The following is a 115,343-nucleotide window of genomic DNA, read 5'->3' as shown; positions in this document are numbered from 1 at the left end:
CAGATCTCCGAGGACGGGCACACCCTGCGGCTCACGCCCCGGGCCGATGCCATCGACCGTACGGTATTGCAGCCGGTGGCCTCACCGCTGGAAGACCAGTTGGCCATGAACGACCTGATCAACGCGGTCAGCATCGGCACCTCGATCGGCAGTCTGATCGGCACCGCCATCGGCGCGACCCTCGGTATCGGCGTCGGGCTCGCCATGGCCGGGGCCTCCTGCGTGGTGCTCAGCCTCGGTTGCGTGGTCGCGGTGCTGCCGATCGTCACCCTGGTCGGTGGTGTCGGCGGTCTCGCCGGACTGGTCCTGGGTGGCGGACCGACCACCGTGTACGCGCTCTACCAGTACGTGACGACCTTGCAGTCGGCCCCGGGCCAGAGCAAATATGCCCCGAACCTGGCCGGTAAGCCCGGGATCCCCGCTCCCGCCGTCCCGGCGAACTAGACCGGAGAACTGTCGTAATGAACAGTCCCAGAACGGCTTTCGCCGCCGCCATCTGCGCATGCGCCGTGACGGTGACCGCTGCGGCGGCCAATGCCGAGCCCGCCGACAGCGTGCAGTATCGGGCCGCGGTGGTGGCCGATTCCGTCGTCACCACTCTCGATCACGCGACCTTCGCGCTCGAATCCGGCGGCCAAGCGGTGGCGGTTCGCGCCGCCGATGGTCAACAGTTGCTCGAACTGCCGCTGGCTTTCCTACTCGACGGGCAGCGCCACACGATTCAGCACAGCATCACCGGGGATGGCCGCACCCTGATCCTGACCCCCGACAACGGGATTCGCCCCGTGGCGTCCCCAATGGAAGACCAACTCGCGCTCAATGATCTCGCCACCAATATGAGCACCGGACCCTTGGTCGGCGGTCTGGTCGGTGCCGTTGTCGGCGCGCTCGTCGGCGCGGTCATCGGCCTCGGCTCCTGTCTGGTGGTCGGCCCGGCCTGCCTGGCGACCGCACCCGCGGCCATCGGCGCGTTCGCGGGCGGCGGTGGTCTGCTCGGCACACTGATAATCGGTGGTGCCGCCATGGCGGACGGCCTGTGGAAGTACGCCACGACCCTGCAGGCGGAGCCCGGGCAAAGTCGATACGCCAACCAGGACGGCATTCTGGATCCCAATGGCACCGGTGTGCCCGACGCGAACCTGCGACTGCCCAAGGGCGCTCTGGGCTCGGGTTCGAGTTCGGGCTCGGCAACCGGCTCGGCGAAGTGATCCACCGATAGCACGCTGAACGAGCATCCAGCTCGGCAGGCGGTCGGCCGGATCGCGAGTGACCACCGCTCGCGGTCCGGCCGATATTCGCGTGCGGTCGAACAGTTTTCGCGTGAAGGATTCGGGCAGTGCCTCCGATGCGACACGCCAGCGCCATGTCCAAGAGGCAGGCGGCACGCCTGTGACTGCCCTGACAACCGGATTGTCGAGTGGGTATAGCCGCGGCGGGCCGGGTCCGTCGACGGTGAGGCTGGCTCGACTCGAGGGATATCGGCGTCACGGCATCATCAGGTCGAAGTATCGGGCGGTTGGGCGAGGTTGACTTTCGGTTCGGTCAGAGTTGCGGCCATGTGCGGCATCGCTGTGGTGTCCACCGCTGCGATGGGAGATTCGTGACCGATCCTGTGCACTCGGAAATCTGCGACGCGTCGGCGTCGGAGCTGGCTCGCCGCCTGCGGGCTCGTGAACTGTCGGCGCGAGAGGTGGTTACGGCGCATCTGGAGCGGATAGAGCAGCTCGATCCGCGGATCAATGCCATTGTCACGCCGGTGGGGGAGCGGGCGCTGGCCGAGGCGGGCGCGGCCGACGAGCGGTTGGCGCACGGCGAGCCGGTGGGCCCGTTGCACGGTCTTCCGGTGGCGCACAAGGACACTCACAATACCGCCGGGATTCGCACCACCCACGGATCGCCGATTCTCGCCGAATACGTGCCGGTGCATGACGACATCGGTATCGAGCGGATGCGGGCGGGCGGGGCGATCACCCTCGGGAAGACGAATGTGCCCGAATTCGGTGCGGGTTCGCACACTTTCAATCCCCTGTTCGGCGCGACTCGTAATCCGTATGACCGCAGCCGCTCCGCCGGTGGGAGCAGCGGTGGTGCGGGTGCCGCGCTGGCCGCGGGATTGATCCCGATCGCCGACGGCAGTGATATGGGCGGATCGATCCGCAATCCCGCCTCGTTCTGCAACGTGGTTGGTTTACGACCGTCGCCGGGGCGAGTTCCACTGTGGCCCAATATGATCGCGTGGGGTACCCAGGTGGTGCAGGGGCCGATGGCCCGCACCGTGAGCGATGTGGCCCTGCTCCTGTCGGTGCTGGCCGGACCGGACCCGCGGTGCCCGATCTCGATCGCCGAGGACCCCGCGGTGTTCACCGAGCCGCTCACCTCCGATCCGCGCGGTCTGAGGGTGGCGTGGTCGCCCGATTTCGGTGGTGCGCTCCCGGTCGAGCCCGAAGTGTCCGCGACCGTCGAGTCCGCCGCGCGGGTCTTCACGGATCTGGGATGTGTTGTCGCACAGGACTGTCCCGACTTCACCGGGGCCGACGAGGTCTTCCGCGTGCTACGCGGCTGGCAGATGGCGACCTCGCTGAGTGCGGCCCTGGCCGAACAGCCGGATCGGATCAAGCCGAGCTTGGCCGCGAATATCGAATACGGTCGCGGTCTCACCGGCGCGGACCTCGGTCGTGCCGAGTTCCTGCACGCCGAGATCTTCCACCGCATGCGAGAGTTCTTCCAGCGCTACGACATTCTGCTGTTGCCGACCAGTCAGCTACCGCCGTTCCCGGTCGAGATCGAATATCCGGACATGATCGCCGGGCAACCCATGCACGACTATCTGGACTGGATGCGCTCGGCGTACTACATCAGTGCCACCGGATGTCCCGCGCTGAACGTGCCCGCCGGATTCACCCCCGGCGGCCTGCCGGTAGGAGTTCAGCTGGTCGGCCCGTACCGTCGCGAGTCATCGGTATTGCGTGCGGGATACGCCTTCGAGCAGGCGACCCGCTTCGGAGATCGACGGCCGGTGTGGTGATCCACCCGCACCGCTCGCGTCAGGGCTGATACAGCCCCAACGGCACCCGATCGACCGCGCGGCCGTGCTGATCCAGCAGCCAGCCCATGCGTTTGGGCGTATGCAGCACCACCGCGCGGTCCTTGACCTCGAGGTCCGGAAACCGTTCGGCCAGCACCGCTTCGAATGGATCGACGCCGCCCAGACCGTGCAGCAGCACCTGCACCTGCAGGTTGTGCTGACCACTGACCGACGCGCACATGCGCACCTGCTCCATGCGCGCCAGCTCCGCCGCGGTCGCGACCAGCTGCGCCTGCGGGACGGACATCCGATAGATGACCATGGTCGGTAGCCCGGCCTGCGGATAGGCGAAATCGCAGCGCAGCAGCACATCACCGTCACGGAGCATCCGATGCATGCGGCGGCGGGCGGTATGCTCGCTGATTCCGGCGGCCTCGCCGAGTGCGGTGTAACCCATGCGCGCGTCGCCGTGCAATGCGGTCACCAACGCCTGATCCTCGAGCGATAACTGGTTGAGACCGTGTGTGCCGTACGCGGTGCGGCTCGACACCCGCGGTTCGGACAGTTCGGCGCGCTGGGCCGGTTCGATGGCACGGACCCGCCAGTCGCTGCCCTCGCCGTACAGGGTGATGCCCAATCGCATTCGGGTGGAACGGATTCCGCGTAGACCGCCGATGCCGTCGCGTACCCAGCGTCCGAGCGTGGACAGGTCCGCCGCCCCGACCGAGAGCATCAGATCGAAGTCGCCCGCGGTTTCGTCGACGCTGAACACCCAGGGCAGTGCGGTGGCCGCGGCGCTGACCTGATCGATGAACTTGGGACGGCAGCGGACTTCGACGAACCCGACCGTGGCCACCCGCGCCGAGACGTAGGCGGTGAGCCAGGCCGAACCGTCCGCGCGCAGGCGTTCCCAGCGCCGGGCCGCGGTGGTGGCATCGATATCGAGCGCCTGGCCGATGCGCGACCACGGTGCGCGCGGAGCCACCTGCAACGCGTCGATCACTGCCAGATCCTGTTCGGAGATGCCGGAACCGGGCGGCATCGTGTGATTCATGCCGCTTTCCGGCGAATATCCGAGACCTTCGTTCATGCCGCCCATCGTATGGGCACCTCGCGCCCGACACCGGGCGCAGGTGTTCCCGAAAGGAGTGCGATGCCGGCACCGTCATCGCGCGCAGCGTCCACGCTGTCCGCCGACCGGATCGTTCGAACCACGGTCGTGCTGCTGTTCTCCGCGTGGCTGATCGACTATGTCGATCGGTTCGTGATCAGCCTGGCGCTACCCGCGATCGGTGTGGAATTCGATCTCAGCCGGGGACAACAGGGTCTGGTGGTGTCCGCGTTCTTCCTGGCGTACGCCCTGTGCCAGATCCCGGGCGGCATGATCGCCGACCGGTTCGGCGGGGCGCGAGTCATGTTGTGGGCGTTGCTGGCCTGGTCGCTGTTCACCGCGCTCACCGGTTACGCGTGGTCGTTCGCCGCGCTGCTGGCACTGCGCTTCGCCTTCGGCCTCGCGGAGGGTGCGTTCCCGGCGGCTTCGATCAAGGTGCTGGTCGAGCGCACCACCCTGCGTCAGCGGATGAGTGCCAACGGCATCATCATGAGCTCGAATTCGATTGCGGCGGTGCTCACTCCGGTGCTGGCTCCGATCCTGATCGTTGCTTTCGGCTGGCGGTCGATCTTCTGGTCCGCCGCGGCGGTGGGGCTGTTGGTCTCACTGGCCGTGCGGCGCTGGCTACCGGAGCCCACGGATAACGTGCGGACGCCGGGGTTCCGGGTGCCGGTGCGGGTGGTGCTGCGATCGGGCGTGCTGTGGCGTTTCGCGGCGATCATGTTCGGCTACAACGTCATCGGCTGGGGGCTCAGCACCTGGGCCCCGACCTATCTGAGCGAGGAGCGCGGCCTGCCGCTCACCACGGCCGGGCCGCTGATGGCCATCCCGGCGCTGGGCGCGGCGCTGGCGACGATTGTCGGCGGCAGGCTCTCGGACCGGTTGGCGGGCAACCATCGGCTGGTGATCGTGCCTGCCATGACCGTGGCCGCGATCGCCTTGCTGGTGCTGTCCCAGACCTCGTCCTTCGCCGGATTCGCGGTGTGCTCCACCATCGCCGTCTTCTCCGCATCGCTGGCCTACATGCCGATCTACGCGGTGCCGATGCGCAGTCTGCCGCCCGCGTATGTCGGGGTCGGCAGCTCGATCATCGGGTTCGGCGGGCAGCTCGCGGGCATGGTGTCGCCCGCCGCGATGGGCGTGCTCGCCGATCGGTTCTCGTTCCAGGCCGCCTTCGGCTTCCTGGTCGTCGGTGCGGTGATCGCCGCGGTGATGGCCGTTTTCACCCCGCAGGACACCGAGTCGTTCTTGGCGGCCACCGTCTTTCCGGGCGACCGGAACATCGATACCGCACCCGCTGCGGAGCATTCATGAATTCCATTGTGCGGGACAAGGTGTCGAGTGCCGTCGAGCGGATCGTGCGTGCGGAGGCCGCTGCCTCGAGCTCGGCGCGCTGACCGAAACATTCCGTGCGAAAAGGGTTTTCACCTTGCCGCAGGCGTTCAGCGGCAGGGAGAGCCGAAAAGCGCCGGGCCCCAAAGGGTCCGGCGCTCTTGTAGTTCGGTCAGTGTCCGGCGGACAGACTGGACGAACCGCTCGGCAGGGTGATCTTCGGCAGCCGCAGGTTGGCATCGGGTACGCCGGTGCCGTCCGGGTTCAGCAGGCCGCCCTGTTCGGCGTAGGCGCTCTCACCGGGTGCCGCCTGCACGGTGCTGAGGTATTTCCACAGCCCGGTGGCCAGGGTGCCGCCGCCCGCCAATAGCGTCCCGGCCAGCCCGCCCGCGCCCGCGAAGGCCGCGAGTGCCGCGGGCGCGGTGGCCAAGCAGCCCGGACCCACGATCAGACAGGAACCGAGCCCGATCACCGCGCCCACCAACAGGCCCAGGACCGTCCCGCCCACAGTGCCCAGCAGGGTGGCCGTGGTCATCTTGCCCGCCAGTTCACCGAGGGCGAGCTGATTCTCCACCGGTGAGGCGATCGGACGCGCCGCCGCGACCGCCCGCAGCGCCGAGTCCGGAGTGAGGGTCAGCCGCCGGGCGTCCGGCGAAATCTCCTGTCGAAGAAGGTATTCGATGCCGTCGAGCTGAACGATCAGCGGTAGGTCGGTGAGCTGCTGCCCGTGATCATCGCGTACCGCGACGGACCGCTGATCCGGAGACAGCACGAATGTCCCTGCCGCGAGCGTGCTGATCACAGCCTCCGAGTCGACGGTCGCCCGCCATCCGGGGTCCGTTTCGGCGGTAGCGGGAATCGCGGTGACCGTGGCCGTGGTGATCGCGGCCGAGGCCACGATCATAGCGAGAACTGTTGTACGGATACGCATTTGATTTCCCTCCGGTCAGCGGTTCGCGCCCGGAAGCTGCTGGGCGTAGCTACTCGCACCGGGCGCGGCGTTGAGCGTGCTGAAGTAGTTGAAGGCGGCAACCGCGGCGGTGGGTCCGCCCGCGAGGACCAATCCCGTCAGCCCACCCGCAGCACCGACCAGGGTGACGATCGGCAACACGGCCACCACACAACCCAGGCTCAGCACCAGGCAGGACGCCCCGGCGACCGCGATTCCCACACCGATTCCGGCGACCGCGCCGATGGCGGTGCCGATGAGGCTGCCGATCGAGGTGCCGATGCTGACCGAGTTGATCAGATCGTTCATTGCCAGCTGGTTCTCCATTGGGGAAGCCACCGGGCGCACGGTGGCGTGATCGAAACCCGACAGGTCGGGAGTGAGCGTGAGCGTATGTCCGTCGGCGGAGATCGCCTGGTGCAGAGGCAGACTCACGCCATCGATCGCGGCAGTCAACGGCAGCGTGTCCAGCGCACCGCCCATGGTGTCGCGGACCTCGATCGACCGCTGATCCGCGGTCGATGCGAACGTGCCGCCCGCGAGTGCGGTGACGATGGAGGCGTCCACGAGTTCGGTGCGATAGGTGACGGGTGGCGCGGCGACCGACTCGGGTTCGGCGGCGGCCGTCGCCCCGGCCACGGTGACGCACGCGGCGGCCGTGATCGCTGCGATGGTGCAGGTGCGAATTCTCATGGTGTCCCTCATATTTCGTTCTATCTCGATCCCGTCCGGCGGGAGTTCTCGGGGTGGTGGAGTCGGCGCTGACTCGACGCGAATCGGTGTAATGGCAGTCACAGTGAGGTGCATGGAAAGGAGGACCCGAAAATGCCGGATAGCAGCGTATTTGGGTGAAGATTCGCCGAGATCCGACAGTGGCCACGGCATGGGCCTATCTCGACCTCGGCTTTCTGCCGGGGCCGCTGCGCGTGCGCCGCCGCGACCTGCGATCCGATCGGCGGGCTGGTACCGATTCCCTGTATCGAACGCAATGCCATTTCTGCGGGCAAGCCATCAATGCGGCACGGATGGCAATGCGCGGCAAGGGAATACATCGTGTCAGCCTGGATCAGGTCCTCGAGACCATGCGTGCGACGGGACGGACATGAGTGTCAGGTACAAGGAAACCGCGACGGGCGGCCTGGCGGTCGCCGTCGCGGTCGACACCGTCGAGTGCTGAACTCGTCCGGCTATAGTGCCGGGCGTTTTTCGGTGCGGTAGGCCCACGGGCGCAACTGCTCGAGGGCTTTGCCGACACGGAAGACCGTCGTGTCGTCGTAGGGGTGTCCGACGATCTGTACGCCGGTCGGAATGCCCCACGTGGATCGGCCGGAAGGGACGTTGAGAACCGGGCAGCGATTGTTGATGTTGAAGGGCATTGTCATCGCGGCCCAGAAGCTTTCGCCGACATCCTCGCCGTGCACGATGAGGCGCTCGCCCTGGAGCGTGTCGTCCGCGGCCCATCCTGGAACCGCGGTCGTGGGGCACAGCAGCGCATCGAATCCGGTCATCGCCGCCGCCAATTGCAGCTGTAGCCGTTTCTCGGCCCGCAATGCGTCCATATAACTGATGTGCTGGCGGGCCTGCGCTGTGACATCCAGGTACGCGGCGGTGTAATCGCAGACCAGTTCCCGTTTTCCGGCAGTGAACTCCGCGACCAGGGTGCTGAACATGTGCGCGAAGTGACCGGCCGTCGCGACCAGGATGTCGAACTGCGCCCAGGGCAGTTCGATCTCCTCGACGATCGCTCCCGCGGCCGCCAACGCCTGCGCGGTGGCGCGGGTGTTGGCCGCCATCTCCGAATGCACCCGATATTCGCCGAGGTTGACGCACAACGCGATTCGCATCCCCGCCACGTCGTCGAATTCGGTGGGCAGCACATACTTCGGTGCGATGGACGTGTGATCGCGCGGGTCCGGTCCGGCCAGCACATTCTGCAGCAGGACCGTGTCATCGACGGTGCGTGCCATCGGGCTGTCACCCCTATAGTGGTCGTTGGGCATGACGCCCGCCCCGGGAACCCGCCCGTATGGGGCCTTGAATCCGACGACCCCATTGAGCGCGGCGGGCAGTCGCGTAGACCCCCCGATATCGGATCCGGTGGCCAGCGCGGCGGTGCCCGCGGCCAGCGCCGCCCCGGAACCGCCCGAGGACCCAGCCGTGGAGAAGTACGGATTCCACGGATTGCGGGTGACACCCCATAGCCGCGATTGGGTGAACGTCGCGATGGAGAACTCGGGTGTGGTCGTGCGGGCGTGAACAATGCCGCCCGCGTTCAGGATTCGATCGATTACCGGCGCGTTCTCCTCGGCCACCGCGCCGACGTTGACCAGTGAGCCTTCGGTGAGGGATCGACCGGCGAGCGCATGCTTCTCCTTCGCGGCGATCGGCAAACCCTCCAGGGCTCGCGGTGCGCGACCATCCTTTCCCAGATACCTGCGTTCGGCCTGGACGGCCTGCGCCAGAGCGTCATCGAAGAGTTGTTCCGCGAACGCGTTGATTGTCGGTTCGACCTTCGCGGTCCGTTCGATAACCGCTTGCATCAACTCGACCGGCGACAGCTCGCGTGTAGCGAAGAGTTGCAACGCTTCGGTGGCGTCGAGATACGCCAGTTCAGCAGTGGAATCACTGGATGTCATACCTGCCGTATCTACCTGATCCATCGGAACGATCCACCAGAGCGCACGAATCCGTTGAAACTGACCTACTTCACGCAGATATTCGACGGCGTGCCATGCGCGGTCGCATCCATAAGCCATCGATGAGGCTGTGGGGTGCCAGGCTGCACCACCGTCCCGCGGGCTTCCGATCTCTGGCCGCCATGGACGCTGTGTGCGCGCCGCTCTGGTTGTGGCAATGCCGCTTTGTGGAACGTCGGCGGGACCGCCGCCCTGCAGCTGCCGGTTTGCTGCCAGCCGGCCGTCGAATTTCGTCAACAGAGCGGCGGATGGCCGCTGCACGCCATCCTGGCCTGGATCCCCAGGGACGACGAAAGCGTCCTCGGAGCTTCCGGCAGTCGGCGTTTGCCGGTCCAGAATCGTGGACCAATCGTGGACCAAACCCGTTCCGGCGCATCCGATCTGTGGACCAATCGTGGGCCACCCGATCTGCACGCAACACCCTTGAGCAGCGGGTATACTCGACCTGCGCGCGGGGACAACGAGCGTTCCGTGCGTGAAATGTCCTGATCGGGTATCTACTCTTGACTGGGGGTCAAGTGGTCGCAGGTTCAAATCCTGTCAGCCCGACAGATGCAGGTCAGAGCCGGTTTTCGAACCGGCTCTGACCTGTCTTTCAGCCACGAATTTCTGCTGAATCACCGATTCCGGGTCGATTCGAATCACCCTGACCAGGGGTTTCTCGGTTCCAAGACCACTTGGCCACTGTCAAGTGAGGCCAAATGAAACACCCAGTGCCACTTGGACTTCCAAGGAATAGCTCGTTGATACGCACGAATTGTGGACCAATCCCGGTCCACGATTGGTCCACAACGGTTGTTGTGCCATCCCGATAGCCACCACCGGACTGGATCTTGCGCTGAGAATTCCTCGCCTTCCGAATGCCGGACCAGTGCCGCTTCTTGCCGCTGGCGCCACGATCCGGTGACCATCTGCGATGTTGCTATGAATTCGCTTTCGGAACCCGGGATGCGAGCGTGACAGGTTGGGCACCAATCGTTGTCGCGCTAGTCAGCACGGCCACCGCAATCCCCGGTTCGACGCAGAACCGTCGCCGACAGCGTTTGCGGCGGCTACACGAGCCTCTGTTGACGTAATGACTACGTCACTCTATTGTTGTGTCATGTTGTTCCCCACGCCCGCACTAACCGCCGCCGATATCCGCGTCCTGGCCGATGTGGACCGGATGCGCGAGCAATTGCGCCATGAGGTGCAGGCTAAACCCGGCAAATGGGCCGGTGGGCTCCGTAAGTTCCTCACCGCGGACTCAGTTGCCGCGTCGAACTCCATTGAGGGGTTCAAAGTCTCCACCGTTGACGTAGAGGACCTGATGGCAGGCGAACGGGACGTCGAGGTCTCAGAGGAGAACAAGGCCGAGACGCTCGCTTACGAGCGGATGATGACCTACATCCAGACCCTGAACGATGTAGACGACTTCGCATACAGCAAGGGCTTCCTCAATGCGCTGCATTGGATGCTCCAGGGGCACCGACACACTGAACGTCGTCCGTCTGGGCAGTGGCGACCGGGTCCCGTGTACGTCACCGACGCCCGCGACCCCAGCATCGCTGCCTACACCGCCCCCGATGCCGATGATGTACCGGCATTGACAGAAGAACTCGTCGATTGGCTCAACGCCGACGACGGCACTCATCCACTTGTACGTGCGGCAATGGCGCACCTGCACCTGGTATCGATCCACCCCTGGGCCGATGGCAACGGCCGCATGTCTCGATCATTGCAGACCCTGATGATCGCAAGGGAAGGCGTTCTCGCACCGGAGTTCTCATCCATCGAAGCCTGGCTCGGCAGGCCCGGCAATACCTGGGAGTACTACCAGGTACTAGGTCGCCGCGGCAGCACCTACCGCCCGGATCAGGATGTGTCCGAATGGATTCGCTTCAACCTGACCGCCTACCACCAACAAGCCCAAACCGTCCACGCCCGCTGGATCCGATCCGGAACGGTATGGGCAACGCTCGAGGAGTACGTCGCGGGCATCCGCCTGGACGAACGCGTCATCAGCGCACTCCATGACGTCGCGATGTCCGGCAGGGTCCGGCGCACCCGCTACGAACAATCCGAAGGACTGAGTCTGCAACAAGCACAACGCGATCTACGCGATCTCGTCGCACTCCGGGTACTCGAACCGGTCGGCAAGACCCGAGCCCGCTTCTACACCGCTGGACCGGCCTACCCAGCAACGGCGTTGGAAGTCGCCAGCACCCCAACCACCCTCGAAAACCCCTACTAGCCAATTGACTTATCGCCGAATCTCATGCGGATCAGGTCCAGTTGCTCGCGTCGCCTCCCGCCCGATCAGGATTTCAATCCGCGGCCTGGAAACCGGCCTCCGCACGTAGTTTGTGGGGAAAGCTCGCACCTGGCGAGGGGACGCAACGTCCGTTGCTAGGTTTCCGCAGAACTCGGAGCGCCTAATCACATCCAGTCGAAGGCTGAGCAGAACCGGTCGAGGTCGTCAGTCGACCAAGCCCTGGGCTGGTCAGTCGCAGGTGTATCGCGTTGGGGGCTCATACTCAGTGCGATGACCACTTTGGGCAAACAGAGCATTCCGAGCCTCGGCAGAAACGCCACACTCGGGCGATGAGGTAGCCATAGTGACGTTCGAGCCAGGTGAGCCTTGCGCGGGGCTGCTGCAGGGGTAGGTGACAACCTGTCACCCGATCCTGCAGCAGCCCCGTCCTCGTACCCACGCGTTCGTGATGTTCGGGCGAAACGACGCCTGATAGCTCTCGCTCCGTGCGTGCGCTCTGGCCATGGCAACCAACCGAGCCAGAGCCCGCAGAACCCCCGCCGGTTCGGTCGCCGCCCCACCGAGTTGTAAAGTGCCGTAATCCATTTCGCCGGGATGCTCCCGGTATGACTCGCACGCTGCCCGACCCACTGCCTCGATAGCTTGAGCATCGAGTGTTGTCTTGACCTGGATCTGCAACGACGGCGCGGGATCTTCGCCTACACATACGACCACGATGTCGTCGAAGGTGCATCCGGAATTTCGTTGTTGCAGTTCGACTCTCGCGATCGGTAGTTCCACACCGACTGGAAAGTGTGCGCCCCGCAACATCCGACTCAACAGGATTGTCGCGACATGATGCTCGAAATCGAAGCCACCCCCGCCGGTGACTTGAGGTGACGCCAACCGCTCAGTCATATTCTTCGTCACCCAACCCCATATCTCGCAACGCATTTCGGTCGTGTCGAGGCTAGCGAGAGGGACCGACAAGTCGCTGAATTGCGTCAATCCCGCTCCGTGGGTCAGCCCGAGCCGTCGACCCATTCGGAGATGGCGGAGACACTCACCGCTTCCTGGGCGATCCGCCCCCGCGCCGAGCGGACCGGTTCGAGTTGCGACCACAGTTCGGTGCCGAGCCATCGGGCTCCTCGATCCCCAGTCCAATCGACGGATCCGCGCTCTTGGACCGGGCTTCGGGCCATCGCGGCCCAGAGCCCGGTGGCCGGTCGAATCGGGATCTCGGCGGTGACACTGGCGGCGGCGTCGGCGATGGCGAGCCCCGCCGGATCACAATCGCCCCAGTACCAGGCTGTTCCGGTGATCGGACCGCGACCCGCGACATCCACCCGCAGCGAGTCGACCTGTGTCGGGAACGATCGGCCGCTCCCCCACGCGACAACGCCGATCCGATGTCCCGGCGCGTCGCGCAGCAGGTCGACCAGAACCCAGTACGGATCACTGTTCTCAGTGATCAGAACATCGGGGCCGGGACCGACAATGGCACCGGGTAGTGGCGGCGCGAGCCGTGTACACGCGAGCAGGTCCAGGGTGATCCGGGTCGGACCGAACAGGGTTGTCCGCGTCAGTTCGTCGAGACGCTTTTCTCGACCGAAGATTTCAGCCGATCGAAAGCGTGCCGGCACGATCGGAGTGATAGTCGGTACGTTCCGGCTCAACCAGTCGTTGATTGCCTTCAGGTCCTCGAAAAGCTCGGGAGACAGCGTGCGCATCGACGCCGCCCAACCGAGTTGAGCGCACCACGCGTGCGATTTCCAGGGTTGGGATCGCGATACCCGCCGCGACGTCGGAACCGTGACGTAACTCGGCCACGGAGCGCGAGCGGACGATTCGGGAGAGGGAAGTTCGATCGTGCCTTCGGCCCGCAGTATTCGCAGGGATTCGATGAGATCGTCATTTTGACAAGGACTTCCGACCAGCCGTGGCGCCGCCGCGCACCACAGTCGCCACAGCGCGGGGCGGTCGATACGCACCGAACCGTGGCTCAGCAGGCTCTGCTTCAGCACCCTGATCTCGGAAGTGCGCGCACTCATTCGCGGATCTCGTATTTGATCGCGTCCACCCAGTTCTGCGTTGATTGCGGATCACGTTCTTGTGCAGCGACTTTCACAATATCGACACCGTCGACGACAGTTGCGCGCAGCTGCAGGAATGACAGATTCCGTCGCAGGTCGCCATCGTTGCGAAGTTTGACAATGACCGAGCCCGGGCCGGTGAAGGCGGCTTCGACGGCTGGATCGTGAAGTCCGGTGGCGCACACGAGTTGTACGCCCGTGTGGGCGGCCAGCCGATGCTGCATCTCGAGCAGCGCTTCAGCCGAGGCCGCACCGAACGGATTGTCCAGCAGCAGCGCTCCAGCGGGTCGAGCACCACCGTGCCGATGCGCGGATCGGACCTGGGACAACGCGCAGTACACGAGCACAGCCAGGGTGAGCACCTGCCCGCCCGAGAATTCGTGCGGAATCCGGTCGGGTGGGCAGTAGACCACCCGACCGTCGATGCGCGGCTTGAGGATTTCGATCGACCACGCTCCAGCGCGAGCACGGTTGGTCACGGTGTCGCGGACGGCATCGGCCAGCCAGCGCGCCCGCACCTCGGAGGATTTAGCCTTTCGCGGATTCTGGACCAGTTCGTCCGACCACGCGTCCACCCGGTTCGCCAGCCGGGCCATCGCCTCGGCGGCGGGCGCTTCGTCGAAGCGAATCTTGATGGTGGGGTGGTCCGACAGATCGCCGAGCCCCGCGGGCAATCGCGAGGATCGGGAGACCTCGCGCAACATTCGGCGCTGGGTACGGCACAAGGCCATCAGGTCATCGCAGAGCATCGACCGGTGCGTATCGAGCTGTGCCAGGTCGTCTCGTGCGGAATCGGTCAACGCTCGGATTCGGCGTGTGAGCACTTCCACCTCGTCGACCAGGTCCGATTCATGAAACGAACGAAGTCGAATGGCGTCCGGGGATTCCAGTCCGGAGAAGCGTGGATCATTGGCGCGCGAGCGCAATCGCGCCACGGCAGCGTGTACCGCCTCACGTGCGTCGCGGGCGTGCTTGTCCACGCGACGGTGCGTTCTGACGAACTCTCGCATGACTTCTCGCGCCTTGTCGGCGGGGCCGGCGAAGACCGTGACACCGGGTATGCGGTCCTCGGCCCACATATCGCGAGTGTGGGTGAAGGAATCGATATCAGCTGCGACGGCATCGCGAAGGTTCTTGGCCTCCTCGTGGTCGTCCTCGGCTGTGTCTCGGCGAGCGCGCATCTCGAGGTTGTACCCTTCGAGCCGTTCGAGCAGCGCGGGGATTTCCTCCGGTGTGGCGGGCAACCATTCGGTCTGGGTCAGGTCGATGTGGTTCTGATGGTCCCCGGAAGGTTGTGCCGTCGCCAACGCGGAAAGCGCCTGTTCCCTATTGTTTTCGGCGCGCAACCGCACTTTGTGCGCCTTGTCATGGGCTCTGCGCGCGCGGAGTTGGGCATCGGCGAGCGTGGTCGCGGTGCTGGCCTCGACGGTGTCGGACAGATCTGTCGCACGCCGAATCGTGTCCGGCTCGTATCGTTCGACCCGACCTGCGGCTTCTCCGACAGCGAGTTCGGCCTCGTCGAGGCGTTTGGCCTCGAGCATGCCGCGCTCGGCATCGTCGAGTTGTTTGCGCAGCTCCCACCAGCGTTCGCGCAGCACCGAAGGGTTGCCACCCGGGTCGTCCGCCGCGAGGTCGACCCCGAGCTTCGCTCGTTCGTCGCGGTGGGTTTCGCAATCGCTGCGGAGGTTGGCCGCGCGCTGCACCGCGGATTCGTAGGACTGATCGGCCATGTCACGACGCTCTTCCGCCGCTTCCTTATCGTCCGTTGCCCGGCGCACCGCCGAGTCGAGGTCCGGCAGCGTGGCTTCGGCCTTATCCGCGCTGTCGCAGAGTGAGGCCAGGGATTGTGCTGCGGTCACCCGCCTTTCGGCAAGCGACGCTTGACTCGTCCACTTCGAGTGGTCCGCACGGGCTTCGTTCGCGGCATGTCGTTCCGCATTCTGGGCCTTCACGACTCGCAACTGCTCTGCGTGCGCGATATCCTTCGCTTCGGCGGCGGTGCGCGCCGCGTTGTCCAGATCCGCGAGAGTGACCGCACCCCAGCGGCGCACGAATCCATCGCACAGGGATTCACAGTTCCGATAGCGCCGTGCGGCGTTCACCGCGTCGCGAGCGCGTTCCTCCTCGATTCGTGCTGATTCCTCCAGTGTTCGACGCATATCCGCGGCCCACTGACGATCCCAGGTAGCGCGGTGCGGAACGACTACGTGGCGAAACGACGGCGTGGGCGTGCACGCGGTCTCGGTAGGCGGTGTGGTGACGATAACCGGCGTCCGGGTATGCGGTGCGCTCTCGACCAGCCGCTGTATGCCGACCTCGAATCGGCTGCGATCGGAAATGACGACGCCGCCGGCGATTTCGGGGTGTGCGCGAATGTACTCGGCGCGTGATTCGGGGTCGGCGATATTGGTTTCGATCCAGCGGAGTCCAGTGACCGACCCGATGTCCGCCGCCTGGAGTACCGCGAGCACATCCAAGGCGTCCTGGCCGGTCGGGGCTACTCCGGTCAGGTCCAGCGACTCCAGTTGACGATGCGCGGCCTGCGCTGCCTCGTTGTGGGTTACCGCCCGCGCGTCGGCGGCTTCCGCCGACTGACCCGCCAGGGTCGCGACGCGCGCCAGCACTTCGCTGTCTGCGGGTATGCCGCCAGCCAGTTCCACGACCGTCTCGTCAGTGCCCACGGCGACAAGTTCGCCGCGATAGCCCGCGAGCTTGTCCGCGGTCGACTGCGCGCGTGCACGCAGCTCGATCAAACTATCGGCGATCGCCTGGATCTCGGGTTTCAACTCGTCGAATCGTTGCTCCGCTGCGTCCTGTCGAGCCTTGGCGTCGTCTACGCCGCGCGTGGCGTCGGCGCGAGAGTCCTGCCAGCGCCGCAGGCACTCGTCAGGGTATTCGTGTTCACCGATCCAACCCTCGCCGGCTGCGGCGAGGGTCGCGGTACGGGCTCCTTCGATGTCGGCCTTGGCCAGCTTGCCTTTTCCGTCGAGTTCGTTGATCCGGACTTCGGCTTGGGTTTTGTCGGCGTCCGCACGCTTTCGCTGTTCTCTCGCATCCTGTGCGTAGTCATCGGCACTGCCCGCGCCCGCCGTGGTCTCGACGATGAGCGCGTCCAGTCGCCCCGCCAGCTCTGCGGCCGCCCGGACGACGCTCTCACGCAAGGGGTTCAGACCGGCTTGTGCTTGGGAATACGCGTGACGTGCGACCGCGGCTCGCTCCCGCTTCACACGCAGATCCAGGACGTCCCCGACAGCCTGCCAGGCTTCGGACTCCGACTCGGTCCGACTCTCGCGTTCCACGGCCTCGCCGAGCACGTTCTCGGTACTGGCCACCCGCGTTCGTGCGGATTCCAGCTGCAGTTGCAGGCGGATGTCGCTGACCTGTCCGTAGACGCGACGCGCTTCGCCGAAGGCGTTGCCGGTCAGCACGACCGCCTCGTCCAGATCGTCTAGCGATCGTGTGTCCTCCGCGATTCGGTTGTCCAGCGCGGTCGCGTGCCCCCCGCCGGTCTTGACCACTTCCAGCAGGTCACTATCGGCTGCCGCGCGGTCCGCCGCGAGCAGCCGGAGCTGGTCGACCAACGGGATCACGGCCTCGCCGAAGTTCCGCCGGTCCTCGAGATCGGTCCGCTGAGCCGCGAGCGTGGCGTATGCGTCGAGTTTGCCTGTGAAGACTTCCAATTCGCGATGATCGTTGAGCGCGGCGACGAAGAACCGCACCACATTGTCAGGAGAATCGAACGAACGCAGCAGTTGCTCCGCGCCCGTCTCGGCATCGTTCATGCGCATCTGGTAGCTGAACAGAGTCGGGTCGATGCTGGTGTGCCGCTCCAGCGAGGAGGTCCACTCGATCTGTTTGTCGGTGATGATCCCCTGCGCGGCGGGATAGTTCGCTATCAGATCTTCGATCACGGTCGTGAATCTTCGGAACGGAACCCGAAGCCCCCCATCGATGAATGGCAGATCATCGAGGCTCGGAAGATTCGGACCGGTGCGGAACAGATACCACGCCCGGTGCATATTGGAGGTGGACCGCATCTTGTGCGGAGGCTGTCGGCGACCGTCCTTCCACTCCATCACGGTTCCGGTCACCATGCGCTGCGCGGTCAGCGCGTCCTCCCATTCGCACACAACATGTGAGGTATCCCCGGTCAGCACGTAATCGCCGAGGATCTTCCCGCCGACCTGTGAGCGCGCCGCCGGCACGATCAGGCTGCAGACCAAAGTGATCAAGGTGGATTTGCCGCCGGTATTCGTGAGCGACAACAGCACTCGCGACGCCGCGCCCAACGCCGTGGTGAAGTCCAGGTCCAGCGGATCGAATCGTGCCCCATCCGGGCCGACACCTTGTAGCCGAATGCGGCGCAGCCGCAGCGGCGGTGTCGGAAGTCCGTGCTCGGGTTCGGGATCCACTTCGAACAAGGAGGACTTCAATGCTCTTCTCCTGCCGTCTCATCGGCCGCTCGATCAGCGAGATCGTTGACGAGTCGGAAGAATTCGGAATCGTCCGACAGCATTGTGACCGCGTGCCGCAATCGTGGCCGCGCCGACCAGACTCCGCCGTCCGTCTCACCCTTGAATGTCAGGTATCCCGACTCGGCCAGGACCTTGCACACCCGGTTCACGATGCCGGGGCGATCGCCTGGCGACCGGCGGCGAGCATCGGGTCGGGTCGTGGTCAGATCGATCCACCGCCGCCATGCCTCAATGAGGTCGTCATCGATATCGGTGTCGTCCGCGCTGCTTTCTTTGAGCGTCGTGGCTATTCGATCCAAGGTGTCGACCACCGACTGTGTCGTGAACACGACCATCCGGTCCGGATCATCCAGCATGGCGGACTCCGGATAGGCGGTGCGGGCCAGTGCGAGCAGCACTACGCCTATGACCGCCCGGTGGTGTTGGGGCGCGCGTTTGGAGACATCGGAAACCGTCAATCGCAGCGGAGAGTGATTGCGCGCGGTGACGATGATGCCGTCCCGGACGTCGACAGCGAGATCGAGTCCCGCGCCGGCGAAGACGCGTTCCACCGCGGCGGCGAAATCGGGTTCCTCGACGTATCGAGTTACCAGGCGGTGCAGTTCCGCATTGCGCGTGGGGATCTCGCGTGGCCGGGCGGCCCAGGCCAGGCAACGGCCGATATCCTCGTAGTCATCCGGCGATCTCATCCGTAGTCTCCTGGTCGGCCGTATTGCCTTGGTGCTGACGCAATTTTGGTTCCGCTGCCTGGATATCGACAGTCAGTTCGGCTGGCACCAAGATCAGATCCTCGGCGCGAACCGTGTGTGTGTTCAATCGATTTCCGGACGGCACGGCAAGAATGAGCCGATCCCCGGCCGAGCGGCCCGCCAGATGGGGAGCCCAACAATGGTGTGCGGCGTGCACCACCGCGGCCACGAGCCGATCGGCGTCCAGTCCGCTCCCGACATCGTCGCCGTCGAGCTCCGCGACCACCTGCTTCACCCGTTCCAGTAGCTGCGACAGCCGCACGGGCTCGGTGAGTCCGCCCAGCAGGGCGTCGGTGGCCGTCTCGTAGGGGACCCACCATTCGGACATTTCGACCTGGTCAACCTCCGGCGGCTCGTACTCCATACCTGGATCGATTTCTCTTGGCGGCATCAATAATTCATCGATCAGGCTCGTCAGCGACGGCCACCATCGCACCGGTATGCCACCCATGACCGCGAGTAGGTGGTCTGCGGCGGTGGCAGCCATCAAGGTCGATCCAGACAACAGTGGCAACAGCAGATCCCTGCCGAGGTCGACCCGATAGGACCGCTGCGGCGGTCGGGTGAACCTGTCGTCCAAAGCCTGTCGCAACGCGGTGCGCGCGCCCATGAGATGCCGGTGCAACTCGCTGTGCCGGTGACGACACTCCTTCAGGATCTCGATCAGCAGATTGGTGGCGTCGAGTTGCGACCGGTCCGTCGTCGCGGCCCGCCGTTCGGCCACGGACTCAAGTAAGGTGGCCTCGGCTTCGAGTCGGTCCTTGACATGGTGTAACGCGGTATCGAGCAGCTTCGGAACGTCACCGAGCCAGTCGTGAGCTTCCGGATCGATCAACGTATCCGCGACGATTCGGCGAATCCGCTCCTGGTATTGGACCGATCGATAGCGGGCGTTGCGCGCGATCTGGACAGCTGATTCCACGGCTCCACGTTCGATCAGAGCCGCCAACTGGGCTTCGTTGGCGATCTGCGCCGCTTCGATATCGAGGTCGAGAGCCTCGACGAAAATATTGATCGCCTGCTCCGAGGCCCGCAGATGCTCGAGGCCGTCCGCGCCCGACGCGTGCAGATACAGCAGTCGAAATCGTTGTTGTCGCCATACGGGTCCGTCAGGGGTGTGCACCAGATGCCGGACCACCTCGACAGCGTTCGTCACCAGCGAGACCACCACGCGCTCAGCGACTTTCGTCCATTCGCCGGGATCGGCATCCGGTGCCTGCCGGGCGGCCTGCGTGCTCGCGTAGGACAGTGTCTCTTCCCATGTGCGCCCCGCCGACAAGCCCATTGCCAGCGCCACCTGGTCGATCACCGCCAACGCGATCCGAAACAGATCGTAGGAGTCCCAGAAATCACCGTCGAGACTGGATTTGGTTCGCTCGAGATCAGTCAGCATCTGGATCGGGGCCAAAGCCCGGCGACGCCGCGTGATCGATTCGTCATCGGTCGGAATGACGATCTGCCACAATTCGGGGAGCTCGAACGCGTCTTCGGGCAAGGTCACCACGACCACCACGCACGCCACCGCATCTTGCCCCCCGACCATCGTCCGCGGCGACCTCGATGCCGTCCGCGATCGCTCTGTCGCTGAGCTATCAGTATGGTCGCCGCCTCCGTTACGCCCCAGCGTTCCGAGGCAGGGATTGCCTGCGAAGTTCGGCCGAGCGCGACATCCTCTGAACTGCGGGACTATTCGCGCTCTATGTCCTCCCGGTCCGGACAAGCTGCCATGGCTTCGGTCGGCGCAGGTGTTCGTACCCGAGCCGATTCACCACCTCGTCCCAATGGGTCGCCTTCCGCAGAACTCCGGTAGCGATCCGGCCGCCCCGAGGTCCGACGAAGATACGAGCATCGGGCTTGTCCTAGTTCGCCGAGAGGCGGCGCGCCAGCCTCGACCGCAAATCCTCGATGATCGGAATCGACCGGGCGCGTTTACCTTTCGTGCCCTTGTCGGCCATTCCCCCTGGCCCCGGCGTCGTCTGGCGCCGCAGCGTCCACACCCACTGATCGGCATCGATGTCCCTCACCAGGCAGCTGGACGCCTCACCGATCCGAGTTGCCGTGCACGCCATGAAGATCACGACATCACCCCACCCCTGATTGTTGTCGGCCGCCGCAGGCGGGGCCCTGGACACTCCAACCGCTGGCGATCGCTGGAATGCACAGCAGGCGTGCGCAATTCATCCTCGTCCCACCGGTGAACGAGGGAAGATTGGAGGATGATACTTGCGGCTGCCGATGTCACGACCGCGGTTGTCTCCTCTGCGGTGGTCGCCGCCATAGTCGGCGCTGTGAGCAGCTTCCTTGCCCAGCGATATCTGCTTGTACGGAAGGCGCACATCGATGCCGACGCGATGGACCGACAAGCTCGCCCCGCCTACGAGTCGATGGCTCGACATCGGGGTGTAGGGGCCGGGTCCGTTTGTGCACGGCCCCAGTGCATTCCAGCGCCGCTGCCCAGCGCCGTGATCGGTAGCAGGATCCGTTGTCAGTGAGCACCCTATGGATGCGGTCGAGGCCGTGCTCGGTGAAGAGCCCGACCATGCGTAGCGACCATTTCGCGCGGGCTCATGCCTTGGCTGCGTCCGGCGTTGTCCTGTCATGATCGCTCACATCGTCGGCGAACATCGTTGATGCCCATGCATCGCCCTGTCTAACAGCCTGCTGGTCAGGGAGAGGTCTCTAGGCCGTGCTCGAAACCGCCCCAAACGTGAGTCGTCCCAACTCGTCAGGTGTGCCTCGGGAAGAGGGTGGCCCGCTCTTCCTCTGTAAGGCTGGAGATGGCCAGCACCTGCCACGGGTTGGATCGGTGGTCGATCCATGCGCTGGCTCGAGTTTCGCGCAGCATGATCTCCCGCCAGCGGGACATCCATCGCTCCAGGACCTCACGATTGTCCGGCGCGGTCTCCGGGTTATCGATGCAATGGTTCCTCGCCCCGGGCCTCGGTGTTGCCGAGCTGTCGCGCAACGCGCCCCAGGATCACCGGAGGCCTACAAATCGCGGAATGCGCTGCAAGGGCTGGCCGCGCAGTCACTGATAGTGCGACCGCAGTTGGGGCAACCCTTGTCGGTGCCGATGAAGGGGTGATCCGAGCAGGTACAGCTCTCGGCAGCGTTTCCGCACTCCAAGCAGGTGTTCTTGTTGCCGTAGTTTCGCTTGCTCGCGAAAAACCTTTGCCCTGACAATGATTCCCGCTCAACCGCCCCCAATCCGGCTGGGAGGACCGAGTCGAGGGAGCCCGTCGTCCCAGCGGCGGCCAGCAGCCCTCCGCCTTGCCCCCGGTAAGCCCCGCCCACGCTGTCGGAGATTTCCCGTGCGAGAACCAGTCCGCTCCGGGCCAATTCGCGAAGAATTCGAACCACCTCGTTGGGCATCGAGCCAGTCTAATCTCGCCCGACCTGGACGAGACCGCCGACGATCTGAAACGGGGAGTGTTCCAACACATTGCACCTGGTGGATCGCGTGGCTGTCTCGGGATAGATCGTGCGACAGTCGTTCTCGGTGATCCCAATACTGAGAAGAACTGCTCTGCACCCCCTCAATCTGCCCGATTTGTGAATTTCGGGGTCTTGCGCAGAATCGGAGTATGCCGAACTCGAACCCCATCAGTGCCTGGAAGTTCGGCGATTCTGTTCGGGTGTGGTGATTCGCGGGTTGCCGCTGAGAATCATCTTCGATCAGGGGCTGGGCGATATGTTCGTCGTTCGGACGGCGGGGCATGTGGTCGATAGTTCTGTGCTCGGGTCTATCGAGTACGGCGTGCAGGTGCTGAAGGTTCCGCTGATCGTGGTGCTCGGCCACGACAGTTGTGGCGCGGTGAAGGCGACGATCGACGCACTCGACGGGGGTGCCGTGCCGGGTGGCTTCATTCGCAGTCTCGTCGAGCGGGTTTCGCCGTCGATTCTGCTGGGTCGGCGGGAGGGTCTGTCCAGCGTGGATGATCTCGAGGCTCGCCATGTGGAGGAGACCGGGAAGCTGCTCATGGAGCATTCTCAGACCATCGCGGCGGCGGTCGCGGCCGGGAAACTCGCGATCGCGGGTGTGACCTACCGGCTCGAGGACGGCCGTGCCCAGCTGCGTCGGGTGATCGGTGACATCGGCGAGCTAGCCTGACGGGTTGGGGAGCTGGTCGACCCCGCGTACTCGGTCGATCAGGCGGCCGCCGAAGGTTGCGGACGCTGGTGCGAGAAGCCATGCGTACCAGACGTAAGGGGTCAGCCAGGCGAGGGCGGCGGTGGCGATGAAGATCGCGGCGACGGCGTAGGAGGCGTCGGCGCTGGTACGGAGGTCGGCGGGGACGGTGTGTTCGGTGAGGGTGGAGTTGCGGGCGGCCAGGTCTTTGACCACTGCTTCGCTGGTGAAAAGCAGTGCGGCCGTAGCGGCGAAGAGGCAGACGGCGAGGCTGTTGTTCGGGGCGTGGCCGAAAACTGCTGTCGTGTAGGGCAGGATCGCGGCGAAGAGCAGTAGTGGTGCGTGCCATGCGAGGGTGTGCCGGTCGAGGAGCTTCACCTCGTAGATCAGTGTGTGGTGGCGGCGCCACACCGACCACAGCAGGAAGAACGCCACGACGAACGCTACGAACGAGGCCTGTTCATGCCTGAGGAAGTTGGCCAGGGTGTGGGCATCGACCAGGTCTTCGGCCTCGGGCCGTTTGATTTCGATGACGAGCAGAGTTATCGCGATCGCGAGGACGGCGTCGACGAAGGCGCCGATTCGGTGCGGGTCCCAGCTGGTGTCCCGTCCGGCCGGGTCGCCGTGTTGTGACTGCATCAAGTCTCCATAGGTTGGATGATCCTGTGCGGGTGGGTATTTCAGGCGAAGGCTGGCTGAGCGGGCCGCTCGGCACGGGCCAGTCGCTGTGACCAGACCGCGAGGATGATCATGACCGCGGGGAAGAGGATGTCGCAGACCAGGACTCCGCCGGTGTTGCCGGGGGCGTGGTCGCCGTGGGCGAACCACTGGTAGACGTGGCCGATTGCCGCGCCCCACAGGAACATTCCGGCGCCGAGGCCGATGGTGATGCGTTCGCGGGCGGTGGCCGAGACCGCGCGGAAGGCCATGACTGCGAGTCCGAGGTTGGCGAAGGCGATCTCGAACTGGAACGGGGTTCGGTCGAAGCCGATGGCGGTGGCCATGACGTCCGGGGCGGTCAGGAAGGCGAAGGTCATCCACAGGCTGCCGCAGCCCAGTGCGGCGACGGCCCACCAGCGCTGCCAGGTTTCCAGGGTGGCTGCGCGGGAGGGGCTGTGGCGAGTGCGGATGAGTGCGCCGACGACCGCGATCAGTATCCAGATCAGGGGGAAGGAGGACTGGGCGGCGTAGGAGATCGGGTTCATGACATTGAGTGTTGCATGGTTAATATTAACCAGTCAACACTCAAATTCGTCGAAGCTGTCAAGACTCGAGGCTTCGGGGCGACGCTATGGGCGCGGCTCGAGGAGCTTGGCCAGCGCGGCGGTGTCCTGTAGGTAGCGTTCGTACGGGAAACCTGCTTCGAGCAGGGCGTCGCGCAGCTCGTTCTGGAGTGGTTTGCCGCTGCCGTGGAAGGCATTTCGACCGGCTTCGGTGGTGCTGACCAGTCGCCGTCGGGCGTGCTCGGGGTCGGTTCGGACCTGGATGAATCCCGCTGTTTCCAGTGGGCGCAGGGCTCGGCTGATCGCCGGATCCGACACCGCCAGCGCCTGCGCCAGCTGGTGCTGGGTCGCCGGCTCGATGTCTTCGAGGGTTCCCATCAGCCGTATCTGGCTGTAGGTCAGCGCGCCGGAGTCGTCCACGCGCCGTCGCGTGGCCTCTCCGAGCAGGAACACCACGCGATGCAGCAAATCTCCGAGTCCATCGTCCACACTTCGAACGTATCAGAGTGTTGCCTGGTTAATATTAACCTCGGCGATGAGGTGGCGGACCGCTGTGTCGATGTCCCCAGCGGCACCGTCCAGCCGATTTGCGGCAGCGGTGACCCGGACTGGCGCAGTCTTCCGCTCGAAGCCCATGCGTATCAACGTGATTCGAACCGAATGGTGGCCGCTGAGCTGCTCGCATGCTCGCCGCGACCAGCTATTGGAGGATGCGGGATACGTTGGGGCGGAAAGTATTCACGTGCTCGGCGAGGAATGATTCCAGGGAGCGCGGAGCTCTGCCGAGGATATGGGCGACAGTGTCGTTGGGGTGTTCTGGGTAAGCAACCGCCAGCTGCTGGATCTCGGTGATGTGGTCCGCGAGCCAGCCGGGGAAGCCGGATCGCTCGATGAGTTGTGCGCGGAACTCGGCCGGTGGTAGATCGACGTAGCGGACGTGGGTGTCGAGTAGCCGACTCAACAGGGCAGCCAGCCGCGGATAGCTGTAGGTCGCCGAACCGGTGAGAGTGTATGTGCCTCCGGCGATTTCGGATCGGGTGAGAGCAGCTGCTGCGACATCTGCGATATCCCGGCAGTCGATGTAGTTGCATGCGGCAGCGCCCATGGTGCCGACGATGACGCCCCGCTCGGCTATCTGAGGCGTCAGCAGCAGCAGCTTCTGCATGAAGGCGTAGGGCCGCAGGATCGTGTGCTCGAGGCCGGAGTTGCGAAGAGTCTCCTCGATGGCGTGGTGCCACCGCGCGATAGCAACGGGGGAGTCTTCGCGGGCCGTCGGGGCGGAGAGCTTCACGATGTGTGCGATGCCGGATTCGGCGGCGATCGCGATCACGCGAGTTTCGAGTTCGATCTGGGCCGGGCTGTTGGTCATGGTCAGGAACAGTTGCGATGCGCCCTCGAACGCGGCACGCAGCGAGGCCGGGTCCGTCGCGTCGGCGTAGCGAACGTCAACGGTGTTCACTGCATTCATGTTGGCGCGCAGCCGATCTGGATCTCGGCTCAATGCCCGGCAGTGTATCCCCGCAGTGGTGAGTCGGTGTACGAGCGCGTTGCCGGTCGCACCCGCAGCTCCCATGACGACGATCATCTGTCTACCTTTCGGTGAGTCGAACACCAGCGCCACGTGACTATCGTGGCCGCCAGCGCAGCGGCGATCGGAATGTCGAGGCGGAGCCGATCGGGGAATCCCGCTGCCGTGGTGAGCAGTTGGGCAAGTAGTGCGCCGAGCACGGCGGCTCCGAGGCCGAACATCACAGTCGGGATGGCAGGGGCAGCCTCACGTAGTCCGCGAAATTGGATTCCGCAGCGCTGCAACCACATTCCCAGAACGAATGCGACAACGGCCGACGTACCCGCGATCGAGCTCACCGCGGCGAACACCAGATCCGTTCTGCCCGAGACCAATCCGCTCGCACCCGCGCAGATCGCCGGAGCGGCGTAGGCGACCAGGACTTCCCGCCACAGCACGAAACGTGCCGGGGTCGTTACTGTGCTCATATGATTAGGAACCTAACTATATGGTCATGAGTTTTGCGCGCGGCGACGGTGCGCGATTCAGTCGGTGAGTGCCGTGATGCCCTGGCTGATGCGGTCGAGCAGGTCCAGGAAGGTGGTCCGCTCCCGCTGGGTGAGTCCGCCGACCATGGATTGCAGCCGGCCGAAGTGTTCGGGCGCGACCTCGCGCAGCTTGTCCGCACCTCGGGCGGTGAGGACCACGATCAGGGCGCGGCCGTCCTCGGCGGAGGCTCGGCGGCAGACCAGGCCCTGCTGTTCCAGGCCGTCTATCAGGCCTGTCACCGTGGCCCGGGTGACGCCGAGGACCTCTGCCAGTTGCGAGGGTGCGAGCTCGCCGTCCTCGTCTTCGAGGGCGGCGAGGAGTCGATACCGCCCGGTGGACAGCCCGAAGCGCGCGAAATGCGCCTCGGCGGCCTGGTTGAGTTTCGTTCCCGTACTGAGCAGGCGAACGGCGACGAGCACCGCCTGCGGATCGATCTGGTCTTCGAGTTCATAGCGCCGGAGCTGCTTGCGAGCTTGCCCCAAGGTTGGAGATTCGATGCCGCCGGTCCCGGGTGCCATGCATAAAATATGGCACCTAACTAGTTTGCTGTCAACGTCTGCCGGAGGCCGTTGTGGCGCGCGGAGATTCGCTTCAGAGACCGAGCTGGCTCAGCAATGGGCCGATGATCGGCAGGGAATCGGCGCTACCCGTGCCGCCGCCGGAGGTCGGGGGAGTGCAGCTCTCCCCGGCGGGCGCCTGGTCGACCACGGTGATCGACTCCGGGCCGATGAGGCCGCCGCCGCCGGGCTGAATGCCACGCCACCACAGGGTATGGACGCCGCTGGTGGCGGGCGTCCAGGATGCGGTGGCGTCCTGGCCGTGCTGGATGGGCTGCTCGCTGCCGATCATGGCCGCGGTGCTGAGGGTCTTGCCGTCGAGGAAGTAGTACGACGAGATCCCCGTTTGAATTTTCGCCGCCGGGACGGTGAGGGTGTAGGTCTGGCCGACGCACTGGAGGGTGCCCGACACCTGCATCCACTCATCGGCGGAGGCTGTCGCGGCCATCGACACCGTGGTCGCGGCCAGGACCGCGATCCCGGCCGCACATGAGCCCACTCGCGTCAGGCTTTGATTCTTCACATCGAACTCCTTGCCTCGGAACTACTCACCAAATGTGTTGTCGCGTAGAGAAGATCGGCCGTAACTCGTGTCGAGGCATCAGTTTGCAGGCTCGCCGAGTCGATTTCATCATGGCCTCCTTCGCACTGTATGAGCCGTCCGTTACGACCGACTGCCGCGAATTGTGGGGGCACACAGCGCAGTAACGAACTCGATCGGTCGTCGGATGACGCACCCGTCGACGCCGCTCGCCGTAATCGGCCCGAGGGGGACGGGGCTGGTCATGCGGATTTGCTATGGTTTCGCCCGTCGAAGTTCATCTCCGTGTCGAAAGGATGATTCAGTAGCCATGACCACAGCTCATCTCGTTCACGCACACCCTGAACATGCGCATGGGGAGGGTTGCGGGCATGTGGCGGTGCCGCATGGCGACCACGTCGACTACGCCCACGACGGCCACCTGCATCGTGCGCACGACGACCATTTCGACGAGTGTGAATCCGGCGAGCACGTGTCTCATCCGCACCAGGATCACGCGCACGGGGAGGGCTGCGGTCATGTGGCGGTGCCGCACGGCGACCACGTCGACTACATCCACGACGGACACCGTCATGCCGCCCACGGCGACCACTACGACGATCACTGACCGGCGAGCAACTCCCTGAATCCCGCAGGCCGTGCGGTCGGGGGACGCCCGTTCGATGATGCCTAGGCCTGACTGGTCAGAGGTGGAAACCGCCTCTGACCTGGTCCATGCGATACCTTGGCAAAATGCCGTATTTGCAGCAAGAAGGACAGGTGTTCATCGCACACCTGGGCAACAAGGGTGAGCGCGATACCGAGAACCGGTTTCATCCGGATTGGGTCGCCGAAATGGACGCTCTCCTCGATGAGGTCGCTGCAAGCTCCGGTCCTCGTGGCCTGGTCACGGTCGGGGACGGCAAGTTCTACTCCACCGGGTTCGACATCGAATGGGGCGCAAAGCATCCCGACCGAATCAACGACAACGTAGCTGGCCTCTTGCGCCTGTTCGCCCGGATTCTCACGCTGCCCATGCCGACCGTCGCGGCCATCAACGGCCACTCCTATGGCGCCGGTGCGTTTCTCGCTATCGCGCACGATTATCGAGTTATGCGCAACGACCGTGGCTATGTGTGTTTCCCGGGCGTCACTCTCGGCGTCAACTACGCTCCCGGCATGGTCGAGCTGGCGCAGTCACAGCTGCCGCTGCCCGTGGCCCGCCGTGCCCTGGTCACCGGGCACCGCTACGGCGGGGCCGAAGCGTTGACCGCAGGCTTGGTCGACGCGGTCGCCGACGAGGGCGATGTGCTGAAATCCGCTGTCGCCTATGCGCAGAGCCTGGCCAACACCTCTGGACCTGCCCTCGGCAACGTCAAATCATCGCTCTATCGGAACGCCACGGCAGCCCTGCTCGGATCCGTCGCGGAATACAACCACGACTCCTCCGCTGCCCGAACGTAATTGGAGAGTCAGAGGGGCATGGTGGCGAGGATCGCGACCGCGGAACCCACACAGCTGCCAGCCAATACGGCGAAGCGGAGCTGGGCGCGTACGAGACGGTGATGCCGCCGTGCCGAGGTGCGCATTTCGGCACTGCGGACCAGGACCGGCCCGAAGGTCCGGTGGGGGAGCGTCTCGTGCATCACGGTCATGAGCGGGGACTACCCCACCCGGGCGGTCCGAAACGCGTAGTTGTTTCGGATCGCCCTCTTGGTCGCCGGATGCCGTTCAGTCGGTGGCGAGATCGCGTCGGGAGAGCCGGACTGAGTGCAGCGCTGGCTACCTCGAAATCTCGAGTCGCCGTGCCTGATCGGTGGCCACCGTGACGATGGGGCGAGGTCAGTCGTGGTCGTAGCGGTCGGCGCGCTGGGAGAGGCGTTCGGAGAAGGTTTCCGTCCATGCTGCGGATTCCGATTCTTCGGCGGTCTCGACTGCGCGGCGGGTCGCCTTCGGGCTGGCTGCGGTGCGGTCCTGTTTCGCGCCTCCGGGGCGGGACTGCATCGCCAAAATTCTTACGCCCCAAGACACGTAGGCTTCCACGCTCATGCCGGCATGCTCGGCCGCACCCTCGAGGGTGAACCAGTCTTCCTCGCCCACGGTGACCGTGATGTCCCTACTCGCCATTCGGTCAACGGTAGTGCCGATCAGGGTCTGTTGCCGGTAAGTGCCGCTTGCTTTTCGTAATTTCGCACTCAGAGCCATCCTTTGCGGCGGAAGAGGGCTTGGACGAGAGCCGCCAGGGTGACCATCACGCCGAGGGCGGCTGGGTAGCCGTACTCCCATGAAAGTTCGGGCATGCCTTCGAAATTCATGCCGTAGATTCCGGCGACCAGGGTGGGGGCGGCGGCGGTGGCGACCCAGGCGGAGATTTTGCGCATGTCTTCGTTCTGGCGGATGCCGACCTGGGTGAGGTTGGCGTTGAGGATTCCGTCGAGGAGTTCGCGGCGGCCGGTGACGCGATTGTCGATATGCCGGAATTGGCGGTCGATTTCGTGCAGGGCCTCGTCGCCGACATTGGCGCTGTAGGGATCTTCGGCGATCCAGGCGGGGAGGCGGCGGCGGACCAGGCGTTCGAGGGGTTCGTCGACGAGTGGGGCGGTGGTCTGTTCGAATTCCATCAGCAGGCGGCGTAGGCGGTAGATCTGTTCGACGGGGTTTTCGCCGTTGGTGGAGAAGACTTCTCGCTCGACCTGTTTGATTTCCCGGTCGAGGTGCTCGAGCAGGGTGAGGTAGTCGTCGAGGATCAGGTCGAGGACGAGACGGAACGCGGCGAGCGGGCCGCCGGTGAGGTCGGTGTCGAACTCCGGGGGAGCGAGTTCACTGCCGACGGTGACGATGAAATCCCTTCCGACAGCGAGCAATACGTCCTCCACGTCGATGGAGACGTCCTGGTGCCGGTAGCGACCGGTGGGCATCGCGATGACCACCGTGTCGCCGTGCACCTCCAAGCCGGGCCGCTGCAGGGACCGGTGCGCTCTGGACAGCAGCACCGGATCCACGCCGACGGCGTCGTGCAGGCGAGCGAGATCATCGTCGTCGAGATCCCGCACACCCACCCACGCGAACGCCCCCGCAGCTTGACCGCGGTGGTCGGAACTCGTTGCCCGGAGCCCGGATAGCGACTGTCCGCCGAGGTAGACGGCATCAACGGTGATCATGTGGGCATTGTGCCTGCCGACCGTTCCGTATTTCCAATTGGAATCAGTGCTGGCAGAGCCACTCGGTGCCGTAGTGCCCGGCATTGCCGCCGTCGAGATGGACCCAGCGGCCGTCGCCCTCGCACGGCGCGCCCTCGACCTGGCCCGAATTCTGTGGGGAAGTCGTGGTGGGTTCGACCGGCGCGGCGGTGGTGTCCGGGCCCGCACCATGATTGGGGTTGGTGCAGATCGTGCCCTCGCACGGCACCCAGGTGCCGTCGCCGTTCGGATTCTGGATGGCGTTCGGCCCGACATAGCTACCTCGCGGACATCCCGGATCCTGGTTCTTCGCACAGTATTCGGCACTCAGGCCGTTTCCGGTGGAGCCGTCCGCACCCCGCTGCCCGACCGTGGTGGTCGGCTGCGCCGGAGGCGCTGTCGTAGTCGGCGCGGTGGATGAGGACGTGGTGGTAGTCGGTTTCGCGGTCGTGGTGGTGGGTGACGGCGTCGAGTCCTTCGAACACGCTCCGGCGCCCGCGATGAGAACCAGTCCCGCCATGACCGACAACAAGCGCTTCATCGTTACCCCATCTCTCCATCACCATTGACGTCGTTCGGAGTAACAGGATATGACGGCAAACTTCGAGTTCCGCTGGTGAACATGCGGAGCGCGGCGTGTTTCTCGAATCACAATGCGAGATCGAGATTATTCAGCGGAGCGAATGGGCAATTCCGAACGTGTGATTCTGCGGTGACTGGAGATGTCAGAGGGCGGTGACCGGCTGCGAACGATGAAACCGTAAGAGCGGCAGCCATTTTGGCAGAATGGTGGCCCGGAGGTTTCGGAGCCTGGCACTCGGCGCGATTCCGGCCTGTCGCGCAGTGGGAAATTCCACTGCTGGATAACATGACCCGGAGTGTTACCGCATGCATTCCCTGACCAACTCGGGTCGGTGATCGACGCCGATGACCGACCTGGCTGCTGAGAGGATCCATATGGAGTTTGCGCTACCTCGGAAGAAGACCACACAGCCGCACGAGGATTACGGGTTCTTCGGGCCCGGCTCGGTGACGTGGAAGGTGTGGAGCTATCCGACTTCGTTGTCCATCGGGTTCCAGCGGGCCGTGGTCATCGAAGAGCTCGATCCCGCGCTGGTGGCGGCGGTGGACCAGACGCACGACATCTACAAGCGGCCGCGTACCCGCTACGACCGGACCCTGAAGTACTTCGCGCTGGTGGCTTTCGGAGGTTCGCGCGAGACCTCTCAGGCTGCCGACGTGCTGGTTAAAATTCATTCCAAGGCGATCGGCACCGACCCGTACAGTGGCGCGCCCTACGACGCGAACGATCCGGCCTCGCAGCTCTGGATCCACCTGACGGCCTGGCATTCGATTCTCTACGCCTACGAGAAGTACGGTCCGGGCCGCCTCAGCGCCGAGGACGAGGCGCAGTACTGGCAGGAATGCGCGGTCGCGGCGGAGCTGCAAACCTGTTCTCCCGCAGATGTTCCCCGCACCCGCGAGGGCGTGCAGGCGTACTTCGACGCGATGCGACCGCAACTGTCCGGCAGTGAAATCGCCAGGCGGGCGATGAATCATCTGCTGCGCGCCGAGGTGATGCTGCCCAAGCTGCCGTTCTTCCTGCGCCCGGTCACCTGGATCGCGGATCGGTCCCTGCGCGCGGGCACCATCGCCACCATGCCGCTGTGGATGCGGGAGATGTCCGGACTGCGGCAGTCGCGCATCGTGGACGCGCTGATCCCGCTCTGGCTGAAGCTGGCCTTCCGGGTCGTGCATCTGAACCGTCGAGCCGAACTTCTTGTGGTGCAGCTGCTTTCGCCGATGACCTTCCCGGTGCTGCGCCCGATCTTCCTCGGGGTTCCGCCACTGCGGCGTGAGGTGGTCAGCCCGGAGGAGGCCCGCACCCGGTACGGCTACGACAAGCCCGCCGAGGCGCACCAGGACCTGCGCGCCAAGCAGCACGCTCGCGTGTTCAGCCAGGGCACCGCCCCGAGCAACATCGGCCTCCTCGAATCCGAGGAGATCCTCGGCCGATTGGGCTGACCGAGGCCCGCCGCACCGTCAGATGGTCACGGTCGCATCCGCCGGATGTCATCGACCGCGGCCCGCAGCCGGGCGGCCGCGGCGGTGGGGTCCGGCGCGGCGCAGATCTCCGAAACCGTGCACACGCCATCGACACCCGTGCCTGCCAGTTGCGGGACCGTGTCGGCGTGGATGCCACCGATCGCGACCGTCGGCAGTCCGGTGGCGGCGACCAGCGTGGCCAGCCCGATCGGGCCCACCGGACCGGCGGCGTCCGGCTTGGTCGCGGTGGCCCAGATCGGGCCGATGCCGAGATAGTCGGCAGCCTCGGCCGCGACCGCCTGCGCCATGGTGGACACGGAGAGTCCGATGATGAAATCCGGACCCACCCACTGGCGGACCAGATCGGTCGGGAGATCGGTCTGACCGACGTGCACGCCGTCGGCACCGGCCAGCACGGCCACGTCGACCGCGTCGTCGACGATGAGCGGAACTCCGGTGCCGGTCAAGCATTCTCGGACGGCGAGGGTGAGGGCGAGCAGGTCACGGTCCGAGGTGTTCTTGGATCGCACCTGGACCATCGAGACCCCACCGGCGACCGCGGCCCGGACCACGGCGGGCACGCCGCGCTCACCACACATCGCGGTGTCGGTGATCAGGCACAGTCGCAGTTGGTCGCGCAGACCGGGACGCTCGATGCTCATCCGAGCCGCCGAATCAGGCCTGCGGCAAGGTCATCGGGCCCGACTGCGTCGAGTCGGTCGATCCAGGCCACCGCGAAACTACCGGGTCCCGCCGAGAGCGCCTCGGCCTCTTCTGCGGCGATGGCGACGTGCAGGTGCGCGGCGACCGCGGCGATGAACGGGTCGTCGGTCACCGCCGTGTAGGCGGCCGTCAGGCCACCGAGCGCGCAGCCCGCCCCGGTGGTCCGGGTCAGCAATACCGACCCGCCGCGGATGCGTGCGGTCCCGGTCTTGGAGACGATCAGGTCGGTGACGCCCGAGACCGCGACCACCGCACCGGTTCGTGCGGCGAGGTCGCGGGCCGCCGGCAGGGCCTCGTCGCTGCCCGCGGTCGAGTCGACGCCACGACCGCCCTGCCCGGCTCCGGCCAGACCGATCACTTCCGAGGCGTTCCCGCGAATCACCGTCGGCCGGTATTGCAGCAAGTCGTGGGCGAGTGCCGTGCGAAAGGCCAAGCCGCCGACCGCGACCGGATCGAGCACCCACGGGGTTCGGCTCGCGGCCGCGGCCTCGGCGGCCAACCGCATCGCCGCGGCCGTCATATCGTCCGGGGTGCCGAGATTGATCAATACCGCCGAGGCGATCCGGGCGAAATCCGCTGCCTCGTGGACATTGTCGACCATCGCCGGCGCGGCCCCGACCGCGAGCAGCACATTGGCGGTGATGGTGGTGACCACCCGGTTGGTCAAGCATTGGACCAGTGGAGCCGAAGTCGCCAGTGCCGCACGGGCTTCGGCGAGCTTTTGCGGAGCGTCCGGCTCGGGTGGTGTGGTCGTCACGCGACATCCCTTCGTCAGCATTGTCTGCGTCAGGTGCTGCGGGTGTGTTCTCAGCCCCGCTCGTGGCGCGGAGCACCCCGTGTCCGGTTCGGACGTTATCAGAGGTGCCGCCGGGGTCCGCGGAATCATCGCCGCAGACCCGGCAACCCGTCAGAGCGAACCGGCGCTTCCCGTCGGCATCGGATTCGGTGCGTGCTCGGATTCCTTGTGCTGGTCGAGGTAGAGATTGAAGGCGCCGTTGGTGAACGAGCATCGGAAGTCCTCGACGCCGTATCGTCGCGCAGCATGAGGAAAGGCTTTTCAGGGCCCAGCCGTCCTCGAGGGTCCCCAACATCCCATGCCGCGGGTATCCGGAGGAACTGACAATTGTTCCGACTTCGGTGCCGGTTCAGAGACGGCGCAGTTGCCAGTCGTCCGGTAGCCCGGTGACTTCCGCCTCGGTGCCGGTGGCCTCGATGGTGATGCTCGCCCCACCCAGCTTCAGATCCGTGAGCCGGATGGTGCCCGCGCGTTCGGGGAGCCGCGGCGCGATGGTGAGGGTGCGGGCGGGTGCGTCGGGTTGCAGGCCCAGGAACGAGCGCATGAGCAGCAGTGGGGCGGCGCTGGCCCAGGCCTGTGGGGAGCAGGAGGTGGGATAGGGGATGGGGGAGTGGAATTCGCTGCGGCTGAAGCCGCAGAAGAGTTCCGGTGGGCGGGCGCCGAACTCCAGGATCGCCTCCAGGAGTCCGGTGGCCAGGCGTTCGGCCAGCTTCAGAGCCCCGGGGATGTGGGCGTAGCGCAGCAGTCCGGCCACCGCGATCGCGGTGTCGTGCGGCCAGATCGAGCCGGTGTGATAGCCCATCGGGTTGAAGCGCCGGGCGGTGGAGGACAGGGTGCGCAATCCGAAGCCGCTGTTGAGGTCCGGGGCGCTGAGGCGTTCGATCAGCTCGGCCGCTCGCTCGTCGGGGACGATGCCGGTCCACAGGCAGTGGCCGGGATTGCTGGAGATGGCGTCCACCGGCTGGTTCGAAGCATCCAGTGCCAGCGCGTAAGTGCCGCAGTCCGGCATCCAGAAGGCCTCGTCGAAGCGGGCCCGGCGGTCGGCGGCCCGGGCTCGCCAGCGGTCGGCGGTACCGTGGTCGCCGCTCGATTCGGCCAGATCCGCGCGGCCCAGTTCCGCCGCGTACGCGTAGCCCTGCGCCTCACACAGCGCGATCGGCGGTTCGGCGAGGCGGCCGTCGCTGAAACTGATCGCGTCCCAACTGTCCTTCCACCCCTGATTGGCCAGACCACGATCAGTCTTGCGGTGATAGACCACCAGGCCGTCGCGGTCGCCGTAGCTCCCCAGCCACTCCATTGCCGCATCGGCGGCCGGAAGTAGCTGCTGCACAGCGGATTCGGACGCACCCCAGCGGAGGCATTCGGCCAGCACCATGACGAACAGCGGAGTCGCGTCGACCGTCCCGTAGTAGACGGTGCCGCCGAGTACCCGATCGCTACCGGGCCCGTAGCGACGCTCGTGCATGATCCGTCCGGGCTCCTCCTCGGTGACCGGATTGACCTGCGTGCCTTGCAATTCGGCGAGCTGACGCAGGGTCCCGACCGCGAGATCGCTGTCCAGCAGCAGCGCCATCCACGAGGTCAGCAGGCTGTCCCGCCCGAACAGTGCCATGAACCACGGCGCACCGGCCGCGACATACGCGGTGCCGTCGGCGGAATCGTCGAGACGCAGTGCGCCCAGGTCGGTTTCGGTGCGTTGCAGGATCGCGTTGAGGCCCTGTCCGGAGGCGGTCAACGAGGTGGTGGTGGCGCGCCAGTGCCGGATCTTGGTGGCGGGACCGTCCTCGTCCTCGTCGAAACCCGAGGTGTCGTGCCGCCCGGTGGCGGGACGGCAGTGCACGGTGGTGTGCCAGACGCTGCGGCGTGCCACCACGATGCGCCAGGTCAGCGAGCCGGGCTGGATGACCGGGTCGGCATCGGCGGTAATGATCACCGCCCGTTCGGGATTGGTGCGGTCGGCCAGGCGCAGCACCCCGCCGACCGCGGTGAGTTCGCCGCCACCGCCGTGCACGCGGCCTTCCTTGACCGCGAAGAGATCGGCGAAATCGGTGTCGGCGGTGAGGGTCACCGTGATCGCGGTGTCCTCGTCGCCGAGGTTGTGCACCGTGATCACCTCGTGCAACCCCTCGCCGATGGTGCGCCGGCGCTGCACCAGCACGGTGGCGTCGGCGATGCCGTGCGGCGGCGGCTTGCGGGCCACGAACCGGGCCCGGAAGGGTTCGCGCACCGCGACCGAAAGCTGTTCCGGGGCAACACCGTCCAGGCGCAATTCCCAGCGGTTCAGCATCCGCGCGTCGCGGTGGAACAGTCCGTGCGCGGTGCCCGGATGGATGTCGCCGAGCGGATCGGACAGGCAGAACGTGCTCGCCTCGACCAGGGTGACGACACCGCCGACGCCCGAGATGGGCGTCGGCGGTCCGGCGTTGAAAACGCTCACAGGTGCCCGCTCGGCAGGCGAGTGCCACGCGGGCCCAGGACGATCGGGGTCCGCCGAGCGGTGCGCCGCCGCACCGGCTCCGGGACGCGAGCGGTGCTCGCCGCCCGGTAGTAGGCGTCCTCGTAGCCGCGCGCGAATGCCGCGGTGGCGAACAGCTTCTCGACCCGCTCCCGGCAGGCGCGGGGGTCGATCTCCCCGATGCGAGCGATCGCCGCGGGCAGTTCGTCGGGGCTCTCGCAGATCCAGCCGGTGACCCCGTGTTCGATCACCTCGGCCACCGCGCCGCCGCGCAGCGCGATCACCGGGGTGCCGCAGACCATGGCCTCGATCATGACGATGCCGAACGGTTCTTCCCACTGGATCGGGAACAGCAGGCAGCGCGCCCCGGCCAGCAACTGCCGCTTGGCCACGGCGTCCGCCTCACCGAACACGTCGTCGTCGGGACCCAGCAGTGGCCGCACGAACTCGTCGAAGAAGGCGTGCTCGGGCGGCTCGTTGCATTTGCCAGCCAGGATCAGCCGCAGCCCGGCGGCGTGCGCGGCCTCGAGCGCCAGGTGCGGACCCTTGTAGGGCGCGTAGCGGCCCAGGAACAGTGCGTAGTCCAGCTTCTCGGTGCGGAACGGCCATTCGTCCGGCCGGATCGCATTGTGCACGCGGGCAATCCAATTCAGGTCGGGGGCGAGCTCACGCTGGCGATCGCTGATCGCCACCAGTCGCACACTGTCGTCGAAAGCCCGGTAGTACTCGTGCATTTCGGCATCGACGGGTCCGTGGACCGTCACCACGGTGGGGATGCCGAGCGCCCGGTAGGCGGCGGCATTGCCCGGCCCGGCGAAGGTGTGGTCGTGCACGATGTCGATGGGCTGCTCGGCGTGCAGGGCCTCGATGACGCGCCAGGCCTTGAAGGCGTGCACGATCTCCGGATACGGTTCGCCCAGCCGAAGCGTCTGTACCTCGTCCCACAGCGGGATGAACCTGGCGTTGGTGCCCGGCCGCCCAGCGCCCAGCAGGGTCACCTGGTGGCCGCGCTCGACCAGTTCGTCGGCCAACGTCGCCACCACGGCCTCGACGCCGCCGTATCCGGTCGGCGGGATATCGAAGTAGGGGGGCGCTACCAGAACGATATGCAACGGGCGCTTGTGTGAATCATCGAGGCGGAGCGAATTTCTGCCGAGATCCAATGCCAGAAAATCCAATGCGTCTATGTCTGCATCGGTGGAAAGTTCGTCACTCATTTCAAAGCCCTTCGTCGTTGAGGGGTGAAACTGAGCCAAACTGTCGTCCACAGTTGCATGGTCCGGCCCGGTCGGCAAGGTGAATTCGGACTGCGCTGACCTTCGTGATCATATGGTTACCGCGAGGTTTGAGCGCCCGATCACCGGGTATAACGGCTGGCTACAGAGGTTTTCGAGAAATCCGATATTGAGGACTCGATCATCGCGGTGGTGGCAAACAGTATTGCAAACTCTGCGCACTGCAATTTGGCATCCGGTCGACCGGCATCGGTCCGACGTTGTCATCCGGCGTACTGTTGGACGTCGGAAGTAGCTACGCAGAGGAGGAGCATGTCCGATCGAAGCAGCTACACCACGGATGACGCCGGAATTCCGGTGCCGAGCGATGAACACTCACTGACAGTCGGCCCCGACGGGCCGATTCTGCTGCACGACGCCTATCTGATCGAGAAGATGGCGCAATTCAACCGCGAACGCGTCCCCGAGCGGCAGCCACATGCCAAGGGCGGCGGCGCCTTCGGAACCTTCGAGGTCACCCACGACGTGAGCGCCTACACCCGCGCCGACGTCTTCCAACCCGGTAAGCAGACCGAGGTGCTGGCCCGGTTCTCCACCGTTGCGGGTGAGCGCGGCAGCCCGGACACCTGGCGTGATCCGCGCGGCTTCGCGCTCAAGTTCTATACCGAGCAGGGTAATTTCGACATGGTCGGCAACAACACCCCGGTGTTCTTCCTGCGTGACCCGATGAAGTTCCAGGACTTCATCCGTTCGCAGAAGCGCCGCGCCGACAACAACCTTCGCGACCACGATATGCAGTGGGACTTCTGGACCCTGTCCCCGGAGTCCGCGCACCAGGTGGCCTGGCTGATGGGTGACCGCGGCATCCCGCGCAGCTGGCGGCACATGAACGGCTACTCCAGCCACACCTACCTGTGGTACAATGCCGCGGGCGAACGCTTCTGGGTGAAGTACCACTTCAAGAGCGATCAGGGTGTCGAGTTCTTCACCCAGGACGAGGGCGACCAGATGGCCGCCATGGACACCGACTATCACACGCGAGACCTGTTCGAGCACATCGTCGCCGGTGAGTATCCGAGCTGGACCCTGCACATGCAGATCATGCCGTTCGACGACGCCAAGACCTACCGGTTCAACCCCTTCGATCTGACGAAGGTGTGGCCGCACGCCGACTATCCCCTCATCGAGGTCGGCCGGATGACGTTGAATCGCAACCCCTCCGACTATCACACCGAGATCGAGCAGGCGGCCTTCGAACCGAGCAACGCGGTCCCCGGCACCGGCCCGAGCCCGGACAAGATGCTGCTCGGGCGCTGGTTCTCCTATCCGGACGCTCACCGCCACCGCATCGGCGCGAATTACAAACTGCTGCCGGTCAATTCACCGCACGCCGCGCCCGTCCACTCGTACTCCAAGGACGGGCAGATGCGCTACACCAATGTCACGGATCCGGTGTACGTACCCAACTCCAAGGGCGGCCCGCACGCCGACCCGGAGGTGTCGGGCCCCGTGGTCGGCTGGCACACCGACGGCGAAATGGTGCGCACCGCATACGCTTTGCGCGCCGAGGACGACGACTGGGGCCAGGCCCGCACCCTGGTCCGCGAAGTCCTAGACGATGCCGCCCGGCAGCGACTGGTGGACAACATCGTCGGCCATCTGCTCAACGGCGTGAGCACCCCCGTGCTCACCCGCGCGTTCGAATACTGGCGCAGTGTCGACAAGGAACTCGGTGACCGCGTCGAGTCCGGCGTGCGAGCCAAGCAGGACGAGTCCGATCCGAAGGCCGCAGAGCAGTCGAATCCGGCCCGCTCGGGCGCACGTCGCAAGGCCTAGCTGCCCCACCCCACGGTGGAGTGCCCGCACTCGCGGGCGCTCCACCGTTTCGCTGCTGCTCGGAAGTCAGCTGAATTGCTTTGCACCACAACGTTATGACTCGCGGATCTGGGTAGTGCGTCCAGAGGCCGTTCGACGAGGCCCTGCTCAGCGATCTGCGGCTCGAGCATCAGCTGCTCGACCGGGCTCGATACATCAAGGCGGAAGTTTCGCCGATCTCAACGTCTCCCAGGCCGTCGCCGAGATCAAGGACCTGAACGAATCCTCCGACGTGCGTGCGGTGCTGGCGTACGAGGAGGCGAACAAGCGGCGGCAGGGCGTGGTGTCGGCCGCCCAGAGTCGGCTGGCGGGCATCGCCCAGGAGGTCGCGGGCCTCAACTGAGCCGACGGCCACCGGTTCTCAGGTCGTCTCGACCGAGGCGGCCTGGAACGGTTGACTCGTCTCGGAGTCCAGCTCCGGGCGTAGCTGAATGCCGACGACGCAGGTGTCGTCGTCGGTGTTCGCGTCGCTGGAGTCGAGCAGGTGATCGAGGCGATCGTCGAGGCTGCCGGTGAATTGGGCCGAGAGCGTGAGCAATCGCTGTTCGCAGTCGTCGAGTTGGCGGTCGCGGCGTTCGATCAGTCCGTCGGTGTAGAGGAGCAGCACATCGTCGGCTTCCAGGTGGATCTCGGCTTCCTCGTAGGTCGCCTCGGCCAGCGCGCCGAGCAGGATGCCGTCGGGGGCGGCCGGGATCGACGCGTGCCCGGAACGCACCAGCACCGGCGGCGGATGGCCCGCGCGGGCCCAGCGCAGCACCCGGGTCTGCGGGTCGTAGAGGCCGCATATCGCGGTGGCGTAGATGTGCTCGGTGAGATGCCGTGCGACCAGGTTGAGCCAGGTGAGCATCTGGCCGGGCCCGGCCCCGGTGGCGGCGAGACCGCGAAGGGCGTTGCGCAGCACCACCATTCCGGTGGCCGCGGTGATGCCATGTCCGGTGATGTCGCCCACCGAGACCAGGATCTTGCGCGACGGCAGCACCACCGCGTCGTACCAGTCCCCGCCGACCAGATGATCCTGTTCGGTGGGGCGGTAGCGGACGGCGACGCCGAGCCCGAACGCCTCGATGGACGGCTGGGTGTCGGGCATGATCGCCTGCTGCAGTCGCCGGGCCAGGCGGCTCTGCTCGGCGGCGTGCTCCTCGGTGTGCGCGAGCCGGTCGCGGGTGGCCGAGAGCGCGATCTCGGTCCAGTGCTGGGCCGAAATATCCTGGTACACACCGCGAACGGTGAGCAGATGCCCGGGCGCGTCCAGGACCGGTTCGGCGATGATGCGAATATGGCGGATGGCCCCGCCCGGCCGCACCAGGCGGAACGCGGCGGAGACCGAGCGGTGGTAGTGCAGCATCGACCGCAGGAAGTGCCGGACGGTGTCGGCGTCGGCCTCGTCGACGTGCGCGGGCAGCTGCGCGAGCGGAATCGGGTCGGCGGTCGGCGCGAGCCCGAAGAGATCGAAAAGCTGTGCACTCCAGGTGATCTCGCCGGTGGCCGCGTTCTCCTCGAAACCGCCGACCCGGCCCAGCCGTTGCGCGTGCTGCAGCAGCGTGGCCAGCCGGGCCGCCTCGTCCTGGATGCGCCACACCAGCAGCACGCTGTCGCCGTGACAGCTGATGCTCAGGGCGGCCGACACGCTCAGCGGCACCTGGTCGACCAGTTCGGTCAGCACCACCGGATTCGCCCGGTAGCTCTCGCCGGTGGCGAAGACGTGCTCGATGCGCTCGAACAGCCGCCCCCGGGTCGCCGACATCGGGTAGGCCTCGAGCAGCAGCGCACCCTGGATCAGTCCGCCCGGTCGTCCTGCGGGATCGACGAAGCACGTATTCACGTGGTGGATGCGGAAATCCGACAGCGCGCCGTCCGCATCCAGGTGCGGGACCAGCACCAGCGCCGGGTCGAAGAGACTGTCCGTGAGCCGCGCGAGTTCCGTGGTCGCGGGGGAGGGGCTGGGGGTGCCGACCGTAGCCAGATCGGATTCCAGTGTGTACCCGCATAATTCGGCCAGCGCCTCGAGCTGTCGCTGCACCTGGGGTGGTTGCGGCTCGATCGGCGTCGGCCAGCACACCTCGAGCACCCCGAGCAGTTTGCCGCCCACACCCACGGGAACCGCGGCGCGCCCGCCGTCGCGCCCGGCGACCGACGGCAGCCCGGAGGTGTGCAGATCCGGGATCCAGACGGTGTCGCGATTGAGCAGGGCCTGCCCGGCCGGAGTCGCCACGCCGGGCGGCACATAACGCCAGCGCTCGGCCTCGTACCGGCCGATACCCGCGAATCCCACCAGCGACAGCGAGGAATCGGAGTTGGTGGCCCAGATCGCGACCGCCGTCGCACCCAGTGGCGCGAGGGCGTGATCGAAGACCGCCTGCGCCACCCGCTGGGTATCGCCCGCGGCCAGCAAGGCGCTCTCCGCGGTGCGCAGACGCACCGCCACCGGCGATTCGCCAGTGCTCGCGGTGCGTTCCAGAAACTCCCCGACCGCCGCGCTGACCTTGTCGCGCGCCGCCTGATTCACCAGATCGGCCGCCAATTCCAGTGCGGTGACCCCGGTTTGCTCGGCGAGCGTGTTCAACTGCCGGACCGCCTGCGCCGGTCCGCAGCGCAGCCGCTCGACGAGGACACCCTTGGCCATCTCGATCAGCGCGCGCCCGTCGGCGGTGGCCTGGGCCCGGTGGATCTCGCCGCGCAGGCGCTCCACCGTGGCCGCCAGCCGGGTGATCTCACGCTGGGCCAGCGAATCACCGTGGGGTGCGGGGACCGCGGTGACGCGGCTGCCCGAATCCGTCATTGCACGCCCAGCCAGTGGTGGATGCAGGCCAGCAGTGCGTCGGCATCGACCGGTTTGGTGACGTAGTCGTTGGCTCCGGCCGCGAGGCTCTTGTCCCGATCGCCGAGCATGGCCTTGGCGGTCACCGCGATGATGGGCAGTGTGGCGTACTGCGGCATCTCCCGGATGGTCGCGGTGGCGGTGTAGCCGTCCATCTCCGGCATCATCACGTCCATCAGCACCAGATCGGTCTCCGGATGCGCGATCAGCTTGTCGATGCCCTCCCGGCCGTTCTCCGCGTGCACCACGCCGACACCGTGCAGTTCGAGAATGCTGCTGAGCGCGAACAGATTCCGGGCATCGTCATCGACGATGAGCACCGTCCGCCCGGCCAGTTCCCCGACCGGCTGACTGGCCGCCACGGCGGGCGCTTCCTCACGGCGAACCAGCGGCAGCACGTCACCCGGGGCCTCGGCGGTGACGTGCAACGCGATGCGTTCACGCAATTCGTCCAGGCTGGAGAGCAATTCGAGTGAGCGGCCCGCACTGCGCTCCTGTAGCAGCCGTTCCTGCTCGCTGTCGAGGCGATGATTGTGGGCCAGCACCGGCACGCTGCGCGACGCCGGATCCCCGGCCATGGTCTCGATGAACAGCAGCGCCGCGTTGTCGGGCATATCCAATTCCAGTACGACGCAGTGGAATACCTCCGACGCCAGCACACTCGCCGCCTCACCGACACCGACGGCGCTCACCACCTGCACCGGACCCCGGGGATCGTTGTTGTTGGCGAGATCGGCGACCGCGCTCTGCGCGACCAGCGACAGCAGCCCCTGCGCGCGTTCCTCCACCACCAGCAGCCGGCGCTGCTGATGCGGGGTCGCGGGTCCGGTGGCCCGCTCGGCCGGACTGTCGGTCTGCGGCGCGCTGTCGCGTTCGGCGTGCGCGGTCTCCTGGAAGTCCGGTCGCGCGATCGGCAGGTACAGGGTGAAGGTACTGCCCTGTCCGACAGTGCTTTCCGCGGTGATCGCGCCGCCGAGCAGGTAGGCGATCTCGCGGCTGATCGACAGGCCCAGACCGGTGCCGCCGTACTTGCGGCTGGTCGTCCCGTCGGCCTGCTGGAAGGCGCTGAAGATCGACTCCAGCTGATGCTCGGCAATGCCGATGCCGGTGTCGATCACCCGGAAGGCGACGGCCGGGCCGTGGCGGCGCACGGTCGCGGGCATCTCATGGGTGTCCGCGGCCCCGATCTGCAACTCGACCGAACCGATCTCGGTGAACTTCACGGCATTCGAGAGCAGATTGCGCAGCACCTGCCGCAGCCGGGAATCGTCGGTGAGCAGTTCCAGCGGCAGACCCGCCGCGGTGGTGACCCGGAAACCAAGGCTCTTCTGGGTGGTCAGCGGCCGGAAGGTGGCATCGACGTAGTCGAGCAGCTTGCGCAGCGCCACCCGTTCCGGCGCGAGATCCATCTTGCCCGCCTCGACCTTGGACAGATCGAGGATGTCGTTGATCAGTTGCAGCAGATCCGAACCCGCGGAATGGATGATCCCCGCGTACTCCACCTGTTTGGGGGTGAGGTTGCGAGTCGGGTTCTGCGCCAGCAGTTGCGCCAGGATCAGCAGGCTGTTGAGCGGCGTGCGCAGTTCGTGGCTCATATTGGCCAGGAACTCCGACTTGTACTTCGAGGCCAGCGACAGCTCCTGGGCGCGGGTCTCCAATTCCTGTCGCGCCTGCTCGATCTCGAGGTTCTTGGCCTCGATGTCGCGGTTCTGCATGGCCAGCAGTCCCGCCTTCTCCTCCATCTCGAAGTTGTTGCGCTGCAACTCTTCCTGCCGAACCTGCAACTCCTGCGAGCGGGCCTGTAGTTCGGAGGTGAGCCGCTGCGATTCCACCAGCAGCTCATCGGTGCGCGCGTTGGCGATGATGGTGTTGACGTTGACGCCGACGGTCTCCATCAGCTGATCGAGGAAGTCGCGGTGAATGCGCGTGAAGCGGTGCAGCGACGCCAATTCGATGACGCCGAGCACCTGCTCCTCGACGGCGATCGGCAGCACCAGCAGGTTGACCGGCGCGGTCCGGCCGAGCCCGGAGGAGATGGTGACATAGTCGCCGGGCACATCGTCGACGGCGATGGTGCGGCGGCTGCGCGCGGCCTGGCCGACCAGGGACTGTCCGAAGGTGAATTTCGGTGTGCCGCCGGGCTCGTCGGGGCTGCCATAGGCGCTGAGCAGTCGCAGTTCCGGCGGCTCGGCGGTGTCGTCGGCGAGGTAGAACGCGCCGAACTGCGCCGAGACCAGCGGCGCGAGTTCATCCATGATCAGCTCGGCCACCACGTGCAGATCGCGCTGACCCTGCATGAGGCTCGAGATGCGCGCGAGGTTGGTCTTGAGCCAGTCCTGATCCTGGTTGGCACTGGTGGTTTCGCGCAGCGACTCCACCATCGAGTTGATGTTGTCCTTGAGGTCGGCGACCTCGCCGGACGCCTCGACGGTGATGGAGCGGGTCAGGTCGCCCTCGGCGACCGCGCTGGTCACCTCGGCGATGGCGCGCACCTGGCGGGTGAGGTTGCCCGCGAGCTCATTGACGTTCTCGGTCAAGCGTTTCCAGGTGCCCGAGACGCCCTCGACCTCCGCCTGGCCACCCAGGCGTCCCTCCGAACCCACCTCGCGGGCGACGCGGGTGACCTCGGCGGCGAACGCCGAGAGCTGATCGACCATGGTGTTGATGGTGGTCTTGAGTTCCAGGATCTCGCCGCGCGCGTCCACGTCGATCTTGCTGGTCAGATCGCCCTGCGCGACCGCGGTGGTCACCTGCGCGATATTGCGCACCTGATTGGTCAGGTTGTTGGCCATCGAATTGACGTTGTCCGTCAAGTCTTTCCACGTGCCCGCGACGTTCGGCACCCGCGCCTGCCCGCCGAGCATGCCCTCGGTGCCGACCTCGCGTGCGACGCGGGTGACCTCGTCGGCGAACGCGGAGAGCGTGTCGACCATGGTGTTGATCACCCCGGCCAGCGCCGCGACCTCGCCCTTGGCCTCCACATTGATCTTCTGGCTCATATCGCCGCGCGCCACGGCGGTGGCGACCTGCGCGATGGAGCGCACCTGGTTGGTCAGGTTCGATGCCATCACATTGACGTTGTCCGTCAGGTCTTTCCAGGTGCCGGACGCGCCGCGCACCGTCGCCTGCCCGCCCAGATTGCCCTCGGTGCCGACCTCGCGGGCCACCCGGGTGACCTCGTCGGCGAACGAGGACAGCTGATCGACCATCGTATTGATGGTCTCCTTGAGTTCGAGGATCTCGCCGCGGGCATCCACCCGGATCTTCTGTGTCAGATCACCATCCGCGACCGCGGTGGTCACCTGCGCGATCGAGCGCACCTGCGCGGTGAGATTGTCGGCCATCACATTGACCGATTCGGTGAGGTCCTTCCAGGTGCCGGAGACGCCCTTGACGTCCGCCTGCCCGCCGAGCCTGCCGTCGGTGCCGACCTCTCTGGAGACGCGGGTGACTTCGTCGGCGAAGGAGGACAGCTGGTCGACCATGATGTTGATGGTGTTCTTGAGTTCGAGGATCTCGCCGCGCGCGTTCACGGTGATCTTCTGCGTCAGATCGCCGCGCGCGACGGCGGTGGCGACCTGCGCGATCGAACGCACCTGAGCCGTCAGGTTTCCGGCCATGAAGTTCACCGAATCGGTGAGGTCACGCCAGGTTCCGGAGACGCCCTTGACGTCGGCCTGCCCGCCCAGCGCACCCTCGGTGCCGACTTCCCTTGATACGCGGGTGACTTCGTCGGCGAAGGAGGACAGCTGATCGACCATCGTATTGATGGTGTTCTTGAGTTCGAGGATCTCCCCGCGCGCGCTCACCGTGATCTTCTGCCCCAGGTCGCCGCGCGCGACGGCGGTGGTCACCTGGGCGATATTGCGGACCTGCGCGGTCAGGTTGCCGGCCATGAAGTTCACCGAATCGGTGAGATCTCGCCACACGCCGCCCACTCCGGGCACCTCGGCCTGGCCGCCGAGCTGGCCCTCCGAACCCACTTCGCGCGCGACGCGGGTGACCTCGTCGGCGAATGCCGAGAGCTGGTCGACCATGGTGTTGACGGTGTTCTTGAGTTCGAGGATCTCGCCGCGGGCGTCCACGTCGATCTTCTGCGAGAGATCGCCGCGCGCCACCGCGGTCGCCACCTGCGCGATGTCACGCACCTGACTGGTCAGGTTGCCCGCCATGGCATTCACCGATTCGGTGAGGTCCTTCCAGGTGCCCGACACTCCCGGCACCTCGGCCTGGCCGCCGAGCCGCCCGTCGGTGCCGACCTCGCGTGCGACGCGGGTCACCTCGGAGGTGAACAGCGACAGCTGATCGACCATGCCGTTGAAGACCGTGGCGATCTCGCCGAGCAGTCCGTCGGCGTCGGTCGGCAGCCGGGTGCCGAAATCGCCGTCGCGTACCGCGGTCAATCCGGCCAGCAGCTGGCGCAATTCGACCTGGTCTGCCACCGCGTTGGCCACAGCACGCCCTGGTGCCGCCGTATCAGACATTGCCATCCTCACTCACGACGCCCGAAGCCACGGGCCGATGATCCGGCCCCTTCGGACGCTGAACTCACCAACTGACTCCGGGTTTCGGGAGCGTCGGCGAGCGGTGAGGGTGCTGGCTGCTGAACACCCGATCGGACATGACTCTACGGGGCGGCGCGGCGGCGTGCGAACCAACTCCCTAGAGTGGTCGGGGGGATACGAAAACTTACGTCCGCGAGTCTGTTTCGCGGCCTTCGCGTCAGTGCAATGGAACATGTACGCGCAGCGTGGTGCCCGCCGAATCGGTGTGCATCCGCACCAGCGTGGCGAGCTGGTTGATCAGCAGCAGCCCGCGCCCACCGGCGGTCCGCAGGGCGGCGGGCAGGCGGCCGGAGAGCGGATCGAGGATGTGCCCGGAATCGTGGATCTGGCAACAGATCTGCGCGTCCTCCAGCCAGTAGGACAGGGTGCCGCGCCCGCCGCCGTGCACCACCGAATTCGCGATGGCCTCCCCGATCACCACCTCGAGATCGACGAGGCGCGATTCGCTCATGCCGCGACCGGTCGCGTAGTCGACCACCGCCCAGCGGGCGTGTGAGAGCGTGTCGACATCGAACGCGAAGGTCCGCGCGGTAGCGGGCGGCTGGCCGAGCTGCCGATTGTATGCCGCCACGACACTCGCCGGATCGTATGTGCCGCTGGTGATTTCGCCGTCGCGATCGATCACCTTCCGATGGGTGGCGTAGGCGTCGGCGACGATGGCCGGGGACAGCGTGGTGAGGTCGTAGGGGCACAGGATCGTGACCGCGCGACCGGCGAACGCCGCGTCGATCAAACCCTCGTGCTGAGCGCACGCCGGGTACTCCAGCTCCGATCGCGCCGCCCAGACCGGTTCGCCGATGATCCGCACCCGACCCTGCGGATACACGTCGGCGAAGGCGCGCAGGATGCCGGGGATGATGCGACCCGGATTGCGTCCCTCGATTGTCATGTCCAGCAGGCGAACCGCGCCCGCGTCGGACCCGAGGGCCTCGCGGATCAGCGCGAGATTCGTGGTCGGCACCGACACCGCGACCGGCTCATCCTGCGCGAGACCCGCGCGGATGAAGGCGAGCGTGCCCGAAAGATAGTCCTCGGGGCCGCGATAGAACAGCGCGGGATGCGCGAAAGGCTCGACTGCGGGCTCGCCGCCCACGACGGGGATCATGGCCGGGACACCTCGGGATCGGGCCCGGCGGTCTCGATGTTTGCGGCGGGCCATCGTGGGTAGGCGGTGCCCATGATCATGGACGTCCAGGGAGAGAACACGCCCGAAGCCGCGAGTTCGCGGCTGCTCACCGTGTCGAGCAGCCGATCCGGTGCGTGCGTGGTGGTTTCGGTGACCGGCGAGATCGACATCACCACCGCCGACCGGCTGCGGGAGGCGCTCGAACCGACCGGGTCGGACCAGCGGGTCCCGGTGGTCGATCTGTCCGGCGTCGAGTTCATGGGGTCGGTGGGACTCAGTGTCCTGCTGGCCCTGGCCGCCCGGGCGGAACCCGAGCGGGTGCGCGTGGTGGTGTCGACCCCGGCCCGCCGACCGATCGAGATCACCGGTCTCGACCAGGTGCTGGCGCTGTTCGACACCCTCGACGCCGCGCTCTCGCACGGGTGACGTTCATCGCGGCTCCTCTGGTTCCTCGTGTGCCAGCCAACGCCTACCCGGCACTGCCGATCCGAAACCGAAATCCGGATATGCGGTCCGGTTGCCGAGTGTGATGCTCGTAACCGGCTGCGGCGGCGAGCATCCCGAGAAGCTCGCCGAATCAGGCGGGAGCGGGCTGTAGCGCCTGTTCCTGGAGGGTGGCCAGCACGCGCGAGAGGATCCGCGAGACCTGCATCTGCGAGACGCCGATGCGCTCGGCGATGGCGGCCTGGGTGAGATTGCCGCCGTACCGCATGGTCAGGATATCGCGCTCCTTGTCGGAGAGATCCGCCAACAGCGGTGCCGCGGTGAGGGTTTCCTCGATCAGGTTGTAGCCGGGTTCCTCGACGGCGAGCCGCTGCACCGGTGAGGCCGGATTGTCGGCGTCGGTGTTGTCCAGCGTCTGGTCGAGGGAATCGCTGCGATAGCAGTTGTTCGCGATCAGCGCCTGGGTGACCTCGGCGGGATCGGCATCCAGGCGCACGGCCAGCTCGCCGGCGGTCGGCGCGTGGCCGAGCTCCTGCATCATCGCCGGGATGACCCGGATCAGCCGCTGCTGCAACTCCTTTGTCCGGCGCGGGACCTGTACGGCCCAGGTGCGGTCGCGGAAGTAGCGGCGCACCTCGCCGAGCACGGTCGGCACCGCGAATCCCAGGAAGGTCGCGCCGGTGGTGTGGTCGAACCGGTCCACCGCGAGAATCACGCCGACCGCCGCGATCTGCGACAGATCGTCGAAATCGACTCCGCGCCCGGTGTATCGGCGTGCGATGTGCTCACCCAGCGGCAGGCAGCGCCCGATGATCTCCTCGCGCAGTTTGGCCCGATCCGGATCGTCCGGTTGCAGCGTGGCCAGCTGCTCGAGCCACGGCTCGATGTTGTCGTAGGGGTCGGTGCCCCGGGCGGGATGCGTCGGGTTGGGCGGTCTCGCGTTGTACGCACGGGTCATGATCCGTCATCCATTCTCTTCGACAGCTGCACGGGCACGTCACCGGTGATACCTGTGCGCCTACCCCGGGTTGTGCGCTTCAATCACCGCCGGTGTCGAAACCGGGCTATCCGCCGACCGCGTAGTCGTCGGTGACGCTCTCGACGGTCTCGACATACGGCAGTTCCGCCAGCCGTGCGGTGGCGTCGGCGGCGATGCCGATCACCAGCGGCGCGGGGTACACGCCGTAGACGACCATGCCACCCAGCTCCTTGAGCCGTCGGTAGAAGTCGTCCTGCTCGCGAGCGCCGGACAATGGGGAGAACTGCACTCGGAACACACCTTCGTCATCCATGAAGACTCCTCGATGAGAATTCGGACCAACCCTGCTGGATCGCTATGCCCGCTTCTGTGGCGAATACGCGCGCCGAATCCGCCCCGATCCGATACTCCCCTGGTCACAGCCCGGAAACCGCCCACAACCAATTATCACGTTTCGATAACTCGTGATCGGGCAACTCTGTGCACATGATCGACTCGAAACGGCATGAACAGGAAATCGAAAAACTGGACAATGCGGGTTTGATTGTCGCCCTGCTGATCAGCGTGGTGTTCGCTGTCGGCCTGGGGGTGCTCAGCGGGTCCCTGACCATCGCGGTCGGCGGCGGCGCCGGGCTCGCGGCCGCGATCGGCGCCACCTCACGAATGATGGTTCTTCCCGGAACCCGGTTCTGACCCGGGCGGTCAGCGACGGCCCGAGCCCTCTCGGCGCTCGAGCCCTACCGCGTCGGTGAGTTCGGCGCGGTGGCGCTCGGGTTCCGGGTGCTCGGAACCGGCGTGAGCGAACACTCCGCTCAGGCCTCGGGTGGCGCGCTCAGTTCGGTGGCGAAATCGCGCAGGGCGGTGACCATGTGAAGCATTGCGCGGTGGGTGATTTCGAGTTCCGACTCGGACAGCGGGGACAGCGCGGCGCGCATGCGGGCGGCGAGGGGCATGAAGAAATCCGCTGCCACGGCCATGCCCTGATCGGTGTAGTGGAGCTTGACCCGGCGGCGGTCGGCGGGATCGACGGCGCGTTCGAGGTGTCCGGATTCGATCATGCGCTCGACCAGGTAGGTGATCGCCGCCGGTGACACACCGGCCAGGGTGCCGAGCTGCCCGGCGGTGAGTGGCTCACCCTCGGCTTCGGCGGTCGCGACGTGGACCAGTGCGCGAAAGTCGTTGGGGCGCAGGTCGTGCGAGTGGGCGAAAACGTGGCCGATCTGTTCGGAGGCCGCGCTGAGGGCGCGGATGTCGCGGGCGATTTCGGTCTCGAGGCGGGAGCGGTCCGTGTCGGGGCGACGTGGGCCCGCGGTGTGGTCTCGATGCGCGCCGGCGGAGTCGTCCCGAGGCTTGCCCGCAGGGCGTCGGGTCACCGCTGCCTCCTTCGTGATCGGGCGTTCGCCCTGCGTGGTCAGGTGTTCCGGCTGGTGCGATCAGGTACTTCGCGTGGCGTGGTCAGGTACTTCGCGTGGCGTAGTCAATTACTCAGCCTAGTGGTTGCGGCGCGGACCCTTTGCGTAATGTTTCAGAATCTGAAATAGTTGGCGACATGCCTGTCTGGGATCGCTACGCGGCGTTGGTCACCGGTCGACGCGCGTGGGTCGTGTTGCTCGCGGTGGTCGTGGCCGGGGTCGCGCTCATGGGTCTGGCGGGCGGCAACGACAGCTCCGGGCAGGGCCCGAAATCGCTGCCGGATTCGGCCGAGTCCGCGCGTGTCGCGACCATGGCCGAACGGTTTCCGGGCGGCGATACGGCCGCGGCCGTGCTGGTCGCCACGCGACACGATGGCGGCGAACTCACTACCGCGGATCTCGCCGGCGTCGAGGCCGCGGCGGATCGAATGCGTGCCGGTGCCGGTGCGCGCATACCGGCCGTGCAGTCGCCGGATCGGCGGGCGGCACTGGCATCGGTGCCGGTCTCGGCGCAGCTCGATGGGTTCGCGCTCTCCGATCGGGTGAAGGAGCTACGGGCCGCTGCAGATCGGGACCGGCCCTCGCAGTTGGACTTTCAGGTGACCGGTGGCCCGGCGTTCGGCGCGGATATCGCCGCCTCGTTCTCCGGGGCGAACATCCTGCTGCTGTCGGTCACCGCGCTGGTGGTGATGGTGCTGCTCGTCGTCACCTATCGCTCGCCGGTGCTGTGGCTGCTGCCGTTGACGGTGGTGGCGCTGGCCGACCGGGTCGCGACGGCGGTCGGCACGGGCCTGTCGCACCTGACCGGGCTCGTCTTCGACGGATCCACCAGCGGCATCACCAGCGTGCTGGTGTTCGGCGCCGGAACCAACTACGCGCTGCTGCTGGTCTCCCGCTACCGGGATGAACTGCACGGCAACGATTCTCACCGGGAAGCGCTGCGTGCCGCGGTGCGCCGGGCCGCCCCCGCGATTCTGGCCAGCAATGCCACCGTCGTCATGGCGCTGCTGACACTGCTGCTGGCCGTGCTGCCCAATACCCGCAGCCTCGGAGCTTTCGCGGCCGCCGGCCTGGTGGTGGCGCTGATCTTCGTGCTGTTCGCACTACCGCCGCTGCTGGCGCTGTGCGGTCGGAAAGTGTTCTGGCCCTTCGTTCCCCGCGCCGACGCTCGCGATCAGACGACGACGGGCATGTGGTTCGCCATCGCCCGGCGAGTGGTCCGGCGACCGGTGGTCGTGGTGGTTGCGCTGCTGTGCGGTCTACTCCTGTGCGCGAGTGGACTGCTCGTGACGAAGGTCGGACTCTCGCAGACCGAGCAGTTCCGCGTGCGCGCCGAATCCGTCACGGGGCTCGATACGCTGGCCGCCCACTTTCCCTCCGGCACTTCCGATCCCGCCGTTGTCGTGGCGGCATCCCCGGCCACGGCTGCCGTCCAGCAGGTACTCGACCATGCCGAAGGAGTGTCGCGCGCTGTCGTCAGCGGGGACTCCGGCACCGGCCTGACCCGATGGTCGGTGGTGTTGCAGGCCGCGCCCGCCTCCCCGCAGTCGTTCACGACGATCGAGCACCTGCGCACCGAACTGCGCGCCGTGCCCGGAGCGCAAGCACTCGTAGGTGGTTCGGACGCACAGGCTTTGGATATCCGGGACGCCGCCCGCCGCGATCAGGCGCTGGTGATCCCGCTGATCCTCAGCGTCATCCTGCTGGTCCTGCTCATCCTGCTGCGGGCGGTCCCGGCCGCGCTGATCCTGGTGAGCATCACCGTGATCAGTGCGCTGGCGGCGCTCGGGTTGGGCAGCATGGTCAGCGACCACGTCTTCGGCTTCCCCGCACTGGACACCAGCGTGCCGCTGTTCGCATTCCTGTTCCTGGTCGCGCTGGGCGTGGACTACACGATCTTCCTCGTGGTCCGCGCCCGCGAGGAAGCCGAAAACCACGGCACCGTCGAGGGAATGGTGCGCGCCGTGGCCGCCACCGGCGCGGTGATCACCAGCGCCGGTGTGGTGCTGGCGGCAGTCTTCTGCGTCCTGGGCGTGCTACCCCTGATCACCCTCACCCAGCTGGGCATCGTGGTCGGCATCGGCATCCTTCTCGACACTTTCCTGGTCCGCACCGTCGCGGTCCCGGCCCTGTTCGCAATTCTCGGCGATCACATCTGGTGGCCCGCCGGTCACCGTAATCGAGGAGAGGCATCATGAATCGGAACTGGATACGCACCTTCGCACCGGCACTCGCTGTGGCAGCGGCACTTTCGACGCCGATCGCCGGACTCGCGGCGACTGCCAACGCCGACGCTCCGGCACCCATCGCCGGACTCGACCTGCCCCGGTATCTCGGCTCCTGGTACCAATTGGCCGCCATCCCACAGTATTTCAACCTGATCTGTGCCCGCGACACCCGCGCGGACTACTCCCTCGACGACCAGGGTGACGTCGCCGTGCACAACTCCTGCACCACCTGGTCGGGCGGCCCCAACGATATTCGCGGCACCGCGACTGTCACCGACCCGGTAACCCGCGCCCAACTGCATGTCAGCTTCCCCGGCGTCCCCACCCAGGACGCCCGCTACGGCCCACCGAACTACATCGTCACCGCCCTCGGCGACGACTACAGCTGGGCACTGGTCACCGACCCGAATCGCCTGTCGGGCTTCGTACTTTCCCGCACGGCGTCCCTGGACCCCGCGCAGTGGCGCGCGGTCCGCGACGCCATTGCCGCTGCAGGGGAGAACGACTGCCTGTACGTGACGACACCCACCACCGGCGGACTCGCCGGGCTCGCCCCACTGTGCACCGTGTGACACCACGCGATCGGGTAACTGCTCGAATGCCTCAGGCGCTCGGGCAGTTACCCGTGGCGGCGTCGTGGGTGCCGTTGATGGCGGCCTGACGTTGCTCGTCGGTCAGCACCGGCCAGTCGGGAGAGGCCGGGTATTTGGAAATGGTGTCGTCGACCGTCTGGTCCACCGCGGGCTGACCGGAATCCTGGCGAATCTGATCCAGCTTGGGTTTCAGATCCTCGCAGGTCTTGTGACGCAGCGCGGCGGGGGAAATGGGGGAGGGCACCGAGACCGAGCGTGAATTCTGCGGCGGCACCAGATCTTTGGAGGTCGCGGTGGGCGTCCCGGTCGTGCTGGTGCCCGGAAAGCTGTTGCCGCCGTTGGTGTAATCGCATGCGGGCAGGACGAGAGCGAGGGCACAGAGCGGGACGGCGAGCAGAGGGCGGCGCATGGGTGATTCCTTGTCGAATACTCGGCGGGCGCTTCCTACTTCTTGGGCACCAGAATTCCGGTGAGGTCTGCGTCGCGAATAGGGGTGTCGGGGTTGGCCTGGGCCTTGCACATGAGCTCGATGGCGGTGATCGATCCGTCGACCGTGTCGGGCTGCGGGGTGCCCGACACCTTGGAGTCCTGCGACAGGTACTTGCGCACGGTGACCCGCTGCTTGGCCTGGTCCTGAGAGGTGAAGTCGCTGCACGGGGTGTCGCCGCCCCTGTTGACGGCTTCCTTGGCCTGTTCGCAACCACTGATCAGCGCTGCGGTGAGCACGGCGGTGGCGGCGAGGGTGACCTTGGCGGAGAACGTTCGTCGACCAGTCATGGTTGGCGGATGCCCGGCGATCGAGCTCCGAAACCGTGACGTGGTCGATGCGGCACTGGTGGCGGGCTCGTCGAGCTGTTACGGTTTTCCGTAATTACGGAATTATGGGGAGGGAATCATGTTTCGCAGAGTCGCCTTGGTGGTCGCCACCGTGCTGCCCGTGCTCGTCGGATGTTCGGATCGTGCTGCGGCCGATGCCACCTGCGGTCCGATCCCAGCCGCAGGCGTGACCTCGGCCGATGAATGGCTGGGCCGCATCCACCAGGATCCGGGCAATATCGCCGTCGCGATCGACGACGGCCAGGGGCACAGTGTCGGACGCCGCATCGACGATCAGCAGCCGATCGCGTCCGCGGTGAAGGTCGTACCACTGGCCGCCTACGCCCGCGCGGTCGCCGCGGGCACGTTGGATCCGAATGAGCGAATCGCGGTCGCGGACTGGGAGCGCTGGTATCTGCCGGGTACCGACGGCGGCGCGCACGAGCAGGCGCGCACGCGGTTGACCGGCGACACGGTCACTCTCGACGAACTGGTCAGCGCCATGATCCGCGAAAGCGACAATGCCGCACCGGATTACCTACGCGACCGCCTCGGCGATCCCGCGCTGGTGGCGGCCGCGGCGGCGGGCGGCTGGCAGGACTACACGCCGTCCACCAAGCTCGGCGACGTGATCCGCCTGCTCGATCCGAGCATCACCGACCCGTGGGCGGCCGCCCACCGCTACGCCGCGGACCCCGCCTATCGCGACGAGGTGCGTTCGAAACCGTTGCCGTCGTTGGAATCCCAATTCGCCTGGGCCGACACCACGCCGACCGGTTCGGCCCGTCAGCTCACGTCGATCCACCGTGCCATCGCCACCGGCGGTTTCGGACCGGGCTCGGATATCGCACGCGCGCAACTGGAATGGCATCAACCGCCGGACGGCTTCGTCGCCATGGGGTTCAAGGGCGGCTCGTATCCCGGCATCCTGACCGATGCCATCTATCTGCGTCGCGCGGACGGCAGTGTGGCGACGGCGGTCCTGCTCAATCGCCGCATGCCCGGTCCGGTTTGGCAGTCGGCGACCGCCGGTCTGAAGGAGCAGGAGGTGCTGCTGGGGGCCATGATGGATCCGGACATGCTGCGCCGGTTAACGTGTGCCGTATGACGGATGTCCAGGCCAAACTCGCCGAACTGGAGGCGCGGATCGTGGCCCTCGAGGGCCGCCCCGCCGCCGATGGCGCGGCGCGCGGATTCATCGAGTACCGCGGCGACGTCGACTTCGGCGGCGAGCTGAGCTGGAACATTCGCTACGGCGCGGCGGCGGTCCTCGAACTGTCGCCGGCCGCCCGCGTGGATGTCCTTGCCGCACTGGGACATCCGGTGCGGCAGTCGCTGGTGCAACTGCTGCTCGAGGGTCCCCGCACCGGCGCCGAGCTGGCCGACGGCGTCGGCCTGACCTCCACCGGCCAGCTCTACCACCACATTCGCGCCCTCACCTCGGCGAAAATCGTGGAACAGCACGGCCGCGGGGCCTATCGCATCCCCGCGTCGAAGGTCGTGCCGGTACTGGTGCTGATGACCGCCGCCGCCGACATCGCCGACCTGCTGCGCTGAAGCAGGGGGGCTGAGCCCGCACGGAATCCGTACGGGCCGTCGCCGATCTGATCAGTCGGTCCAGATGGACAGGTACCACAGGTTGTCGTTGCCCTGCTTGCATTCGTATTCGTCGTCGCCCGGGGTGAGCTGACTGCCGTCCGGCCGGGTGAACGTGCCGTCCTGTCCATCGGCATCGCAGGCGGCCTCGGTCGCATAGCTACCGTCGACCTGCCACTCGGTGTCCTTACCGGCGTGTGCGGTGCCCATTGCGGCAACCACACCGACAGCGATCAAGGCGGTAGTGACGAGCTTCTTCATATTCCCTTGTGTCCTTTTCACGCACGAGCCCGGTCGACGGTCTCAGGTGTAACCGACTGGCCGAGCCGAGCCACCGTACCCGTCGGTGGCGGGTTCGAGCCAACGCGTGCGCCCTGGTGCGGGGTTTTGCTCGAGCTGATTTCCATATTGTGAAATGTGCGTTGCTGCAAAGATATTCGCGCTTCACACTATGTGACACCGTCGGTGCTAGTGCTTTCGCCAACGGCGTGAGCCCGGAGGTGTTTTTCTGATGAATCATCTGACCAGGCGGCGTGCGATCGATCTGATGCGCACCCCGCACGGTATCTGTCGACCCTGATCGCCGGGCCGGATTTCCGGCAGGCACTCATTGAAACCCGCTGCTCGGAGCCGCTTTCGTGATGGAAAGCGCTGCGGCAGGGGCTATTTCGCCATGCCCGCGATCTATTGCGGGTGGGCGTCGTCGAATTAATTCAGAAGGGCCAGTTGAAATGACAAGTGTTCTCGACTCCGAAAAGGCCGCGGAAACCGGCGGAATTACCGTGCGCAGGCTCGCCGGGCATATCGGTGCGGAGATTCACGGGGTGGATCTGTCGCAGCCGCTCGACGAAGAGACCGTGGCGAAGATTCGCCGGAAGCTGTTGAAGTACAAGGTGGTGTTCTTCCGCGATCAGCGGATCGGGCATGCCGAGCAGATCGCGTTCGCGCGGCAGTTCGGCGAGCTGACGCACGCGCACCCGCACGAGGACGCGCCGCCCGCCGAGTTCCCGGAGATCCTCACCATCGACCCGCGCCGCTACGAGCAGAAGTACGGCGAGAGCTTCCGGGACCGATACACCAAGCGGCAGTACACCTATTACGGCGGCTGGCACACCGACGTCACCGCCTCGGTGAACCCGCCCGCCGCCTCCCTGCTGCGCGCGGAGACGGTGCCGGAGTTCGGCGGCGACACCACCTGGACCAACCAGGTCGCCGCCTACGAGGGCCTATCCGAGCCGCTGCGCAAGCTGGTCGACGGCCTGCGCGCCGAGCACCGCTTCCTGGCGGGCCAGGAGCGCAGCGACGAGGGCGACGAGCTCTCCCGCCGCATCAAGGCCAACCTGCTGGTCTCTCACCACCCGGTGGTGCGGGTGCATCCGGAGACCGGTGAGAAGGCGCTCTACGTGAATCCCGGCTTCACCACCCGGATTCTGGGTCTGTCGGCGACCGAGAGCCGCAAGCTGCTCGAGCTGCTGTTCGAGCACCTCACCCGCGCCGAGTACACGGTGCGGTTCAAGTGGGAGCCGGGCAGTGTCGCGTTCTGGGACAACCGGGCCACCGCGCACCTGGGTCCGCAGGACATCGGGCATCTCGAGGTGGAGCGGGTGCTGCATCGCGTCACCCTGATCGGTGACCGCCCCGTCGGCCCGGACGGCTTCGTCTCCGAGATCGTCGAGGGCGAGGAATTCCGCGCCGTCGCCAACGTCAAGGTCGCCTGAACCCGGGTGAGTACCCGATTTCATCACTCCTACAAGGAAACAACCTCAGTGACAACGAATTTCATTCGACGTCGGGTACTCACCGCGTTCGCGGGTGCCACCGTCGCTCTCGTCCTGGCCGCCTGCACGTCCAGCGGTCCGAAGGGCCCGGCGCTGGCCGCCGACGCGGCGCTGCCGACGGCGGTACCGACCGGCACCTCCCTGTCCATCGCCTCCTCGCTGGGGGCGACCGAACTTCAGCTGAAACTGGCTGGGCTGTCGCAGAATCTGCCGTTCACGGTGTCGTCGTGGCCCAATATCGGGGCCGGACCCGATGTGATCAACGCCTTCCGCGCCAACTCCCTGGACGTCGGCAACAATGCCGGAATCCCGCCCATCCAATCGCATTTTCAGGGCCTCGACGCCAAGATCGTCGCCGTCGACCTGACGCGTAAACCGCAGTACGTCTTCGCGACCAAGCCGCACAGCGACATTCAGTCGGTGGCCGACTTCAAGGGCAAGAAGCTCGGGTTCTCGCAAGGGCAGGCGCAGGGCGTAGTGCTGCTGCGCGCGCTCAAGCAAGCGGGCCTGGATCTCAAGAAGGACGTCACGCTGGTTCCGTTGACCAGCAACCAGTTCCTGACCGCGCTGCAGGCCGGACAGGTCGACATCGCGCCGCTGGGTGTCTCGCAGGTGCCGAGCTATCTGAACCAGTACGGCAAGGACGGCGCGCACACCATCAAGACCGACGTGGTCGATCTGCTCAACATCCTCTGGGCCCCGCAGTCGGTGCTCGGTGACGCCGCCAAGGCCGCGGCGCTGGCCGCCTACATCCCGGTGTGGGCGAAGGGTCAGGTCTGGCAGTACGAGCACCCCGATCAGTGGATCGACGAGTACTACGTCAAGAACCAGGGCCTGACCGCCGACGCCGGTCACCAGATCGTGGATCTCACCAGCAAGCCACTGCTGCCCGGCAATTGGGACGAGGCCATCCAGTGGGAGCAGGAGACCATCGACCTGCTCGCGACCGGTGGGTTCGTGAAGTCGTTCAAGGCCGACGAGATCTTCGATCGCCGCTTCGAGAACCTCGCTTCGCCCGCGGTCGCCTCGGACTACAGGAGCTGACCGATGACCATCGCATTGAGCAAACCCGCCCTGCTCGGGGCGCGCGGCCGCGCGGGCGTCGAAGCCGAAACCCGGCGCACTGTAAGGCGTCTCGGCCCCGGCACGCGTATTCCGGGCGGTAGCCTGCTCGGCCCGCTCGCGGTCATCGCGATCTGGTCGCTGGCCTCGCTGACCGGGGCGCTGGATCCCCGAATCCTGCCCAGCCCTTGGGAAGTCGTGGAGACCGCCGCACACCTGTGGTCGAGCGGCACGTTGCTCGGCGACGTGCAGACCTCGCTGTGGCGGGCCGCTCGAGGATTCGCGCTCGGCCTGACGATCGGGGTCGGGCTGGCCCTGCTGTCCGGCCTGTCCCGCTGGGGTGAGGCGTTCATCGACGGCACCGTCCAGATCCAACGCTCGATCCCCGTGCTGGGGATGATCCCGCTGTTCATCCTGTGGCTGGGTATCGGGGAGAGCTTCAAGATCTCCATCATCGCGATCGCGGTCTACATCCCGATCTACCTGAACCTGCAAGCCGGGCTGATCGGAATCGATTCCCGCTACGTCGAATTGGCCGAGGTGCTGGGGCAGAGCCGCCTGCAGTTCATCCGCCACGTGGTGATTCCCGGTGCGCTGCCGGGGTTCTTCGTCGGCCTGCGACTGGCGGTCACCGCGTCCTGGCTCGGGCTGGTGGTGCTCGAGCAGATCAACGCGACAAGTGGCCTGGGGTACATGATGTTTCAGGCGCAGAACTACGGCCGCACCGACATCATCGCGGTCGGCCTGCTCATCTACGGCGGCTTCGGCTATATCTCGGACCTCGTGGTCCGCACCGTCGAACGGAGGCTGCTGTCATGGCGACGCTCACTGAGCAACTGACCCGCACGTCGGTCCGAGTCGACAAGCTCACCCGCCGCTACGGCGACCGAATCATCCTCGACGGCATCGACCTGGAAATCCCGTCCGGCCAGTTCGTCGCTCTGCTGGGACGCAGCGGCTCCGGCAAGAGCACGCTGCTGCGCGCCCTGGCCGGTCTCGACCACGGCGTCAAGGGATCCGGCCGCCTGAGCGTGCCCGCCCGCGTCTCGGTCGCCTTCCAGGATTCACGCCTACTCCCGTGGAAACGAGTGGCGGACAACGTAATCCTCGGCGCCGCAGGCAGCCGCGACGCAAAAGCCCGCACCAACACCACCCTCGCCGAAGTCGGCCTGGCAGGTCGCGGCCACGACTGGCCCAACCAACTCTCCGGCGGCGAACAACAACGCGCCGCCCTGGCCCGAGCCCTGGTGAACGACCCCGAATTACTCCTGGCCGACGAACCTTTCGGCGCCCTCGACGCCCTGACCCGAATCAAAATGCACGAACTCCTACGCGACCTGGTCCAACGCCACCGCCCCACCGTCCTCCTGGTCACCCACGACGTAGACGAAGCCATCGTCCTAGCCGACCGCGTAGTAGTCCTCGACCAAGGCGTAATAAGCGAAGACATCACCATCGACCTCCCCCACCCCCGCCCCTACGGCGACCAACACCTGGCCGACTACCGCATCCACCTACTCCGCGCCCTCGGCGTCGGACCAGGTGCGAAGGCAGACGAATAGCACTGCCCCGTAGCTGAATACCCCCTCGACCGCCGATGCGAACACCCTTCGCATCGGCGGTCCTCGTACGCACTGCCGACGTCGCGCGAGCCGGAATCTCGGGCCCTTGCCGCATGGCCACCGACGGACCACACATCGCCCTGTAGTGCCGAACGACGTGTGATGGGCCTACCTCTATGGCGTACCCCCTGCGCCCGATTCATGGTGGACCGGGCATCGCCTGCCCCACCTGCGATTCGAGCGCAGAGGCGCCTACTTGTGCGGGTTCCTCACCAGGACGAGGCAACGTGACAGGTGGCGGCGGCGGAGCCGCTGGTGCTTCCGGTCCGGAAGGCATGCACGACAGCGCTTCCCGTCAGGCCGAGCACCTGGGCTCCCCCCGGGGCGGGCGGGGTGTAATCGGTCGACATCTGGCTGGTGATCGCGCCGTTCGCACTCTTCTGCATAGCGACGACGTGCAACGGTATGTCGACACAATCGAGGTAGATCTGAACCTCGTAGCCGGTGGCACCATAAAACCTCGTCGAGAAAGGGCTCCCCCCGAGGACATTGCCGTCGAGGGTGACCCACACCGGAGTCGAGTCGGTAGCGATAACGGCGATGTACGCGCTACAACCCGGACCGTCGATCCCGCCTTTCGCGCAGTCCGCCTGGACCTGGGTGATGTCGGCAGAGGCCGGTGTCGCCCCCAGCGCGAGGCTGACCGCCGAGGAGGCAGCCAAGATCCCGAACCCCTTGCGGGCCAGTGGTTTCAGCTTCATGGTTGGTAGATCTCCTTGCTTCCCCCGGAGAAGGACTACCGGGTGTCAGAGACACTAACGATCAAGCCAAGAGTCGGAAACGAATTCGTTTCACAAATTGGGTCATTGACACCGCGTACTTTTCGGGCATGGGGCCTTCGTCGCCGAGTCGAAGGATGGCCGGTGCGCGGCATGGGCGCCGTGAAGCCGCATCCATCGCATGAAACCGGCTCTCCAGCAACGCATTAGCGCGCAAACCCGAACGCGCGGGCATGCTCTGGTCCGCGCCTGTCGGTCACCTGGCCGTCCTCGCGTGCGCGGCCCCTGAGGTAGTCCCCAGTCGCCGACAGCACAGGGGATGCCGTCGCTTTGGTTGTGGCGAACCTCCCCGAAAACTGCGGGCACGCAATCGATGGCACGATCGAGGACCTGCTCGGATTGGGCGCCTGAGAACGCCCGCTACTGCTACGCAGCGGTCGCGAAGGGGCCGGTGTTCGTCGCCATGAATCCGGGGAGTTGGCTCGGGTGGAACGGCGGACCGCTGGGAACGAAGGCGACATCGTCCAGGTGGCAGTAGTACACGGTGTTCCACACATGCCAGTGGGCCTGTCGTCTGGGTAGATCGGCCTTCAATTGCTTCGTTTGGATCACCCCGGCGATCGTCAACAGTGCTCCGATGACCAGCGGCCAACCTGTCACACAAAGCGGCGCAAAGATAGTCGACGATATCGACGAGCCTGTCGAGGACATGATTGCAACGCAGAATATGTGCAGGATCAGCCCAGCGATCAGCAGCGCGATGCCCTTGCCCAGGTTCCCCTGGTCCGGCCGAAGCACCGGCGGCGAAAGCTGTTTCGCCAACGTCGTCTGATTGATCATCGTCGTTCTACGACGATGCCCCTCGTCATAGGCGTACCCCCGCGCATGCGACGTACCTGTGGCGTAGATCGCCGATGCCTTCTGGCACTGGTTGTTTCGCCCGCAAACCGGGCAGACCCCCTCATACATGGCCATCAGCGTAGCTGTGCGTCCGCCGACGATCAGGCCGACGACGGGCCGAGGAAGATCAACGGCCCAAGGTGAGCCTCAGGCCGTCTCGCTGCTCGCTCATGGCGAGTTCAGGACAGTTACCGATCTCCCTCCGCACGCGTGTCGGTGATGACAGCTAAGTTTCGATCACGGCGGTGGGTGTTGCTCTCGGGTTCGATGGTGTTGAACTGGCTGTGTCGCAGGCCTTGTGAGAACCGGTATTGAAGGATGGATGGCGATGGGGCTGGGGATGTATTTCACTGTGAGACATGCAGAGCCGTGGAGGGCGGATGTGATCGAAGCGATCAGTGAGCGCATTGCGGACATCGCGTCGATAGGCCAGGAGCCGTACACGATCGACGTCGAATCAGAACGCGATGTAGACGAGATCCTCTGCGGTCGAGTGCAACTGCCGAAGAACGCGGACGCGTGGGCAGGTATCGGTGTCGATTTGCGCAGCGACCTTCCGCGCTGCGTCGAGAGTCACCGATGAACGGCGTCAGGATTCGCCGATGTGGTCGCGGCCGTGAGCTTTTCGATCGAGAGGGGTTGACCTCGAGTGGGGTTGAGGGGTGAAGCTTGAGAGCGCTGTGCTGTCGAATCGAAGGAGTCGGTCATGGCCGATATCTCCCCACATCTGGTTGTCTCCGACCCTGAACAGGCCCTCAATTGGTATTCATCGGTGTTCGGAGCGGCGGAGTTGAGCCGAATCCCGCTGCCGGACGGCACCCCCTTCGCCATCGAGTTCAGCATCGGTGACACCCACCTGCATCTGGCGGGGGAGTACCCGGACATGGGCATCGTGTCACCGGCCACGCTGGGGGGCACCTATCTGGCGTTGCAGGTGGAAACCGACGATGTCGACGCCACCTTCGAACGCGCAATCGCCGCCGGCGCCAAGATCTTCCACCCCCTCGACGACGTCTTCTACGGCGAACGCACCGGCCAGTTCATCGACCCCTTCGGCCATCGCTGGGGCGTCCGCAAACAGATCCGCGACGTCCCAGCCGACGAGATAGCGCGTGCGATAGCGCGAATGTTCGGCGGATGACCTCCGACCCTGTGACATTCCCGGCGAAGCGCTCGAACGCACTGATCTGCCGCTGATCGGTCGGTTCGCGGGGCCCTGCGGATATGCGAACCAGGCCACCTTCTGCGAGGATTCGTCCATGACTGCAATCCGAAAGGGCAATGCCGCGTAGACGGCCCGTCCAGCTTCGGTACAAAGCCCTGTCGCGGGTGCGACTCTGCCACCGCGGCACTCCGCCCACACCGTCGCCGTATCGTCCGAACCTCCATCGAGAGGTCTCGCGTCTTCCTGGGCTCTCGACGCATGGCCGCGTTGTTCTCGCCGGCCTTGAGCGGACCCGGCTATGGCCTGGTGCGACCACCGAGGCGGTGAAGGAATGGCGGTTGTTCGTACGAAACCCTTACCGCCGGTTATGGAATCCAGCCTACCGAGGCTGCGGGAACTGGGGCTGCTGCACTCCGGTGGAGGAGGTGTGGGACGTCCTCGAGATGGTGGCGCACAGGCTTCCCGAGCACGACGCGCGTCGATTCCGCGCCATGCTTGCAGAGCTCGATCCCTGGTAAATGATCACGATCGCGCGAACTGCAACGCACTACATTGGCACATACCGGGCTGGGTGTCGGATTGGGATTGCGCTGATTTCAAGCATTCAAACGCGGGTCGGGGTCGTCTTGGGTGGATGGCGAGAGAAGTCATGTCATGACGGTCGGGGTCGGCGGGTTCTGGGCTGATCGTTCGATCGTCACCGGGCGGTTGTCGGATCGGGTGGCTTGGCTGTGGATCTGCGAGCGCATCGAGTGAGGACGGTTCGTCATGAGCCTGGAATTCCTGTGGTACGTGCCCAATCAAGTGGCGGCGGGGCATCGGGGGGACACCATCACTGAAGATCACAACAGCCTCGATACCCTGACCGAGCAGGCGTTGGCGCTCGAAGAGCATGGGTGGAAGGGGGCGTTGCTCGGTACCGGGTGGGGGCGGCCGGACACCCTTACTGTGGCTACCGTGCTGGCGGCGCGCACGAGTAGTTTCGAGCCGCTTGTCGCGATTCGGCCCGGGTACTGGCAGCCTGCGCATTTCGCCACGGCCGCAGCGACATTGGATCGGCTCTCCGGTGGGCGGGTGCGGGTCAATATCGTTTCGGGGAAGGACAATCTCGGGGCCTACGGGGCTGCCGAGGAGGATCAGGCCGAGCGGTACGGGCGGACGAAGGAATTCTTGCAGCTGGTGCGGAAGTTGTGGACGCAGGAGAACGTCACCTATCGCGGCGAGCACTATCAGGTGACGGATTCGACTGTGGTGCCGCGGATTACGCCGCGCGACGGGCGTCTGCATCCCACCCTGTATTTCGGTGGGGCGTCTGAAGCCGCCGAGCGGGTAGCCGCGACCGAGGCCGATGTGCAGCTGTTCTGGGGCGAGCCCCTGGAAGGAGTGCGGGAGCGGATCGAACGACTGCGGGAGCTGAGCGCGAAGCTCGGCCGTGAGCATGCGCCGCTCGAGTTCGGTTTGCGGGTCACGACATTCGTGCGAGACACCACTGCGGAGGCGTGGGCGGACGCGGAGGCCAAGGTGGCGGAGTTGGCGAACAGTGGGCACGCGCGGCCCGATGATCACCGCCGGGGGACCGCGGTCGGGCAGCAGCGGCTGTTGGATCTGGCGGCTCGCGGGGAAGTCCTCGACGACAACCTCTACACGACGCCGGGCCGATTCGGCGGGGGTGGCGCGGGGACGACCTGGCTGGTCGGGTCCGCCGAGGATGTGGCTAAATCGCTGCGCAAGTACGCCGACCTGGGCGTCACGCATTTCGTATTGTCCGACACCCCTTACCTTTCGGAGATCGAACGTCAGGGCACGCAGCTGCTGCCGCTGCTGCGCGACTGATCGGAGCGGAATAAGCGGGCGGGAGTCGAATTCGACTCCCGCCCGTGATCGTCTGTACGACAGCCGATTTCGCTCAGCCGGGCTGGCCGGTGCCGTGCACGCCGTGCTCCTCTATCAGCGCCAGTTCCTCCGCGCTCAGTTCGGGGAAGCTCAGTGCCGCGAGATTGTGATCCAGCTGCGCCGCCGAGCTCGCGCCGATCAGCGCGGAGGTGACCTCCGGGCGACGCAGCACCCACTGCAACGCCAGCTGGGCCAGCGACTGCCCGCGCGCCTCGGCGATCTTGTTCAGCTCGGCCGTGCGCTGCCGGTAAGTCTCGTCGATCGCGTCCGGCGACAGGAACGCGCTGTTGTGGGCCCGCGCGTCCGCCGGGATCGCCGTGAGGTACTTGTCGGTCAAGAGTCCTTGTGCCAGTGGCGAATACACGATCACGCCGGACCCACGGGCGGCAGCGGTCTCGAGCAAGCCATTGCGTTCCGGCTTGCGATCGTAAATCGAATACCGGTCCTGGTGAATTAGCAGCGGCACACCCGCCGCATTCAGGAGTTCGGCTGCCGCCGTGGCCGTCTCGGGCAGATAGTTCGACAGCCCGATGTACAGGGCCTTGCCCTGCCGCACCGCACTCACCAGTGCACCGACGGTCTCCTCCAGCGGCGTATCCGCATCGGGCCGGTGGTGGTAGAAGATGTCGACATAGTCGGTACCCAGATCGCGCAGGCTGTGTTCCAGCGACGACAGCAGCGACTTGCGTGATCCGCCAATCTGATACGGGCTGGGCCCGATCGGATTGCCCGCCTTGGTGGACAGGATCAACTCGTCGCGATGCCCCGCCAGGTCGTTGGCCAGCACCCGCCCGAAATGCTGCTGCGCGGAGCGATGCGGCGGCCCGTAGCGGTCGGCGTTGTCGAAGTGAGTGATGCCCAGATCGAAGGCGTGCAGGATGATTTCGCGCTGGGTGGCGTACGGGTAGTCGCTGCCGAACTTCTGCCACAGTCCGAACGAGAACGCGGGGAGTCGCAGCCCGGAGCGGCCGGTGCGCCGGTACGGGGTTCGTTCGTAGCGATCGGGTGCGGCGGTGTACGGCGGTGTGACGGGGTTGGTCATCGGTGGATCCATCCATTCCGGGCCGGGGTGAGCGGTCCTGACGATCGTTCAGTGCTGCTCCGGGTTTGCCGAGGGTTCGACTCGAGCTGCGCGGGACCGGTCACCGGAGGCGGCCGCGTTGTTAGCGTCGCCGAATGGATTTGCAGCTGAATGGAAAGCGGGCCATCGTCACCGGCGGGAGTCGAGGGATCGGGCTGGCGATTGCGCACGGGCTGGCGGCGGAGGGCGTGGATCTGGTCCTGGTCGCGCGCGATGCCGAACGATTGAAGACCGCCGCGCAGGAGGTGGCGGAGCGGTCCGGGCGGCGGGTGCTGGGCGTGCCCGCCGATACCGGGGACGATGAGCAGGTTCGGGAGTTGGTGCGGCGCACCGTCGCCGAACTGGGCGGGGTGGACATCCTGGTCAACTCGGCGGCGACGCCGTGGAGTGCGGGCGCGAGCACCGACCTCGCCGCGACCACCGATGAGATCGTGCGCCACGAGGTGGAGATCAAGGTGCTCGGGTATCTGCGCACCGCCCGCGCCGTCGCGCCGCATCTTGTCGAGCAGGGCTGGGGGCGGATCATCAATATCAGCGGACTCGGTGCGCGCCAAGCCAATTCGATCGCGCAGACGGTGCGCAATGTGAGCGTGTCCGCGTTGACCAAGAACCTCGCCGACGAACTGGGCCCGCACGGCGTCAACGTGTCGGTGGTGCATCCCGGCCTGACTCGCACCGAGCGGCTCACCGAACGGTTGACCGCGCAGTCCGCCGAATCCGGCACCCCGGTCGCAGAGCTGGAGAATGCGTTGGCGCACAACACTATTCGCCGGGTCATCGACGCGTCCGAAGTCGCGAACGTGGTCACCTTCCTGGCCTCGCCGCGCAGCGCCGCGATCACCGGCGACGCCATCGCCGCCGGTGGCGGAGTTCCCGGTCCCGTCTACTACTGAGTCGTCACCGCGGTGATGCCGAACGGAACGCGCCCCGCCACCATCGTGCGGAATGGGTGGCGGGCAACGTGTCGGCGGGCTCGGTGACCGCCGGTCGTAAGTGGGGCCGACGGCGGCGTTGATCTCGCCGTGATCGCAACGGTCGGCGGCACCTGGCCAACCGGGTGAATTCCTGGCTAGACTCCCCGCTGCGGGGTCCCCGCGAACCTTCGTTCTAAGTTTCTGGAGCTTGACCCATGAGTGACCCGCGATCGGTGAAGCGCGTCCCCGAGCTGGTGTCCATCATCATTCCCGTCTATAACGGACTGCCCGATCTCGACGAGCAACTCGCGGGGCTGGCCGAGCAGGACTACACCGGGCCCTTCGAGGTGCTGGTGAGCGACAACGGGTCCAAGGACGGTCTGCGCGAGCACATCGCGGGGCATCCGCTCACCGAGAAGCTGCGCATGCGCTACGTGGACTCGTCCGCCAAGCAGGGCGCGCCCTACGCCCGCAATCACGCCGCCACCTTCGCCGGCGGCGACTTCTTCGCCTTCGTCGACCAGGACGACCGGGTGTACCCGCACTGGCTGCGCACCATCGTGGACGTCGCCGCCGACTTCGACGCGGTCGGCGGGTCGATCGAGGCCGATACCCTCAACGATCGCGAATCCGGTGCGTGGCGGCCGGTTCCGACCCCGCAGGAGGGGTTCGGGACGCACTGGCTGCCCTTCGCCAACGGCAACAACACCTCGTACTGGCGGGAGGCCTTCGAGAAGATCGGCGGCTACGACGAGGACCTGATCATCGGCGGCGACGACGTCGACATCACCTGGCGGCTGCAACTGGCCGGGCTGAAGTTCGGGCACGCGCCGGACGCGCTCATCGCCTACCGGCTGCGCCGCACCCCGCGTGAAGCGTGGGGGCAGAGCATCGGCTACGGCTACGGGTACGCGCAGGTGGTCATCAAGCACCGGGCCGCGGGGTGCCCGCGACTCCCGGTGCAGGCGCTGCTGAGCACACTGCTGGTCGCGATCGGGTGCGGCCCGTGGAACCCGTTCATTCGCAAGCGGGTTCCGCAGGGTCTCTGGATCATGCACACCGCGGGTCTGATCGGGCGGATGAAGGCGAGCTTCGCCTACCGCACCTACACGGGCTGACCTTCGTGGCTCAGGAGCCGACCGCGGAAACGCGTTCGGCTCCCGGGCGCAACGAGAATCGTCGCCGGTCGAAATCCCAGTAGCGGTAGATCGGCCATTGCAGAGTGTGACCGGTCCAGGCGCCCGCGACGGTCGCGTGATCCACCAGCCGCGGCGCGAGGCCGTGATCGCGCAGGGTGCGCAGTCCGATCATCTGGAATTGCCAGAACCGTCGCGGCGAGGTGCGCCGACGCCGTGCCGAGGTCAATGCCTTCATGTTCGTCAGCTGTTCGATGCGCAGGCCGCTGCGCGCCAGGCAGATCGCGAGATCCAGGTCCTCGGCGAGGTCGGGGCGGATCTGGGTGTGCTCGCGCACCGTCAGCCAGGCGTCCCGGCGAATGGCCATGTTCGGTCCGTACATGTTGCCGACCGGGCCGCCGAGCTTATCGAAACGCACCAGCACCCATTGACCGAATTTGAGCAGGTATCCGACCGGGGAATCGTGATATGTGCAAAGTCCTGAAATAGCAGCCGTTTCCGGATGTTCGTTCAGGAAACTACGAATGGTCGCGCTCCATTCGGGGGAGACGATGGTATCGCCGTCGGTGCGCGCGATGATCTCGCCACGGGCCTTGTCGAAGCCCGCATTGCGGGCCGAGGCGATGCCCCGAATCGGCTCGTGCAGTAATTCGATCTTGGGCAGCTCGGCCGCCAACTCCTGAACTATGCGAACGGTCTCATCAGCGCTTCCGTTGTCCACGACGATGATTTCGTCGATGCCGTCCTGCGCCGAGAGGTTACGTAACGTGCGCTCAATCGATTTCGCTTCATCTAGGACTGGAACAACAATCGACAGGGCGATCGGACGCGGCCCGGTGACCATTCAAACCTCTTCGTGGAACTGGTGAATCGTGACGTGCGAGGCACACCATACGTCGCCGTTGTACCTGTGTCGACTATTCACAGCTTCCAGCTGTAATTTCTGGATCACACTCGTTTTCCGGGTAAACAACCGGCGAGCGTAACCCGCACAGCCAGTGAATTGCCAGCGCCCGATCGGCCACTTTTCGATGATCTTCGGGAGGCCGTCCGACCGGCTCGTTTCGCCCCGTCGGGGACCCGTGCGGACCCTCGATCCACGGAAACCGATGCTTCGCAATGCTATTCATCAAGCCGTGCCTTCGGCTCAGCCGATTCCATCCTCGTGATGACCGATTCGAAAAGCGCCCTCGACAGATTCGAATCGGGGTTCGGTGCGTCCGGTGGCCCAACTGTGACCGACATCGCGCGGGAATCGGCTCGTCGCGGCGCGAGAGTCGGCTGCTAGCCGAGGGCGGTGAGGAGGGCCGTGAGGCACTGGGACTCGATGATCGGATCGGGTGTTTTCGCCCGGACGGCTTTGAGAGCCGCGTCGATGCGGCTGTCGATGACGGTCCAGGCGGAGCGGTCGATGGCTTGCAGGGCGTCCTGGTCGCGGTCCCATGCGGTTTCGAGATCCTTCATCCGGGTCTTGGCTTCGAGCTGTTGTCCCGCTTGAACTTTCGTGAGCGTGTCCTGGGTGATGGTACGGAAGGTGGCGATCTCGCCGGGCGGGAAGTGGGCGGCCTGGCCCGGGGTGGCGGATGCCGGAACCGGTGCGGCGGACTCCTCGTCTCCGGTGGGACCGGTATGCGGCTGAGCCGCCGCCCAGGCCAGCAGTGCCGCGGCCAGTGCGGTGACCGCCGCGTAGTAGCCGAGCATGAGCCGCTCTCGGCTCGGCGAGGTCTTCGATGCTGTTGCGGGAGAGTTGGTTTCGGTGCCGAGCACGTCCGCGCGGGTGCGGGTCAGATACAGCACGGTGGCCAGAATGGCGGCCAGGAACAGCACGCTGGTCAGCGCCGTCCCGAGGCCGAGACCGTGGTCGGCGGTCGGAGAGGCCAGCCAGTCACCGAGATTCGCGCCGAGCGGGCGGGTGAGGATATAGGCGAGCCAGAACGACAGTACGGCGTTGGCTCCCCACCGGTGGCCCAGCGCGACGGCGGCGATCAACCCGGCGGGCAGCAGCACCGAGACGCCCGGACCCCAACCGGTCAGCGAGAGCGTCCAGTCGCCCGCGGCGGTGCCCAGCGCGAAGGTGACCAGTACCGCGAGCCAGTAGAACAATTCGCGCGGCGTGGTGGTGATCGAATGGATCGACAGCGTGCGTTCGCGGACGAACCAGACACCGAAGACCAGTGCCAGCGCGGCGGCGAACACGGCCGTGCTCACCGCGAGCGGGACCGACAGATTGTCGGTGAGAATGTCGGTGTAGAGCGTGCCGGTCACACTGAGCACCACGACCGTCAGCCAGTACGCGAACGGCACATACCGGCGCAGCAGCAGCTGCCAGGCCAGGACCCCGCCGAGCACCACGGTGAAAAGCACTGCGGTCAGGGTCAATCCGACGCCCAGGGTGGTGTTGATCCAGTCCGCGAAACTCTCGCCGACCGTCGTGCACAGGATCTTGATCACCCAGAACCAGACGGTGACCTCGGGAACCTTGCTCAGCATCCGGCGCGGCGCTCGGACCTGCGAATTCGTCATCTCCGTCACGGGGCGCGACGGTAGTGCCCGGCCACTGTGGCGACGCTGAGAAAACTGCGGCCGCCGCGACGACACGCGCGGCTCCTCAGCGTGCTCACAGCGGAGCGCTGGCAGCGTGGCCGCCATGACACCGCTGATCGCCGAAGACCTGCTGTGGATGCTGCACGACGACCACACCGGGGAGCCGCTGCTCGCCCGCGCGGTCATCGATCGAGTGCTGGCCGGGGCGGTCCTGCTGGAGTTGACTTCCATCACACCCGAGCGGCCGGTACCGCCGGTCCGGGTACTCGACAGCGGGCGGCGCGGGCGGCCGGTGCTGGTCGCCTCCGGCGGCGCGAGTGCCGAATCCGACGCGGTACTGGTCGACGCACTGTGCCGGATCGTGGGTGCCGCGCAGGATCCGGGACAGCTGCTCGATCGCTTCGGTCGCGGGCTGCGAACCACCTTGCTGGACCGGCTGATCGCCGCCGGGCGAATCGACTGCGATCGCGGGCGAGTGCTGGGCGTGTTCGCGCGCGGTACCTGGCCCACCATCGATATCGCAGGTAAACAACAACTTCGGACCCGGCTGCATCGCGTGCTGTTCGACGCCCAGCCCGCGGACGCGCGCAGCGAGGCGTTGCTCACCCTGCTGTCGACGGCGCGTGCCACCGCCATCCAGTGCGCGGGCTGGGAACCCGATCTGGTCGAACACACCGCGCGAGCACAGCAGCACCGGTACCTGTCCGCGGCGGTGGTCACCGCGGTCGAACGCGCGGTCTGTCGCACCCAGGCGGGCCTCTACACCGGCGCCGTCTGATCTTGCGGCGGCACTGCGCAATTCCTGGCGACTGATTGGCAAGACCCTGGATGTGAGGCCCGTCTCGGTTGTGATTCGTCCCGAATATCTGGTTCAGTGACGCGTGCTGGGGCGATACGACCTAACGTTCCGGGGGCACAACAGTTGGTTGGAAGGTGGCAGAAAGCGTGATCGGTACACGGGCGAAGCTTGATGAACTGGCCAAGATCCTGGAGATCGCGGCCGAACCGGCAGGGGAGGCCGGTGTCGCCAAGCGGGAGAAGAAGGGCATTCCCAGTGTGCGCCGGCGGGTGGAAATGCTGCTCGACCCCGGCACATTCATCGAGACCGGTGCGCTGGCCCGGCAGCCGGGACAGAAGGACGCGCTCTACGGCGACGGGCTGGTCACCGGGCGCGGGCTGATCGGCGGGCGTCCCGTGGTGGTGATCTCCCATGACCAGACCGTGTACGGCGGGTCGGTGGGCGTCACGTCCGCGCAGAAGTTCATGCGCGCCTTGAAGTTCGCGTTCGACAACGCGTGCCCGGTGGTGACCATCAACGATTCCGGTGGCGCGCGGATTCAGGACGCGGTGGGTTCCATCGCGTCGTTCGGCGACATCTCGCGGGTGCTCGAGAAGTTGTCCGGGTATGTGCCGCAGGTGTCGATCATTCTCGGCAAGTGCGCGGCGGGTTCGGTGTACGGGCCGATCAACACCGATGTGCTCATCGGCACCAAAGACTCGTACATGTTCGTCACCGGACCGGATGTCATCAAGGCCGTCAACGGTGAGGACGTCACCGCCGAGGAGCTCGGTGGCGCGGAGGTGCAGGCCAAGCGCGGCACCCTGCATCACGTGGCCGACACCGAGCAGGACGCATACGAGTGGGCCCGCAACTACCTCAGCTACCTGCCGACCAGCTGCCTCGAGCAGCCGCCGATCGTGAATCCCGGCCTGGAGCCGGAGATCACGGCGTCGGACCGGGAACTCGACAAGATCATCCCGGACTCCGACCGCTCCGGCTACGACATGCACGAGATCCTGCTGCGGCTCTTCGACGACGGCGAGTTCCACGAGATCCGCGCCGCCTTCGCCCCCAACCTGATCACCGGATTCGCCCGCGTGGACGGCTATCCCGTCGGCGTCATCGCCAATCAGCCATTGGTACTTGGTGGTTCGATCGACGCCGCCTGCTCCGACAAGTCCACCTACTTCATCCGCCTCTGCGACGCCTTCAACATCCCCCTGGTTTTCGTCGCCGACACCCCCGGCGTCCTGCCCGGCCTGTCGGAAGAAGCAGCGGGCGTGATCATCCGCGGCGGCCGCGTCCCCCGCGCCATCATCGAAGCCACCGTCCCCATCATCAACCTGGTGGTCCGCAAATCCTACGGCGGCGCCTACGGCATGATGGCCGCCCGCCAGGTAGGCGCAGACTTCAGCTTCGCCTGGCCCACCGCCCGAATCGCCGTGATCGGCGCCGAAAGCGCCGTAGACCTCCTCGGCAAACGCCAACTCGCGGCAATCCCCGAAGAACACCGAGCCGCCGCCCGAGACTTCATGGTCAACCAGTACAACGAAACCGTCGCAACCCCTTGGATCGCCGCCGAGCGCGGCTACATCGACGCGGTAATCGAACCCGCCACCACCCGCCTCGAAATCCGCCACGCCCTCCGCCTCCTCCGCGACAAGCCCCCCGCCAAACCAGAATTCAACCCCCGCAAACACCCCATCTACCCGATGTAGTTGCCGGACACCATCATCGACCCGGAGCAGCCAGTCGTTCGCCGATTGCCTGCTCCGGCTTGAGTTTTCAGCGCTTCGGAGAATCGGCAACGGCGAGAATGTCGCGGTGAATCCGCTCGACGATCACGTCCCGCCCCCAGTCGGCGGTGAAGCGAACTTCCTCGACGAAGCGCAACGGTTGCCACCCGTGGTACCACCCGGCCATCTGCTCGGGGGTGAACGCCGCCGCCTGCGGCCGGGCGGCATGCCGCCGCGCAGTCTCCTCGAATGTGAGGTCGAAGCCGTAGTGCAGGGCGTATCGCGTTGAGCGAGTGAGCCGTTCGAGCATGTCGCCATACCGGTCGGCATCGAGGATGCCCTCGACGATCACAACCAGCCCCCGGCCCAGGCCGTAATTGGCGATGTGTTCGATGAGTGCGATATTCGCGGCACCGGCGACGTCATGCTCCCGAAGCATGTCCCGCCTGACCGTATCTTGTGGCACAACAAGGCAAGTGGCTCGCGCGAAGCGCTGCTGCACAGCTCGGGCGACAGTCGACTTCCCCGAGCCGGAGTTCCCCCGGATTACCACCAGCACGCTCACGACTGGGGAGTCTTCCCCAGAGCGTGATGGAGTTTGCGCAGAAAGCGGGGGAGGTGGGGGTCAGTCGGTGGGAGATCTGGAGTGTCGAGGGGCCACCAGTGTCCGCCGTCGAATTCGGTTGGGTCGAGGGGGTATTGGTGGGTACTGTCGCCGCGAATCACGTACCAGAGGGAGACGTCGACGTGGCCTGCGGTCTGGCCGACGGTGGTCGTCACGGTGAGGAAGAGCGGCTGCTCGCTGGTGACGGTCAGTTCGGCGGTGATGCCGAGTTCTTCGGTTGTTTCGCGGCGGGCGGTGGTCAGGGGATGCTCGCCAGGGTCCACGTGGCCGCCCATCGGCAGGTGCAGGCCCGCTTTTCGGTGACGGCCGAGATAGACGGCTGGGGTGTCGGGGTCGACCAATGCGGTGTATGCGACCAGGTGGGGTGACGGGGTCGCGGGTTTGAGTCTGCGGAAGATGTCGTCCGTGGAGTGGAGCCAGGCCAAAGTTGTTGCGATGTGGTGTGCTTCGAGCTCATCGCAGGCGGGGATATTCGCGACCAGGTCTGCGACTACCGCCGTAGCAGGCTGCATGGGGGCGAACTGTACGGCGGGGGTACGACAAAGTTGGCTCAGCGGACGGTGACCGGGGCTATGCAGCTGGAGGGGAGGTCTTGGAGGGAGCAGAGGGCGGGGGAGCGGGTGGGGAGGTAGCCAGGGGGGACGCCGCCGGTGGTGGCTATGTCGTGGTAGGCGGGGACGGCGGGGGTGGGGTGGCGGGTGAGGGAGGGGTCGGTGGTTACGTCGACGGTGTAGAGGCCGAAGCGGGGGGAGTAGCTGCCCCATTCGTAGTTGTCGGTGATGGACCAGTAGTTGTAGCCGATTACGTTGATGCCGTCGGCTTTTGCGCGTTGGATCCAGTAGACGGTGTCGCGGAGGTCGTCGGCGCGGGTGATGCCGTCGGTGGTGGGGGAGCCGTTGTAGGTGGGCATGCCGTTCTCGACGATGTAGAGGGGGCGGCCGGGGAACTTCTGGCCGTAGCGGCGCAGCACGTAGTAGATGCCCTCGGGTTCGATGATCAGGGGCGAGGACGTGTTGGTCAGCTGGGCGAGCAGGTTCGGCGGGTTGGTGAGGGAACCGCCGTAGTAGTAGTCGATGCCGATGTAGTCGACCTTGTCGGCGATCCGGTCGATGAAGGAGGCGTCGGCCTGCGCGGTGCCGGTCGCGGAGTACGCGATATTGCTGGTGACCATGGCATTCGGCTGCTGGACGTGGATGTAGTCGTAGATCGCGCGATGCGCGGCGACCATGCGATCGATCATGGGCGTGACGTCCAGTGCGCCGATATCGCCGATCCGCTGCTCCTGACCCACGTAGGCGAGCGGCTCGTTGAACGTCACCCACATCGGGTCCTCGTGCGCGTAACGGTCAACGACCGCACGGGCATTGGTCAGCCAGTCGTCGACCATGCCGGGATTGCGCCAACCACCGCGATCGACCTCCCAACCCGGAAACACCCAGTGGTCCAGGGTGATCATCGGCTGCATCCCGGCCGCGCGAATCCGCGCGATCAGACTGTCGTAGAAGGAGAAATCCCAGACGCCCGGACTCGGCTGCACCCGCGCCCACTCCACGCTGATCCGGTACACGCCCACACCGAGATTCGCGGCATTCTGGACATCCTCACCGTAACGATGCAGGAAGTCGACCGAATCGCCGTATCCGTCCGCCTGGCCCGAATTGGCGTATCTGCTCCAATTGCTGTCCGGTGCCGAGCCTTCGCTCTGAAACCCGGAACTCGATACACCCCACCGGAAATCGCCGCCCACCGACGGTAGCCCCGGATCTGCGGTGACCCGCCCGGGGGTGATGGTCGCGCACAGCGCGGCCAGAACTACACATGTGAGCGTGAACAGTGCACGGCGTCCCATCGGATCGAGAGTACCTGCTACAGGACCGCTTTCGCGGGGGTCCGCATGGATTGGGCAGCGCCACAACGGGAAAGCACCGAGTGTTCAGGACTCGGTGGCCAGCCGTACGCCGAACCCGACCAGCACCACTCCGGTGAGTGCGTCCAGGCGACGGCGGATGGCCGGAGCCCGCAGCCAATTCTCGATCGCACCCGACGCGGCCACCAGACCTGCGCAGTAGAGCGCGGTGAGCAGCACATAGATCGCGCCGAACCCGAGCGTCGTCCACACGATCGGCGACCCGTCTGGCACGAACCCGGGCAGGAAGCTGACGAACAGGACACCGATTTTCGGATTCAGGATGTCGGTGAGCAGCCCGGCCCCGAAATTGCCGAGCCGATCCAGCGGTGACGCGGTCCGATACCCCGCGGACTCCTCGGCGGAAGTCCGCCGCAGCGCCCGCAGCGACTGCACGCCGATCCAGATCAGATACCCCGCGCCCACGATCTTCAACAGGTCGTATCCGATCCTGCTGGCCTGCAACAACGCCGACAGACCCAGCGCGGCCGCCACCACCCAGACCATCAGCCCGCACAGCACCCCCGCCGCGGTCCGCGTCCCGGCCGCGCGCCCACCTCGGACCAGACTGCGCACCACGACCAGCGTGTCGGGTCCCGGCAGCAGCACGAGCACGATTGCGGTGAGGGTGAACGAGATCAGCGCGACGACCATCCGTTCAGGATAGGGAGGCGCGCGGCGCTCAGCGGTAGAGCGTCGGTTCGATCACCAGGTCGAAGAACGGAACATCGACCCGAACCGGAGTGACAGCGGTGGCGGTGAGCGCGGCGGTATCGGTGCCGGGACCCGCGAACACGCAGTGCCCGTTGGGGTTGACCACCAGAGTTCCCGCCGGACCGCCCGCGAGCCCGGCCGCACCCGGCAGCCGCACCCGCACCGCGCCGCGCAGCTCGACCGCGGTGCCCGCCGGAACCGGCACCACCTGATGCACCCAGGGCAACAGGAACGGATGCGCGACGACGGTGGTGGTCCCGCCCTCGTCCTCGACGCTCACCGCGGGCACCTGAACCGGCGAGAATCCCGGGGTCAAAAGCTGATTCGAGTCGATGCCATCGCCATTGGCGACCTGCGAATAGTCGGGGGTGAAGCTGTCGGCCTGCGCGTTCCCGGCGAAGGCGATCGCCAGCGCGACACCGGCACCGATGGTGCCGAGTGCGATCGTCGGAGTTCTCATGGCCCAGATCCTGGGAGAAGACGCTGGTCAGCGAAAGCCTTTCGCTCGAGCTGATCGAGGCGGGCCGGTCCGGTGGCGCGCCGACTCGCGGCTCCGTCTCGGGATTCGCGCGAACTCGTGGCAACCTTTCCTGTGCTCCGGCGCAGGCCCGGATCAGGAATCGAGGAGGGGTGCATGGCGAAAATGGGTAGGCGGAAGCGGTCACGTCTAATCACGCAGGGAGTGCTGACTTCCGGCAAGGACAACAAGGACAAGAAGGTGACGCCCCGCGCAGCGGAGGTCGTCGAAGCACGCCCGGCCGAGGTCGTCGAGGCGAAGGCCACGCCCGCGCCCGCGGCGAAGGCTCCCGCGGCACCGACCGCGCCGGCCGGAGACGGTGAGCTCGACGTCACCGCCCTCGCCGACCGGGTGAAGGCGCGCCGCCGCGAAAAAGGCTGGACGCAGGCCGATGTGGCCCGCAACGGCGGCCCGTCCGCCGGAATGATCAGTCAGATCGAGCGGTCCCTGATGGACGCGCCCGCGGCCGAGGTGCTGGCCAAACTCGATGCGGCACTGGAGTGGCCGTCGGACACCGCCGACGCCATCCTGCGCGGCAGCGCCCCGGCGGAACTGGCCGGTACGGCGAGCTGACGGTCGGCGACGACCGCCGAGGTAGCGCCGAAATCCGGCGCTACCTCGGCCGAGCCGCTCAGGCCGAGGCCAGTTCCCGCTGCTGCGGCACAGCGCTTTCCTCCTGCGGCCCTTCGATATTCAGATGTGGCAGCACCTGGTCCAGCGGTCGCGGCAGCCACCAGGCGAAGCGACCGAGCAGCGCCAGCACCGCCGGGACCAGCGTCAGCCGTACCGCGAACGCGTCCACCAGCACACCCACGGCGAGCGCGAAGGCGATCGGTTTGATCAGCGCGTCGTCGGTGGGGACGAAGGAGGCGAACACCACGACCATGATCGTGGCCGCCGCCGTCACCACCCGGGCATTGTGGCGAGTGCCCTCGATGATCGACGCGTGCGCGTCACCGCTGCGCGTCCACTCCTCACGAATGCCGGAGACGAGGAACACCTCGTAGTCCATGGCCAGCCCGAACAGCACGCCCACCAGGATGATCGGCAGGAAGCTCACCACCGGTCCGGTCCGGGAGACACCGAACAGGTCTGCGGCCCAACCCCACTGGAAGACCGCGACCGTCGTGCCCAGGGCCGCCGCCACCGACAGCAGGAAGGTGAGCGCGGCCTTCAGCGGTACCGCCAGCGAGCGGAACACCACGATCAGCAGCAGCAGACTCAATCCGACCACGATGCCGATGAACGGGAGCAGTGAGCCCGCCAGCCGCTGCGAGACATCGATGGTGACCGCGGTGTCACCGGTGACCGCGATGCTCGCACCCGGCACCTCGCCCGGAATCCGATCGCGCAAGGCGTGCACCAGATCCGCGGTTTCGGTGGCCTCCGGCGCGGTGGTCGGGACGACCATCACGATGGACTGCCCCGCTTGGTGAGTCGGCTGCGGCGGTGCCACGAAGGCGACGTTCGGCAGCTTGTGCGCGGCGGCGACCACCTGCTGCGCGGCGCTCGCGCCACCGTTCGGATCGTCGACGACCACGACCAGCGGCCCGTTGAATCCGGGACCGAACTTCTCGGCGATGGTGTCGTAGGCCTGCCGCGGACCGGAGTCGGCGGCCGCGGATCCATTGTCGGGCAGCGCCATTCGCAGCGACGTGATGGGTGCCGCCAGCAGCCCGAGCGCTCCCACGACGATCAGCACCGTGACCCACGGGCGTGCTGTCACCAGCCTGGCCCAGCGCGCACCCATACCGACGGCCGACTTGTCTACGCCCGCAACGGCTTCACCTGCGGTGGCGCGCCGATGCGCCCGCGATCCGGGCCGAGGGGCGAGCCGAGTGCCCGCGAATCCGGCCAGCGCGGGCAGCAGCGTCACCGCCACGCCGACCGCGACCAGCACCGCCGCGGAGGCGGCCAGACCCATGACGGTCAGGAACGGAATCCCGATGACGCTCAAGGCCGCCAGCGCGATGATCACCGTCGTCCCCGCGAACACCACCGCGCTACCGGCCGTGGCATTGGCCCTGGCCACGGACTCGCGCGGCGTCAGCCCCGAGGTCAACTGTGTGCGATGCCGCGACAGGATGAACAGCGCGTAGTCGATGCCGACGGCCAGCCCCAGCATGAGCGCCAGGGTGAGCGCGGTGGAGGACACCGACACCACCGAGCTCAGCGCCAGTAGCCCGCCGACGGTGATGGCGATGCCGAAAACCGCTGACAGCAAAGGCATTCCGGCCGCGAGTAGCGATCCGAAGGTCAGTGCGAGCACCAGCACCGCCACCGCGATCCCGATGATCTCGGTGATGCCCGGTTTCAGCTGGTTCATCGAATACGCGGAGCCGCCGACCGAGACCTCGAGCCCGGCGTCGCGCGCGGTCCCGGCCGAATTCTCGACCGCGTCGCGCGCGGCCTGCGGCACCTGCGATCGATCGCCCGCGAAGTGCACCACGCCGACCGCGGTGCGCTGATCCGGTGAGATGGTCCCGGCCTGCTGCGGTGTGGTCACCCCGGTGGCCTTGGGCGCCGCGCCCGCGGTGGTCAGCGTCTGCTGGATGGCCGCGCGGTAGGGCGCCTCGGTGATCAGATGCCCGGCCGGTGCGGTGAAGACCAGCTGGGCGGTGGCTCCGGCCGCGTCGGGCGCGGTGTCGGCGAGGGTGTCGAGGGCGTGCTGTGATTCCGCGCCGGGCACGGTGAAGCGGTCGTCGAGACTCCCGCCGAGCGCGGTCGCGCCGCCGACGACGGCGAGCAGTAGCGCGAGCCAGACGGTGACCACGAGTCGGCGGCGTCGGAAGGAGAAATCACCGAGTCGCCCCAGCAATCCGCTCATGCGCGGTTCCTCTCGGAGATGCGGGAAGGATGTTGACGAGCGTGAACTTTATGGGCGTTAACTTGCCACGGAATCTATACAGGTGTCAACATTGAGCTTGTGACCAGCTCCGACGACGCAGCTCCGCGACCCACTCGCGAAGGTCCCTACCATCACGGCGACCTCCGCAACGCCCTCGTCAGCGCCTCCGCGCAACTCGCCGAGATCGGCGGCCCCGCCGCGGTGACCGTGCGCGCGGCCGCCCGCGCGGTCGGCGTCACCGCCACCGCCGCCTACCGCCACTTCAACGGGCACGAGGAACTCCTCGCCGCCGTCTGCGAACAGGCCAACGCGGCGCTCTACCACGCGCTCAGCACCGCGATGGAAAGCGTTGCCGAGCAGCCGGATCCGATCGCCACCGCGATCGCCCGGCTGGCCACCGCCGGTCGCGCCTATATCGAGTACGCCGACCGGGAACGTGGCCTGTTCCGCACCGCCTTCTGCGTCTCCGATATCGACCAGCACAAGGACGTCACCGAGGACCCGATCTTCGCGCTGCTCGCGGTCGGCCTGGACGCTCTCGTCGACGGCGGCTTCATGCACGAAAAGCAGCGTGCCGGTGCGGAATTCACCGCCTGGGCGGCGGTGCACGGCCTGGCGACCCTGATCGTCGACGGACCGCTCGCCGATGTCGACGAGGTCGAACGCGAGGCCGCCGTCCGTCACACCATCGCCACCATCATGCGCGGCTTCGGCACCGGCCCGCACGCCGAACCCCATCTGTCGAGCGACCCTCACATCGCCCTCGACGCCTGACGGCCGGGCGCGCTCGCGACGTCGACGACCCGCACGCGGGTGGAATCCGCGCGCGGGTGAACGAGTTTCGGCCACACCGGTGCGGTCGGTAGCGAAAGCGTATGGCGGCTGATAGCTTCGCGAAAATGACGAGCGGAAGCGGGTTGGGCCGCGCCTCGGCGGTGGCGATGTTCGCGTTGCTGGTGTGCCTGCCCTCGGGCGGTGCCGCGGGCGCGGCGACGGTCGAGACCCGGCCGCCGACCTTGGCGACGGTGATCGGGCGCGATCTCGGCATCACGCCGCGCGAGTATCTGCGGCGATCGGCGGCGGCGCAACGGCTGGCCTCGTTCGCCGCCGCTGCGGCACAACGGTTTCCGGGAGCGGTGGGGCCGGTCCGGCTGGACGGCGCCGGGCGCGGCATCGTCACCGTCGCGGCGAACGCCCCGCAGGCCCGTGCCGCCGTGCGCGCCGCCGGCTGGCTCTCGGCTGACGACCCGAGGCCTGCGGCGCCGGATGTCCCCGCACCACTCGAGAACCCGGTCGATCATCCCGTCGCCACGGCTCCCGACGTCGAAACCATTGCCGGTGGAGACATTTTCGCCACTCCCAACCCGCAGGGCACCGCGGCCGCGAAGTGCTCGTGGGCGTTCAACGCCGTGGATGCGGACGGGCAATCGGTCGCACTGACCGCGGGACACTGCAATCTGGCTGTCCGGCAAGGCTTGTCGCCCTCCGACTATCCCGCCACCTACCGGGTGACCGCCGGCCGGCTCGCGGGAGCCGTGGCCGGCGCGCCGACCGGACGCTTCGAGAAGTCGGTACTCGACGGCCAGCGTGACTATTCGATCGTGCACGCCACCGATTCCGCGCGAGACGCGTTCGGGGACAACCTGGTTCGTGGACCGGTCGGCGATTCCGATATCGCCGTCACCGGTGTGGGGATTCCCGTGGTCGGTGCGCCGGTGTGCAAGTCCGGTGCGACCACCGGCTTCACCTGTGGGGTGGTGACCGCCGTGGATCAGCCCGACCCGCAGCGCCCACCGGCCCGGTTCAAGCACAGCGCATTGAGCCTGCCCGGCGACAGCGGTGGCGCGTTGATCTCGGGGACACTGGCGTTGGGGATCGTGAGTTCCGGCGGCTTCGACACCGACCTGCCGTCCTTCCCCACCGAGCCGCCGGTGGAGCTGCCGTCCGCCCCGGCCAATCCGCTGTTCAACCTCGGCAAGATGCTCGATCAGGTCGGCCCGCAGCGACTTCAGCAGCTGGGTCCGCCGGTCGCCGCCGTCCTGCCACACGCGCCGTTCACGATGATCGCGCAATCCGTCGCCGACGTACTGGCCGAGAACCCGGGCCTGCGACTGCGCACATCATGAGATGTACTGCGTGACAGGCTGTTCGGTGAACCATTTCGATGGAGACCGTCGCGGTCAGCTCGCGGCCGGGCAGGCCACTCCGGCGTAGGACGGATCCAGCGCCCGCCGCACCAGGTAGTCGACCGTGGGTGACTGCGGCAACGTGCCGTGGTCGAAAGCGTCTGTGGCGCAATAGTCCTGCACCCACAGGTTGTCGACGTGCGCTCCCGGCCCGGCGGTGAGGAAGGTGGCCTCCGGCGGGGTGGACACCTTGTCGGCGTGACTGGCGATCACCGTGTAGTCGATGCCGGGATCGGTGTCGCCGCCCGCGTTCAGCGTCCGCACGAACTCGCTGCCCGCCAGCTGCTGGATCGCGGCCACCCCGACCACCCGCGCGGCGAGCCCGTCGGCGGACCCGGTGGCGCTGCCGTCGTTCAGCAGATTGCTCAGACCGCCCATCGTGGTCCCGTGATTGGTGCCCGCGATGGAGACCAGCCGGTCGACACGGGGTGCGCCGCCGAGGAATCGGAGGTACTGCCGAACCGCCAGCGCGCCCTGGGAGTGCGCCACGATATCGAGCCGATCCACCCCGGTGGCCGCCCGCACCCGATCGAGGAACGCCGCCAGTTCATGTGCGGAGTTCCCGATGTCACCCGTCGCGTAGATGCCGGGCTTCGCGCCCATGGCGCTCGCGGTGTCGCGCCCGTAGTTCAGCGAGAACACGCAGTAGCCGTCGGCTTTCAGCTGCGGCGAGAGGATGTCCCAGTCGTTCTGATTGCCCCAGGTGCCGTGCACCAGCACCACCGGCTTCGGGTGCGCGACGGTGAGATGGCAGGCCCAGTCGTCGGAACCGTCCGGTGGCACGCTGCCGTCGCGCTTGCCCGGCTTGCCGGTGCTGTCGGAGCTGGAACCGCTCGAGCCGGTGGCCGGGGCGGCGAGCGCGCTCGATGCGCAGAGGCCCGCGACGATGCCGCCCGCCATGGTCAGTACCGCCAGGCGGCGCAGTGTCGTGGTCACGGCCTCGGGGATCCCTTCGTCGATCAGCGAAAACCGTACAGTGCTCTGTTTTGGATCGCAAGGCTGGAAAAAACTTTCTCGCCGATCGACCAAACCGCCCTGACACGCTCAGCGAAATCCTCACTGCGCCCATCGGATACGAACCCGGTGCGTGACGGTCGACCATCGCGAATTCCGCGGCGGGGACCGGTATTTCGGCTGTCCGGTAGTTGACCGGCCGCCCGGATCACCCAATATCGCGGCCGCTCGGCCGCCGCATCGGAGGTAAATCGCATCATGAGGACAATGCATCGCGCGCTCGCCGTGGCCGTCGCGCTGACCGCGGCCACCGCGGGCGTGAGCGCCTGTTCCAGCAATAAATCGGACTCGTCGGGCTCGGCGATGTCCTCGACCATGGCGTCCACCTCGGCCGCCGCGGGAGCGGCCGCCAACCTGGTCGGCCCGGGCTGTGCGGACTACGCCAAGCAGGTACCGACGGGGGCGGGTTCGGTGAGCGGTATGGCTCAGGACCCGGTAGCCGTGGCGGCCTCGCACAACCCGCTGCTGACCACCCTGGTCTCGGCGGTCTCCGGGCAGCTCAACCCGCAGGTCAACCTGGTCGACACCCTCGACGGCGGGCAGTTCACCGTCTTCGCGCCGGTCGACGCCGCCTTCGCGAAAATCCCGGCCGCGACCGTGGATTCGCTCAAGACCGACTCCGGCACGCTCAGCAAGATCCTGACCTACCACGTGGTGCCCGGCCGGATCGCCCCCGATCAGATCGCCGGCTCGCACAAGACGGTCGAGGGCGCCGATGTGACGGTGACCCGCGACGGCAACACCATCAAGGTCGGTGACGCCTCGGTCATCTGCGGCGGCGTGCAGACGGCGAACGCGACCGTCTACATGATCGACACCGTGCTGATGCCGCCCGCCTGATCGTCATGGTCAGTGTGATGGACGCCGAACGTCCTGTACACCAGGGACATTCGAAGCGGGACGGCTGGGCTTCGGCCGCGGTGGCGGGTGTGCTCGCCGCCGCGACGGTGCTCGGGGTCGGGCATCTGATCGCGGCCTTCATCGACCCGGCCGCGTCGCCGTTCTATGTGCTCGGCGCGACCATGGTCGATCACACGCCACATCAGCTCAAGGATGCCGCGATCCAGCGTTTCGGCACCCACGACAAGCAGGCGTTGTTCGCGTCGATGGCGGTGGTGATGCTGATCGGCGCGGCGCTGGCCGGAGTGCTGGAGCGCCGTCGCCCGCTCGGCAGCGCGCTACTGCTGGTGCTCGGCGGCTTCACGGTGTGGGCGGCACTGCAAAGGCCCACGGCCACCGGATGGTTCGTGGTGCCGACCGTCGTCGGCATCCTCGCCGGAATCGCCGCGCTGCGGCTGCTGATCGCAGCTCGTGGTGTCGCGGTGGAGAGCCGTAAAGGGCTGTCCCGCAGGCGATTCCTGGTCGCCGCGGCGGGCGTGGCGGTGGTCGCCGCCGGAACCGCCGCGCTCGGGCGCACACTCGCCGCCCGGCTGCACGATGTGGTCGCGGATCGCGCCCACTTCCGGTTGCCCGTCCCGCAGCAGCCCGCGGCGACGATTCCGTCGGCGGCGCAACCGCGCATCCCCGGACTGACGCCGTTCGTCACCGCGAACGGCGAGTTCTACCGGGTGGACACCGCGTTGCAGTTGCCCGCGCTCAAAAGTGCGGACTGGCAGCTGCGCATCCACGGAATGGTCGACAGGCCAATCGAATTGGACTTCGACATGCTGCGCGGCCGCCCGGCGGTCGAGCGGGTGATCACCATGACCTGTGTCTCGAACGAGGTCGGCGGTAATCTGGCGGGCACGGCTCGCTGGGGCGGCTATCCGCTGGCCGAGCTGCTCGCCGAGGCCGGGGTGCAGTCCGGCGCCGACATGCTGCTGTCGCGCAGTGTCGACGGATTCACCGCGAGCACACCGCTTTCCGCCGTTCTCGACGGGCGTGACGCGCTGCTGGCGGTGGGGATGAACGGCGAACCGCTGCCGGTGGCCCACGGGTATCCGGCGCGGCTGATCGTGCCGGGCCTCTACGGGTACGTGTCGGCGACGAAGTGGGTGGTCGATCTCGAGGTGACCCGGTTCGACCGGGCCCGCGCCTACTGGACCGAGCGCGGTTGGGCCGCACAGGCGCCCATCAAGACCGCCTCCCGCATCGACGTGCCCGCCGCGTTCGTGACGGTCGACGCCGGGGACGTGGTGATCGCCGGAGTCGCCTGGGCGCAGCATCGGGGGATCGCGAGCGTGGAGATCCAGGTCGACGATCAGCCTTGGCAGCCCGTGGATCTCGCCGCGGAGTACTCCACCGACACCTGGCGGCAGTGGAGTTGGACCTGGCGGGCGACCTCGGGCACGCACACGCTGCGGGTGCGGGCCGTCGACGCTACCGGCGCGCTGCAGGCCGAGAACCGGACCACGCCCTTCCCGGACGGCTCGACCGGCTGGCATAACCGAGTGATCACTGTGCGATGAATTGCCGGTGAACTCGGGCGGGTCGGAGGAATTCGCGCCATCCCATAGCGATTTGCGCATGTTCCTCTGATTCCGGCAAATGTAGTTTCGATTTCAAGCTAATCGGTCAAAGTCCGTTCTATCGCTGATATCCGTGGATGTTTCAGGACAACCGGCCTGATTCCGGAACTCGAGTTCGTTAGCGGGTTTCCGGCCGGTCGACCAAACCGGCGCAGTGGGCGCGGCGAAACCCCTTATCATGGAACTGGACTCGCGAATGCTCATCGCCGCGATCACTTTGATTGCCTCCACCGCCGGTCTCACCGCCTGCGAGCGCGACGGCGATACACACTCGCGATACGAGGTCACCACCGCCGCGCAGCCCTCGGTCGAGCGGGCCGCGGATCTGGTCGGTCCCGACTGTGGGCGCTATGCGAGTTCCGCCCCGATCGGTCCGGGGCCCGGTGCCGCGCCGGGCGCGGAAGGTGGAGCGGCCGCACAGGATCCGTTGGTCGCGACCCTGCTGGCGAAGCTGGCTGGGCAGTTGATTCCCCGCGGTGACGATTCCGGCGACGGGCAGTACACCGTGTTCGCGCCGACGGGCCGCGCGTTCACCCAGCTCCCGGCCACGATCATCGCGCAATTGCGTTCCGACCCCGGCGTACTCGATCGGATCCTGAGCTACCACCTGGTGCCGGGCCGCATCGCGCCCGCGGAGATCGCCGGGGTGCATCGGACCGCGGAGGGTGCGGACGTCACCGTCACCCGGGAGGGCGACAGCTTCGCCGTCGACGGTGCGCACGTGGTGTGCGGTGGTCTGCGGACCGCGCACGCGACGGTTTATCTCATCGATTCCGTACTGCTGCCACCGGTCTGACGGGCATGACGAACCACCGGTCGGCGAATGCATTGCCGACCGGACGTGGTCGCTCCTATCGCGGTGCTCATGTGTTTGTCCGATGTGAGTTCTGCTAAGGGTTTCGGGTAGGTTCGGTGGTTGGATTGGTCATCGCGGAGATCGCGGTCCCGAAAAGAATCGCTAGGCGACCAAACCAATTGGGGGACCGGTTCGAAACACTTCTTGTGCTCTTGCATCGCCCACACCACGGAGGGACCAGTTCGTGAACTCGATTCAGCGCTCGGTCACGGTGGCACCGATTTCGGACGCGGCGCCACCCGGTTGATCAGCGGTGGTCAGTGCCATATCAGTCCACGAGTGGGGGTTCGAGTGACCGATGAGGAGAGCAGGCCTATCATCTCGTTGATCGGTGGATTCGGTGATGGGGAAACCGCCTCGGCGCCAGCGTGTCCCACTGAGCGACCGTCTCGTGACGACGAATTGACCCTTCGCCTCACCGAACTCGTGGTCGCCGTCGGCGGGCACGATCGGGCGGCGTTCACCGAGCTGTACCGGCTGACCAGTCACCGCGTGTTCGGTCTGGCGCTGCGCATGCTCGGGAACCGCTCCACCGCAGAGGAAGTCACCCAGGAGGTCTATCTCCAGACCTGGGTGCTCGCCGACCGCTACGACGCCAGCATCTCCAGTCCGATGGGCTGGTTGATGATGCTCACCCATCGCCGGGCCGTGGACCGCATCCGGATGGATCGCTCCGCCGTCGAACGGGAAATGGTGTTCGGGCACCTGCATTTGGGGCAGGACCGTGATGTGGTGCTCGAAGAGGTCGAGCAGAGCCACGACGAGCGGGCGGTGCAGGACTGTATGGACGCGCTGACACCGCTGCAGCGCGAGACCATCTCCCTCGCCTATTACGGCGGCAGAACGTATTCCGAGGTCGCGGAGCACCTCGGCGCCCCGGTCCCGACGGTGAAGACCCGGATCCGGGATGGCCTGAAACGCTTGGCGGACTGCCTGTTGGGCCCCGACGCGGAGTAGTCGTCGGGGCCGGCGGTCGTCGCCGCTCGCCCAGCCGTCGAGCACGGGTTTTCGCGTGTCGCGATTGTCTGACTTCCAATTTATTCGGTTTTGGGACCAATCCGTCCGGTAGGTCTGTGCGATTTCCTAGCTGGAGTGTTGCGGCGAGATTGCCGCCATGTCCTGACTCGAAGCCCACAGTCTGTTATCGGCGATTGGAGTGTCTGAATGACCGCCCTGGCCTCGCAGCCCGCAGGTCGCGACGTATCGGACAATGCTTCCCGTTTCCCTTTGTCCGTAGCTCAGCTGGGCATTTGGAACGCGCAGCACATCGCACCCGCGGTGCCGCTCACGGTCGCCCAGTACGTGCACGTGCGTGGAGACTTCGACATCGAGCTGCTCGCACAGGCCCTCCGGCTGTGTGCTGATGATTTGCAGAGCATTCGCTTACGGCTCGTCGAGGTGGGCGGCAGCCCGTATCAGGAAGTGGGACCGGACGTCCCGATCGAGATCGCGCGGCACGACTTCCGCGATTGCGACCGGCCCGTGGACGCCGCCATGGAGTGGATGCGCCGCGACGTCACCGTCCCCATCCCGCTGCTGGGCGCGCGCCTGTTCGAGACCTTCGTGCTGCAGGTCGGCGATCACGAATTCCTGTGGTACGCAAAGATGCACCACATCGCCATCGACGGCTACGGCGCGATGCTGCTGGTCGCCCGGATAGCGGAGCACTACACCGCGCTCGCGGAGCAGACCACGCCGAGCCACTCGGCCGCCTACGATCTGCGCTCCATCTACGAATCCGAATCCGCCTATCGCGCATCGGCGGACTTCGGTGGCGACCGCGAATTCTGGCGCGAGCGCCTCGACGGCCTCGGCCCCGCCACCAGCCTCAGCGACCGCTTCGGTCCCGCCGACGCGCACCGCCACGTCGAGAGCGGCCTGCTCGGCAGCGCCTGCGTCGCCGGGCTCACCGGCGTCCGCGACCGGTTCGGCACTTCGCGTTCGGCGCTGCTGACCGCCGGTGTGGCCGCCTATCTCGCCGCCATGACCGGACGCGACACCATCACGCTGAGCCTGCCGGTGACCGCGCGCACCACGCCCGCACTGCGGGTTTCGGCGGGCTACGTGTCGAATGTGGTGCCGCTGCGGGTGGACGTCGAACCCGGCATCACCGTCGCCGAACTGGTGGCCCAGGTCGATCCTCGTATCCGGGACGCGCTGGCGCACCAGCGGTATCGCCACGAGGACATGCAGCGCGACCAGGGCGGCGCGGGCAACCACCGCGACTTCTTCGGACCGGTCGTGAATTTCATGCTGTTCCACACCGGAATTCGCTTCGGCGCGGCCGAGGCGACCATGCACCTGCTGTCCACCGGCCCGGTGGAGGACCTGTCGATCAACGTCTACAACGGCTCCGGCGACGGTGAACTGCTGGTCGACTTCATCGCCAACCCGACCCGCTACACGGCCGACGAACTGCGTGACCACCACCGCCGCTTCCTCGACTTCCTCGCCGAGTTCCTGGTCGCCGCACCGCAATCGGATGTCTCGGCGCTGCCGGTGCTGACCGCCGCCGAGCGCGACCTGGTGTTGCGCGACTGGGCCATCACCCCGCCCGCCGCCACCCCCGAGGCCACCCTCGCCGACCTGTTCGACGCGGCCGCTCGTGAACACGAGCAGCGCACCGCCGTCGTGTGCGGCGACACCGCGCTCGACTACCGGCAGCTCAGCGCCCGCGCCGACATCTTGGCCCGGCAGCTGGTCGGCTTCGGTGTCGGCCCGGAAACGCTGGTCGCCGTGGCACTTCCGCGCTCGATCGAGCTGGTGGTCGCGCTGCTGGCGGTGATCAAGGCGGGCGGCGGCTATCTGCCGGTCGACCCGAGCTACCCGGCCGACCGCATCGCCTACCTGATGGCGGACGCGCGCCCGGCCTGCGTGATCACCACCGCGGCGCTGGAAATGCCGCTGCCGGAATCGCTCTCGGTGCTCGACCTCGCCACCATCGACTGGGACGCGCCGGTGGCGGCGTTCACCGCCGCGGATCGGCTCGCACCGCTCTCGCCGCGGCACACCGCCTACGTCATCTACACCTCCGGATCGACCGGCCGCCCCAAGGGCGTGCAGATCCCGCACCGCAATGTCGGGATGCTGTTCGCCAATACGATGGCGGACTTCGGTTTCGCGCACACCGACGTGTGGACGCTGTTCCACTCCTACGCGTTCGACTTCTCGGTCTGGGAGCTGTGGGGTCCGCTGCTGCACGGCGGCACCCTGGTCGTCGTCGACTACGAGACCTCGCGTTCACCGCAGCTGCTGCTGGAACTGCTGCGGGCGCAACGGGTGACGGTTCTCAACCAGACGCCCTCGGCGTTCTATCAGCTCATCGACGCCGACCAGGACTCCGTGGCGGTCGCGCCGCTGGCCTTGCGCTACATCGTGTTCGGCGGCGAGGCACTGGATCCGCGCCGCCTGCGCGACTGGTACGACCGCCACGGGGACACCGCGCCGCGCCTGGTCAACATGTACGGCATCACCGAGACCACGGTGCACGTCAGCTACCGGCCGCTCGCACGCGCCGACGCCGACGCGGGACTCGCGGGCATCGGCCGCGCCCTGCCCGGCCTGGGAATGCTCGTGCTGGACAGGCGATTGCGCCCCGCGCCGATCGGCATCACGGGGGAGATCTATGTCTGCGGCGAGCAGTTGGCGCGCGGATACCTCGGACGCCCCAGCCTGACCGCGACCCGTTTCGTGGCCAACCCCTACGGCGCTCCCGGTGAAAGGCTCTACCGTTCCGGCGATCTCGGGCGCTGGACGCCGGCGGGGGAGCTGGAGTACTTCGGCCGCGCCGACGACCAGGTGAAGGTGCGCGGTTTCCGCATCGAGCTCGGTGAGATCGAGGCGGCGGTGCTCGCCCAGCCCGGCGTGCGCCAGGTCGCGGTGGTGGCCCGGCCCGACGTCACGGGTGGATCCCGGCTCGCGGCCTACGTGGTCGCCGAGACCGCGGTGGCGCTGGATGTCGCGCGGCTGCGTGCCGCCGTATCGGGCCGGGTGCCCGACTACATGGTGCCCGCCGCGTTCATGGTGCTCGAGCGCCTGCCGTTGACGGTCAACGGCAAACTGGACCGCCGCGCCCTGCCGGAGCCGATCGCCGAGGCCGCCGTCTATCGGGCTCCGGTGAGCGCGGCGGAAATCGCGGTCGCACAGGTGATCTCGGAAGTGCTCGAGGTCGAGCAGGTCGGTCTCGACGACGGCTTCTTCCTGCTCGGCGGCAACTCGCTGAGCGCGACGCGGGTCGCGGCCCGCCTCGGCTCGGCGCTCGGTGTCACGGTGCCGGTGCGCCTGGTGTTCGAGACGACCACGGTGGCGGAGCTGGCCGCACGGGTGGCCGGGCAGGCCGCGAACTCGAATCTGCCTCGCCTGACCCGCCGTCCCCGGACCGCGGATACGCCGCTGTCCCCGGCACAGCTGCGGCTGTGGTTCATCAACCGCTTCGATCCCGACGCGGCGACCTACAACATCCCGTTCTCGATCCGCATGAGCGGCGAACTGGATGTCGCGGCCCTGCGGGCGGCCGTGGCCGACCTGGTCGCCCGGCACGAATCGCTGCGAACGGTCTTCCCCGACAGCGCCGACGGCCCGCGGCAGCGAATCCTCGCGGCCGCGGCCGCCACCCCGGAGCTGAACCTCACCGACGTTCCCGCCGCGGGCCTCGACGCCCGGCTGCGGGAGATCGCGGGCGCGGGCTTCGACCTGACCACCGAAACCGCACTGCGGATGTCGCTGCTGCGCACCGATTCCCGCGAACACGTGCTGGCGGTGGTGATCCACCACATCGCCGCCGACGGCTGGTCGCTGGCCCCGCTGCTGCGCGATCTGTCCGAGGCCTACCGGGCGCGGAGTGCGGGACAGGCCCCGGCGTGGGCCGAACTGCCCGTCCAGTACGCGGATTACAGCTGGTGGCAGACCGAACTGCTGGGCGCGGCAAGCGATCCGGGCAGCGTGCTGGCCACCGAGCTGGCGTACTGGCGCGACCGGCTGGCCGAGCTGCCCGATGAGCTCTCGCTGCCGTATGACCGCAAACGTCCTGCGGTGCAGTCGTTCCGGGGCGCGAAGGTCGACCTGTCGATCGACGCGGCGCTGCATCAGCGACTGCTGTCGATCGCGCAGGACAGCGACGCCACCCTGTTCATGGCGGTGCACGCGGCCTTCGCGGTGGTGCTGGCCCGGCTCTCGGGCAGCCCCGACGTCGCCGTCGGCACGCCGGTGGCCGGTCGCGGTGAACCCGAATTGGACGATCTGATCGGCATGTTCGTCAATACGGTGGTGTTCCGGTCGCGGGTGGACGGGCACGATTCGTTCCGCGCGCTGCTCGGCGCGCAGCGCGAACACGACCTGGCCGCCTTCGCGCACGCCCGGCTGCCGTTCGAGCGCCTGGTGGAGGAGCTCAACCCGGTGCGTTCGACCGCCCGGCATCCGCTGGTGCAGATCGGCTTCTCCTTCCAGAACCTGGGCGGGATCGAGGTCGGACTGCCGGGACTGACGGTGTCGGGCAGCGAGATCGAGACCTCCGTCGCGCAGTTCGACCTGCAACTGGTGGTCACCGACCGTTACGACGCGGCGGGCACGCCCGCCGGAATCAGCGGTCATTTCGTCTACGCCAGCGACCTTTTCGACGCGGAGACCGTCGCGGACATCGCGCGGCGCGTGGTCGGGGTGCTCGCCGACGCGGCCGCCCGGCCGGATGTCCCGGTCGGGGATCTGGCGCTGCTGGACGGCGTCGAGCGGGAGCGGATCCTGCACAGCTGGAACGACACCCGGCATCCCGCGGGGGTCGGCGGGACCCTGGCGAGCCGGTTCGCGGCGCAGGTCGAGCTGACCCCGGCGGCGATCGCGATCGTCGCCGACGGTGAGAGCGGGACGCGGGAGCTGACCTATCGGGAGTTCTCCGAGCGCGTGAACCGCCTCGCGCGGCACCTGATCGGACTCGGCGTCGGGCCGGAGGTCCGGGTCGGGCTGGCGGTCCCGCGCTCCGCGCACCTGCTGATCGGCATGTACGCGGTCGCGGCCGCCGGCGGTGTGTACGTGCCGATCGATCCGGCGCAGCCGGTCGAACGGCTCACCCACATCCTCGACACGGCGCAGCCGCTGTGCGTGCTGACCGTCACCGGTGTCGAAATGCCCGCACGGGCAAGTGATTCGCCCATCGTCGACATCGAGGCCCTGGAGCTGTCGGCGCTGTCGTCGGCTCCGATCCGCGAGGACGAGCGGCGGGCGCCGCTGCATCCCGCGAACACCGCCTACCTGCTGTTCACCTCCGGATCGACCGGGCAGCCCAAGGGTGTCGCGGTGCCGCATCGCGCGGTGGTCAACCAGATCGCCTGGAAGATCGACGCTTTCGGACTCGACGCCGACGACGCGGTGCTGGTGAAGACCGCCGCCACCTTCGATCTGTCGGTGTGGGAGTTCTATTCGGCGCTGCTGAGCGGCGGCCGTACGGTGATCGCCCGGCCCGACGGCCACCGCGATCCCGCGTACCTCGCCGACCTGATTGCCGCGCAGCGGGTTTCGGTGCTGCACCTGGTGCCCTCGATGCTTTCGGCACTGCTCGCGGAGGGCTCCGCGCTGCCCGGCTGCTTGCGACTGGTGCTGGCCATCGGCGAGGACCTACCCGCGGCGATCGCGCACCGCTGCCTGACGGTGAATCCCGCTGTCGCGCTGTGGAATCTGTACGGCCCGACGGAGGCCGCCGTCTCGGTGACCGCCCACCGGGTGGACGCCGCCGACACCGGATCGGTGCCGATCGGCACGCCGGAGTGGAACACCCGCGCCTACGTACTCGACGCCCGGCTGCGGCCGGTCGCGCCGGGCGTCGTCGGTGAGCTGTACCTGGCCGGAACCCAGCTGGCGCACGGGTATTTCGCGCGCTCGGGGCTGACCGCGGAGCGCTTCGTGGCCGACCCGTTCGACGCGGGCGTCCGGATGTATCGCACCGGTGACCTCGCGGCCTGGGATGCGAACGGGGAACTGCGATTCCACGGGCGCAGCGACTTCCAGGTCAAGCTGCGCGGATTCCGCATCGAACTCGGCGATATCGAGGCGGCACTGCTGGGCCTCGACGCGGTCGAGTCCGCCGTCGTCATCGCCCGTGACGATCACGGGCTCGGCGACCGCCTGGTCGGCTACGCGGTACCCGTGGCCGGGGCCGCACTGGACCCGGAGACGGTGCGGGCCGGCCTGGCTCGTGAGTTGCCCGCGTACATGGTGCCCTCCGACATCATGGTGCTGCCCGAACTGCCGATGACGCTCACCGGCAAGGTGGACCGCCGCGCGCTGCCCGCCCCCGCCGTGCGTGTGATCGGATACCGGGCACCGGTGACGGCCACCGAACAGGCCGTCGCGGAGGTCTTCGCGGCCGTACTCGGTGGTGACCGAATGGGATTGGACGACGACTTCTTCGCGCGGGGCGGCAACTCGCTGCTCGCCGCGCGCGCCGCCGCCCGCCTCGGCACCGCGCTGGCCACCACCGTCGCGGTGCGCGCGCTGTTCGAAGCCCCCGCGGTCGGCGCCCTGGCCACCCTGCTGGATTCGCTTGCGGGCCAAGCTCCGACGCCGGTGCTGACCGCCGGTGAGCGGCCCGCCCGGATCCCGCTGTCGGCCGCGCAGCGCAGACTGTGGTTCCTCAACCGCGCCGACACCGATTCCGCCGCCTACAACATCGCGCTCGGCCTGCGCCTGTCCGGCCCGGTCGACCGCAACGCCCTGCAGGACGCGGTCTCGGATGTGGTTGCCCGCCACGAGACCCTGCGCACCCTGTTCCCGGAGGATGCCGAAGGCCCCGTGCAGCGGGTGCAGCCCGTCGACGCGGTGTCGGTGCCGCTGGTGCGCATCGTGTCCCGTCCCGAGCACGTCGACGCGGACGCGGCCGACTTCGCGGCCTGCGGTTTCGACCTGACCCAGCAGCTGCCGGTGCGCGCGGCCCTGCTGCGCATCGCCGAGAACGAGCACCTGCTGGTGCTGGTGCTGCACCACATCGCCGCCGACGGCTGGTCGCTGACGCCCCTGGCCCGCGACCTGACCACCGCCTACGAATCCCGGCGTGCCGGCATGCTTCCCGGCTGGGCGCCGCTGCCCGTGCAGTACGCCGACTTCAGCATCTGGCAGCACGAGGTGCTCGGCGCGGACGGCGATCCCGGCAGCGTGGCCGCCCGGGATCTGGCCTACTGGACCGAGCAGCTGGCCGAGCAGCCGGAATGCCTGGAACTGCCGACCGATCGGCCGCGCCCGGCCGCCGCCTCGCACCGCGGTGCGACGGTCCGCACCCGGGTGGACAGCGGGTTGCACGCTGCCGCCGAGGCATTCGCGCGACAGCACGGCTCGACGGTGTTCATGGTGCTGCACGGCGCGCTGGCCGGACTGCTGTCGCGGCTGGCCGCCACCACCGACATCACGGTGGGCACACCGATCGCCGGACGCGGCGACGCGGAACTCGACGAGCTGGTCGGCATGTTCGTCGGCACCGTCGCGCTGCGCACCGCCGTCGCGCCGCAGACCTCGTTCGAGGAGCTGCTGCGGTCGGTGCGTGAAACGGATCTGGACGCCTTCGCGCACGCGCGGCTGCCGTTCGAACGGCTGGTGGACGCGCTGCGGCCCACCCGGGCCGCCTCCCATCATCCCCTGTTCCAGGTGGTGATGTCGGTGCACAGCGCGGTTCCCGACACCATCGAGCTGGAGGGCCTGCGCGCCACCACCGCGACCGCACTGGATGTGGGCGCGGCACTGTGGGATCTCCAATTCACCTTCGTCGAAAATCACTCGAGCGCAGGCGATCCGGACGGCATTCAGCTGGATCTCACGTATGCGACCGACCTGTTCGACGAGGCGACGGCCGAGGCGCTGCTGGATCGGTATCTCCGGCTGCTCACCGGCGCGCTCGCCGAACCCGCCATCGCGATGGGTGATCTGCCGTTGCTCACGGCGACCGAGACCCGATCGCTGGCGCGGGTGAGCGTCCCGGCGGCGGGCGAGCCGCGCACGCTGGCGGACATCTTCGCCGCGGCCGCCACCGAACCGGGCCGGGCCGCGGTGCGTTTCGCGGGCCGCGAGCTGACCTACGGCGAGCTGGACCGGTCGGGCAACCGGCTGGCCCGGCTGCTCATCGGACATGGCGCGGGGCCGGAATCGGTGGTGGCGCTGGCGATTCCGCGCTCGGTGGAATCGGTGCGCGCCGTCGTGGCCGTCACCCGGACCGGCGCGGCCTTCCTGCCGGTCGACCCGGCCTACCCCGAACAGCGCAAGCGGCATATGCTCGGCGACTCCGGGGTGCGGGTGGGCTTGACCATGCGCGCCCACGTCGACGACCTGCCGCGCGATGTGCGCTGGATCTGCCTGGACGACCCGGAGCTCGCCGAGCAGTGCGGGCGACTGCCGGACCGTCCGGTCACCGACGCCGATCGCAGTGCGCCGCAATCGCTCTCGCATCCGGCGTACGTGATCTACACCTCCGGGTCCACCGGCACCCCCAAGGGTGTCGTTGTCACGCACCGCGGGCTCGCGGACTTCGCGCACGCGCTCGGCGACCGGGTCGGCGTGCAACGTGACTCGCGCACTCTGCATTTCGCGTCGCCGAGCTTCGACGCCTCGGTGCTGGAGTTGATGCTGGCCTGGCGGGCCGGGGCCACCATGGTCATCGTGCCGCCGGAGATCTTCGGCGGCGCGGAACTGGCCGAACTGCTCGAGGCCGAACGGGTCAGCCACGCCTTCCTCACCCCGGCGGCGCTGGCCAGCATCGACGCGAGCCGCCACCCGCTGCCGTTGCTGCGTGGACTGGCGGTCGGCGGTGACGCCCTCGGCGCGGATCTGCTCGCCCGCTGGGCGCCCGGCCGTCGTCTCTGCAACGCCTACGGCCCGTCGGAAGCGACTGTGGCCGTGGCGATCTCGGACGCACTGTCCGAACACGGCCCGGTCGTGCTGGGTCGTCCCATCGAGGGCGCGGGTCTCGCCGTGCTGGATTCCCGGCTGCGGCCGGTGCCGGTCGGCGTCACCGGTGAGCTCTACATCGCGGGACCGGCGGTGGCGCGCGGCTACCTCGGCCGCTCCGGCCTGACCGCGTCCCGCTTCGTCGCCGCGCCCGCCGGAACGCCCGGCGAGCGCATGTACCGCACCGGAGACCTGGTGCGCTGGAACGCGACCGGGGAACTGGTCTTCCTCGGCCGCGGCGACGATCAGGTGAAGCTGCGCGGCTTCCGCGTGGAACTCGGCGAGGTGTCCGCGGCGGTCTCCGGCTGCCCCGGAATCCGATTCGCGCACAGCGAGATCCGGCGCGACGATGCCGGACGCCAGCAGATCGTGGCCTACGTGCTGCCCGACACCGCCGGTACGGTCGACGAGCGCGCCATCCGCTCGCACGTCGCCTCCCGGCTGCCCGGGTACATGGTGCCCGCCGCCGTCGTGGAGCTGGCGTCGATCCCGTTGTCGCCCACCGGAAAACTCGACCGGCGCGCCCTGCCCGCCCCCGACTGGGACGCGGCACGCACCGGACGCGAGCCCGCCACCCCGACCGAGGCCCGCATCGCGGCCGCCATGGCGCAGGTGCTCGGGATCGAGCGGGTCTGCGCCGACCACAGCTTCTTCGACGTGGGCGGCAACTCGCTCTCGGCGACTCAGTTGGTGTCGCGGATCGCGCTGCCCGGCGGCGGACGTCTCACCGTCCGTGAGGTTTTCGCGCATCCGACCCCGGAACAGCTGGCTCTGCTGGTCGATGCCGCCGACGCGCAGGACGGCCCGCCGCGTCCGGTGCTCGCGGCCACGGCGCGCACCGGCCGCACCGAGCTCTCGGCGGCTCAGGCCCGGCTGTGGTTCCTCAACCAGCTCGAACCGCTGGCGGGCACCTACAACATCCCGGCCGTCGTGCGGCTGCGTGGTGTGCTCAACGCGCGTGCGCTGGAAGCCGCGCTCACCGACGTGGTTTCGCGCCACGAGGTGCTGCGCACTGTCTACCCGCAGGACGATCACGGACCGCACCAGGTGATCGTGCCCGCACACGAGCTGGCCTTCGACCTCTCGCAGGTCGAGGTGAGCCCGCTCGAAATCGACTACCACATCGAGGTTTCCGCCGAGCGCGGCTTCGACCTGACCTCCGAGATCCCGGTGCGCGCGGAACTGCTGCGCACCGCGACCGACGAGCACCACCTGGTCCTGATCATCCATCACATCGCGTTCGACGGCGGGTCGCTGGCTCCGCTGGCCGCCGACCTGAGCACCGCGTATCAGGCGCGTCGCGAGGGTCGCGCGCCCGAATGGGCGCCGCTGCCGGTGCAATACGCCGATTTCACGGCGTGGCAGCGTGATCTGCTCGGTGACGAACGGGATGCCGCGAGCCTGTCCGCGCGGCAGGTGCGCTACTGGCGCGGTCGCTTGGCGGCGCTGCCGGACTGCCTGGAAATGCCGGTCGATCGCCCGCGTCCGGCGCGCGCCTCCCATCGCGGCGCGTCGGTGCGGGCCCGCATCGACACGGGCCTGCGGGGCCGCGTGTCGAGCTTCGCGCAGCGGCACCGGGCCACCGACTTCATGGTGTTGCACGCCGCGCTCGCGGTGCTGCTGTCGCGAATGAGCGGCAGCGAGGACATCGCCGTCGGCACCCCGGTGGCCGCTCGCACCGAACCCGAGCTGGAGCAGCTGGTCGGCGCGTTCGTCAGCACCGTGGTGCTGCGCACCGCGGTCGAGTCCGATCACTCGTTCTCGCGGCTGCTCACCGACCTGCGGGAAGCCGATCTGGCGGCCTTCGCGCAGGCCGACCTGCCGTTCGAGCGACTGGTCGAGGTGCTCAACCCGCGTCGCTCCACGGCGTATCACCCGCTGTTCCAGGTGAGCCTGTCGCTGGACAACTTCGCGCCGCCGACGCTGTCACTGGCGGATCTGAAGCTCTCGCCGCAACCGTTCGTGCCGCCGGTCGCCAAGTTCGACCTCCAGTTCGTCTTCGCCCCCGTCGCGGGCAAGCCGGGCGGCGAGGACGGGCTCGAGCTCTGCCTGACCTATGCGACAGACCTTTTCGACGAGGCGACCGCACTGCGTCTGGTCCGTCGCTACGTGCGGGTGCTCTGCTCCGCGCTGGGCGAGCCCGACACCCGCATCGGCGATCTGGAGATCCTCACCGCGGACGAGGCGCGGGCCCTGGCCCCGGTGCGCGGTGAACGCTGCGATCTGGTCACCACCCTGCCCGCGCTGCTGGCGGAGGCGGTCGGCACCGGTGCGCGGGCCGCGGTCATCGCGGACGGCCGCACGGTGACCTACCGCGATCTCGACGAGCGCTCGAATCGCTTGGCGCGCACGCTGATCGAGGCGGGCGCGGGACCCGGCGTGGTGGTCGCGCTCGGCATGGCGCGCTCCCTGGAATCGGTGATCGCCACCGCCGCGGTCGCCAAGACCGGTGCGGCGTTCCTGCCCATCGACGTCCGCCACCCCGCCGATCGCATTCGGCACATGCTCACCGATTCCGGTGCGCGACTGGGCATCACGACCGCCGCCGAGCGGGCGGTGCTGCCCGCCGATCTGGGGGTCGACTGGCAGCTGGTCGATGACGCGACCGGTAGCCCGGCCGCCGTCACCGACAACGACCGGCACCGGCCGCTGCACGTGGACGATGTCGCCTACGTCATCTACACCTCCGGATCGACCGGCATCCCGAAGGGCGTCGCGGTCACCCATCGCGGGCTCGGCGCGTTCGCGACCGACCAGCGCATCCGCTACGCCATCGATTCCGATTGCCGCACTGCGCATTTCGCATCGCCGAGCTTCGACGCCTCGGTGCTGGAACTGATGCTGGCCTGGGGTGCGGGAGCCACCATGGTGGTCATCTCACCGGACGTCTACGGCGGTGACGAACTCGCGACGGCGCTGCAGCGTGACGAGGTCACCCACGCGTTCCTGACCCCGGCCGCACTGGCGAGCATCGACGCCGGGCGCTGGAGTCTGCCGCGGCTGCGCTGCCTGGTCGTGGGCGGCGAGGCGGTCAGTTCGGATCTGGTGGGCAGCTGGTCCGCGGGCCGGGCCGTGCACAACGCCTACGGGCCTTCCGAGGCGACGGTCGCACCGGTGGCCTCCGCACCGCTGAACACGAATACCGGTGTGGTGCTGGGCCGTCCGATCCGGGGCTCGGCGGTGATGGTGCTCGACGCGCGGTTGCGGCCGGTTCCGGTCGGCGTCGCGGGCGAACTGTACGTCGCGGGGCCGTCGCTGGCCCGCGGCTACGTGGAGCGGGCCGCGCTGACCGCCTCACGCTTCCTGGCCAACCCGTACACCGACCGTCCCGGCGAACGCATGTACCGCACGGGCGACGTGGTGCGCTGGAACGGCAGCGGCGAACTGGTGTTCGTGGGCCGCGGTGACGACCAGGTGAAGGTGCGCGGTTTCCGCATCGAGCTCGGCGAGATCACCGCCGTGGTGGCGAGCCTGGCGGGAATCCGCTTCGCCCACACCGAGATCCGGCGTGATCAGGGCGGCAGCGACCGCATCGTCTGCTACGCGGTGCCCGCCGACGGCGGAACCGTGGATCAGCGCGAGATCCGCGAGCACGCCGCCACCCGGCTGCCCGGCTACATGGTGCCCTCCGCGGTGGTGGCCCTCGACGCCATCCCGCTCACGCCCAGTGGCAAACTCGATCGCCGGGCGCTGCCCGAACCGGTCTGGGAACCGACCGAGACCGGCCGCGATCCCGAGACCGCCAGCGAGGTGCTGGTGGCCGCGGCGATGGCCGAAGTCATCGGCTGCGAGAAGGTTTCGGCCGATCACGACTTCTTCGAACTCGGCGGCACCTCGCTCTCGGCGACCCGCGTGGTCGCGCATCTCGCCGCGACCACCGGCTGCCGGATCGGCGTGCGCACGGTCTTCGAACATCCGACCCCCGAACGCCTGGCGCGGGTGCTCGATGTCGAACTGGCGCAGGGCGACTCGGGCCGTCCGGAACTCGGCAGCGGACAGCGGCCGTCGCGGATTCCGCTCTCACCGGCGCAGCAGCGACTGTGGTTCCTCAACCGCTTCGAGGCGGGCACCGGCACCTACAACATTCCGCTGGCCCTGCGGCTGCGCGGCGAACTGGATGTCGACGCGCTGCGGGCCGCCCTCGGCGATGTGGTGATCCGGCACGAGGTGCTGCGCACGCTGTTCCCGCAGGACGCCACCGGACCGCACCAGGTGGTCGCCGACTTCGACCCGGCGCGCTGCGCGCTGTCCCCGGTCGCGGTGCGCGCGGCCGACCTCGAGGATCGGCTGCGGGCTGGTGCCGCAACCGGTTTCGACCTCGCGGTGGAGCCGCCCTTCCGGGCCGAGCTGCTGCGGGTCGACGCCGACGATCACGTGCTGGCGGTGGTGCTGCACCATATCGCCGCCGACGGCGGCTCGGCGGGACCACTGGCGATGGACCTGGCGACGGCCTATGCCGCGCGCCGGGACGCCACGGCACCGCGCTGGCTCGAATTGCCGGTGCAGTACGCCGATTTCAGCGTCTGGCAGCATCGCCTGCTCGGCGACGAGACCGATCGCGACAGCATGGCCGCACGGCAGCTGTCCTACTGGCGTGACACCCTCACGGGCCTGCCCGAATGCGTGGAACTGCCCGCCGACCGGCCGCGACCGGATCGCCGAACCCACCGGGGCGCCGAGGTTTCCGCCCGCATCGACGGGCCCTCGCACCTGGCGCTGACCCGGCTGGCGCGCGAACGCAATGTCAGTCTGTTCATGGTCCTGCACTCCGCCCTCGCGGTGCTGCTGGCCCGGCTCAGCGGTTCGGGCGATATCGCCGTCGGCACGCCCATCTCGGGCCGCTCCGACGCCCGGTTGCATCCGCTGATCGGCATGTTCGCCGGGACGCTGGTGCTGCGCACACCGGTGGATCGCTCGGCCTCGTTCGCGGATCTGCTGGCGGCCGTGCGAGAGATCGACCTGGACGCGTTCGCGCACGCCGACATTCCCTTCGAACGACTGGTGGAGGCGCTCGCCCCGGCCCGCTCGACCGCGCATCACCCGCTGTTCCAGGTGATGCTGTCGGTGCACGACGAGATCCCCGCACCGCCCACCCTGGACGGGGTGACGGTCTCGGTGCACGACGTGCCCAACGAGATCGCGAAATTCGATCTCCAGTTCACCTTCGCCGAAACCCGTTCCGTGCACGGCGATCCGGACGGCCTGGACATGACGCTGTCCTACGCCACCGACCTGTTCGACGCCGCCACCGCCGAGCGCATCGCCGCCCGGTTCACCGGCCTGCTGGCCGGACTCACCGGTCGCCCGTACCGGCCGGTCGGGGACGCGGAACTGCTCACCGTCGCCGAGCGGGCGCTGCTGGCTCCCGCCCGCGGCATCCCCGGTCCGGTGCCCGCCACCCTGCCGGAGCTGTTCACGGCGGCGGCTGTGGCCCGCGACCGGATCGCGCTGGTGTCGGCGGGCGGCAGCCTGACCTACGGTGAGCTCGAGGAGCGCTCGAATCGGGTGGCACGGGCCCTCATCGGAGCCGGTGTCGGCCCCGGCGACATGGTGGCCCTGGGCCTGCCGCGCTCACTGGAGTCGGTCCTCGCCACGCTGGCGGTCGCCAAGACCGGTGCCGCCTTCGTGCCCGTCGACGTCCGCTATCCGGCCGACCGCATTCGGCACATGCTCGCCGATTCCGGTGCCCGCCTGGGCATCAGCACCGTCGCCGACATCCTCGGCCTGCCCGAGGACCTGCGCTGGATTCCGCTCACCGAACTCGAGCTCTTCGATTCAGCCGCACCCGTGAACGATTCGGATCTGGTGCGGCCGGTATCGCTGGACCAGGTGGCGTACCTCATCTACACCTCGGGCTCGACCGGTACCCCCAAGGGCGTCGCGGTCACCCACCGCGGCCTGGCGGGCTACGCCGCCGAGCAGCGCGACCGCTACCACATGGACTCGGCAAGTCGCGCACTGCATTTCGCCTCGCCCAGCTTCGACGCGTCCATGTGCGAGATGCTGTTCGCGTGGGGCGCGGGCGCGACGCTCGTCATCGCCTCGCCCGATATCTACGGCGGTGACGAACTCGCCGCACTGCTCGACAGCGAGGCCGTCTCGCACGCCTTCCTGACCCCGTCGACGGTGGCCAGCATCGACATCACCCGCTGGCCGCTGCCGGCACTGCAATACCTGGTCGTCGGCGGCGAATCCGTCGGCGCGGAACTGGTGGCGCGCTGGGCGCCGGGCCGAAACCTGTTCAACGGCTACGGACCCACCGAGACGACCATCATGAGCGCCATCTCCGAGCGGCTCGCGCCGCAGGGGCCGGTGGTGCTGGGCCGTCCCATCCGGGGCACCGCGATGCTGGTCCTCGACGACCGGCTGCGGGCGGTGCCGCCGGGGGTCACCGGTGACCTGTACATCGGCGGTGACGGACTCGCCCGCGGATACCACCACCGTGGCGGCCTGAGCGCACATCGGTTCGTGGCCAACCCCTTCGCGGTGGTAGCCGGTGAGCGGATGTACCGCACCGGTGACGTCGTGCGCTGGTCGGCGGCGGGCGAACTGGTGTTCGTCGGACGCGGTGACGACCAGGTGAAGGTGCGCGGCTTCCGCATCGAACTCGGCGAGATCACCGCCGTCGTGTCCGGGGTGACCGGAATTCGATTCGCCCACACCGAGGTTCGCGACGATCCGGCCGGCCGGCCGGCCCTGGCCTGCTATGTGGTCACCGAGACCGGTGGCGACATCCTGCCGGAGGGGCTGCGCGAGCAGGTGGCATCGCGGGTGCCGGTGCACATGGTGCCGTCGGTGTTCGTGCCGATCGCGTCGATCCCGCTGTCTCCCAACGGGAAACTGGATCGCCGCGCCCTGCCCGAACCGGCCTGGCCGACCACGGTCTCCGGCCGGGAACCGGCCACTCCGAACGAAAAGCTGGTCGCCGCCGTGATGGCCGAGGTGCTCGGCCACGAGATCCGGGCCGACCACAGCTTCTTCGAGCACGGCGGCACCTCGCTGTCGGCCACCCAGGTGGTCGCCCGCATCGCCGAGGCGGGCGGCGCGGAACTGCCCGTGCGCGCGGTCTTCGAGCATCCGACCCCCGAGGGGATGGCGGTGCTGCTGGACGCGACGGCGGGCACCGACAAGGCCCGCCCCGCACTGGTGGCCGGGGAACGTCCGGCGCGGATCCCGCTGTCGCTGGCACAGCAGCGCCTGTGGTTCCTCAACCGCTACGACACCTCCTCCGGCGCGTACAACATCGCCATCGGGCTGCGCCTCACCGGACGTCTCGACGCGAGCCGGGTGCAGGACGCGGTCACCGATGTGCTGGCCCGCCACGAGGTGCTGCGCACCCTCTTCGCCGAGGATGCCGACGGCCCGCACCAGGTGGTGGTCGCGGCCGAGCAGGCGCGAATCCCATTCGCGCACATCGAATCCGGGAACGGATCCCTGGCCACCGATGCCGCCGACTTCGTCCGGCTCGGCTTCGACCTGTCCCGCGAACTGCCGCTGCGCGCCGCGCTGCTGACGGTGGGACCCGACGAGCACGCGCTGGTCATCTCGGTGCACCACATCGCCGCCGACGGCTGGTCGATGGCTCCGCTGGCACGGGACTTCATCACCGCCTACGAGGCCCGCGGCACCGGCACCGACCCGCAGTGGCGGCCGCTGCCCGTGCAGTACGCGGACTTCAGTGTGTGGCAACGTAATCTGCTCGGCGACGAGACGGACCCCGACAGCCTCGGGGCCCGGCAGCTGGAGTTCTGGCGCACCCGCCTGGCCGGGCTGCCGGAATGCCTGGAACTGCCGACCGACCGGCCGCGACCGGTGACGGCCAGTCACCGCGCCGAATCCGCCTCGGTGCAGATCGGCGCCGAAACCCACTGGCGGCTGGTGGAATTCGCGCGCAGCCGCGACCTGAGTGTGTTCATGGTGCTGCACGCGGTGCTGGCGGTGCTGATCGCGCGCACCACCGGCACCCGCGACATCGCCATCGGCACCGCGGTGGCCGGACGCGGGGCCAGCGCGCTCGACGATCTCGTCGGCATGTTCGTCGGCACCCTGGTGCTGCGCACGGATGTCGATGGCGCGACGCCGTTCTCGGCGCTCGCCGAGAGCGTGCGCAACGTCGACCTGGACGCCTTCGCCAATGCCGACCTGCCGTTCGAGCAGCTGGTGGAGGCGCTCAACCCGGTCCGCTCCACCGCACACCACCCGCTGTTCCAGGTGAGCCTGTCGCTGGTCAACCTGACCAAGCCGGTGGTGCGACTGTCCGAGCTGACGGTCGAGACCCTCCCCATCGACCCGGGTCTGGCCAAGTGTGATCTGCAGTTCACCTTCACCGAAGCGCAGACCGCGCACGGTGATCCGGCAGGCCTCGAGCTGCTGCTGACCTACGCGACCGATCTGTTCGAATCCGCCACCGCCGACCGCATGAGCCGCCGCTACCTGCGACTGCTCGACGATCTGCTGGCGGCCCCCGACGCACCGGTCGGCGACGCGGGCCTGCTGAGCTCCTGGGAGCACTCGGTGCTGGTCCCGGCCCGCGGCATCACCGCCGCCGCGCCGATCACCCTGCCCGAGCTGTTCGCCCGCGCCGCAACGGATCCGGACCGGGCCGCACTCGTCGCCGGGGACGTCACCGTCAGCTACGGCGAACTCGACGCCTGGTCCAACCGGCTGGCCCGCCAGCTGATCGGACGCGGGGTCGGACCGGGCACGGTGGTCGCGCTCGGGTTGCCCCGCTCGATCGAATCGGTGGTCGGGTCGATCGCCATCGCCAAGACCGGCGCGGCATTCCTGCCGGTCGACATCCGCCATCCCGCCGACCGCATCCGGCACATGCTCAGCGATTCCGGTGCGCGCCTGGGCTTGACCCTCGCGCACGGACTCGACGGGCTCCCAGCGGATCTCGACATCGACTGGCTGGTGGTTGCTCGTGACGCCACCGGATCCGCCGAGCCGATCCGCGACAGCGACCGCACCCGGCCGCTGCGCATCGACGAGGTCGCCTACGTCATCTACACCTCCGGATCGACCGGCGTGCCCAAGGGCGTGGCGGTCACCCACCGCGGCGTGTTCAACTGCGCCGAGGTGCAGCGCGTGCGCTTCGGCATCGGAAGTGGCTCGCGGACCACGCATCTGGCGTCGCCGAGCTTCGACGTCGCGGTGCTGGAACTGCTGCTGGCCTGGTGCGGCGGCGCGACCATGGTGATCGTCCCCACCGATATCTACGGCGGTGACGACCTGGCCGAACTGATCGACACCCAGCGGGTGACGCACGTGATCATCACCCCGGCCGCGCTGGCGAGCATCGACGCGGACCGCTGGCCGCTGCCGCGCCTGCACACCCTGATCGTCGGCGGTGAGGCGTTCGACCGTGAACTGGTCGAGCAGTGGTCGCGCGGCCACGACATCGTCAACGGCTACGGGCCGTCGGAGGCGACCATCGCCACCACCTTCTCCGAACCGATGTGCGCGGATCGTCCCATCGCACTGGGCCGTCCGATGCGCGGGGTCACCGCGGTGGTGCTCGACGCCCGGCTGCGGCCGGTGCCGATGGGCGTCGCCGGAGAGCTGTACGTGGGCGGCATCGGCCTGGCCCAGGGCTATCACCGCCGGGCCGGGCTCACCGCCGGGCGCTTCATCGCCAACCCGTTCGGGGCGGCGGGGGAGCGGCTGTACCGCACCGGCGACCTGGTGCGCTGGAACTCCGACGGCGACCTGATGTTCGTCGGCCGCGCCGACGACCAGGTCAAGGTGCGCGGCTTCCGGATCGAACTCGGCGAGATCACCGCCGTGATCGCGGGCTGCCCCGGAGTTCGCTTCGCGCACACCGATGTCCGCCGCGACGCCGCCGGAATGAACCGGGTCGTCAGCTATGTGGTGCCGCTCGACGACCGGGAGCTGAACGAGGCGGAGCTGCGGACCATCGCGGCGCAGCGGCTGCCCGCGCACATGTTGCCGTCGGCGTTCGTGGAACTCGCCTCGATTCCGTTGACCCCCAATGGAAAGCTGGATCGGCGCGGGCTTCCCGAGCCGGTATGGCAGGTGCGCGACGGCGGCCGGTTGCCCGAGACCGACAGCGAGAAGTTGATCGCCGCGGCCATGTCCGAGCTGGTGGCCCGCGCACAGGTGCACGCCGACCACGATTTCTTCGAGCTCGGCGGAAATTCGCTGTCGGCAACGCAATTGATCAGCCGGATCAATGTCGCCGCCGGCTGCCGGATGCAGGTCCGGGCCGTCTTCGAGCATCCGACACCGGAACTGCTGGGCGCGGAGCTCGACCGGCAGCTGCGCTCCGGAGCCGCCGACCGCATCGCCCTCACCGCCGGAGTCCGGCCCGAACGGCTGCCGCTCTCGGCCGCGCAGCAGCGGCTGTGGCTGCTCAACCGGTTCGACACCGGCAGCACCATGTACAACATCCCGTTCGTGCTGCGCCTGCACGGCGCGCTGGAAGTGCCCGCGCTGCAACAGGCTTTCGCCGATGTGGTGACGCGGCACGAGTCGCTGCGCACCCGGTTCCCCGCCGACGCGGACGGACCGCACCAGGTGATCGCGGCGGGCCACCGCGCGCCGCTGCCGGTGACCGAGGTGACCCGCGACGCGGCGGTCGCCTGCGTGGGCAAGCTGATCGCGGCGGGATTCGATGTGGCGCAGGAGATCCCGGTCCGCGCCCGCCTGGTCCGGATCGACCGCGACGAGCACATCCTGGTGCTGGTACTGCACCACGTGGTCGCCGATGGCGCGTCGGTCGCGCCGCTGGCGGTCGACCTCGCCGCGGCCTACCGGGCCCGGCGCGGCGGCAACGCGCCCACCTGGGCGCCGCTGTCGGTGCAGTACGCGGATTTCAGTGTGTGGCAACACCGCATGCTCGGCAGCGACACCGATCCCGAGAGCATGGTGTCGCGGCAGACCGCCTACTGGACTCGGCAGCTGGCCGGACTGCCGGACGTGCTGACCCTGCCCGTCGACCGGCCTCGCCCCGCCGTGCCGAGCTACCGTGGCGCTTCGGTGCACCAGCGCATCGACGCCGCGTTGCACGCCGGTCTCACCGACCTGGCCCGGCGCAGCGGCACCAGCGTTTTCATGGTGCTGCACGCCGCGCTCGCGGTGCTGCTGTCGCGGCTGGGCGGCGGGGACGACATCGTCATCGGCACGCCGATCGGCGGTCGCGTCGACCCGCAGCTCGAACCGCTGGTCGGCATGTTCGTGGGCACCGTGGTGCTGCGCACGCCGGTGGCGACCGATCGGCCGTTCGGCGAATTGCTCGCGGCGGTCCGCGATATCGACCTGGATGCCTTCGCGCATGCCGACATTCCGTTCGAGCGGCTGGTGGAGGTGCTCGCGCCGACCCGCTCGGCGGCCTATCACCCGCTGTTCCAGGTGATGCTCTCGGTGCACGCCGGGGTGCCCGCGCTGCCCGGACTCGACGGCGTCGAGGTCGCTGTCGAGGACTTCGAGATGACGGCGGCCAAGTTCGACCTCCAGTTCACGCTCGCGGAATCGCATACGCCGCAGGGTGATCCGGCCGGCATCGATCTCTCGGTCACCTACTCGACCGATCTGTTCGAGTCCGCCTCCGCCGAAAGCCTCGGGCAGCGGTTCACCCGTCTGCTCGGTCACCTGGTGACGCGGCCGGAACTGGCCGTCGGCGACGTCGAACTGCTCGACGCGGCCGAACTCGGCGCGCTGGCCCCGGCGCGCGGTGCGCAGTCGGTGCCCGCGGCCACCTTCCCCGAGGTGTTCGCCGCCGCGGTGGCCGCCGCACCGGACTCGGTCGCGGTCCGCGACCGCGAGGTGCAGATGAGCTACGACCAGCTCGACCGGGCCACCAACCGGCTGGCGCGGGCGCTGCTGGCGCGCGGTGTCGGTCCGGAAGGCTATGTCGCACTGGGGATGCCGCGCTCGGTCTCCTCGATGCGGGGCCTGCTGGCGGTCATCAAGGCCGGGGCGGCGTTCGTCCCGGTGGATCCGGCCTATCCGGCGGATCGGCAGCGGCACATGCTCACCGACTCGGGCGTCACGGTCGGCCTGACCATCGCCGACTGCCGGGCCGCCATGCCGGAGGGACCGCACTGGCTCGTGCTCGACGACCCGGAATTCGCGGCGGAGGTCCGGTCCTATCCGGGCACTCCGATCGAGGCGGGCGAACGCGGCCGGATCACCACCGCGCACCCCGCGTACCTCATCTACACCTCGGGCTCGACCGGCCTGCCCAAGGGCGTGGCGGTCACCCACGCGGGCATCGCGAACTTCACCGCGGAGCTGCGTGACCGCTGCGGCATCGACACCGGCTCGCGCGTACTGCATTTCGCCTCACCGAGTTTCGACGCGGCGATCCTGGAGTTGCTGATGGGCCTGGGCGCGGCCGCCACCGCGGTGCTCGCCGACACCTCGATCTACGGTGGCGACGCACTGCGAGAACTGTTGCGCGAGGAGCGGATCACGCACGCCTTCGTCACCCCCGCCGCCCTGGCGACGGTGGCACCCGAGGGACTCGGCGAGCTCGAGGTGATCATGGTCGGCGGCGACCGCACCGGACCCGAGCTGGTCGAACGCTGGGTGCACACCGCCCACGCCCCGCAGCGCACCATGCTCAACGCCTACGGGCCCTCGGAGATCACCGTGGCCGCCACCATCAGCTCGCCGCTGCGACCCGGGACACCGGTGACCATCGGCGCGCCGCTGCGCGGATTCGCCGCGCTGGTACTGGATTCGCGGTTGCGGCCGGTGCCGCGCGGCGTCACCGGTGAGCTGTACCTGGCCGGTGCCGCCCTGGCCCGCGGCTACCACCGCAGGCCCGGGTTGACCGCCGGGCGCTTCGTCGCCGATCCCTTCGGCACGCCCGGGGAACGCATGTACCGCACCGGCGATCTGGTGCGGTGGGTGGCGCGGGGTTGCCGCTGGGAGCTCGAATACCAGGGTCGCGGCGACGATCAGGTGAAGATCCGCGGCTTCCGCATCGAACTCGGTGAGATCGACGCGGCGCTGGTCTCGCATCCGCGGGTCACCGGCGCGACCACCATGGGCTACGAAATGGACAGCGGCGCGACGATTCTCGCGTCCTATGTGAGCAGCCGTCCGGGCGATCGGCCCGAAGCGGCCGAGCTGCGCACCCATCTCGCGGCGTTGGTGCCGGGTTACATGGTGCCGCAGTCGATCACGGTGCTCGACGCGCTGCCGGTGACTGCGGCGGGCAAGCTGGATCGGGCGGCGCTGCCCGCGCCCGAACCGCTGGCCGCGGCGCGGTATCGCGCACCGGAGACTCCGGCCGAGACCCTGGTGTGCGCGGCCTTCGCCGAGGTGCTCGAGGTGGCGTCGGTCGGAGCGGACGACAGTTTCTTCGAGCTCGGCGGCAACTCGCTGCTGGCCACGAAACTCGTTGGGATACTGCGGGACCGGCATCGGGTCGAGGTTCCGATGCAGGCGGTGCTGCTGGATCCCACCCCGGCCGGAATCGCCACCCGCCTCAGCGGCGGTGGCTCCGACGCCGAGGCCGCGGCCTTCGCGGTGGTGCTGCCGATCCGGGCCCGGGGCAGCCTGCCGCCCCTGTTCTGCGTGCATTCGGCCAGCGGTGTCGCCTGGAGCTACACCGGCCTGCTGCCGCAGCTGGAACCGGAGCGGCCGGTGTACGGCCTGCAGATGCCGCAGCTGAGCGAGGACGCGCCCGACCTGAACACGGTCCAGCGGCTGGCCCGGCGCTACATCCGCGAGCTGAAAGCGATTCAGCCGCAAGGCCCGTACCACCTGCTGGGCTGGTCGCTCGGCGGTCTGATCGCCTACGAGATCGCCGCGCAACTGGTGCGGGCGGGGGAGCAGGTGGACTTGCTGGCGCTGCTCGACAGCCGGGTGCTCGCCGACGAACCGCAGACCGCCGAACCCAGTGCCGGTGAGCTGCTGGCCGCCCTGCTCGGCGACTCGGCACTCGCCAACGAACCGGTGACCGCGGAGCGGGCCGCGCAACTGCTGCGGGAACGCCAGGGCCCGTTCGGCACGCTGAGTGCCGAACGCGTCGAACGGCTCTACTCCGGATATCTCGCGGGCACCACGATGGGCCACGAATTCCGGCCCGGGCAGTACGCCGGTGATCTCGTCTACTTCACCGCGGGCCTGCCGGGCGCCGCCGGACCCGGACGGCACCGCGAGCCGGTGCCCGGGGCCGGGGCGTGGCGCGAGTGCGTGCTCGGCGATGTGCACGAGCACGTCGTCGAATGCTCACACGTGGACATGGGTTCGCCCGCGGCGCTGGCCGATATCGCGCTGGTGCTCAACACCTATCTCGTGCAGAACACCGCCACTACCGCAGGAAGGACCCGGGGATGAGCAGCACCAACCCGTTCGACGACGAGGACGGCCGGTTCACCGTGCTGGTGAACGACGAGAACCAGCATTCGCTGTGGCCGGAGTTCGCGGCCGTGCCGGACGGCTGGCACATCGTGCACGCCGGGCAGCGTGCCGACTGCGTGGACTATGTCGACCGGCACTGGGTGGATATGCGCCCGAAGAGCCTGGTGGACGGCTGCGCGTAGGTCGGTGGCCGCCACGAATAATCAGGATTTCGAGCATCCGTGGTGGCCGCCCACTGCTCTTGTATTGTCTGCTCCGTCCGACGTTGTTCCACGTGAGAGCTGCTGGACAGGAAGTGACCGACGATGACCGTCGATGTGCCGGCCGACGCCGATCTGCTCGACCTCGCCTACGTGTACGCGATGGATGCCGTCACCGAGCTCGAACGTGCCGTCATCCAGCGGCGCCGCGCGCTGGCCGACCCCGCCACCGCCGCGGCGTTCGACGCGGTGGTGTCCCGGGTTCAGGCGGCACTCGCGCTGGTGAGCAGAGCCGATTCCTGCCCGCCGCCGGCCGGCCTGGAGGCCAGGCTGCTCGGGGCACTGGATCAGCTCGGCGCCACGCACGTCCGGGTCGACACCGAACCACCGGAGCGGTCGTCGCATCCGGGCTGGCTGTGCGCGGTGGCCGTGGTGCTGGTCGTGCTGGGTCTCAGTGCGGGTCTGGTCGAGCGCGGAGCCTTCGATCCGGGCTCGATCGGCGTGGCCCGCGCGGCCGTCGCCGGTCGCTGAAAGCCTCGCCGAAAACTTTCCACACCTGACCAAACCTCCGGCCGGATCGGTGCGAAACCCTATCGTGCCCATTCGAACACCAGGCACACGGGCGCGTTTCGTCGAGCGCTCGCCGGTTTTCCTGCCCGTGAGCCCGCTCGTGACGCATCGCGAATTTCGCTGCTGCCCAACGAGTTCGGAGGAATACAGGTGACACGTTGACCGACGACGACAGTCAGACCGTGCTACGACTGGTGCGCCATACGGACACCGGCGACGAGGAGTTCGGCGCGTGCCCGGTACGACCGGCACGTTCGGACGACATCCAGCTACTGGCGCAACTGATCGCCGAGATCGCGGGCGGTGATCGGGGAGCCTTCACCGAGTTCTATCGCATGACGAGTCACCGGGTCTTCGGCCTGGCCGTGCGGATGCTGCGCAACCGCGCGACGGCCGAGGAGATCACCCAGGAGGTCTATCTGCAGGCGTGGTCGCTGTCGGCGAAATACGACCAGCGACTGGCGAGTCCGATGGGCTGGCTGATGATGCTGACCCATCGGCGCGCGGTCGATCGATTGCGCAGCGATCACTCCGCCGAGAACCGGGAAATGTCTTACGGCCGAAGGCATATGGACCGCGAGCGGGACGTGGTGGTCGAAACGGTGGAGCAGCGTGCCGATCGCCGTGCGGTACTGCACTGCACCCAGACCCTCACCGAGCTGCAACGCGAGAGCATCACCCTGGCCTACTACGAAGGTCTCACCTACACCGACGTGGCCGACCGGCTGAACGTACCCACCGCAACGGTGAAGAGCCGGATCCGGGATGGACTCAAACGCCTTCGGGCATGCCTGACAGGAAGTGACCAACGATGAGCGCCACCGGGCGATCGGATACCGAGCTACTCGACCTCGCGCACGCCTATGCGCTCGACGCCCTGCCCGAACGGGAACGGCGTGCCCTCGAGCGCCGCCGTCGCCGGGCGGACCGGTACACGGCAGCCGAATTCGACTCCACCGTCACGGCGGTGCACGAGACCCTCGCGGAACTGAGCGTCGTTGACGCCTGCACGCCGCCACCGGAATTGGAAGCCGGACTGCTGAAGGCATTGGACCGGGCCATTCGCGCGGCGGGCCGCAAGCAGGTCGGCTTCGGCTCGGTGCCGCGGCTGGCGCAGGCCGCCGCCGCGATCCTGCTGCTGGTGGTGCTCGGCACCGGGCTGCTGGCCATCACGCAGCGGATCGGCGGGCATGAATCGTCACAGGTCACCGCGGCAGTCGTTGCCGCGCAACCGGATACGATCACCCGCACCGCGGTGGTAGGTGGCGGTGGCCAGCTGCGGGTGGAAACCTCGCAATCGCTGGGGGCGGCCTCGGTCGCCTTCGAGAATCTCGCGGACCCTCCACCTGGACACGCCTACCAGGTCTGGCTCGTGCCATTGGGCCTCGCACCGCGCTCGGCCGCCGTGCTGGGCAGCGTCCCGGGCAAGCCCGTGATCACCAAGTTCGGCGCGACGGACACCCTCGCGGTCACTGTCGAACCGTCCGGCGGTTCCGATCAGCCCACCACCACACCGATCGCCAGCGTGAACCTCTACTGAGGCCGGAACGTCGATTGGTTCCGATCACCAGGGATGGCTGCCGAAGGAATCCAGCATCGATCGAATCGCTTCCCGGACCTTCCGCCATGGTATGGCGTAGGGCTCGGAAGGATAAGTGGTGCAATCGCTTTCGACTGCCGCCGTGGTGCGCCCGGCAGCCGCGATGCGCGCGGTGGCGCTAATGGTCGGGGGGATCAGCTCCAACAATGGCTTCATCCTCACAAGCATTCGAGAGTGCCGACGCGGATGCGACTGTTTGAAGGCGATCCGGTGCCTCCAGTGTGTCAGGTATTGCCGCCCGATTTCAGCACAACAAGCGAAGCAATTCCGGCGAGATCCGACGGCGCGAATAATGGAATTGCGTGATTCACGCGGGACTGCGGTATTCCCCTCCGGTCGCGCATCGAACGGTGCGGAACGGGTACCCAGCGAGGGGTGGACAGCGGAGTCGCCCGGCTCGACTCGACTGTCTCGACGATCGAAAGCGAAACCCATGGTCAGCGGTATAGAGGTGAGGTTCGACGATATCGGTGTGGACGAGACCCGGACGGAGACCGTTCATCGGGCGATCACATATATGCAATCGCATCTCCGTGACAATATTTCGATCGGCGATATCGCGCGCTCATCGTACGTGAGCCCGCGCGCGGTCCAGCTCGCCTTCCGCCACCACTACGACACCACGCCGATGGCGTACCTGCGTCACCTCCGGCTGTGCGGCGCGCACGCCGAACTCGTCGCCAGCTCCCCGCGCGACGGCGCGACCGTCACGATGATCGCCACCTCGTGGTGCTTCGGCAATCCCGGCCGTTTCGCCATCGAATACGGCCGGGTTTTCGGCGAACCACCGCACGTCACCCTGGGACGCCGCAGCCTCGAGAACTGATCGGTCAGCGGTAACGCTGGTTGGTGTTGTGCCATTCGAACGAGCCGCCCAGCCAGTGGCGCAGGCCGCGCAGGTACAGCTGCAGTTCCGCGGAGGGGATGGCGCGCAGTTCGCGATGGCCCGCCTCGAACTCGTGGACTATGCGATTGTGCAGCGCGACGGTGATTTCGGTGGCGTCGGTGAGTGAGCAACCGCGGTCGGCGGCGATCTGCAGCACCATATTGGCGACCGGATGTTCGTCCGCCGCATCCTTTTTCACCGACAGCAGGTCGTTGACGAGAACGGCGGCGGTGCCCGCCTGGAAGGCGGCGCGGCGAACCCGGCTGTCGTAGAACAGATTCGCCGGAACCTGATATCCGGCGACCGGATCGATCAGCGTCATCGAGGTATAGAAGGTGTCGTGCTGGCGGGCGGCCAGGTACTCCCAGGCCGACGGCGGGCACTCGGTGTGCCGCCAGGCCGCGTACGCGGTCCAGGACACGAACATCGAGAAGGTGGCGTAGCAGGCGCGCTGTACCTGGTCGGGGGTGGCGTGGCGGCGGAGATGGGCGGTGGCCGAGGCGAGGGTGCGCAACACCTTGTCCTCGTGCAGCACCTCCTCGAGCGGGGGCGTGAATTCCCCGGCGTCGGGCAGCGGGTCCATGGCGGCCATGGCCAGGGTCAGCCGCTGCGGCAACCGGGTCGGGTCCGCGCCGAGGGCGGAGTCGTCGGCGTAGTAGTCGTCGGCCATCCACCACGCGGCGTTGAGTTGCGCGGCGACCAGCAGCCGGTCGGGATCATCGGAGTCGGTGTGGGTCAGCATGGTGAGGCGGCCGAAACCGGTCTTGCGCAGCCGGATCTGCTCCTCGTCGGTGAAGCCGAGTGAGTCCGCCCAGGCGACCAGGCGATCGTCGACCTCGCCGCTGAGCCGGTCGTCGATGCGGGCCGCGGGCGGGGAGTACAGCGGCGAGGCCGAGCCGTCGCCCCACTCGAGCATGGCGCAGGGTTCGGCGTCGGCGGTGAGCCGCCGGATCGGCAGCTGGAATCCGCTGTCTCCCAGCCTGGTTTGCCGCAGCCGCGGCAGGATGGTGCCGGAGGAGATGGCGCCACGGCCACCGGCGGTGCAGTGATCCGACGCGGCGTCGGCGGCCGCCGCCGACTGCTGCGGCTCGGCAGCGTCGGCCTCGGGAGCTTCGGCCTCGACTTCTGTGGGCGCGACCGGATTGTGTTGCACCGCAATGCCGGTCACCAGCGACTCGGCCTCCTCGGGCCGAATGCCGAGTTGCCGCAGCAGGTCTGCGGCGGCGAACCCGAAATCGCCTCGGCCGAGGGCCTTTTGCGGTGGCGTGCCTGGGGGAGAGCCGGGTGAGTGCTGTTCGGACGTGGTCATCGAGCACCTCCTGACGGAGAACAGGAT

At 67.4% G+C, this 115,343-nt stretch carries 88 protein-coding genes, 3 pseudogenes and 1 riboswitch (1 of these 92 running past the window's edge); of the genes and pseudogenes, 42 read left to right on the top strand and 49 right to left on the bottom strand.

The window, feature by feature from the left end; translation table 11 throughout:
• The 3 genes from OG300_RS17570 to OG300_RS17560 all read left to right on the top strand — a co-directional run.
• On the top strand, positions 1 to 444 hold the 3' portion of the coding sequence (locus OG300_RS17570) for a hypothetical protein (protein ID WP_405497244.1). The gene continues 276 nt to the left of window position 1, outside the view; 444 of the gene's 720 nt are visible here — the last part of the coding sequence; its start codon lies off the left edge, out of view; it ends in the stop codon at positions 442 to 444.
• A 17-nt stretch (positions 445 to 461) separates the two neighbouring features.
• The gene (locus tag OG300_RS17565) at positions 462 to 1,208 is read left to right on the top strand and encodes a hypothetical protein (RefSeq protein WP_405497242.1); all 747 of its coding nucleotides are present in this window, start codon (positions 462 to 464) and stop codon (positions 1,206 to 1,208) included.
• Between the two features lie 392 nt (positions 1,209 to 1,600).
• A complete protein-coding gene (locus OG300_RS17560) occupies positions 1,601 to 3,025 on the top strand; it encodes an amidase (RefSeq protein WP_405497240.1) in 1,425 nt (474 codons plus the stop codon).
• 19 nt (positions 3,026 to 3,044) lie between these two features.
• Here OG300_RS17560 and OG300_RS17555 read toward each other — a convergent pair whose 3' ends face one another.
• On the bottom strand, positions 3,045 to 4,115 hold the full coding sequence (locus OG300_RS17555) for an Lrp/AsnC family transcriptional regulator (RefSeq protein WP_405497238.1): 1,071 nt from the start codon (positions 4,113 to 4,115) through the stop codon (positions 3,045 to 3,047).
• 63 nt (positions 4,116 to 4,178) lie between these two features.
• Here OG300_RS17555 and OG300_RS17550 point away from each other — a divergent pair, with 63 nt between their 5' ends.
• Entirely contained in the window at positions 4,179 to 5,450 is a 1,272-nt protein-coding gene (locus OG300_RS17550; RefSeq protein ID WP_405497236.1) for an MFS transporter, read from the top strand.
• 190 nt (positions 5,451 to 5,640) lie between these two features.
• Here OG300_RS17550 and OG300_RS17545 read toward each other — a convergent pair whose 3' ends face one another.
• Both OG300_RS17545 and OG300_RS17540 read right to left on the bottom strand, forming a co-directional pair.
• Complete coding sequence (locus OG300_RS17545) at positions 5,641 to 6,372, bottom strand: hypothetical protein (RefSeq protein ID WP_405497234.1); 732 nt, start codon at positions 6,370 to 6,372, stop codon at positions 5,641 to 5,643.
• Between the two features lie 42 nt (positions 6,373 to 6,414).
• Positions 6,415 to 7,110, bottom strand: coding sequence for a hypothetical protein (locus OG300_RS17540; RefSeq protein ID WP_405497233.1), 696 nt, complete (start codon positions 7,108 to 7,110; stop codon positions 6,415 to 6,417).
• Between the two features lie 246 nt (positions 7,111 to 7,356).
• On the opposite strand from OG300_RS17540, the pseudogene OG300_RS17535 reads away from it, so the two are divergent.
• Positions 7,357 to 7,594, top strand: a pseudogene (locus OG300_RS17535) (L-serine ammonia-lyase, iron-sulfur-dependent, subunit alpha); the annotation flags it as partial.
• A 10-nt stretch (positions 7,595 to 7,604) separates the two neighbouring features.
• Here the strand turns inward: OG300_RS17535 and OG300_RS17530 are convergent.
• Positions 7,605 to 9,053: an amidase gene (locus tag OG300_RS17530; RefSeq protein WP_405497231.1), complete on the bottom strand. Its 1,449-nt coding sequence runs from the start codon at positions 9,051 to 9,053 to the stop codon at positions 7,605 to 7,607.
• A 1,162-nt stretch (positions 9,054 to 10,215) separates the two neighbouring features.
• On the opposite strand from OG300_RS17530, the gene OG300_RS17525 reads away from it, so the two are divergent.
• The gene (locus OG300_RS17525; RefSeq protein ID WP_405497229.1) at positions 10,216 to 11,346 is read left to right on the top strand and encodes a Fic family protein; all 1,131 of its coding nucleotides are present in this window, start codon (positions 10,216 to 10,218) and stop codon (positions 11,344 to 11,346) included.
• A gap of 423 nt (positions 11,347 to 11,769) precedes the next feature.
• Here OG300_RS17525 and OG300_RS17520 read toward each other — a convergent pair whose 3' ends face one another.
• The 7 genes from OG300_RS17520 to OG300_RS17490 all read right to left on the bottom strand — a co-directional run bounded on the left by OG300_RS17520 (position 11,770) and on the right by OG300_RS17490 (position 21,529).
• Positions 11,770 to 12,276 carry a hypothetical protein gene (locus OG300_RS17520; protein WP_405497227.1) on the bottom strand — a complete coding sequence of 169 codons (507 nt, stop codon included), beginning with the start codon at positions 12,274 to 12,276 and terminating at the stop codon, positions 11,770 to 11,772.
• A 92-nt stretch (positions 12,277 to 12,368) separates the two neighbouring features.
• The gene (locus tag OG300_RS17515; RefSeq protein ID WP_405497225.1) at positions 12,369 to 12,989 is read right to left on the bottom strand and encodes a hypothetical protein; all 621 of its coding nucleotides are present in this window, start codon (positions 12,987 to 12,989) and stop codon (positions 12,369 to 12,371) included.
• 404 nt (positions 12,990 to 13,393) lie between these two features.
• The gene (locus OG300_RS17510) at positions 13,394 to 17,872 is read right to left on the bottom strand and encodes a hypothetical protein (RefSeq protein WP_405497223.1); all 4,479 of its coding nucleotides are present in this window, start codon (positions 17,870 to 17,872) and stop codon (positions 13,394 to 13,396) included.
• Positions 17,869 to 18,603, bottom strand: coding sequence for a hypothetical protein (locus OG300_RS17505; protein WP_405497221.1), 735 nt, complete (start codon positions 18,601 to 18,603; stop codon positions 17,869 to 17,871). The genes OG300_RS17510 and OG300_RS17505 overlap by 4 nt, the downstream gene beginning before the upstream one ends.
• Positions 18,587 to 20,176 carry a hypothetical protein gene (locus OG300_RS17500; RefSeq protein ID WP_405497219.1) on the bottom strand — a complete coding sequence of 530 codons (1,590 nt, stop codon included), beginning with the start codon at positions 20,174 to 20,176 and terminating at the stop codon, positions 18,587 to 18,589. The genes OG300_RS17505 and OG300_RS17500 overlap by 17 nt, the downstream gene beginning before the upstream one ends.
• Positions 20,177 to 20,522: 346 nt before the next feature.
• Positions 20,523 to 20,741, bottom strand: a complete 219-nt coding sequence (locus OG300_RS17495; protein WP_405497217.1) for an integrase — start codon at positions 20,739 to 20,741, stop codon at positions 20,523 to 20,525.
• Between the two features lie 647 nt (positions 20,742 to 21,388).
• On the bottom strand, positions 21,389 to 21,529 hold the full coding sequence (locus OG300_RS17490) for a hypothetical protein (RefSeq protein WP_405497215.1): 141 nt from the start codon (positions 21,527 to 21,529) through the stop codon (positions 21,389 to 21,391).
• Positions 21,530 to 22,215: 686 nt separating this feature from the next.
• On the opposite strand from OG300_RS17490, the pseudogene OG300_RS17485 reads away from it, so the two are divergent.
• Positions 22,216 to 22,774, top strand: a pseudogene (locus OG300_RS17485) (carbonic anhydrase).
• On the opposite strand, the gene OG300_RS17480 reads toward OG300_RS17485, so the two are convergent.
• The 7 genes from OG300_RS17480 to OG300_RS17450 form a co-directional block, all read right to left on the bottom strand.
• On the bottom strand, positions 22,766 to 23,431 hold the full coding sequence (locus OG300_RS17480; protein WP_405497213.1) for a TMEM175 family protein: 666 nt from the start codon (positions 23,429 to 23,431) through the stop codon (positions 22,766 to 22,768). The pseudogene OG300_RS17485 and the gene OG300_RS17480 overlap by 9 nt on opposite strands.
• A gap of 41 nt (positions 23,432 to 23,472) precedes the next feature.
• A complete protein-coding gene (locus OG300_RS17475; RefSeq protein ID WP_405497211.1) occupies positions 23,473 to 23,997 on the bottom strand; it encodes a DUF6790 family protein in 525 nt (174 codons plus the stop codon).
• Between the two features lie 84 nt (positions 23,998 to 24,081).
• Positions 24,082 to 24,504: a MarR family winged helix-turn-helix transcriptional regulator gene (locus tag OG300_RS17470; protein ID WP_405497209.1), complete on the bottom strand. Its 423-nt coding sequence runs from the start codon at positions 24,502 to 24,504 to the stop codon at positions 24,082 to 24,084.
• 211 nt (positions 24,505 to 24,715) lie between these two features.
• A complete protein-coding gene (locus OG300_RS17465) occupies positions 24,716 to 25,588 on the bottom strand; it encodes an NAD(P)H-binding protein (protein ID WP_405498579.1) in 873 nt (290 codons plus the stop codon).
• Positions 25,589 to 25,596: 8 nt separating this feature from the next.
• Positions 25,597 to 26,010 (bottom strand): hypothetical protein, encoded by a 414-nt coding sequence (locus tag OG300_RS17460; protein WP_405497207.1) that lies wholly within the window; start codon positions 26,008 to 26,010, stop codon positions 25,597 to 25,599.
• Positions 26,011 to 26,067: 57 nt separating this feature from the next.
• Positions 26,068 to 26,589, bottom strand: a complete 522-nt coding sequence (locus tag OG300_RS17455) for a MarR family winged helix-turn-helix transcriptional regulator (RefSeq protein WP_405497205.1) — start codon at positions 26,587 to 26,589, stop codon at positions 26,068 to 26,070.
• A 73-nt stretch (positions 26,590 to 26,662) separates the two neighbouring features.
• Complete coding sequence (locus OG300_RS17450) at positions 26,663 to 27,151, bottom strand: hypothetical protein (protein ID WP_405497203.1); 489 nt, start codon at positions 27,149 to 27,151, stop codon at positions 26,663 to 26,665.
• 328 nt (positions 27,152 to 27,479) lie between these two features.
• Between OG300_RS17450 and OG300_RS17445 the strand changes: the two genes are divergently transcribed.
• Positions 27,480 to 27,776 carry a hypothetical protein gene (locus tag OG300_RS17445; RefSeq protein ID WP_405497201.1) on the top strand — a complete coding sequence of 99 codons (297 nt, stop codon included), beginning with the start codon at positions 27,480 to 27,482 and terminating at the stop codon, positions 27,774 to 27,776.
• Between the two features lie 125 nt (positions 27,777 to 27,901).
• Entirely contained in the window at positions 27,902 to 28,612 is a 711-nt protein-coding gene (locus OG300_RS17440) for an enoyl-CoA hydratase/isomerase family protein (RefSeq protein WP_405497199.1), read from the top strand.
• A gap of 8 nt (positions 28,613 to 28,620) precedes the next feature.
• On the opposite strand, the gene OG300_RS17435 is transcribed toward OG300_RS17440, so the two are convergent.
• From OG300_RS17435 to OG300_RS17420, 4 genes are all read right to left on the bottom strand, one after another.
• A complete protein-coding gene (locus OG300_RS17435) occupies positions 28,621 to 28,803 on the bottom strand; it encodes a hypothetical protein (protein WP_405497197.1) in 183 nt (60 codons plus the stop codon).
• Positions 28,804 to 28,990: 187 nt separating this feature from the next.
• The gene (locus OG300_RS17430; protein WP_405497195.1) at positions 28,991 to 29,275 is read right to left on the bottom strand and encodes a hypothetical protein; all 285 of its coding nucleotides are present in this window, start codon (positions 29,273 to 29,275) and stop codon (positions 28,991 to 28,993) included.
• 68 nt (positions 29,276 to 29,343) lie between these two features.
• Positions 29,344 to 30,309 carry a CorA family divalent cation transporter gene (locus OG300_RS17425; protein ID WP_405497193.1) on the bottom strand — a complete coding sequence of 322 codons (966 nt, stop codon included), beginning with the start codon at positions 30,307 to 30,309 and terminating at the stop codon, positions 29,344 to 29,346.
• A gap of 43 nt (positions 30,310 to 30,352) precedes the next feature.
• Positions 30,353 to 30,868, bottom strand: coding sequence for a hypothetical protein (locus OG300_RS17420; protein WP_405497191.1), 516 nt, complete (start codon positions 30,866 to 30,868; stop codon positions 30,353 to 30,355).
• Positions 30,869 to 31,284: 416 nt separating this feature from the next.
• Here OG300_RS17420 and OG300_RS17415 point away from each other — a divergent pair, with 416 nt between their 5' ends.
• Positions 31,285 to 32,352 carry an oxygenase MpaB family protein gene (locus OG300_RS17415; RefSeq protein ID WP_405497189.1) on the top strand — a complete coding sequence of 356 codons (1,068 nt, stop codon included), beginning with the start codon at positions 31,285 to 31,287 and terminating at the stop codon, positions 32,350 to 32,352.
• A gap of 26 nt (positions 32,353 to 32,378) precedes the next feature.
• Here the strand turns inward: OG300_RS17415 and thiE are convergent, their stop codons facing one another.
• The 4 genes from thiE to OG300_RS17395 all read right to left on the bottom strand — a co-directional run bounded on the left by thiE (position 32,379) and on the right by OG300_RS17395 (position 37,459).
• Positions 32,379 to 33,035, bottom strand: coding sequence for a thiamine phosphate synthase (gene thiE, locus OG300_RS17410; RefSeq protein ID WP_405497187.1), 657 nt, complete (start codon positions 33,033 to 33,035; stop codon positions 32,379 to 32,381).
• Positions 33,032 to 33,853 carry a hydroxyethylthiazole kinase gene (gene thiM, locus OG300_RS17405; protein ID WP_405497185.1) on the bottom strand — a complete coding sequence of 274 codons (822 nt, stop codon included), beginning with the start codon at positions 33,851 to 33,853 and terminating at the stop codon, positions 33,032 to 33,034. The genes thiE and thiM overlap by 4 nt, the downstream gene beginning before the upstream one ends.
• Positions 33,843 to 33,943: riboswitch (TPP riboswitch) on the bottom strand. It overlaps the preceding gene by 11 nt.
• A gap of 298 nt (positions 33,944 to 34,241) precedes the next feature.
• A complete protein-coding gene (locus tag OG300_RS17400) occupies positions 34,242 to 36,329 on the bottom strand; it encodes a glycogen debranching N-terminal domain-containing protein (RefSeq protein WP_405497183.1) in 2,088 nt (695 codons plus the stop codon).
• On the bottom strand, positions 36,326 to 37,459 hold the full coding sequence (locus OG300_RS17395; RefSeq protein ID WP_405497181.1) for a glycosyltransferase family 4 protein: 1,134 nt from the start codon (positions 37,457 to 37,459) through the stop codon (positions 36,326 to 36,328). Before OG300_RS17395 ends, OG300_RS17400 begins: the two co-directional genes overlap by 4 nt.
• 435 nt (positions 37,460 to 37,894) lie before the next feature.
• Here OG300_RS17395 and OG300_RS17390 point away from each other — a divergent pair, with 435 nt between their 5' ends.
• Together OG300_RS17390 and OG300_RS17385 are read left to right on the top strand one after the other, a co-directional pair.
• Positions 37,895 to 39,418, top strand: coding sequence for a catalase (locus OG300_RS17390; RefSeq protein ID WP_405497179.1), 1,524 nt, complete (start codon positions 37,895 to 37,897; stop codon positions 39,416 to 39,418).
• A gap of 208 nt (positions 39,419 to 39,626) precedes the next feature.
• Positions 39,627 to 39,800, top strand: a pseudogene (locus OG300_RS17385) (ferritin-like domain-containing protein); the annotation flags it as partial.
• Between the two features lie 18 nt (positions 39,801 to 39,818).
• Here OG300_RS17385 and OG300_RS17380 read toward each other — a convergent pair.
• From OG300_RS17380 to OG300_RS17370, 3 genes are all read right to left on the bottom strand, one after another.
• Positions 39,819 to 42,236: a SpoIIE family protein phosphatase gene (locus tag OG300_RS17380; protein ID WP_405497177.1), complete on the bottom strand. Its 2,418-nt coding sequence runs from the start codon at positions 42,234 to 42,236 to the stop codon at positions 39,819 to 39,821.
• Positions 42,233 to 46,759, bottom strand: coding sequence for a HAMP domain-containing protein (locus OG300_RS17375; protein ID WP_405497175.1), 4,527 nt, complete (start codon positions 46,757 to 46,759; stop codon positions 42,233 to 42,235). The genes OG300_RS17380 and OG300_RS17375 overlap by 4 nt, the downstream gene beginning before the upstream one ends.
• A 238-nt stretch (positions 46,760 to 46,997) precedes the next feature.
• On the bottom strand, positions 46,998 to 47,945 hold the full coding sequence (locus tag OG300_RS17370; protein WP_405497173.1) for an anti-sigma factor RsbA family regulatory protein: 948 nt from the start codon (positions 47,943 to 47,945) through the stop codon (positions 46,998 to 47,000).
• Between the two features lie 72 nt (positions 47,946 to 48,017).
• Between OG300_RS17370 and OG300_RS17365 the strand changes: the two genes are divergently transcribed.
• Positions 48,018 to 48,392: an STAS domain-containing protein gene (locus OG300_RS17365; protein ID WP_405497171.1), complete on the top strand. Its 375-nt coding sequence runs from the start codon at positions 48,018 to 48,020 to the stop codon at positions 48,390 to 48,392.
• A gap of 151 nt (positions 48,393 to 48,543) precedes the next feature.
• Here OG300_RS17365 and OG300_RS17360 read toward each other — a convergent pair whose 3' ends face one another.
• Positions 48,544 to 49,368 (bottom strand): SigB/SigF/SigG family RNA polymerase sigma factor, encoded by an 825-nt coding sequence (locus tag OG300_RS17360; protein ID WP_405497169.1) that lies wholly within the window; start codon positions 49,366 to 49,368, stop codon positions 48,544 to 48,546.
• Between the two features lie 106 nt (positions 49,369 to 49,474).
• Entirely contained in the window at positions 49,475 to 49,702 is a 228-nt protein-coding gene (locus OG300_RS17355; RefSeq protein ID WP_405497167.1) for a hypothetical protein, read from the bottom strand.
• A gap of 167 nt (positions 49,703 to 49,869) precedes the next feature.
• Here OG300_RS17355 and OG300_RS17350 point away from each other — a divergent pair, with 167 nt between their 5' ends.
• Positions 49,870 to 50,082, top strand: a complete 213-nt coding sequence (locus OG300_RS17350) for a hypothetical protein (protein WP_405497165.1) — start codon at positions 49,870 to 49,872, stop codon at positions 50,080 to 50,082.
• A 119-nt stretch (positions 50,083 to 50,201) separates the two neighbouring features.
• Here the strand turns inward: OG300_RS17350 and OG300_RS17345 are convergent, their stop codons facing one another.
• On the bottom strand, positions 50,202 to 50,651 hold the full coding sequence (locus OG300_RS17345; protein WP_405498578.1) for a MarR family winged helix-turn-helix transcriptional regulator: 450 nt from the start codon (positions 50,649 to 50,651) through the stop codon (positions 50,202 to 50,204).
• Positions 50,652 to 50,938: 287 nt separating this feature from the next.
• Here OG300_RS17345 and OG300_RS17340 point away from each other — a divergent pair, with 287 nt between their 5' ends.
• On the top strand, positions 50,939 to 52,999 hold the full coding sequence (locus tag OG300_RS17340; protein WP_405497163.1) for an MMPL family transporter: 2,061 nt from the start codon (positions 50,939 to 50,941) through the stop codon (positions 52,997 to 52,999).
• Complete coding sequence (locus tag OG300_RS17335; RefSeq protein ID WP_405497161.1) at positions 52,996 to 53,601, top strand: lipocalin family protein; 606 nt, start codon at positions 52,996 to 52,998, stop codon at positions 53,599 to 53,601. The genes OG300_RS17340 and OG300_RS17335 overlap by 4 nt, the downstream gene beginning before the upstream one ends.
• A gap of 31 nt (positions 53,602 to 53,632) precedes the next feature.
• Here the strand turns inward: OG300_RS17335 and OG300_RS17330 are convergent, their stop codons facing one another.
• Positions 53,633 to 54,031 (bottom strand): hypothetical protein, encoded by a 399-nt coding sequence (locus OG300_RS17330; RefSeq protein WP_405497159.1) that lies wholly within the window; start codon positions 54,029 to 54,031, stop codon positions 53,633 to 53,635.
• A 35-nt stretch (positions 54,032 to 54,066) separates the two neighbouring features.
• A complete protein-coding gene (locus OG300_RS17325; protein WP_405497157.1) occupies positions 54,067 to 54,399 on the bottom strand; it encodes a hypothetical protein in 333 nt (110 codons plus the stop codon).
• A 118-nt stretch (positions 54,400 to 54,517) separates the two neighbouring features.
• Between OG300_RS17325 and OG300_RS17320 the strand changes: the two genes are divergently transcribed.
• Both OG300_RS17320 and OG300_RS17315 read left to right on the top strand, forming a co-directional pair.
• A complete protein-coding gene (locus tag OG300_RS17320; protein WP_405497155.1) occupies positions 54,518 to 55,546 on the top strand; it encodes a serine hydrolase in 1,029 nt (342 codons plus the stop codon).
• Positions 55,543 to 55,995 carry an ArsR/SmtB family transcription factor gene (locus tag OG300_RS17315; protein WP_405497153.1) on the top strand — a complete coding sequence of 151 codons (453 nt, stop codon included), beginning with the start codon at positions 55,543 to 55,545 and terminating at the stop codon, positions 55,993 to 55,995. The genes OG300_RS17320 and OG300_RS17315 overlap by 4 nt, the downstream gene beginning before the upstream one ends.
• A gap of 51 nt (positions 55,996 to 56,046) precedes the next feature.
• Here OG300_RS17315 and OG300_RS17310 read toward each other — a convergent pair whose 3' ends face one another.
• Complete coding sequence (locus OG300_RS17310; RefSeq protein WP_405497151.1) at positions 56,047 to 56,295, bottom strand: hypothetical protein; 249 nt, start codon at positions 56,293 to 56,295, stop codon at positions 56,047 to 56,049.
• A gap of 470 nt (positions 56,296 to 56,765) precedes the next feature.
• Between OG300_RS17310 and OG300_RS17305 the strand changes: the two genes are divergently transcribed.
• Genes OG300_RS17305 through OG300_RS17290 form a run of 4 tightly spaced genes read left to right on the top strand, consistent with a single transcriptional unit; the run spans position 56,766 to position 60,436 of the window.
• The gene (locus tag OG300_RS17305) at positions 56,766 to 57,752 is read left to right on the top strand and encodes a TauD/TfdA dioxygenase family protein (protein ID WP_405497149.1); all 987 of its coding nucleotides are present in this window, start codon (positions 56,766 to 56,768) and stop codon (positions 57,750 to 57,752) included.
• 48 nt (positions 57,753 to 57,800) lie between these two features.
• A complete protein-coding gene (locus tag OG300_RS17300; RefSeq protein WP_405497147.1) occupies positions 57,801 to 58,856 on the top strand; it encodes an ABC transporter substrate-binding protein in 1,056 nt (351 codons plus the stop codon).
• A 3-nt stretch (positions 58,857 to 58,859) separates the two neighbouring features.
• Positions 58,860 to 59,714: an ABC transporter permease gene (locus tag OG300_RS17295; protein ID WP_405497145.1), complete on the top strand. Its 855-nt coding sequence runs from the start codon at positions 58,860 to 58,862 to the stop codon at positions 59,712 to 59,714.
• Entirely contained in the window at positions 59,690 to 60,436 is a 747-nt protein-coding gene (locus OG300_RS17290; protein WP_405497143.1) for an ABC transporter ATP-binding protein, read from the top strand. Before OG300_RS17295 ends, OG300_RS17290 begins: the two co-directional genes overlap by 25 nt.
• 269 nt (positions 60,437 to 60,705) lie before the next feature.
• On the opposite strand, the gene OG300_RS17285 is transcribed toward OG300_RS17290, so the two are convergent.
• Together OG300_RS17285 and OG300_RS17280 are read right to left on the bottom strand one after the other, a co-directional pair.
• Positions 60,706 to 61,197: a hypothetical protein gene (locus OG300_RS17285; protein ID WP_405497141.1), complete on the bottom strand. Its 492-nt coding sequence runs from the start codon at positions 61,195 to 61,197 to the stop codon at positions 60,706 to 60,708.
• Positions 61,198 to 61,641: 444 nt separating this feature from the next.
• Positions 61,642 to 62,184, bottom strand: a complete 543-nt coding sequence (locus OG300_RS17280) for a hypothetical protein (RefSeq protein WP_405497139.1) — start codon at positions 62,182 to 62,184, stop codon at positions 61,642 to 61,644.
• A gap of 253 nt (positions 62,185 to 62,437) precedes the next feature.
• Between OG300_RS17280 and OG300_RS17275 the strand changes: the two genes are divergently transcribed.
• The 3 genes from OG300_RS17275 to OG300_RS17265 all read left to right on the top strand — a co-directional run bounded on the left by OG300_RS17275 (position 62,438) and on the right by OG300_RS17265 (position 65,113).
• A complete protein-coding gene (locus OG300_RS17275) occupies positions 62,438 to 62,698 on the top strand; it encodes a hypothetical protein (protein ID WP_405497137.1) in 261 nt (86 codons plus the stop codon).
• A 123-nt stretch (positions 62,699 to 62,821) separates the two neighbouring features.
• A complete protein-coding gene (locus tag OG300_RS17270) occupies positions 62,822 to 63,256 on the top strand; it encodes a VOC family protein (protein WP_405497135.1) in 435 nt (144 codons plus the stop codon).
• Between the two features lie 792 nt (positions 63,257 to 64,048).
• On the top strand, positions 64,049 to 65,113 hold the full coding sequence (locus OG300_RS17265; RefSeq protein WP_405497133.1) for an LLM class flavin-dependent oxidoreductase: 1,065 nt from the start codon (positions 64,049 to 64,051) through the stop codon (positions 65,111 to 65,113).
• A 73-nt stretch (positions 65,114 to 65,186) separates the two neighbouring features.
• Here OG300_RS17265 and OG300_RS17260 read toward each other — a convergent pair whose 3' ends face one another.
• On the bottom strand, positions 65,187 to 66,215 hold the full coding sequence (locus OG300_RS17260) for an aldo/keto reductase (protein ID WP_405497131.1): 1,029 nt from the start codon (positions 66,213 to 66,215) through the stop codon (positions 65,187 to 65,189).
• A 134-nt stretch (positions 66,216 to 66,349) separates the two neighbouring features.
• Here OG300_RS17260 and OG300_RS17255 point away from each other — a divergent pair, with 134 nt between their 5' ends.
• Together OG300_RS17255 and OG300_RS17250 are read left to right on the top strand one after the other, a co-directional pair.
• Positions 66,350 to 67,147, top strand: a complete 798-nt coding sequence (locus OG300_RS17255; protein ID WP_405497129.1) for an SDR family NAD(P)-dependent oxidoreductase — start codon at positions 66,350 to 66,352, stop codon at positions 67,145 to 67,147.
• 236 nt (positions 67,148 to 67,383) lie between these two features.
• Positions 67,384 to 68,286 (top strand): glycosyltransferase, encoded by a 903-nt coding sequence (locus OG300_RS17250; protein WP_405497127.1) that lies wholly within the window; start codon positions 67,384 to 67,386, stop codon positions 68,284 to 68,286.
• 10 nt (positions 68,287 to 68,296) lie between these two features.
• On the opposite strand, the gene OG300_RS17245 is transcribed toward OG300_RS17250, so the two are convergent.
• Positions 68,297 to 69,148 carry a glycosyltransferase family 2 protein gene (locus tag OG300_RS17245; protein WP_405497125.1) on the bottom strand — a complete coding sequence of 284 codons (852 nt, stop codon included), beginning with the start codon at positions 69,146 to 69,148 and terminating at the stop codon, positions 68,297 to 68,299.
• 440 nt (positions 69,149 to 69,588) lie between these two features.
• Positions 69,589 to 70,827, bottom strand: coding sequence for a hypothetical protein (locus OG300_RS17240; protein WP_405498577.1), 1,239 nt, complete (start codon positions 70,825 to 70,827; stop codon positions 69,589 to 69,591).
• Between the two features lie 124 nt (positions 70,828 to 70,951).
• On the opposite strand from OG300_RS17240, the gene OG300_RS17235 reads away from it, so the two are divergent.
• Both OG300_RS17235 and OG300_RS17230 read left to right on the top strand, forming a co-directional pair.
• The gene (locus tag OG300_RS17235; protein WP_405497123.1) at positions 70,952 to 71,626 is read left to right on the top strand and encodes a GPP34 family phosphoprotein; all 675 of its coding nucleotides are present in this window, start codon (positions 70,952 to 70,954) and stop codon (positions 71,624 to 71,626) included.
• 167 nt (positions 71,627 to 71,793) lie between these two features.
• Positions 71,794 to 73,347 carry an acyl-CoA carboxylase subunit beta gene (locus OG300_RS17230; RefSeq protein WP_405497121.1) on the top strand — a complete coding sequence of 518 codons (1,554 nt, stop codon included), beginning with the start codon at positions 71,794 to 71,796 and terminating at the stop codon, positions 73,345 to 73,347.
• Between the two features lie 67 nt (positions 73,348 to 73,414).
• Here OG300_RS17230 and OG300_RS17225 read toward each other — a convergent pair whose 3' ends face one another.
• From OG300_RS17225 to OG300_RS17205, 5 genes are all read right to left on the bottom strand, one after another.
• Positions 73,415 to 73,930, bottom strand: coding sequence for an AAA family ATPase (locus tag OG300_RS17225; protein WP_405497119.1), 516 nt, complete (start codon positions 73,928 to 73,930; stop codon positions 73,415 to 73,417).
• Positions 73,927 to 74,502 carry an NUDIX domain-containing protein gene (locus OG300_RS17220; RefSeq protein WP_405497117.1) on the bottom strand — a complete coding sequence of 192 codons (576 nt, stop codon included), beginning with the start codon at positions 74,500 to 74,502 and terminating at the stop codon, positions 73,927 to 73,929. Before OG300_RS17220 ends, OG300_RS17225 begins: the two co-directional genes overlap by 4 nt.
• A gap of 38 nt (positions 74,503 to 74,540) precedes the next feature.
• Positions 74,541 to 75,839, bottom strand: a complete 1,299-nt coding sequence (locus OG300_RS17215) for a family 1 glycosylhydrolase (RefSeq protein WP_405497115.1) — start codon at positions 75,837 to 75,839, stop codon at positions 74,541 to 74,543.
• Between the two features lie 84 nt (positions 75,840 to 75,923).
• A complete protein-coding gene (locus OG300_RS17210; protein WP_405497113.1) occupies positions 75,924 to 76,550 on the bottom strand; it encodes a LysE family translocator in 627 nt (208 codons plus the stop codon).
• 28 nt (positions 76,551 to 76,578) lie between these two features.
• Positions 76,579 to 77,070, bottom strand: coding sequence for a hypothetical protein (locus tag OG300_RS17205; RefSeq protein ID WP_405497111.1), 492 nt, complete (start codon positions 77,068 to 77,070; stop codon positions 76,579 to 76,581).
• Positions 77,071 to 77,244: 174 nt separating this feature from the next.
• On the opposite strand from OG300_RS17205, the gene OG300_RS17200 reads away from it, so the two are divergent.
• Complete coding sequence (locus OG300_RS17200; protein ID WP_405497109.1) at positions 77,245 to 77,700, top strand: helix-turn-helix domain-containing protein; 456 nt, start codon at positions 77,245 to 77,247, stop codon at positions 77,698 to 77,700.
• A gap of 58 nt (positions 77,701 to 77,758) precedes the next feature.
• On the opposite strand, the gene OG300_RS17195 is transcribed toward OG300_RS17200, so the two are convergent.
• The gene (locus OG300_RS17195; RefSeq protein WP_405497107.1) at positions 77,759 to 79,954 is read right to left on the bottom strand and encodes an MMPL family transporter; all 2,196 of its coding nucleotides are present in this window, start codon (positions 79,952 to 79,954) and stop codon (positions 77,759 to 77,761) included.
• A gap of 99 nt (positions 79,955 to 80,053) precedes the next feature.
• On the opposite strand from OG300_RS17195, the gene OG300_RS17190 reads away from it, so the two are divergent.
• Positions 80,054 to 80,749, top strand: a complete 696-nt coding sequence (locus tag OG300_RS17190) for a TetR/AcrR family transcriptional regulator (RefSeq protein WP_405497105.1) — start codon at positions 80,054 to 80,056, stop codon at positions 80,747 to 80,749.
• Between the two features lie 125 nt (positions 80,750 to 80,874).
• A complete protein-coding gene (locus OG300_RS17185) occupies positions 80,875 to 82,101 on the top strand; it encodes a S1 family peptidase (protein ID WP_405497103.1) in 1,227 nt (408 codons plus the stop codon).
• A gap of 54 nt (positions 82,102 to 82,155) precedes the next feature.
• On the opposite strand, the gene OG300_RS17180 is transcribed toward OG300_RS17185, so the two are convergent.
• Positions 82,156 to 83,097 (bottom strand): esterase/lipase family protein, encoded by a 942-nt coding sequence (locus OG300_RS17180; RefSeq protein ID WP_405497101.1) that lies wholly within the window; start codon positions 83,095 to 83,097, stop codon positions 82,156 to 82,158.
• A gap of 23 nt (positions 83,098 to 83,120) precedes the next feature.
• Positions 83,121 to 83,492 carry a hypothetical protein gene (locus OG300_RS17175; RefSeq protein WP_405498884.1) on the bottom strand — a complete coding sequence of 124 codons (372 nt, stop codon included), beginning with the start codon at positions 83,490 to 83,492 and terminating at the stop codon, positions 83,121 to 83,123.
• Between OG300_RS17175 and OG300_RS17170 the strand changes: the two genes are divergently transcribed.
• The 10 genes from OG300_RS17170 (at position 83,374) to OG300_RS17125 (ending at position 113,947) form a co-directional block, all read left to right on the top strand.
• On the top strand, positions 83,374 to 84,015 hold the full coding sequence (locus OG300_RS17170) for a fasciclin domain-containing protein (RefSeq protein WP_405497099.1): 642 nt from the start codon (positions 83,374 to 83,376) through the stop codon (positions 84,013 to 84,015). The genes OG300_RS17175 and OG300_RS17170 overlap by 119 nt on opposite strands.
• 5 nt (positions 84,016 to 84,020) lie before the next feature.
• Positions 84,021 to 85,583 (top strand): molybdopterin-dependent oxidoreductase, encoded by a 1,563-nt coding sequence (locus OG300_RS17165; RefSeq protein ID WP_405497097.1) that lies wholly within the window; start codon positions 84,021 to 84,023, stop codon positions 85,581 to 85,583.
• Positions 85,584 to 85,821: 238 nt separating this feature from the next.
• Positions 85,822 to 86,439 carry a fasciclin domain-containing protein gene (locus tag OG300_RS17160; RefSeq protein WP_405497095.1) on the top strand — a complete coding sequence of 206 codons (618 nt, stop codon included), beginning with the start codon at positions 85,822 to 85,824 and terminating at the stop codon, positions 86,437 to 86,439.
• A 462-nt stretch (positions 86,440 to 86,901) separates the two neighbouring features.
• Positions 86,902 to 87,456, top strand: a complete 555-nt coding sequence (locus OG300_RS17155; protein ID WP_405497093.1) for a sigma-70 family RNA polymerase sigma factor — start codon at positions 86,902 to 86,904, stop codon at positions 87,454 to 87,456.
• 207 nt (positions 87,457 to 87,663) lie between these two features.
• Positions 87,664 to 110,727 (top strand): non-ribosomal peptide synthase/polyketide synthase, encoded by a 23,064-nt coding sequence (locus tag OG300_RS17150; RefSeq protein WP_405497091.1) that lies wholly within the window; start codon positions 87,664 to 87,666, stop codon positions 110,725 to 110,727.
• Positions 110,724 to 110,933, top strand: coding sequence for an MbtH family protein (locus OG300_RS17145; protein WP_405497089.1), 210 nt, complete (start codon positions 110,724 to 110,726; stop codon positions 110,931 to 110,933). The genes OG300_RS17150 and OG300_RS17145 overlap by 4 nt, the downstream gene beginning before the upstream one ends.
• A 123-nt stretch (positions 110,934 to 111,056) precedes the next feature.
• Positions 111,057 to 111,482, top strand: a complete 426-nt coding sequence (locus OG300_RS17140; protein WP_405497087.1) for an RskA family anti-sigma factor — start codon at positions 111,057 to 111,059, stop codon at positions 111,480 to 111,482.
• A gap of 197 nt (positions 111,483 to 111,679) precedes the next feature.
• Positions 111,680 to 112,336, top strand: a complete 657-nt coding sequence (gene sigK / locus OG300_RS17135; RefSeq protein ID WP_405497085.1) for an ECF RNA polymerase sigma factor SigK — start codon at positions 111,680 to 111,682, stop codon at positions 112,334 to 112,336.
• Positions 112,333 to 113,061: an anti-sigma factor domain-containing protein gene (locus tag OG300_RS17130; RefSeq protein ID WP_405497083.1), complete on the top strand. Its 729-nt coding sequence runs from the start codon at positions 112,333 to 112,335 to the stop codon at positions 113,059 to 113,061. The genes sigK and OG300_RS17130 overlap by 4 nt, the downstream gene beginning before the upstream one ends.
• Before the next feature lie 577 nt (positions 113,062 to 113,638).
• Positions 113,639 to 113,947 carry a helix-turn-helix transcriptional regulator gene (locus OG300_RS17125; protein ID WP_405497081.1) on the top strand — a complete coding sequence of 103 codons (309 nt, stop codon included), beginning with the start codon at positions 113,639 to 113,641 and terminating at the stop codon, positions 113,945 to 113,947.
• A 4-nt stretch (positions 113,948 to 113,951) separates the two neighbouring features.
• Here OG300_RS17125 and OG300_RS17120 read toward each other — a convergent pair whose 3' ends face one another.
• Positions 113,952 to 115,316 carry a family 2 encapsulin nanocompartment cargo protein terpene cyclase gene (locus OG300_RS17120; protein ID WP_405497079.1) on the bottom strand — a complete coding sequence of 455 codons (1,365 nt, stop codon included), beginning with the start codon at positions 115,314 to 115,316 and terminating at the stop codon, positions 113,952 to 113,954.
• Positions 115,317 to 115,343 lie beyond the last annotated feature (27 nt).

It is taken from the genome of Nocardia sp. NBC_00511, from assembly GCF_045161165.1.
Classification (GTDB): domain Bacteria; phylum Actinomycetota; class Actinomycetes; order Mycobacteriales; family Mycobacteriaceae; genus Nocardia.
The sequence above is the reverse complement of the archived record's forward strand: the minus strand, read 5'-3'. Positions and strand labels throughout refer to the sequence as shown.

What these genes read in the sequence shown, in the direction of transcription:
- OG300_RS17260 (WP_405497131.1), bottom strand. Translation starts at nt 66,215, where the DNA reads ATGACCAACCCCGTCACACCGCCGTACACCGCCGCACCCGATCGCTAC.
- OG300_RS17245 (WP_405497125.1), bottom strand. Translation starts at nt 69,148, where the DNA reads ATGGTCACCGGGCCGCGTCCGATCGCCCTGTCGATTGTTGTTCCAGTC.
- OG300_RS17320 (WP_405497155.1), top strand. Translation starts at nt 54,518, where the DNA reads ATGTTTCGCAGAGTCGCCTTGGTGGTCGCCACCGTGCTGCCCGTGCTC.
- OG300_RS17460 (WP_405497207.1), bottom strand. Translation starts at nt 26,010, where the DNA reads ATGAGCACAGTAACGACCCCGGCACGTTTCGTGCTGTGGCGGGAAGTC.
- OG300_RS17240 (WP_405498577.1), bottom strand. Translation starts at nt 70,827, where the DNA reads ATGACGAATTCGCAGGTCCGAGCGCCGCGCCGGATGCTGAGCAAGGTT.
- thiE (WP_405497187.1), bottom strand. Translation starts at nt 33,035, where the DNA reads ATGAGCATCGAGCGTCCCGGTCTGCGCGACCAACTGCGACTGTGCCTG.
- OG300_RS17490 (WP_405497215.1), bottom strand. Translation starts at nt 21,529, where the DNA reads ATGTCCCGCTGGCGGGAGATCATGCTGCGCGAAACTCGAGCCAGCGCA.
- OG300_RS17150 (WP_405497091.1), top strand. Translation starts at nt 87,664, where the DNA reads ATGACCGCCCTGGCCTCGCAGCCCGCAGGTCGCGACGTATCGGACAAT.
- OG300_RS17250 (WP_405497127.1), top strand. Translation starts at nt 67,384, where the DNA reads ATGAGTGACCCGCGATCGGTGAAGCGCGTCCCCGAGCTGGTGTCCATC.
- OG300_RS17315 (WP_405497153.1), top strand. Translation starts at nt 55,543, where the DNA reads ATGACGGATGTCCAGGCCAAACTCGCCGAACTGGAGGCGCGGATCGTG.
- OG300_RS17455 (WP_405497205.1), bottom strand. Translation starts at nt 26,589, where the DNA reads ATGGCACCCGGGACCGGCGGCATCGAATCTCCAACCTTGGGGCAAGCT.
- OG300_RS17505 (WP_405497221.1), bottom strand. Translation starts at nt 18,603, where the DNA reads ATGAGATCGCCGGATGACTACGAGGATATCGGCCGTTGCCTGGCCTGG.
- OG300_RS17340 (WP_405497163.1), top strand. Translation starts at nt 50,939, where the DNA reads ATGCCTGTCTGGGATCGCTACGCGGCGTTGGTCACCGGTCGACGCGCG.
- OG300_RS17415 (WP_405497189.1), top strand. Translation starts at nt 31,285, where the DNA reads ATGGAGTTTGCGCTACCTCGGAAGAAGACCACACAGCCGCACGAGGAT.
- OG300_RS17235 (WP_405497123.1), top strand. Translation starts at nt 70,952, where the DNA reads ATGACACCGCTGATCGCCGAAGACCTGCTGTGGATGCTGCACGACGAC.
- OG300_RS17220 (WP_405497117.1), bottom strand. Translation starts at nt 74,502, where the DNA reads ATGCAGCCTGCTACGGCGGTAGTCGCAGACCTGGTCGCGAATATCCCC.
- OG300_RS17330 (WP_405497159.1), bottom strand. Translation starts at nt 54,031, where the DNA reads ATGCGCCGCCCTCTGCTCGCCGTCCCGCTCTGTGCCCTCGCTCTCGTC.
- OG300_RS17210 (WP_405497113.1), bottom strand. Translation starts at nt 76,550, where the DNA reads ATGGTCGTCGCGCTGATCTCGTTCACCCTCACCGCAATCGTGCTCGTG.
- OG300_RS17270 (WP_405497135.1), top strand. Translation starts at nt 62,822, where the DNA reads ATGGCCGATATCTCCCCACATCTGGTTGTCTCCGACCCTGAACAGGCC.
- OG300_RS17425 (WP_405497193.1), bottom strand. Translation starts at nt 30,309, where the DNA reads ATGATCACCGTTGATGCCGTCTACCTCGGCGGACAGTCGCTATCCGGG.
- OG300_RS17185 (WP_405497103.1), top strand. Translation starts at nt 80,875, where the DNA reads ATGACGAGCGGAAGCGGGTTGGGCCGCGCCTCGGCGGTGGCGATGTTC.
- OG300_RS17360 (WP_405497169.1), bottom strand. Translation starts at nt 49,368, where the DNA reads ATGACCCGTGCGTACAACGCGAGACCGCCCAACCCGACGCATCCCGCC.
- OG300_RS17465 (WP_405498579.1), bottom strand. Translation starts at nt 25,588, where the DNA reads ATGGGAGCTGCGGGTGCGACCGGCAACGCGCTCGTACACCGACTCACC.
- OG300_RS17165 (WP_405497097.1), top strand. Translation starts at nt 84,021, where the DNA reads ATGGTCAGTGTGATGGACGCCGAACGTCCTGTACACCAGGGACATTCG.
- OG300_RS17140 (WP_405497087.1), top strand. Translation starts at nt 111,057, where the DNA reads ATGACCGTCGATGTGCCGGCCGACGCCGATCTGCTCGACCTCGCCTAC.
- OG300_RS17280 (WP_405497139.1), bottom strand. Translation starts at nt 62,184, where the DNA reads ATGTATGAGGGGGTCTGCCCGGTTTGCGGGCGAAACAACCAGTGCCAG.
- OG300_RS17435 (WP_405497197.1), bottom strand. Translation starts at nt 28,803, where the DNA reads ATGACCGTGATGCACGAGACGCTCCCCCACCGGACCTTCGGGCCGGTC.
- OG300_RS17565 (WP_405497242.1), top strand. Translation starts at nt 462, where the DNA reads ATGAACAGTCCCAGAACGGCTTTCGCCGCCGCCATCTGCGCATGCGCC.
- OG300_RS17375 (WP_405497175.1), bottom strand. Translation starts at nt 46,759, where the DNA reads ATGTCTGATACGGCGGCACCAGGGCGTGCTGTGGCCAACGCGGTGGCA.
- OG300_RS17545 (WP_405497234.1), bottom strand. Translation starts at nt 6,372, where the DNA reads ATGATCGTGGCCTCGGCCGCGATCACCACGGCCACGGTCACCGCGATT.
- OG300_RS17145 (WP_405497089.1), top strand. Translation starts at nt 110,724, where the DNA reads ATGAGCAGCACCAACCCGTTCGACGACGAGGACGGCCGGTTCACCGTG.
- OG300_RS17525 (WP_405497229.1), top strand. Translation starts at nt 10,216, where the DNA reads ATGTTGTTCCCCACGCCCGCACTAACCGCCGCCGATATCCGCGTCCTG.
- OG300_RS17325 (WP_405497157.1), bottom strand. Translation starts at nt 54,399, where the DNA reads ATGACTGGTCGACGAACGTTCTCCGCCAAGGTCACCCTCGCCGCCACC.
- OG300_RS17540 (WP_405497233.1), bottom strand. Translation starts at nt 7,110, where the DNA reads ATGAGAATTCGCACCTGCACCATCGCAGCGATCACGGCCGCCGCGTGC.
- OG300_RS17175 (WP_405498884.1), bottom strand. Translation starts at nt 83,492, where the DNA reads ATGGTCGAGGACATCGCCGAGCCCGACGAGTCCGATTTATTGCTGGAA.
- OG300_RS17195 (WP_405497107.1), bottom strand. Translation starts at nt 79,954, where the DNA reads ATGAGCGGATTGCTGGGGCGACTCGGTGATTTCTCCTTCCGACGCCGC.
- OG300_RS17130 (WP_405497083.1), top strand. Translation starts at nt 112,333, where the DNA reads ATGAGCGCCACCGGGCGATCGGATACCGAGCTACTCGACCTCGCGCAC.
- OG300_RS17285 (WP_405497141.1), bottom strand. Translation starts at nt 61,197, where the DNA reads ATGAAGCTGAAACCACTGGCCCGCAAGGGGTTCGGGATCTTGGCTGCC.
- OG300_RS17305 (WP_405497149.1), top strand. Translation starts at nt 56,766, where the DNA reads ATGACAAGTGTTCTCGACTCCGAAAAGGCCGCGGAAACCGGCGGAATT.
- OG300_RS17160 (WP_405497095.1), top strand. Translation starts at nt 85,822, where the DNA reads ATGGAACTGGACTCGCGAATGCTCATCGCCGCGATCACTTTGATTGCC.
- OG300_RS17390 (WP_405497179.1), top strand. Translation starts at nt 37,895, where the DNA reads ATGTCCGATCGAAGCAGCTACACCACGGATGACGCCGGAATTCCGGTG.
- OG300_RS17310 (WP_405497151.1), bottom strand. Translation starts at nt 56,295, where the DNA reads ATGAAGAAGCTCGTCACTACCGCCTTGATCGCTGTCGGTGTGGTTGCC.
- OG300_RS17440 (WP_405497199.1), top strand. Translation starts at nt 27,902, where the DNA reads ATGCCGTATTTGCAGCAAGAAGGACAGGTGTTCATCGCACACCTGGGC.
- OG300_RS17275 (WP_405497137.1), top strand. Translation starts at nt 62,438, where the DNA reads ATGGCGATGGGGCTGGGGATGTATTTCACTGTGAGACATGCAGAGCCG.
- OG300_RS17420 (WP_405497191.1), bottom strand. Translation starts at nt 30,868, where the DNA reads ATGAAGCGCTTGTTGTCGGTCATGGCGGGACTGGTTCTCATCGCGGGC.
- OG300_RS17370 (WP_405497173.1), bottom strand. Translation starts at nt 47,945, where the DNA reads ATGATCCCCGTCGTGGGCGGCGAGCCCGCAGTCGAGCCTTTCGCGCAT.
- OG300_RS17380 (WP_405497177.1), bottom strand. Translation starts at nt 42,236, where the DNA reads ATGACGGATTCGGGCAGCCGCGTCACCGCGGTCCCCGCACCCCACGGT.
- OG300_RS17120 (WP_405497079.1), bottom strand. Translation starts at nt 115,316, where the DNA reads ATGACCACGTCCGAACAGCACTCACCCGGCTCTCCCCCAGGCACGCCA.
- OG300_RS17365 (WP_405497171.1), top strand. Translation starts at nt 48,018, where the DNA reads ATGATCATGGACGTCCAGGGAGAGAACACGCCCGAAGCCGCGAGTTCG.
- OG300_RS17200 (WP_405497109.1), top strand. Translation starts at nt 77,245, where the DNA reads ATGGCGAAAATGGGTAGGCGGAAGCGGTCACGTCTAATCACGCAGGGA.
- OG300_RS17550 (WP_405497236.1), top strand. Translation starts at nt 4,179, where the DNA reads ATGCCGGCACCGTCATCGCGCGCAGCGTCCACGCTGTCCGCCGACCGG.
- OG300_RS17290 (WP_405497143.1), top strand. Translation starts at nt 59,690, where the DNA reads ATGGCGACGCTCACTGAGCAACTGACCCGCACGTCGGTCCGAGTCGAC.
- OG300_RS17215 (WP_405497115.1), bottom strand. Translation starts at nt 75,839, where the DNA reads ATGGGACGCCGTGCACTGTTCACGCTCACATGTGTAGTTCTGGCCGCG.
- OG300_RS17355 (WP_405497167.1), bottom strand. Translation starts at nt 49,702, where the DNA reads ATGGATGACGAAGGTGTGTTCCGAGTGCAGTTCTCCCCATTGTCCGGC.
- OG300_RS17335 (WP_405497161.1), top strand. Translation starts at nt 52,996, where the DNA reads ATGAATCGGAACTGGATACGCACCTTCGCACCGGCACTCGCTGTGGCA.
- OG300_RS17125 (WP_405497081.1), top strand. Translation starts at nt 113,639, where the DNA reads ATGCAATCGCATCTCCGTGACAATATTTCGATCGGCGATATCGCGCGC.
- OG300_RS17170 (WP_405497099.1), top strand. Translation starts at nt 83,374, where the DNA reads ATGAGGACAATGCATCGCGCGCTCGCCGTGGCCGTCGCGCTGACCGCG.
- OG300_RS17255 (WP_405497129.1), top strand. Translation starts at nt 66,350, where the DNA reads ATGGATTTGCAGCTGAATGGAAAGCGGGCCATCGTCACCGGCGGGAGT.
- OG300_RS17295 (WP_405497145.1), top strand. Translation starts at nt 58,860, where the DNA reads ATGACCATCGCATTGAGCAAACCCGCCCTGCTCGGGGCGCGCGGCCGC.
- OG300_RS17475 (WP_405497211.1), bottom strand. Translation starts at nt 23,997, where the DNA reads ATGAACCCGATCTCCTACGCCGCCCAGTCCTCCTTCCCCCTGATCTGG.
- OG300_RS17530 (WP_405497231.1), bottom strand. Translation starts at nt 9,053, where the DNA reads ATGACATCCAGTGATTCCACTGCTGAACTGGCGTATCTCGACGCCACC.
- OG300_RS17480 (WP_405497213.1), bottom strand. Translation starts at nt 23,431, where the DNA reads ATGCAGTCACAACACGGCGACCCGGCCGGACGGGACACCAGCTGGGAC.
- OG300_RS17555 (WP_405497238.1), bottom strand. Translation starts at nt 4,115, where the DNA reads ATGAACGAAGGTCTCGGATATTCGCCGGAAAGCGGCATGAATCACACG.
- OG300_RS17430 (WP_405497195.1), bottom strand. Translation starts at nt 29,275, where the DNA reads ATGGCGAGTAGGGACATCACGGTCACCGTGGGCGAGGAAGACTGGTTC.
- OG300_RS17445 (WP_405497201.1), top strand. Translation starts at nt 27,480, where the DNA reads ATGACCACAGCTCATCTCGTTCACGCACACCCTGAACATGCGCATGGG.
- OG300_RS17265 (WP_405497133.1), top strand. Translation starts at nt 64,049, where the DNA reads ATGAGCCTGGAATTCCTGTGGTACGTGCCCAATCAAGTGGCGGCGGGG.
- OG300_RS17205 (WP_405497111.1), bottom strand. Translation starts at nt 77,070, where the DNA reads ATGAGAACTCCGACGATCGCACTCGGCACCATCGGTGCCGGTGTCGCG.